This window comes from Mucilaginibacter sp. SG538B (assembly GCF_013376065.1).
Classification (GTDB): Bacteria; Bacteroidota; Bacteroidia; order Sphingobacteriales; family Sphingobacteriaceae; genus Mucilaginibacter; species Mucilaginibacter rubeus.
The window spans coordinates 346,030-461,372 of record NZ_JABMJI010000003.1; the positions used below are offsets into that span (position 1 = coordinate 346,030).

The following is a 115,343-nucleotide window of genomic DNA, read 5'->3' on the forward strand; positions in this document are numbered from 1 at the left end:
ACAATACGGCTTCGGCGCGCTGGCTCAACTCCAGTGGTGCGGCAGATTCGGTCATCGCTACCGATAACGCCAATAACAGCCGGTTTAAAAACGGCCAGGTGAGCCTGAGCCTCCGCCATGCCATCAGCAAAAACCAGGACATCAGCGCTGATGCCGACTGGCTGCACTACAACATTACCAGCGACCAGAATTTCAACAACCGCCTGCAAACCACCGGCGGTTATAACGAATCTACACGCGCCAACATCCCCACCACCATCAACATATTCACTGGCAAAGCCGACTATACGCTTAAAACCGACAGCGATGGCCAATTTCAGGCGGGCTGGAAATCGGCACACAGCAGTACCGATAACTCCGCCGGTTACCAAAACCTCAATGCGGGCCAATGGACTGATGACCTGACCCGCAGTAACCATTTCCTTTACAGTGAGAACATCCACGCGGTTTACACGCAATGGGAGCGCAAGCATAAGGCCATTTCCTATCAGGTAGGCTTACGTTATGAGCATACCGATTATCACGCCCATCAACTGGGTAATGTGCTGCAAAAAGATTCGGCCTTTTCGCGCAACTACGGCAGCTTTTTTCCCAGCGGCTATTTCAGTTACCAGGCCGATACTGCAAATAGCTTTACTTTAACGGTAAGCCGCCGTATTGATCGCCCGGTTTACCAAACGCTTAACCCATTTTATTTTATCATTAACAAGTACACTTATCAAACGGGCAACCCTTATATTTTACCTCAATACAGCTGGAACCTGGAGCTGAGCCATCAATACAAAAACCTGCTCACCACCACGGTATCTTACAGCAATATCAACAACTACTTTTCGCAGATCTTTTTGAGCGACCCTACCCTTGCGGGTATTTTGCTGTATACACAGGGCAACGTGGGGCGCACGTATATCATCGGCGTATCCGAAGCTATCACGGCCTCCCCCACCAACTGGTGGACGCTTACAGCACAGGCGCTGTACAATTACAAAAAACTGAGCGGTTTTAACGGCAATCATTACACATCAGATATTAACCAGCTTAACCTCAATGCCAGCAACCAGTTCACCATGGGCAAACGTTTTACGGGCGAGGTATCGGGCTTTTACACCACCCGCGCCCGCAACGATGTGCAGGAACGGCTATACCCTACCGGGCAGCTCTCGGCAGGGCTGGGCATGTCGGTATTTAAAAAGAAGGCCACCCTGAAGTTGAGCATGCGCGATATATTCTATACCAATGCCATGGAAGGCTTAACGCAGTTCCCCAACGCCACCGAGTATTTTAAGATTAAGCGCGATAGCCGCGTAGTGGTGCTCGCGTTCACCTATCGTTTCGGCAAAACCTTCAAAACGGCCAAGCGCGACAACGGCGCGGCCGATGAAATGCAGCGTGTAGGGAATGGGTAAAGCCCCACCCAAACCCTCCCCGGAAGGGAGGGCTTAAAAAAATGCACATCAAAAAGTCTCCCCTTCCGGGAGAGATTTAGCGGGGGCTTATTGCTTTAATCTTGCGGTCGTTTGCAACAAGCGCTGATATTGCTTTTATGTAGAGACGCATCACATGCGTCTCCCATAGGTCAAGCTGCTTTACAGTTCATGAACATCAGGAATCTGTATGCGGAAGACCCATGTGATGCGTCTTTACATTAAACAATTGAATTTGAACTGGCATTAAAGAAATGTAACCTGCTGGCCTGATTGGGCCCATGCATCAATCCCTCCTACTAAAGGCCGGATGCGCTTCAGGCCAACTTTACGCAATTTCTCGGCATACCTTGCAGCGGTTATTTCATTGGGGCACGAACAGTAAATAACAATCTCCTTATGCCCGGCATATCGGTCGGCAATATCATTAAAACTGTTTTCGTCTATGGGAACTGAGCCCGGTATAAATCCATTTCTTGTGCGCTGATCTATCGGGCGTGCATCAAGTATCACAGGGTTCGATTCTCCGTCAATCAGTTCTATCAAATCATTCACAGTTAACCTATCCGTTTCAAACTGCCTGATAAGGCGATAACGACGCAGCCATTTGAACAAAAGGTATAAACCGAACAGCACGACGACAAATAAACCGCCCATCGTGCCATAATGACTTAATGCAGCGATCAAGCCATCAACCTGGTGCCGAAAAACTGCACCCAGCGTCACCGCCGCGCCGAGATAGATAAGTGCTGCGATAGATGAAAAAAACACAAATAATGTCACCCGCATTGCATAAACTCCGGCAACAACAGGTGCCAGTGTTGACAGCCCCGGAATAAATTTAACAATGGTTAACGCCGGGGCGCCGTAGCGTTCAAAAATATCGCCGGTACTGCGAACACAGGTATCCGGTGACATAGAAATTTTACATAATTTCCCAAGGATCCCTGTTCCGTATCTCTTCCCGGCAAAATATAATATAAGGTCGCCTGCTAAGGTACCCAGTGATCCGGTTAAAATGAGTATGATGATATTAGCTTCGGTTGCAGGCGTTACAGCAGTAGTTACAATCAATACTGCAAATGCAGGCAGCGGCAATCCAACACTCTGTAAAAGAGTGATCAAAAATACCAGCCACAGCCCATAGGTTTGTATTAAATCAACTAATGCGTTCATACTTCAGTTGCAGCTAAGATAAGACACTTATTTTTATTGACCGGCCCGATTTTGCCGATTAACAATTATTTGACATCAGGTTGAGAGTAGTCTATTATTTCATGGATTTTAGGCTAAGCCGATGATAGCTTGCCTGATGTTTTAAAATTATTTTCGCCAGTATTAATACCATTCAATCGTTTGACATTCAACACACTTACACGTTAAAACAAATTACCATCAATAGTAACCAGATAGTCTTAACATAAAATTGATTTGGATTAATCAATTTTATTCCTTTAGCTTTACTGCAACTTTAGGGGTGTCCTGACGGACTGAGATAATACCCTTTGAACCTGATCCGGGTAATGCTGGCGAAGGGAAAAGTGACGATAACACTATTGGTGTTGTTTTTTCTTTCCTAATACGGGGACATTCCTACAGTTGAAATTTTAATGCAACGTAATGGAAGTAACCGTTAATCAACAAAATTTTATTGTGCCTGATAACTGCAATGTGCAGGCTTTGCTCGCTGATGTCTTGCAGCACCCTGACCGGGGGCTGGCCATTGCCATCAACGAAGCTATTGTTCCCAAAACCCAATGGGAAAACCACAAGCTCAATCGGGGCGATAAAATCATCATTATTAAAGCCACCCAGGGAGGATAAACACCCAATAGCCTTTTATGAAAACAGAAAAAACACCTACAGCACAAGCCATCACGCAAACACCGTTTCCAGCCTCGCGTAAGATTTACGTTAAAGGGCAATTACACGACATTGACGTGGCCATGCGCGAAATAAGCCTGAACGACACCCAACTACATGGCCGTTTTGGCGAAACCGAGCCCAACGCCCCGGTAACTGTTTACGATACCAGCGGCCCTTATACCGATCCAAACATAGCCATCGATGTTAAAAAAGGTTTACCCCGCCTGCGCGAAAAATGGATCACTTCGCGTGGTGATGTCGAGCTGCTGGATAGCATATCATCAGCATATGGCCGCGAACGCTTAAACAGTAAAGAGCTTGATCATTTACGTTTTGGCTACCAAAGTAAACCTTTCCGCGCCAAAGCAGGCATGAATGTATCACAACTGCATTACGCAAAAAAGGGTATCGTTACACCCGAAATGGAGTACATTGCCATACGCGAAAACCAACGCATCGATCTGCTGAAACAACAGTTGAACGGGCAATACGATGTAATGAGCCAACAGCATCAGGGCCATAGCTTTGGTGCCAACACACCTAAAGGTTACATTACGCCCGAATTTGTACGACAAGAGGTAGCCGCCGGTCGGGCTGTTATCCCATCAAATATCAATCACCCCGAAAGTGAACCGATGATCATTGGCCGTAATTTTTTGGTTAAGATCAATGCCAACATCGGCAACTCGGCAGTTACCTCGAGTATTGAAGAAGAAGTAGAAAAAGCCGTTTGGGCATGCCGCTGGGGAGCCGATACCATTATGGACCTGTCGACAGGTAAAAACATTCACGAAACCCGCGAATGGATCATCCGCAACACACCTGTGCCCATAGGTACCGTGCCTATTTACCAGGCGCTCGAAAAAGTGAACGGCAAAGCCGAAGACCTGACCTGGGAACTGTTCAGGGATACGCTGATAGAACAGGCAGAGCAGGGTGTTGATTATTTCACTATCCATGCGGGCGTGTTGCTTCGCTATGTGCCTTTAACGGCCAAACGTATTACCGGTATCGTATCGCGCGGTGGTTCTATCATGGCCAAATGGTGCCTGGCCCATCATAAAGAGAATTTCCTGTACACGCATTTTGAAGAGATCTGCGAGATCATGAAAGCGTATGATGTCGCCTTCTCGCTGGGCGATGGCTTGCGCCCCGGCTGTATTGCCGATGCCAACGATGCCGCGCAGTTTGGCGAGCTGGAAACCCTGGGCGAGCTGACCAAAATAGCCTGGAAGCACGATGTGCAAACCATTATTGAAGGCCCCGGCCACGTACCCATGCACCTCATCAAAGAGAACATGGAGAAACAATTAAAGCATTGTTCTGAAGCGCCTTTTTACACTTTAGGCCCGTTAACTACCGATATCGCTCCGGGTTATGATCATATTACTTCGGCTATCGGCGCTGCCATGATCGGTTGGTTCGGTACCGCTATGTTGTGCTATGTGACCCCTAAAGAACACCTGGGTTTGCCCAACAAAAAAGATGTTAAAGACGGCGTGATCACGTACAAAATTGCTGCCCATGCTGCCGATTTAGCCAAAGGTCATCCCGGTGCGCAGTATCGCGACAATGCGTTGAGCAAGGCACGTTTCGAGTTCAGGTGGGAAGATCAGTTTAACCTGTCGTTGGATCCGGATACGGCTAAAGAATTTCATGATGAAACCCTGCCTGCCGAGGGAGCCAAGATCGCGCACTTTTGCTCGATGTGCGGGCCGAACTTCTGCTCGATGAAAATAACCCAGGATGTACGCGACTTTGCCAAAGAGAACGGTGTTAACGAAGCCGACGCACTAACCAGGGGCATGGAACAAAAATCGAAGGAGTTTGCCGAAAAAGGCAGCGAAATATACCTGTAATGGAATTGATCGTGATATCGGCCCCGGATACTGTGACAGATGAAGCACAAATAGTCAACCGCTTGTTCGGGGCCGGTTTACAGCGTTTCCACCTGCGCAAACCAGGTTGGGATCTCGATCAATGTACCAATCTGATTACTCAGATTGACCAGGCCTATCATCATGCTATAGTTTGTCATCAGCATCATAGGCTGGCCAAAGTTTTTGAGATGCACTATTTACATTATCCCGAAAAGAATCGTATCAAAAGCGACCACCTGGATTTAAATATTCAGCTTAATCAGGGTTACCGATTGAGTACTTCGGTACATGATGTTAGCGCCACATCCTCACTAAAACATTTTGAGTACACATTTTTAAGCCCGGTGTTCAATAGCATATCCAAGCAAGGTTATCAAAGCATGCTGCCTGCCGGTTTTTGTTTAGACCGTAATAAGTCCGGACCAAAAATAATAGCGCTTGGCGGCGTGGATATAACCAATTTAAACCTGCTAAAAAAAATGAATTTTGACGGAGCGGCGGTTTTGGGTGCTATCTGGCAAGATCCCAAGCAGGCTGTTTTCAATTTTATAAGCATTAAAAAACAAACCGAACAATTAAATCCATGATTGATAAACTGCATTATATCTCTCAACAATCTCAAAATGGCACGCACCTTAGCGCTATCAAAGCGGCTTTGGATGCGGGCTGTAAATGGATACAGTTGAGGGTTAAAGATCAGCCCGAAGACATCATTCTGCAATATGCCATCGAGGCCGTTAAACTTTGTGACGGGTACGGTGCCAGATTAATAGTGAACGACCATCCTGAAATTGCAAAAAAGGCGGGTGCCCACGGGCTGCACCTGGGTTTACAGGATATGCCCATACAACAGGCCCGTCAGATTGTTGGCCATGATATGATCATCGGTGGTACGGCCAATACATTTGCGCATGTAAAACAGCGCGTTGCCGAGGGCGCCGACTATATCGGCCTTGGCCCTTACCGTTTTACAACTACCAAACAAAAGCTGAGCCCTATTTTGGGGCTGGACGGTTACCGGGATATCATGGATCAGATGCGTCTTGCAAATATGAGGATCCCGGTAATCGCTATCGGCGGCATTGTGCCGGCCGATATACCGCTGATCATACAAAGCGGCGTATATGGTGTTGCGCTGTCCGGCGCCATCACCCACGCCACCAACGCCAGGCAAGTGGTTTCGGAATTATACCATCATTTAAATCAACCTTCGTTTAACGAAGCTTAAAATCAACACTATGTTAACCATCGCTGATAAAACTTTTCAGTCGCGCTTATTTTCAGGCACCGGCAAATTTAACTCGCCTGCCATGATGGAGGAGGCATTGCTGGCCTCAGGCTCTGAACTGGTAACCGTAGCCCTAAAGCGTGTTGATGTAAAAAACAACGACAACGACGATCTGTTGCTGCGTTTAAAATATCCGCATATTAATCTGCTGCCCAATACCTCAGGTGTACGGAACGCTAAGGAGGCTGTGTTTGCTGCCCAGCTTGCCCGCGAGGCGCTGGAAACCAACTGGATAAAGTTGGAGATCCATCCCGATCCCAAATACCTGATGCCCGACCCTATAGAAACCCTAAAAGCTACCGAAGAACTGGCGAAACTGGGTTTTATAGTATTGCCCTATATCCATGCCGACCCCGTATTATGCAAAAGGCTTGAAGAAGCCGGTACTGCGGCTGTAATGCCTTTAGGCTCGCCCATAGGTAGCAATAAGGGGCTTAAAACCATCGATTTTTTAGAGATCATCATCAGCCAAAGCAGCGTACCCGTTATTGTTGATGCGGGTATAGGCGCTCCGTCTGATGCAGCCAAAGCGCTTGAAATAGGCGCCGACGCCGTACTGGTAAACACCGCCATCGCGGTATCAAGTAATCCTGTACAAATGGCCGAAGCATTTAAACTGGCCGTTGAAGCCGGCCGGATGGCTTTTGAAGCAAAACTGGCACAACCGGTATCACATGCTATGGCAAGTAGTCCACTAACTTCTTTTTTAGATGAGTAGTTTTAACGACATTTTTGAAACCTATAACTGGGATGATACCAAGGCCAGTATCTACGCTAAAACCAGCGCGGATGTTGAACGCGCCCTGGCCGCCGATAAACGAACTTTGGAGGATTTTAAGGCCCTGGTATCACCTGCTGCAGCCCCCTACCTGGAGCAAATGGCGCAGATCAGCCAGCGCCTGACCCTGAAACGTTTTGGTAAGGTGCTGCAGATGTACGTGCCGCTTTATCTATCCAACGAATGCAGTAACATCTGTACTTATTGCGGCTTTAGTTACGATAACAAGGTAAAACGCAAAACGCTTTCGCCAATGGAAATTATGCAGGAAGTGGCCGTTATTAAAAAGATGGGCTATGAGCATGTATTACTGGTAACCGGCGAGGACAATGTGAATGTGCATGTTGATTATTTTAAAAAAGTGCTCGAATTGATCAGGCCGCATTTTGCACATATCTCGATGGAGGCGCAACCGATGGATCTGGAAGATTATCAACAGCTAACGCCTTATGGCCTCAATACCGTGCTGGTATACCAGGAAACTTATCATAAAGAGGATTACAAAAAACACCATCCCAAAGGCAAAAAATCTAACTTTAAATACCGGGTGGAAACGCCCGACAGGTTGGGCCAGGCCGGGATCCATAAAATGGGGCTGGGCGTTTTAATAGGTTTGGAAGACTGGCGCACCGATTGTTTTTTCACCGCGATGCACCTTAATTACCTTGAGAAAAAATACTGGCAAACTAAATACAGCCTTTCGTTCCCAAGGTTAAGGCCTTTTAGCGGCGGGCTTGAACCTAAAGTTGAGATGAATGACCGCGAACTGGTACAACTGATCTGCGCTTATCGTTTGTTTAACGAAGAGGTTGAGCTTTCGATATCCACCCGCGAATCTGCCAACTTTCGCAATAATATCATCAAGCTGGGTATCACCTCTATAAGCGCTGGTTCAAAAACCAACCCTGGCGGATATGCTGTTGAACCTGAGTCGCTGGAGCAGTTCGAAATTTCAGACGAGCGCAGTCCTGCCGAAATTGCAGAGATCATTGCCGAACAGGGTTACGAAGCGGTTTGGAAAGATTGGGATAGCTGTTTAACCTAAGAATATGCTTGAGCGCGAAGAATTGAAACGGTATAACCGGCAGATGATATTGCCCGAGTTGGGCCTGCACGGACAGGAAAAACTAAAAGCAGCCCGGGTGCTGATGATAGGTGCCGGCGGCTTAGGTTGCCCGGTTTTGCAATACCTGGTTGCAGCTGGAGTAGGCACCATTGGTATTGTGGATGATGACGTGGTTGATATCAGCAACCTGCACCGGCAAATATTATATGCTCCCGCTGATATTGACCAGCCAAAGGCTTTGATAGCCAAACAAAAACTAAACCAGCTTAACCCTTTTGTGGAGCTGATAGCTTATACCGAAAGGATTATTGCTGCCAATGCGCAACAACTGATAAGCAATTTTGATGTGGTGATAGATGGCTCTGATAACTTTGCCACCCGCTACCTGGTAAACGATACCTGCGCCGCCCTTGGTAAACCGCTGGTATTTGGCTCAATATTTAAATTTGAGGGACAGGTATCTGTGTTTAACCATCAGGGCGGCCCCGGCTATCGTGACCTGTTTCCTGAAGCGCCACCCGAAAATGAAGTGCCCAACTGTGCCGAAATTGGTGTTATTGGCGTGTTACCCGGTATAATAGGTACTTATATGGCCAACGAAACCATTAAATTGATTTGCGGTATTGGGGACCTACTATCTGGTAAACTATTAACCCTGAATGCGCTTGACAACAGCATCAGTGTTTTCAAAATTTCTGCCGCAACGCCTTCACTCCCGGTTAACACATCTCAGCCGGTTGAAAGTGATAGGGCTGCCAATGAAATCGACGCCGACACCTTCAAAAAATGGCACGCGGAAACACCCGACGAAATTTACCTGGTTGATGTACGTGAAACTTATGAATTTGACGATGAAAATATAGGAGGAATAAATATCCCGCTTTATGATTTACAAGAACACGCTAATATTTTTCCAAGCGGTAAAAAGCTGATATTTATCTGTCAAACCGGGCAACGCAGTAAAATAGCGGCTCAGCAAACCAGGTCTTTGTCGGGGATAGCTGCCTTCAGTTTAAAAGGGGGCATTAACGCCTTTAATTTTTAAAACGAAATGATGCAGTATTATCAATATTGTTCGGTATTAACCATCGCCGGCTCCGATAGCGGCGGCGGTGCGGGCATTCAGGCCGACTTGAAGACCTTTGCCGCCCTGGGTTGTTACGGCACCTCAGCCATTACTGCCATTACCGCGCAAAACACCCTGGGAGTAACTGATATTCACGTTATTCCACCGGCAATGGTGCAAAATCAGATCAGCGCAGTAATGAGCGATATCCGGCCTTTGGCAGTGAAGATCGGGATGCTGCCAAATGCGGAAACTGTGCAGGCGGTAGCCGATGCTTTAAAAAAATACGAACCGCTACCCATCATCCTCGACCCAGTTATCAGCTCAAGCAGCGGAAAACAACTGGCAAATAACGAAGCATTGCTTGCCATGAAGGAGCTACTTTTTCCAATGGTAACCCTGCTCACGCCAAACCTGAATGAAACAACTCAACTAACGGGCAAACATGCCGGCAATGTTGATGATATGATAAACGCGGCAGAAGCATTGTTAGATTTAGGTAGCCAGGCCGTTCTTGTAAAAGGCGGCCACTTAGATGGGCTTGAACTCTACAACGTATATGCTGATCGGCAAGGTGTAAGAAAAACTTTCGCTTACCCTTTTATAAACTCCTTAAACACACACGGAACAGGTTGTACACTGGCTTCAGCTATCGCAGCTTATATAGCACGAGGGCAATCCATAACCGAAGCCATTGCTTCGGCCGGGGTTTACGTTAACATAGCCATCAAAGAAGGGCAGAATGTAAAAACCGGCGAGGGATCCGGGCCTCTGAATCATTTTTTCAAGCCGCGTAAGTTGGCGAAGCTCGATTTCTGAAGGCGTATATATCAGGTTGTTAAAGAATCGGCAATGGTCCGTAATTAAAAACTGCACTTTGCCTCCACGGTATTTCTAATTTTCATCAGCACGGGCTATTTATATCCCATTAGCTCAACCGATTTAACAACCACATAAAAAGCACTGCTCTGTTTATGTGGTTGTTTCTGTTTCAGGATATACCTTTTCAATTCAGAAAGCTTTTATGGAGCATTAAAAATGAATTAGGTTTAATCTCCACATCCTGTATTGAAAAAATGCCTTGCGCCTCCCATTTGTTTCTGCCAAGGCTACGCTGCACTCACCGTCTATACCGCGGATGTGCTGATCGGCCTGTCTTTAATATCTTACTGATATCCCCAAATTAAACGCCGTGCCTCTGCCTTTTGAATAGAATCCCGGTTGCATGAACCATTGCGCACGTGCAGGAAAATAGTCTTCATTAAACAGGTTTTCAATGCCCAGGCTCAACCGGGTATTCTTATTTACTTTATACCCGGCAGCCAGGTTGAACAGGTTATAGGCTTTTACAGCTCCTTCATTGCCATTGTAAATACCGGCAGCGTTTTTTGCGAAACGGTTGCGGTTGCCAATTCCTGTATAATTCAGGGTTATGTCCATCACCCGGATTGGTGAATAAGTAACATTACCGGTAATCTTAGGAGCAGAAATGCGCCTGCCATTCAGGTAGGCATCTTGCGGGTCATCGTATTTCCCGTTTTGGTTAACGTCCCTTTTTCCTTCTGTATAACTGTAACTACCGCCTACAGTTAACCGGCGGCTAAATATGTAGCTGGCAGCTAATTCAAAACCGTAAATTTTTTCAGGGCTGCGCGCGGTATTAAATAAGCCGGTGGCCGGATCATATAATACTTCAATTCCCAACTTAGAGGTGCTTTGATAGGCTGAAGCTGAAAATGCCAGATTTTGATAACGGCTTTCAAAGCCCGCCTCATAATTATTCACTTTAACAGCATCGGTATTGATCTTATTAATACTGTTCACCCTGGCATCGCGTAAAGCCAAACCGATATCCATTACAGAAAACCCCTGGGAGAAGCTTATATAAGGGCTGAACAGCTGAAAACGATTATACTTTAAACCGGCATTAAACAAGGCGGTATTATATTTCAACACGCCGCCTGTTACATCAAATGATGGAGTTACCGTAGCACCGCTTGCATTGGTGATGCGTAATGTACGATAATTGTCAACATCAATATTTACACGCTCATACCTGAACCCTGTTTTGAACACCAGGTCCCGAATGATCATCAAATCAGCTTGCGCAAATGGCGCCAGGTTGGTCATGTCCATGGTCGGTACCCAAACACGGCCGTCTACCAGCGGTTGTGAGGTTTTGTCTTTCAGCAAATCTATACCATAGGATAGGTTGGCGTTCAGCGACGGACGGCTGACCAGTGGAGTTTGGAGGAATAATCGTACGCCTTCTTTGTCATTATGTGCTAATGACTGACCGTCGCCGCCATCAAATCGACCTAAGGACACATAAAACACATCCTGGCGTTTTTCATAATAAGCATCCGCGTTCAGGCTCGTATGAGCGAAAAGATTGTCAACCTTGTAAGATAAATGCAGGTTGTGATTGTAAGCCGCCCCGGTAGGAATGCCTGCCGGTTTACCAAGTACCCCGGTAGCTTTCTGACCTGTTGCCGGGTTGCCGTTCACCAGCGTAAAGTTGCTGTTCTGTAAGCTGCTATAATAGTTATATACCAGTTGCAAACGCTGGTTACGCGTTGGCTGATAACCCAGTTTAGCAAAGGCATTATAGGTGTTTGTTTCACCAAGGCTGTAGTTGGGCCCAACCACATCGCCTTTGGCATCTTTGTATTCTCCGGTTTCCTCTGCCATGCCGCTTGCTACATAATCGAATTTCCCTGCTTTGCCATAAAACATCTGACTGACGCGACCGCCTACCGAATTACGTACTTTCACCAGTGAGCCGTTTAAATAAACGTCGGTTTTACCGGCAAACTTTTCCGAAGTATCAGGCACCAATGTTACATAGTTAACCAGGCCGCCGGCGGCACCATTACCGTAAATGGCCGTTGCCCCTTTTACGACTTCAATTTGCTGCAATACAGACGGATCAATAGACCGCAGGTCCACCTCAGCATTTCTGAGTGGTGACGACTGGCTCACACCATCAATCATAACCAGCATGGGACGCCCCCTTAAGTTTTGACCAACATTACTGCCCGATTGCGCTGTCGGGGCAAAGCCGGGCACCTCATTTGCCAGGATGCTGGTTAGGTCCGGGTTAACAGCAATCTCATTATCGAGTTTCTTTTTTGAAACGATGCTCACTGCTGATACAATATTCCTGGGGCTTTCCGGTCTTCTGGTTGCGGAAATTAAAACCTCACCAAGCGCCTGGCTGGCTTGCAGTAAGCGCCAGTTAATGGCCGTGTCGCGCGTTAAAGCAGGAAGTGATATCAATATGGGCTGATAGCCGACGGCAGAAATTTCTATTGTCAGTTGCTGTCCTGCCGGTACAAAAGCCGTGAAGCGCCCTTTGGCATCACCACTTATCTGCGCGGTTTTCAACTTGATTGTGGGATAGGCCACTCCAGATACGGAGTCGCGGACGCTACCTTGTATTTTCACGTTTTGAGCTGATGCAAAACAGGATAATAATAAAAAACAGGTAGTAATAAAGTGTAATGGTACATGTGATTTCATCAGATTAAATTTTGCACGAAAGTATTTATTTAATCTAATTCTAAATAATAAATCTTAAGAAACCCTATTAAGTCATATAGTTAAGTCAATATTAAAACTGGCAAATAGCATCTCACATATCAGGGTTTCGGCGAAACTATTTCTATAGATTACTATATGGCAGGTCTGTCTTCCGATTCCTTATTTCAATTGTTTTGCCTGGAAAAAATGTATACAACATGGCCGAATGCAAATCTTTTAAAATTTTATCTTTGCCGATGAAATCAAATACTACAAAAGATGAGTGAACTTGCCCCCTGCCCAATATGTAAATCTCCCTATGCTTATGAAATGGATAACCTGCTCATATGTCCGGAATGCGGACACGAGTGGAACCCGCAAGATAATCCTGTAAGTTCAGATCTGTTTGTGGTGAAGGATAGCAATGGAAATATTCTCCAGAACGGAGATACGGTTGTTACCATAAAGAACCTGCCGGTACGTGGTTCTTCTCAAAGTATAAAAGCCGGGACCAAGGTTAAAAACATCCGTTTGGTTGACAGCGATCATAACATTGATTGTAAGATAGATGGGTTTGGCGCTATGGCATTAAAATCAGAGTTTGTTAAGAAAGCATAATTTTTAAAAAATACAGCCCAAAGCGGGTAAACGTACTTATTTAATGGAAGGAGATCGGCTTTTACGGTATTCTTTTGGGCCGTATCCCATAGTTCTGTTAAACAATCTTGAAAAATAAAGAGGGTCGTCGATGCCAATGCGAAAAGCTATTTCACGTATCCTCAATTCCGTGAACTGCAAGTACTGACAGGCTTTTTGTATTTTAAGATGATTAAAATAATCTATAGGAGAAAATCCTGTGGTTTTCTTAAATAATGCAGAATAATGACTCACCGATAGGTTTACCGAGGCCGCGAGCTCAGCTAAACTTAGGGTCTTATCCAGATTCTTCTGCATAAATAAAATAGATCTGTCCTGCGGCTGGGAGTGTGTGTTTAAATTCGTTTTATAATATTTGTCCCTAAACAAAAAAGAACTTAAATATTGCAGCAACAGTAAATTGACGTAAGTAAGATTTTCTGTACTGTACCCCTGTTCTAAAAATACGTAAAGCTTGTCAAAAAGGGCGATCCGATCACCGTCAAATTCGATGCTGTACCGGAAACTCTGATCCCTTACATAAATTTGCTCTGTTATAGCATCCGCTTGCGGGCCTTTAAAGTGGCACCAGTAAATTGTCCAGGGGCTGGTTTCATTTGTTTCATAAAAGTGCTTAACACCATGAGGAATAACAAAAAAGTCGCCGGGCTTGATCTCATAAGTATGAGTGCCTATCTTAACCATCCCTTTTCCGTCAACGCAGTAAATCAGGATATTTTGCCCCGCACCTGTATATCGCTCCCTGCGATGAAATTTTGCCTTGGGATAGTATCCAATATCCGTTATAAATGCTCCTTGTATAGCCGCATTTCCCTCACAAAACCGCTGTAATATAGTTTTGGGTATCACGATCGCTCGCTGACCTTCAAAACCATCTTTTTTGTAACTTGCTGAATATGTGTTCATTTGATTTATTTAAATCCTATCGCGGGTTACGCATGTTTGCGAATGCAGACATGCTGTGTTAAAAGGCGAATAGATACTGTTTTGCCACAGCCGTTATCAATGCCGGATACTGACATTAAAAGTAAAATTTCTGAACGGCTGAATTTCATAAATCCATTAAATTATTATCTTTTAAAATACTGCCCTGCCCCATTTTTTAGGATATGGACAGGATTTGATATTCATTGATTTCAATCTGTAATTGTTAGTCGGTCAACATTGATATTCACAAAAATATTTAATAACAGGGCATTCTATATAGATGAAAAAATTAAAAACATGGACTATATAACTATCGCCGGAACGCTAAAACACTTTACGTTCATTGCGAAAATAAGGTCAGGCTTTTATAAGAAACAAGCCTGATGAGTACCCCTGATTCGGCTATTTATGGCAAACTTTTGTGCTTTTTATCAAACAGGACGAACTGAAATCATTTAACATTTGTTTCATTCCCTTCAATTTTCTCCTTCCTATAATTTAATGCGCCACTACGCATTCATTTTAATCAGCAATGTCACATTCGAAAGGCTCTGACATACCCTATAATTAAATAGTAAAATTATCCATATAGAATAACCAAACTCATGAATGCCCGCCTTTCGTTTTTTTAACTAAAAGAATAAAATAACTCTACATAGCCCCAAATAGCGAAAAAAAGGCATAGGTTTTTATCAACCAATAAGCAGCAAAACAGCTAAATACAATAACAATCAGAATATTATCCATGTATTACATCATATCGTCTATACTCAACGATCCGATTGCCATTAGATTTGTCATCCTTAATAACCCAAAATAACCCAATTATGAGAACAAAATTTACACTAACATTAGTGTTATTGTTACCACTTTGCAGCCTGGTTTTCGCCCAAACCAAAGCCTTAAAAGGACGTGTAACAGATAACACGCATCAAACGCTTATTGGCGTAAGCATTTTGCTTAAGGGCACAAAAACCGGTTCTGTAACCGACGCAGCCGGTCAGTTCCAGATCAGAGCAAGCAAAGGTGACATACTGGTATTCTCTTACCTTGGTTTCCAGGCCAAAGAGGTTCCGGTGGATGACAGAGAAACTTATGAGGTAACACTTAATCCTGCCGACAATCAGCTTAATGAGGCTGTGGTAATTGGATACCAAACCATTACCCGCAAAAGCGTAACTACAGCGGTGTCCTCTGTCGGGACTAAAGACATTGCCCCTACCACCACCAGTAATGTTGCAGATGCTATTCAAGGTAAAGTACCCGGCCTGCAGGTATTTCAGGGGGGCGGCAATCCCGGCGCGCAACCGAAGCTGCTGATCAGGGGCTTCTCCACAATCACAGGGTCCAGCGATCCGCTCATTGTTGTTGACGGCGTGATCACCTCATTCGGCGGCCTTAATGACATCAACCCGTCAGATATTGATAAGATCGACGTGCTGAAAGATGCGGCAGCTACTGCTATTTATGGTTCCCGTGGCGGAGCCGGTGTTTTGCTGGTTACCACAAAAAGAGGGAAAGAGAAAACGCAGATCAATTTTAACGGAACTTCGGGCATGAACTATTGGGTGAACCCGAAACTTGCACAGACAGACGAGTTTGTAAGCCATTACCGCCAGATCTATGCTAATAACAACCAGACCCTTCCGGCCAATGGAACGGTGACAGGTGTTAATACTGATTGGTGGAATGAGGCAACCAAAAAAGCTTACACACATAACTATAATGTCAGCGCATCCGGATCAAAAAACGGGCTCACCTTTTACGGAAGCGCCGGGTATTTTGATCAAACCAGCAACTTTGCCGCACAGCGTGGTACTGCTGACTATCAAAAAATCACCACCAGGTTTAACATCGATTACGAAATTTCAAAAGTATTTAAATTTGGTGTTAGCCTTGCACCGCGTATGGAGCGATATGGCGACGGTGGCGGCACAAGCCTGTTCAACATCATGTCTATTGCACCCAACGTAGCGGCAACCAGATCTGCTGCCGAGACGCAAAAGGCTGTTAACGCTTATGCAGCAACCAATCCGAGCTGGAGCTTCACTGCCTATAACCCGGTTTACAGCCAGTTTACGCGTTCCAATTTTAATAATATCAATAATCCATTAGCTGCCATGGCCCGTGATTTTAACCAATCACGATTATTCGGCACACAGGGTTCCTCCTATCTTGAAATCAAACCAATTAAAGGCCTGACATTAAGAAGCAGTATTTCCGGCTTTTATAACTCGATAAACCAGACTAATTACCAACCTAAATATTACATCGATCCGCAAGACCGCAGTGATATATCAGGCGCATCCCAAAACTCGGTGATCAACTACCGCTGGCAATTGGATAATACGATCAATTATATTGGTAGTATCAACAAGCATCATTACAACGTTTTGATAGGCCAGTCTGCCGATAATTACACGTATAATAACACTTACGTGTACCGCCAGGATATTCCTTATGATGCGGAGCCTTATCACTACATTTCTGCCGGCGCAACGCTTGCCGACGGATCCGGCTCTCATCAACCCGGCGCGGGGCCCTTCGGTAAAATGAGCTCTTACTTTGCCCGCGTATCTTATGATTTTAATGAAACCTATTTCATTGCCGGCTCTTTCCGGGCAGATGGTTCATCAATGTTATCACCCGCCAACCGCTGGGGTTATTTTCCAACCGTTTCGGGTGCTTATGTGATTTCAAACGAGTCATTTATGAAGAACATCAAATGGCTGAACTACCTCAAATTGCGCGGATCATTTGGCCGTGTGGGAGGCAATTTGCCAGGCTCGCCAGGCGCATACGAAAGTACTCTGGGCTTATCAGATTATATCAATGGCGCAAACAGCCGGGTTTATGGTTATGTTCCCTCTAATGTACCAGACCCAAATATCAAATGGGAAACAACACAGGACGTGACCATCGGCTTTGATGCGGACTTCTTCAATAATAAATTATCCATAACTGCTGATAAATACTGGCGCTCGCCTAAAGATATGTTGCTTTACCTCCCGGTACAACCCTCGCTGGGCTATCCGCAGGGATATATCCCAACAGTTTATACTAACGTGGGTACCATGCGTACCAGCGGTTGGGAAGCAGCCATCAATTATAAAGACAAAATCGGTGGTGTTTCTTTCGGTATCGGTCTTACAGTACAGCATTTCATTTCCAAAGCGGTTGACTTGAAGGGACAGATCCTGTATGACGAAATATCCAACGACGTATTTCAGTCTACCCGGAGGACCAAAACCGCTGCAGGTGATATTTTAGGCGGCTATTACGGTTATAAGGTACTCGGTGTTTTCCAAACAGCCCAGGACGTACAGAATTATAAAAGCCCTAACGGCACTGTATTGCAGCCTAATGCGAGGCCCGGCGATTTTATGTACGCGAACGTTAACGGCGATAATACCATTGATTTGAACGACCGGACATCGATCGGAAATCCATATCCTAAATTATCATCGGGCTTAAACCTTCAGGCTTCTTACCATGGCTTTGATTTCCGTATGGAATTTTATGGGTCCTTTGGCAATAAGGTAGCTGATGATTACCTGGTAAGGATGAACCCCATCTACGGGTATAACTTCATCAGCGGTAAAGAAAATAAATTTTGGACAGGTCCGGGCAGCACGAACAGTTATCCTGTGCTGAGTTTGAGTGATCCAAACGGCAATTTCTCTAAAAACTCCAGTTTCTTTATCAAAGATGGCACCTATGTACGCAATAAGTTATTGCAACTGGGTTACACCGTGCCTGAAAAAGCGTTGGGCGGCCGGGCAAAAGTGCGGATTTACGTATCTGCTCAAAACCTCTTCACCATTACCAAATATGACGGATTAAACCCTGAAGTACCATTTGCGGGTGTACTGAGGTATGGCATTGACAACGGACAGAACCCGATCCCCAAATTCTTCAATATCGGATTTAACGCGAATTTTTAAGACTTAGCAGTAAACAACAATGAAACACTTGAAATATATATTGCTCGTACTGGTTATTGCCGGCATGAGCGCTTGCAAAAAGACTTTCCTGGATCAGGAACCTTATGGTAATGCTATACAGGCCAATACTTTTTATAATACAGTTGATGAAGCCAGTGGCGCAACGATTGCTTGCTACAAATACATTGACTTTGACGACTGGTGGCAGACGCAATGGTGGAAGCAAGTAGGCGGCGAGGCCGCCTCCGACAATGAGTGGATCGGTATCAACGGAGGGCAAGGCACGGCAGTACAGGCCGCGCATTACACATTAAATGCCGAAAATGATCGTATTGAGGCACACTGGATCGAGATCTACAAAAGCATTTATATTTTCAATGCTACCATTGAAGGCATTCAGAAATCGCAGATTGACGACCCTACCAAACAGAAGCTTATCGCCGAGATCAAGTTTCTGCGGGCTTTCCAATATTTTGAGCTGGTAAGAAACTGGGGCGGGATTCCGCTGATCACTAAGACACTGGGCCCTCAGGAAAATACCTACAGCAGGACCAGCGCCGCCGATGTGTACAATTTCATTAAACAAGATCTTAATAGTGCTATTGGCATTTTACCGAATAAATCCCAGTATAGCGCCACAGATAAGTTCCGCGTATCAAAGGGAGCAGCGCAAGCACTGCTGGCCAAGATCGACCTGTATACGGAAGATTGGACAGGAGCTCAAAATCTGACCGGCCAGATCATCAGCTCTGGTGAATACAACCTGGAAACGTTTTTTGGTAATATATGGCAAACAACTAATCATAACGGACCTGAGTCTATTTTTGAAATACAATACCAGTATTCTACCCAATACCCAAACCTGGGCAACATTTTTCCTACAACCTCCATGCCTGGGACCGAAGGCGGATGGGGATATTTTACGCCAACCAGCGATCTTGAAAATGCCTTTAAATCTCAGGCAGACAGTGTAAGGTTAAACTGGACGATCATGCGCCAGGGCTTCTCCGTTGCCGGCGATCCGGCCAATACCTCATTCAATGCCAATCCGGCACAATGTAAATCTGCCAGGTACAACCGAAAAGTTTATGTACCTCGCGGTGAAAGAACACCGAACGGCCGCTTTTCAAAAGATCATATTTACCTGAGGCTGGCAGATGTTTACCTGATGAATGCTGAAGCTGCCGCTATGCAGCAGCAGTCGGCCCAGGCTTTACAGTCGATGCGTGCGGTTAGGAACCGCGTTGGCCTCACTACCGATATGACACTTACCGGTTGGAACCTCATCAACGCTGTGCGATTGGAGCGCAGGCTCGAAATGGCCCTGGAAGGAGATCGTTTGTATGACATCAGGCGATGGAAAGATCAAAGCGGACAACCGGTGATCAACAGCATTTTAGGACCGAACGGAAGTTTTGTTAAATACAATACGCAACAAAGCAAAGACCCATATGAAACTAAGAACCTGAACGAACCTCAAAATAAGGGTGCTAATTTTATTGCAGGAACACATAATCTATGGCCTATCCCATCAAAGGAAATTATTGCCTCGAACGGAAAGATCACACAAAACCCGGGATATTAGCAAATAGCCGCCGGCATGCCGGCGGCTTTAAATAACTATTATGAAAATAAATTTGCGATCAGCGCTGCTATTGATGGTAATGCTGGGGGTATCAAACTCATTCAGCTGCGCTAAAAAAACAGGAATTAAAAAAGGAGACGACGGTTGCATCGTTAATGGCGTTAATACATGCAACACCGGCCCGGCCCGCATCACTATCAATTTGGGAAATGAGCAGCAAACGATGCAAAGCTTTGGTGCCTCTGATTGCTGGACAACCAAATTCATCGGAAAGTGGAATGATGTTACCAAAAAGAATCAGATTGCTGATTACCTGTTCAGCATGGAAGCCGACCAGCAGGGCAATCCCAAAGGCATTGGCCTTACGCTTTGGCGCTTCAACATCGGCGCCGGGAGCTATGAACAAGGTTCGGATAGCGGAATACCGGATGAGTTTCGCCGGGAAGAATGCTTTCTGGATGCAAATAATAATTATAACTGGAACAAACAAGCAGGCCAGCAATGGTTCCTGTCGGCAGCGAAAGCACGCGGTGTAAAAAACTTCCTGGCATTTTCTGTTTCGCCACCGGTACAGTTCACGCAAAATAATAAAGCTTATGGTTTGGCTAACAGTCATCTGAACCTGACAGAAAGCAAAAAAAATGCTTTTGCAGATTTTCTGGTTAGCGTTTTAAAGCATTTTGAATCAAGCAGTACCCCTTTTAATTATCTCAGCCCCTTTAATGAACCCCAGTGGAATTGGGGAGAAAATCCATCGCAGGAAGGCACTGGTGCTACCAATGCTGAAATTGCAGACTTTATACGCCTGTTGGGCCCGAAGATGAAAGCTGCCGGCTTAGTAACTACGATATGTCTTGGTGAAGCCAATCAATGGAATTCGCTGGATGCTAACAACAGCGATGGTCGCGGCGATCAGCTCAACCAATTCTTTAACAAAAGCTCCGCTAATTATATAGGCGATGTCCCTTCGATGGAGCACTTACTATCAGCACACAGTTATTTTACTACCTGCCCGGGCGCCGATTTGATCAGTTACCGGCAACATGCAGCAGATAAGCAAAAGGCTGTTGACCCAAGTCTTCATCTTTGGCAGTCAGAGTTTGGTATATTAGGCGATATTTGTGGTCAATTAAATGGTTACCCGAAAAATACCGGTATTGATTACGGCTTGTATGTGGCCAAAGTTATTCATCATGACCTTACGGTGGCCAATGTAACTTCATGGCAGTGGTGGCTTGCCGTTGACACTTATAATTATAGTGACGGGCTTGTATACATTAACGACCCATCTGGTGGATATGACCTGAACAGCATGAAAACCAATGGCCTGGTTAGTGATTCAAAACAATTGTGGTGTTTGGGAAATTATTCGCGGTTTATCAGGCCGGGGATGATCCGCATAAATGCAGCATTAAGCGATGTTACCGATCCCGTGCTGGCAACAGGAACACAAATGGTTTCCGCATACAAAGATCCCGCTTCAAAACAATTGGTTATTGTGCTGATAAATATGAGTACCGAAAGCAAACAATACACGGTTGATCCGGGTGGTTCACAATTGGCCGGAAATACATTTGATGTGTACACTACAACAGTTCTCAAAAATCTCAAAAAATCAACAACACCAATAGGCACAATAACACTTGAGCCCCGCTCTGTTACTACTTTAACCGCTCACTATCAATGATGCAGTATTCTTTAAAAAAAACATTTTTCTTGCTCGCGGCGCTGGTAGCAAGTTCCACCATTTCGGCGCAGGTTAAACCAATCCCGGTTGCCGGCAAATGGCTGTACAGACTCGATTCGCTTGACAATGGTTTGGATCAGAAATGGCAGCAACAGCAATTTACTAACAGCATATGGCTGCCTGGCACCTTAGATGACGCCGGTATCGGGGCGCCTGTAAAGGTGGATACAACTGTGCTGAGCAAGGACATCATGCTGCATCTGTCCAGAAAACACAGGTATATCGGTGCTGTTTGGTACCAGCGCAGCATTAATTTAACCAGTCGGATGGCCAACGCCCTGCTGTCGCTTGAACGGGTGATCTGGAAAACCGATTGTTGGATAGATGGCAAACCAGCCGGGACACAGGAAAGCCTGATTGCACCACAAGTTTTCAAATTAGGCCCTCTGGCAGCAGGCAAACATGTGATCACCATTCGTGTAGACAATCGCAAGCAGCATGATATCAGCGTAAATGACTTTGCCCATGCCTACACCGACGGTACACAGATTATTTGGAACGGCGTTATCGGAAAGATGCAGCTAATCGACATAGGCAAACAAGTTATTAACCAGGTACAGGTATACTCCTCGCTGGCCAATCACAGCGTAAAGGCAGCTATCAGCCTGGGCGGTTCCCATCGTGGCGATACTTATCTGCGGGCTTCCCTCCTTTCCGGAAAAAAGGTCGTTAAACAAACCAGCCCAACCCTTATTCAGCATGATCAGCAGGAAATTAACCTCCAGGTTCCGCAGGTGCAATCATGGGACGAATTTCATCCGCGGCTATACAACCTTCGCACGGAAGTAATTGACAGCAAGGGACGAGTTTTGGATGCCAGGACTCAAAGTTTTGGCTTCAGGGATATTAACGCGACCGGGAACGAACTTCGTATCAATGGTCTTCCGCTTTTTCTGCGCGGTACACTTGAATGCAATATTTTTCCGCTGGAAGGCCATCCACCAATGAATACAGCCGGCTGGCTGAAGGTGTTTAAGACCGCTAAAGCTTACGGGCTGAACCATCTTCGCTTTCATTCATGGTGCCCGCCTGAAGCAGCATTTCAGGTAGCCGACTCGCTGGGTTTTTACCTGCATGTTGAGCTGCCGCTATGGGCACTAACCGTGGGCAAAGACCCAAAAACATTGATTTACCTGGAACAGGAAGCCGAAAATATTATCCGGAATTATGGCAACCATCCTTCATTTTGTTTTTGGAGCATGGGCAATGAACTGGAGGGCGATTTTGGATGGCTGGAGAAGCTGGTGCGTAAGTTAAAGCAGGAAGACAACCGGCATTTATACACCACAACCACCTTCAGCTTTCAAAAAGGGCATGGCAAAAATCCGGATCCTGCCGATGATTATTTTATTACCCAGTACACGGAAAAAGGATGGGTACGGGGACAGGGTATTTTTAACACCAACCCGCCCGATTTTAAGACAGATTACAGTAAAGCGCTGGAAGGGACAACAGTTCCCCTTATTATTCACGAGGTGGGCCAGTATTCTGTTTATCCGGATCTTGAAGAAATAAAAAAATATACTGGGGTTTTGCGGCCAGCTAACTTTGAGGCAGTACGGAACAACCTCCGCAAAAAAGGGATGCTTGGATTGGCTCCTGATTACCTTAAAGCAAGCGGAACACTCGCTGTTCAGCTTTACAAAGAAGAAATTGAACGCGCATTGAAAACCAAGGGTGTTGGCGGGTTTCAATTGCTTGACCTTCATGACTTTCCGGGACAGGGAACAGCACTTGTTGGGATTTTAAATGCTTTCTGGGATAGTAAAGGATTGGTTTCGCCGGCTGATTTTAGCAAATTCTGTGGCCCGGTGGTGCCATTGATCCGTTTTGAAAAGGCGGCTTACAGCAATCGTGAGCGTTTTGCTGCGGCTGCCGAAATTGCCAACTATAGCGACCGGCAAATAAATGGCGAAATTCTTTGGTCGGCAATTTCAGCAGATAAGCACTTTAATCTTCGTGGTTCGCTTGGCCGGCAGTCTATTGCTATTGGCAACGCTTCTGCGGGAAGTTTCTCGATAGATCTCAGCAAAATCGACCGGGCTTGTGAATTACTGATCACTGTAAGCATAGCCAATACCGGTTATACTAATCACTGGAAAATTTGGGTTTACCCAAATAAAAATCCGGAATCTTTTAATAACGTGATCTTTACTACATCCATCGACAGTGCCCTTAGTTATCTGCAAGCGGGGCGAAAAGTGTTGCTTAATCCGGATACTGCCAACGTTAAAGGTATCGACGGCCGTTTCGCTCCTGTTTTCTGGAGCCCGGTCCATTTCCCCGACCAACCAGGCAGTATGGGCCTGCTCATTGACAAGAAAAATAACGCGCTGGCTGATTTCCCTACTGACTTTTATACGGATTGGCAATGGTGGGACCTGGTGACCCGTTCCCGGTCGCTGATACTTGATAAATTGAGAGCTCCTGCAACGCCGATAGTCCGGGTGATCGATAACTTTTTCAGGAACCGTAACCTGGCAACGCTTGTTGAGTTCAAGGTTGGTTCCGGGAGCTTAATTCTTTGTACAATGGATCTTCATAGCCAATCAACGGAACGGGCAGCGGCAAGACAGCTCCGATACAGCTTGTTACATTATGCAGCCGGGAATACATTCCAGCCGGTACAGGAGATCAGTGCGGGCGATCTGCGCAGGTTATTAGATAACTAAAACCGAACCTGGAATATGGAAAGGTTATCAACAAACAGGCGGCCCCTCCGCCTGTTTGTTATTTGTTAAATGCTCTTAGTTCCCCGAAGGCGCTCCCTGAACATCGTCATTACTGATACCCCGTTTGTTTTTCTTAACCGCTTCCTTCAGTTTGCCGAAACGGTAATTAAGGCTGACGGTAAAGCCCCGGAAATAGGCGCGGTTAATATTTGTTTGGGTAAAATCGGGCCCGAATGAACTCCTGATATTATTCCTGTATTTACTGAAAGGGTTATTCACCGTGGCCGAGAACGAAAGTTTATCCTTCACTACATCTTTATTAACTGTAAAGGATACACTGGCGTAAGGATTCGATGTACCCTGGATAGAAAGGTTAGGCCCATTCAGAAACACGTTGGTACTAACCCGCCAGCCCTTCTCTAAATTATAACCGCTGTTTAGTGATGCGCCATACATAAAGCCCTGATTTTTCACCAGTTGGCCATTCACTATGCCCTGCACACGGCCATGCGCAATCCTACCGTTGAATGATGAGCTCCATTTTTTGGTGATGGGGTAATTGATATTGGCGTTAAAGGTGAACAGGCGGGCTTTGCCGGTGTTATCAAAAGTGCTGCGGGTAATATTCGTAGCCGGATCGAAAATCACAACGGGCATGATCAGGTCGTTAAAATAATTATAGCCAAGCATCAGGTTTAAGGATGCCTTTTTCGTTCTGCTATAACCCAACTGGATACTATTGGAAACCGCGGGCCTGAGGTTGGGGTTTCCCGACGATTCGAAGTTTGGGTTCGAGCGATCTACAAAGGGGTTTAGCTGATATATACCCGGACGCTGTATCCTTTGCGAAAACCCGAAGTTCAGCGTACTGGAGTTTTTAAACCGCTTATTAATACTTACCGAAGGCACTATATTAAAGAAATTTTTGTTCAGCTGCGATGAGGTAGAAATAAAATCAGCATCAATCAGCGTCTCCTCTACCCTGGCGCCTGCCTTAAAGCTCCAGTTTTGCAGGGTATAGGTATAGCTGTTGTATGCACCCAGTACATTTTGGTTATTATCGAATTTATTGCTTCGCGATGGGTCGGCCTCGAAATTACCGGTTGACGCATTAAATCCGAGATATTGAAAGTCACTTTTGTTATCACGAATAATTGCTTTCACCCCCATTTCAATATTCAACTTCTTTACAGGCTGAACGTAATCTACCTGGACAGTCTGTTCGGAAGATTCACCTTCATTGTGTTGCAGGTAATCGGGCGTCGTATAGTTCACGCGATTAGATGCCGTCAGCGACGCATCTTGCCTGTTGTTGAATGTATAGTACTGGTACGAAAAGGTGAGCAGCCTTTGCTTATTGCTTTTAAAACCCAGCTGGTAATTTAAACCGACATTCAGGCCCCTGCCGCCTGCCGTATTGTTATTGTACAGGTCGTACCCTTCAACCATGTTGCCGGCTTCGTTCAAAACAGAACTTTGCGTGTTGATGCCGTCCTGGTTATTTCCGTTAATATTGAATTGTCCCGAAATAAGGTTAAGACTGTCAATTTCGTAACTGATGCCAACTTCCGTATAGCCATTTTTGCCATCCCATTTCGCGGTGTTATTCTGGTTAAGGCTCGTAGGGTTGCTCCCGGTGGTAAGCCTCGAAATGGAACTGAGCACTTCGGGCGAATTGGAGATATTCCCGCCAAAATAGCCTGATAGTTCCAGCTTGCCTTGTTTAGACGAAAATGACCCGCCCAATCGTGGGCCGCCTACCGGGAATACATGGCTAAGGTTTAGCGTGCCATTGTACCCGTTACTTATTTTTTTATTGGTCACTATATTAATAATCCCCGCCATTCCCTCGGCATCATACTTCGACGAAGGGTTGGTAATTACCTCGATGCTTTGAATGGTTGACGCAGGCATACTTTTGAGGATATTCTTCGGATCGCGCTCCATCATACTTGATGGTTTACCGTTAACAAATATCCGGTAGCCGCTATTTCCCTTTAAAAGGATGTTATCGTCACCGTCTACTGTTAACAAAGGCACTTTGCGCATCATCTCCAGTACACTGCTGCTTTTACTGTCAGGGTCAGCCTTTAAGTCGTAGATGAGTTTATCAACCTCCTGCTTAATGATAGGCCTGTCGGCCGTAATAGCCACCGTTTTAAGCTGTGTAGTTTGTGTGCCCAGGGCAATGCTCCCCAGATTTATAGAGGGTTTATTATTATCTAAAAAATCAACAGGAAGTGTTTTCGTCTTAAAACCGACACTAACCATCGAGAGAAGATATTGTCCTGATGGCAGCTTTTCAAACCGGAACGTGCCGTCGGTTTTAGTCACCGTGGTGCGGACTAACTGCTTTGCTTCGTTGCGCAGGTTTACGGTTACATAGGCAAGCGGTTGTTTCGATAGTGAATCCGTTGCGATGCCGTTTACCGCGAATAACGCCTGCCCCGCCTGCCCGAAGGCCGGGGCCATAACGATTGAAAATAAGATGAGGAGTAAGAGCTTTAGTTTCATGCTGATGTGATAGGTGAACTGTTTGACCATTAATCTTTTTGAGCCAATCTTAACCAGGCTACAAATCCTATAATACCATGCAATACATAGTACTATAACCATAGGACTACCCCCCGAACGAATTTGTTACACCTATTTGAAATAAAAAATTTTAATAATGCTGTCGGGCTGACGTACCGGCATATATATGCCTGCCTTAAAACGGGTGCATTAGCCAAGTTTTATTAAAAAAAACCAGTAACCTAAGCCCATATTATTCACCGTACCGGCTTAATCGTGGAGATTTCGTTATTGATTGGGATTGCTTATGAAGTTCAGGATCCAACTAACGTTTTGGGCGTAACAGAAGCGATCACTTCTGTTTTATGCATAAAATGCCCCCAAATAGTGTCTAACTTTTTGGGGGCAGTAAATTTAAAACGGGCCCTTCACCGGGCTGTTACTTTGCCTTTTATGGTAATGAGAATGCAACACCCTGTAATGAGGGTGTTATTCTCCTTTCAAACTTTTTACCGGATTTGTTAATGCAGCCTTGATTGCCTGGTAGCTTACTGTCAAAACAGAGATCAGCAATGTCAGCGCGGCGGCGATTACAAATACCCAGATATTAATAGAGATCCGGTAACTATATCCTTTCAACCATTGGAACATTAAATACCAGGCTATTGGCGCCGCAATGCAAAATGAGATTGCGACCAGCTTCAGAAAATCCCTGGAAAGCAGTGTGGTCACACTGGCAACTGATGCGCCAAGCACTTTTCTGATGCCAATTTCTTTGATACGGTTCTGCGCCATGTAAGCCGCCAGGCCAAAAAGTCCGAGACAGGATATAACGATTGTCAATCCGGCAAACAGGCTGGCCAAAGTCCCGATACGCTGCTCATCGCCAAACTTCTTGGCGTACTCCTGGTCAACAAAACTATATTCAAACGGGTAATCCGGGTTGTATTTCTTAAATACAGCTTCGGCGCGGCGCAGGTTTTCTTTTGTCGAATTAGCGTTATTAAGCTTGTAGTGAATGATATTGAACCAGGAACTGGGGCCTTCAATCAGCATATGTTGTACAGGTTCATAAGGCGAACTGATGATAAAGTCTTTGATAACTCCAACAATATGCCATGTTTTGATGTCTTTACCTTCGCCCTGGGTAACTAATTTACCAACAGGATCTTTCAGGTTCATGACCTTCACCGAAGCTTCATTCACCAGCATGGCTGTTGAATCCGTCGGATAGTTTACCGGGTCGATATCCCTGCCTGCAACAAGCTTAAGGCCCATGGTTTTAATAAGGCTTCCGTCCGAAGTGTAAATAATAAAATCAACCTTGTTCTTGGGCTGTGAACCTGGCCAGTTAAAACCCCAGCTATCGCTGTATCGCTGGGTTATAGGCGAATTTGTTCTGGACACCGAAGTCGCGGCGCCACTGGAAAGCAATTCATTTCTGATGGATTGATAGTGCTTCGCGATTTCGCCGGACATAAATGTGTAAACAAGGTTATCTTTTTTATACCCCGTATCCCTGTCCTGGGCGTATTGTAATTGCTGGCGGATAATGATGGTACAAATGATCAATACCACCGCAAAAGTAAACTGAATAACCACCAGCAATTTACGTGGTGTAACCAAAGCATTTGCCGCCTTAAAAGTACCTTTCAGTACAGCTACGGGCTTGAATGAAGACAGGTACAATGCAGGATAGCTTCCCGAAATAACACCGGTAACCAGTATAAATCCAATTGCGGTGAGCCAAAAATAGGGATTGCTATATGGTACATATAGTTGCTTTTGGGTAAGCTGGTTGAAACCCGACATACTGATTTGTACGATGACGATGGCAAAAATACCGGCAATAAGTGCAATCAAAACAGATTCACCTAAAAACTGCCAGATTAACGAACCCCTTAATGCGCCTACAGTTTTACGGATGCCCACCTCCCTTGCACGTGTCTCGCTCCTGGCCGTACTTAAATTCATGAAATTTATACAAGCAATGACGAGGATCAGAACAGCGATCAGTGAAAATACCCTGACCCGTTCAATTCTCCCACCGACTATCACCCCATCCTTAAACTGCGAATACAGGTGCCATTTGGCTGCGGGGTGCAAAAACTGCTGAATATCTTTGGTATCGGAATGGTTCCTGGTAAAGTTCAGCACGGCGGCATCAGCATGAGCTTCCGTTACGCCGGGTTTTAAAAGAACAAACGTTTGAATGGAGTTATTGCCCCAGTATTCATCATCCTGCCCTATCTTTTTTAGATATGACCAGGGAATAAGGTATTCAAAATCAAATCGGGTATTATTCGGGAGGCTTTTCATCACACCCGTCACTTTAAAATAAGCGTTACTATCTATTTTAACCGTTTTGCCGAGCGCATTTTCCTCTCCGAAAAGTTTCTTTGAAAATTTTTCAGTGATAACTATGCTATGAAGGTCGTTCAAAGCGGTTTTGGGGTCTCCATTGATTAATGGAAAACTGAACATGGAAAGAAAATCCGGATCAGTAAAATCGCCGGTTGCAGTCAAACGTTTGTCGCCAATGCTAAACAAAAAACTGGCATCAGTTACCCTGGCTACTTTTTCCAGTTGCGGTAACTCTGCTTTCATCACCTTACCCATGATTTTAGGCGTGGTTTCCCAGCTCCATAATTTACCGTCAAATTTCGAGCGGTTATATACAGAATAAAGCCGATCCCGTTTTTCATGGAACTGATCATAGCTAACCTCATTCTGGATCCACAACAAAATCAGCGCTGCGCTGGCCATGCCGATGGTCAATCCGAGGATATTGATCAGGGAGAATGTTTTTTGACGTAAGAGGTTGCGCCAGGTAATCTTTAAGTAGTTTTTTAACATATGATCAGGCTTTAATAACCATAAGACGCCGGCATTAAGATTTTAGTTGCACTGTTTTTCTTTTTTCTGCTAAAACAAAAATCGCGGTATTGCACAACATCGTAATACATTGTTTATAATGTTTACATCAGAAATTATAAACCGGCCTATGTTTGATTAAATAATATGTCCCCATTAATTTCCGATTAATTTAGGATATTTACCAATACAGTAATAATTGATGCCGGTAACGAATCGAACTATGTATTGATAAAAGTCCGATGTACCAATTACGCTTATTGTAAAAAACTAATACCAATGACAACTTTAACAGAATTTAAAGCATCATTAAATTTAGAACAGCCTGTTAACGGGCTCTCTGCACAGCTAAAAAGCCTTTGGTTTGATGGTAAAGGCGACTGGCATCAGGCGCATGCACAGGTTGATCATCTGACGGATCAGGCATCGGCTTGGGTCCATGCCTATTTGCACCGTAAAGAAGGTGATATTGGAAATGCTGACTACTGGTATAGCAAAGCGCGGCAGGTGCGCCCCAACCTTTCTTTGGAAGAGGAATGGGAGCAATTGGTATTGCAATTCCTTTGATCGATAAAACTTACCATATCCCTTTTACAGGCACAGCAAGACAATTATATAACAATAGTTGCCATTGAGTTTATTAAAAGCCTTATTAATGATAAGCTCTTCATCAATGAAAATTCCTGCCCTTATGAAAGGCGCTCTTATTGGGGATATTTCGCGGACCAGGTGAAGGCATCGAGGTTTCATCCCCCCTGGACAGGCTCAGCAAAGAAGGCTGTTCATCTGGCACAGCCGTCAGTTTGCCCAATAAAGAATTGAGATTATAACAGCGGCGTACCACCACATGGATCACTTCGCCCTCAACCTGTAAATGCCCATCTACCAGGAGCAGTTGCGACTGAACGATCTCTTTGCGGTATTTGTCAAAAAACTTACCCCAAACCACAAGATTGGCAAAGCCGGTTTCATCTTTGATAGTTACGAATACCACGCCTTTGGCCGTCCCCGGCCGCTGCCGCACGGTGATCATCCCGGCAACACGAATTTTTTCGCCATTTTTTAACGATTGGATCCGATTGAGCGGTATAACCTGCAGCCGGTTTAAATCTTCCCGCACAAAACTTACCGGGTGCGCTTTAATGGATAAGCCGGTAGAAGCGAAATCCTGTACCACGTGCTCACCCGCGGTCATTAGCGGTAATTCAATTTGCTCACCTGCGCTGGCCGAAGGCAAACTTTCCAGCAAGGCCACGGGGCGGTCGCCTAAAGCGGCTACTTCCCAAAGCGCCTGCCTGCGGTCGAGGCCGATAGAGCGGAATGCATCCGCATCAGCCAGTTTCTCCAAAGCTGCCTGCGAAATCCCAACATTTGACAAATCGATAATATGTTGATAAGGTGCATTCTCAACCAGGATATTCATTTCTTCTTCTTTTAGCCCTTTCACCAACCGGAAACCCAAGCGTAATATCTTATATTTTCCGGCCTGTTCTTCCAGCGAATGATCCCAGGCCGAATAATTAATATCCACGCCACGAACAAAAACACCATGCCCGCGTGCATCGTCCACGATCTCAGCGGGCTGATAAAAGCCCATCGGCTGGCTATTGAGCAAAGCGGCGGCAAAAGCATCCGGATAATAATACTTCAGCCAGGAAGATATATAAACCAGCAGCGCAAAAGAAGCGGCATGGCTTTCGGGGAAACCATAACCCTCAAAACCTTGTAACTGCTTAAATACCCGCCTCGAAAAATCTTCCTCATAACCACGCGCTACCATACCCTCCACCAGTTTCTTTTCGTACAGGTATAACTTGCCATTCGCTTTAAAAGTCGCCATGCTCCGGCGCAGCTCATCAGCCTCGGCCGGTGTAAAGCCTGCAGCAACAATAGCGATCTCCATCGCTTGTTCCTGAAAAAGCGGAACACCTAACGTCCGGCCTAAAATATCTTCCAGTTCCGTTGATGGATATACTACCTGCTCTTCGCCATTACGCCTGCGCAGGTAAGGATGCACCATATCACCCTGTATGGGACCGGGCCGCACGATAGCCACCTCTATCACGAGGTCATAAAAACATTGGGGCCTCAGCCTTGGCAGCATAGACATTTGCGCCCGGCTCTCAATCTGGAATACCCCAAGTGTATCCGCATGGCCAATCATTTCATAAACTTTGGGATCATCCTGCGGAATATTGGCTAAGGTAAGCTTTCGGCCATAATGTTGTTTTATCAGGTCAAATGCTTTGCGGATCATGGTCAGCATACCCAATCCTAAAACATCCACCTTCAAAATGCCCAACGCTTCCAGGTCATCTTTGTTCCATTCCAGTTGAGTACGGTTCTCCATGCGGGCGTTGAGCACCGGGCACAGGTCGGATAGTTTGTTATCGGTAATAACAAAGCCGCCGGTATGCTGACCCAATTGCCGCGGGAAACCCATCAGCAGTGTCGTCAGCTCCAGTACTTTGTATATCAATGGATCGCCCGGGTTAAGCCCCTGTTCCTGCAAGCGCTTTTCGTCAAAACCTTCTTCACTGAAATCCCATATCGTACCACCGATACGTTTAATCGTATCTTCAGATAAGCCCATCGCTTTGCCCACATCCCGAATTGCTCCTTTATGCCGCTCCTGCGTAACGGTAGCTACAATAGCCGCGTGTTCCCGGCCATAATCCTCATAAATATACTGGATGATTTCCTCGCGGCGTTCATGCTCGAAATCCACATCGATGTCAGGCCATTCCTCGCGTGCATCCGACATAAAACGGGAAAAAAGCAAACGTGACTTCATCGGGTCGACCGCCGTAATGCGCAAACAATAACATACCGTTGAGTTGGCTGCAGAACCCCTGCCCTGGTGCAAGATTTCGAGTTCTTCTGCTTTCCGGGTGTATTTATATACACGGAGAAAATAAGGCGCCAGCCTGCGCTTTTCGATAAAGGCCAGTTCAAAATCAATCTGCTTACCTATTTTAGGCGGTATATGCTCACCATAACGTTCATGTGCACCTTCCCACGTGTATTTTTTTAACCTTTCCTGTGGTGTTAATCCGTCAAAGATCTTTTCTTCCGGCTCAATGTATTTTAATTCGTCCAGCGAAAAAGTACAGGCTTCGGCAATAGCAAGTGCATTTTCAATGGATTCCGGATATTGCCTGAAGATCCGGTGTATTTCTTCAATAGGTTTCAGGTAGCGTTCCGCATTCTGATGCAGCCGGTATCCCGCGTTGTGGATAGTGCATTTCTCCCGGATACAGGTCAATACATCCTGTAGTTCCCTCCTGTTCGGTTCATGATAATGCACATCACCGGCAGCAACCAAAGGTATACCCATACCGGCTAACCTGTGCAGCCGTTTGGCATCATCGCCGTTGTAAGAACGTAGGGCAGCCAAGTATAAGGCATTCCCGAAAGCTTGTTTATATTCTGCTACTGCTGTTTTAAACTCATCTGCAAAATCAAACCGCGCGTTGAGCTCATCGGGCGGAATTATGATAAACAGGATGCCTTCCCGGTGTTCATACACATCTGCTTTATATAAATAGCATTCACCTTTTTCAGCGCGCAGATTACCCCTGGTGAGCAAGGCCGAAAGCCGGCCATAAGCAGCAAGATCAGTAGGATAAGCCAGCAGACCCGGCCCATCCAGCAAGTCCAGGCGACAAGCGGGAATAAATTGTACAGGTAGTTTTTTTGCGGCAATATGCGCCCGGACAATACCGGCCAGGCTATTCCGGTCGGTAACCGCTATGGCCGTATAACCATGAACCACTGCCTGCTCAACCAGTTCCTCCGGGTGAGATCCACCGCGCAGGAAGCTGAAATTGGAGGTACAATATAATTCCGCGTATTTCATTATCAGGCAAAAAATCCGTGTAAATACCATTGGGCACCTCCGCCATCATAATGCCCCGAACGGAATAGCCAATAACGGCCTCCATGCTCATCCTCCACCATGTAATAGTCGCGGTGCTCACCTTTGTCCAGCCACCATTCCCGTTCAATACGTTCCGGACCGTCTGCTTTATCCACAACATGGCGCTTACCTTTATAGATAAATATTTTTGGCGGATAATCCGGTAACAGAGCCATTACTTCAATGGCTTCCGGTTTGCTGAGCAAGCGTATTGGCCTTGGCTTGTCAGCCCGCCAGCCGGCAAGAGAAATATCTTTGAGTGAAAGAGCGGGACGGATGGAACGCTCGGGCCAGTAATGCTCGGCAGGCAGGTAGCGCATAATTCTTTCGGGGCCGATCTTTCCGGCAATCCGGTCAAGCAGCTCGGCCAGTGCGGTATCCTGCAGGCCCGGATCCCCCAGCCATAGCTTTTCCTGCAAGGGGTCAATATCTTCTACTTTTTGTGCTTCCAGCAGAAACAGCTCAATACCCAAAGCAGGTTCAATCTTGCTGATCTGTAAACCAAAGAGCTTGAATAAATGGGAAACACTATGTGAGCCACGCGTGGTTGTTATCTCCGCTTGTACCATTTTACCATCAATCCGGAAACATTTCAGCACGGCCTTACGCACACCTTTTCCTTCAGCTTGCAAGCGGCTACATAGGCCTTGCAATAGTTTTTCAATGCCAATTTCTATGGCTTTGTCCGTTCGTACCGGCTCCAGGCAGGGCAGCCGCTCAACATAAGGCACGGGCGGGATAATCGGGGTCAGGTATTCATCAGTAGTACCCAAAGCCTGGGCAAGCCTTAACAAAAAGCCTTCACCAAAACGCCTGCGCAGCACAGTACGCGGCATGATCATAAAATTTTTAACATACCGGAAGCCGAGTTTATACAGTTTGTCCAGTATTTCCGGTTCCAACCGGAGGGCGGCCGGAGAAAGACCGGCAATGGCTTCCGCCTGCCCGCCGCTTTCAATAATGGGCCTGATCTTACCATACCGGGCAATAGCCCAGGCTGCGCCAACAGTATCGGCAATAGCGGCCCGTGCATCGTAGCCCATACCCCTTAATTTAAGTACAATGGTTTTTAAATATCCTTTTTCATCACCCCATAGATGTGCACAGCCGGAAATATCAAGGGTCAAACCATCGGGCAGGTCAATAGCCACAACCGGTGTATAGCGAATGCACCACAAACCCAAATGCCGGAGCAGCTTACTTTCCTGACCTAACGGAAAATCAATAACCTGTAAATTGGTGGTAATCGCTTTGGCATCTGCTGCCGGCATTCCTGTACGAACACCTTGTGCTTCGGCTTCGGGATTAGCTGCCCTGACGATCATACGGTTATGTTCGGGCACAACCAGCACAAAGGGCTGATCTTTTAATTCCGGCTGCCGGAGTGTCAGCCAGTCTGTCACCAGGTGACGAAACCAAATAGCCATATACCTGTGCTGCATAACTCACCCCGCTTTCCGTTTAAATGGTTTAACTGTTTGCTCTTTTTCCACCTGTTTGAATTTACCTTCTGCCCATTCTATGATCCAGGTACCCGGATGCCCGTTACGGACACGTAATAGTTCTACCTCCCAGCGCGGGAAACCAAGACCAGGCAAATCGTCTACCGGCTCGCTCGGCAAAGGTTTCACCTGCCACCGGGCAGCGCAAGCCGTTGAACCGACCTTTTTAACGGCATTACGCAGCACAAACCCGGTAACATGACTTTGCTCAATAGCCAGCTGAAGTCTGCGCGATTGTTTAAAATCCAGCTCCCGTGCTTCTGCCACAACCGCGGCAAGCCCCGCACATTTCAGCGCTTCTTCCATCACCCATAAGGCTTCCTGGTCTTTGGTTACCCGGATAAAGATTAAACGGCTGGGTTCTATACCAAAGCCGCTTAATGCCGGTGGGAAGATGTTTCCGGTGAGGCTGATCCATAAACAGGCCCCACCATTTTGCATAAACACGGAGAGCAGGCCGCTAATCAATCCGCTGGAAGCAGTAGCCTGTTCGGTGGTACTGCAAACCAGTTCATGCACTGTACCTAAAGGAAAAACGCCGTTGGGGAAAGCCGTTTCCACTGCCCCCAGGCCTACCAATCCCTGCGTACCTGCAGGCGGCGGCCTATAGCCCTCCCATTGCAAAATATTCTTTTGCAGACTGTTAATCAGCGCTTTTCGGTCGTGTACCGTTTCCATCGTGTTTGTACCAAATAGGGAGTACAAATTTAATGCTAAAAATATTAGTATTTTATATATCTTTGAGAAAAAATTTCAAATGCAGGAATTGTTGGTCAAAACGTATTTAAAAAGTGAGGCTAAAGCCTGGCTTAAATACCGCGATGGTTCACGGGAAGTGGTGAAAATTGTACCGGATACAGCGCAAAAGCACGCTGTACAATGCTATGAGATCTATACGGCTTATGATCAGCCGCCCGTTTACATGGGCCGTATTTTATTTGACGCGAAGGGCTACTGGATATACGACGGCGATGTACTGCAACCAGAAGAGCAGGAACAATTGGCCCATTTTATAACAACTTATGTGGAAAGGATTTAGTGATGGAACAATTGACATTATTTGCCGAAACCGGGCAAAGTAAAGGATTGCCTAAGGATTTGCTGGAATACCAGCCCGGCTTGATTGATCCGGCAACGGGTGACTGGCTGTTAGAAAAACTGATCAGGGAAACACCCTGGAAACAAACAACGCAAAAACTTTGGGATAAGGAATACCTGACACCGAGGCTCACCTGCTGGTATGGAGACACAGACCGGATCGCAGGAACACTCCCCTGGACACCGGAACTGCAAACTATCCGGGGCATAGTAGAACCTTTAGCGGGTATTACCTTCAATAGCGTATTACTGAACTACTATCGTAATGGAAATGATTCCGTAACCTGGCATAGTGACAAAGAAAGCATTATGGGCAGTCAGCCAATTATTGTTTCGGTAAGCCTTGGGCAGGTGCGCAGTTTTGACATCCGCAATAAAGTTAATCACAAAGAACATTACTCCGTCAGGCTCGGGCATGGTTCATTCCTGCTGATGAAATCAGGATTGCAGGAGTATTGGGAACACCGGATTGCCAAGTCTAACAAATTAATGAAGGCGAGGGTAAACCTCACCTTTCGTTTGGTGATTTAGCCCGTTGATATTTGCTCAAACTCATATTTATTCTTTACGAAAAAGTGCAGATAGCGGCCTTTCACCCGTGAGGATCTCAGTTCCTTATAAACACTTTCAGGAACGTTCTTGTACAGGCAGGCTTCAATTTGACGATTATAGCGGTCACCTTTCTTTCCAAATATCCTGTAATTTTCACCCCCTATCAGATGATCAATTAATTATAGAACCGCGTTTGAGCAGTTTGATATCTTCACATATCTTCATCGCACCGGCAAATAAGATTCATATCTTTAGCCAATGAGCCACGATGCTTTCTTCCAAAAAATAAAAACGTACGCTGAACTCTCACCGCAGGCCGAAGCGGCATGGACGGCTTTGCTCCGCGAAAATACTTACAACAAGGGCGATTATTTTGTTACCGAGGGCCAGGTACCTAAAAAGGTGGCTTTTGTTGTAAATGGATTAATGTATCAATACTATGCTGCCGAAAACGGCGATATGGTGGTTAAATATTTCTTCCCCGAAAACCGGATTGCCGGTTCCATGACAGCAACGCTCACACAGTCGGCGGGTAATTTTACCATAAAAGCCCTTGAGGATACAGATGTGCTCGAATACAATTTTATGGAATTTAAGAAACTCGTTACCATTTATCCCGATATTGCCGCTTTTTATATCCGTTACATGGAGCAGCATTGGATAATTGAAAAGGAACCTTATGAAGTATCGCTGCGATATGAATCGGCTAAAACCAATTACGATAATTTCCTCCGCAAATATCCTGGTTTAGTGAAAAGACTAAAGAAACAGCACATTGCCGCCTATCTCGGCATTACCCCAACGCAGCTAAGCCGGATATTTTTTGCGAATAAGTGAAGATTTTTCGCTTTTCTCAACATATGTAAATTTTTTGAAAAAACGGTTGCCGCAACTTTGTGCCATCAATAACAATTAAAAAATTTAAAATCATGGCAACAAAAATTTTCATCAACCTGCCTGTTAAAGACCTGGAGCGGTCAAAGGCATTTTTCAGCGGTCTTGGCTACAGCTTTAATCCACAATTTACCGATGACAAGGCGGCCTGCATGGTGGTAAGCGAGCATATTTATGTAATGATGCTTGTAGAAAGCTATTTTAAAACCTTCACCAAAAAAGAAGTAAACGACGCACACCTGGCAACTGAAGTATTGCTGGCGCTTGATGCAGCCTCGCGCGAGGAAGTGCAGCAAACCATAACAAAAGCAACCGGGCTTGGAGGCTCTATTTATGCCGAACCTCAAGATTACGGATGGATGTACCAGCATAGCTTTGCAGATCCGGATGGGCACCAATGGGAAATTGTTTACATGGACGCAGCGAATATGCCGAATTGAGATTGAGGCCTGATCCTCTCTGTGGCTAATTTTACCATAGAGGGGATTTTTTGAATTTAGCTTAAAATAAGTTTATAACCAAAATGCTTTATGATAACCGCAATGCTTTAAATACCAGCTCCCTATAACTGTTCCCTATCGGAACTTCCGTAGTGCCGAATTCTATTACATTACCTTTAATACTGGTGATCTTGTCCAGATTAATGATATAGGAACGATGTACCCGTATAAATCGTTTAGCCGGCAATCTTTCTTCCAGGATTTTCAGATGCATACCTGCAAGTAGCCGTTTACCGCTACACAAATAAACAGAGCAAAAGTCACGTTCTGCCTGCACATAACTGATCTCATCAAAATTCACTTTTACCAGGCGGGTATCCTGCCTGAGAAAGATATACGGCGGCGGATCCAATTCTGGTTGATGCGAGACCAACCGCTCCTGCGCCCGCCGCACGGCCTGGTTAAACCGTTCAAAAGTGATCGGCTTCATCAGATAGTCCACAGAATTCAGTTCAAAACCCTCGACAGCATAACTGGAATAAGCAGTGGTAAAAATAACCAGCGGCGGATTAGGTAATGAACGAAAAAACTCTATTCCGGTAATTACGGGCATTTTGATGTCCAGGAAAATCAGATCGACAACATGTTCATAAAGCGCCTCGTAAGCCTCATTCGCATTGCGGCAGCTTTTTATCAAAGCAATTTCCGACAGGCGCTCGATATACGTTTCCAATATACTTCTTGCAATGGGTTCATCTTCAACGATGAGGCAACTCAGTTTTTTCATGTCAGCTCAATAGATAAGATGGCGTTATAAACGCCGTCAGCAAAATTATCTTCGTACCAATACTTGCCGGGGTAATACATTTCTAAACGTTTTTTAAGGTTGCCCAGCCCTATACCTCCGTTTTGCTGCATCCGTTCCCGATGGTCCACAACATTGTCAGATGTAAAACGCAAACGACCGTCAGTGACATCCAGAAAGAAATGAATACGAGCTCCCGGTTCATCAGGAGAAAACTTGAACGCGTTTTCAACCAGCGGCATGAGTAAAAGCGGCGGTATTTCATATGTCATGGAATCCACAGCGACATCTACTATGACCCTGGTATCATTCAGGCGCACTTTTTCCAGCTCTATGTAATTTTGTATCAGCTTGATCTCGCTTTGCAAAGGCATAAATGCTTCATTGGATTCATAAAGCATATAGCGCAGCATCTCAGACAAGCGAGCGACCAACCCGGCAGACCGTTCCTGGTTACCTTGCAGTATCAAGCCGTAAATGTTATTCATCGAATTGAATAAGAAGTGGGGATTAAGCTGCGCTTTAAGAAAGTTAAATTCCAGTTCCAGGTTGTCTTTTGCAAGCTGTAAAGCTTTTAGCTGCGATCGCCAGGCGTTAACCGCCAGCTTCAGGCATAACGGAATACTCAGCGTCAGCAAAAGGCCGAATGGTGTGCCCAGGCTAAGCAGGCGCTTCAGCACAATGTTAATGAGACCGGATTGTACCAGGGCAAAATATTGCGGCTGATCTTTCTGCAAACTGAGCAAGCAGCCGGAACAGGACCTGAGCAAGGCCTGCTCTGCTACCGCCTCGATCAATGTGTATCCGCATAACAAACCCAAAAAGGAGAAAGTAAAGTGAAAATATTGCTTACGTTGCAACAGCTTCCATAGCGGACCTGTCATCAGATAAAATACAGCCGCGATAAGCAAGGTACTGCTTAGGTTCAGCAGGAAAACAATACTAAAAGATAAGCCGCTATAAACGTTGAAGGTAATCAGCGTGAGGTATAGCCTAACTATAAGCAGTACAAGCCAGAATAAAAGGTGCACCATTTTGCGGTACCCGGGCCGGGAGGTGTATAGAGCAAAGCTTTGAAACATTGTTATTTAAAGTTGGCTTATCTTTGTCAATTACACAACATAAATCAACAGAGCGGTGTTTTTAGTCAACGAGCAGGGTTGTGGGGCAACAAAAGATCAATTATGCTATCATGATTGAACCGATCGTTTGTAATAATAAGCGATGGCCAAACCGGCAAATAACGCGGCACCGACAAAAACTGACAAGCCTATAACTTCAGATAACGCTTCCCTGCCCGCCGTGATCCTTTGGGTAAAGATGCCAGCATCACCTTTGCCTCCCCAGCACCACTGTCCCATATTCCACGCTGTATGCAGGCCAAGCGGAAGTCCAATTCCTTTACTTTTAAGGGCCGCATAGCCAAATAGCAAGGCCCCGGTTCCTGAACCGATCAACGCCATCCACCAGTTCATTCCTCCCCAGATGTGCTCAAAAACAAACAAGGCGGCAATAAACAATTGCGCTGAGCCTGCTCCAAAGCGGTCGGCAAGACTACGTAAAGCATAAGACCTGAACACAAGTTCTTCGCGGCAGGAGATCAACGTAAAAAGCAGCATATGCAGACCGATAACATGCGGATCAAAGGCGTTAAATTGAAGCTTCACGTAACCCATAATCATCAGTATGCCCGGTTGCAGGCATGACATCAGCAGCCCGGCGAGAAATCCGGTAATTATACGGCCCGGGCTTCCTTTGTCAGGAATAGTACCTGCTTCGGTTAGCGGCATGGCCCGCAGCTTGCAAAATATGATCACCAATAAAAAGGTAAAAAGCGCGGCGGTTGCCATTGCGATATGCGAGGCATATTTCTCTCCCAAACCTTTAGCCCAAAGATCGGATAAGATAAATACGCATACTGTCAAAACGTAGAACAGTAAAGTTTGCAAGATAACCTTCATGGTGCTAAATGGATTGAGGAGATGAAGTTAAGGGCACCGTGCTTATCCTCATTCTTTGTTTAAGTAACCACAAGACTGCCATTGTACATAAGACAACACCCAAATATGGGCCGATTATGTATAGCGAACTATAATATTTAGGATCACCATCCACCGTGATAATCGTCCTCCCTGCAGCGCCTGCTGTTCGGGGGATCAACGCCTGAGCATAGTTCCATCCTACGTGCAAACCTATTGGCAAAGCTAAGTTGCGGGTATATAGATAAGCCATCCCGAACAAAACCGATCCCAACCCTGTCGTCAACATAGCCATCAAAATAGTTTGCATGTCCATTGTACTGTTTACATGCATCAAACCAAAAGGTATCGCAATGATGAGCTGTGCTTTCCATGCTCCATAGTGACTGTTCAGCGTCTGGAAAGGATATCCGCGAAAAGCAAATTCCTGCACAAACACCGACCACAGGTTTGCCAGAAAGCACATCAGCAGGAATATGATGTCAGGCGACGAGTTGAAATGCCATTGGTCGCCGGTGAGGTAAACGGTTATCATCGCCGTGACGATTAACATTAAAATGCCGCCCACGGTTCCGCATAGTAACTGAAGCCAATTACTGCTACACACCGGAATAAACTTTAGCGTCTTTAGTGTTTTCCCTTCTGCCCATAGCAACAGCCAGCTTATTAGCAATGAGACGGCCATATAAAAGGACAGATCATTTAACGCAGGAACAGCGTCTGCGACGAACCTGGCGGCGGTAAGCAAAACAAAATAAAGAAATACTTTTAGCCATGCCGGGAGATTACAAATGATGGTTTTCATGTTTTTTTTTAGGCAAATAGCATGAAAAGTCACCTATAAGGAAAAAATATCGACCAAGTAGTTCTTTTTTTCGGCAAATGCTACATTCCTGGCAATGAACGACACCTGGATTTTTTTCTAAATTGATTTACCGGCTGGTGATACAATTAGTAAAAGCAACTTAGCATAAGTGCTGATAATTGTCGGATAAGTTATGCTATTACACTTTATATGACCGAATACCTAAGGAATAAGCCCGGATACTACACTCCCGGGCCTTATTCCTTAAAAACTGTTGACCGGGCGAATGAACTTACGTAACATCAGATCGAACATTCCATGGATCATTCTTACAAACAACTAATTTTACGGCTGCTTTTTATTAACCGTCCACTCAGCCATCTGGAAGTCACGACTGCCATTATTAGTCTTAATGCTTATCCTATAAAACTTATAAGCCACATTGTTATTAAAGTGATATAGGATGCGCTGAAAGCGGTTGGCAAAAACTTCGTTGTTCTTGCTGTGCAGGTTTATCCAGCGTATACCGTCCTCAGAACCCTGGAGGATCCATCCTTTCGGGTCACGGGTGGGCGAATCATTTGCAGATGTCATGGTATAGGCTCCTGCAACGGCAGGTGTTTTAAGCTCATATTTCATCACCAGGTCGCCGGAGAACCCCGATTGGAAAAACTTGGTATTCGGATCACCGTCAACCACTTTTAGTGACCCCTCGTTTGCATTTGGGCCGCCCCCATTGTCGCGTGATACAGTCAATGTACCGCCTATGGTAGCAAAGTAACTTTCACCAACCTTGGTGCGGTCAAAATTAGGGTCGGCAACGTTCAATATTATTTCCCGCGCAGCTGAATATCCCTGTGAATTTCTGGCCGTTAATGTTACGTGATATAAGCCATCAAAGGCATACCTATGCTTCGGTGCTTTTTCTGCCGACGTGCTATCGTCGCCGAATTGCCACAGGATATCTTTATAATTGATGGATGTACTGGTGAACTGATAGCTTAAAAAATCAACGCTATCTGTTCGTGCCACTGTGAAACCTGCGATGGGTCTGGGCTCATCCGGTTCGGGTTGGGGCGCAGGCTTATCTTTTTTACATCCGGCAAACAACAGGGCTACTGTTGAAAATACCGAGATAATATGCAATATTTTTTTCATGTCCTTAATTTTCATTGATCAATTGGCTTAAGGGGCGGGGAATAATTGGCTTTGTGGTACTATTCTTCTGCCGTTGATGCCGGCCGATGGAACTTCAAAAGTTAAACGGGCGCGCTGGCCACCCACGTTTTCGCGATGATCTGCTTCTATTTTATAGCGTTTACCGCGTTCCAAGAAAATTTTGGCAGTACGGCTATCCTTATCCCACTCGGTAGTGAAATCATTAATAATGGCCTTGCCGTCTATATATAATCTTGATCCGTCGTCCCATTCGTTCTGCCAGAACACGTATTCACCCCGAACGGGTGCAAGGAACTCGCCAGTCCACCTGGTGGAGAAATTATCATGACTTATACTTGGTATAGCGGCTTGCCAAACCCCGTCATTAGGCCAATCAATAGTAGGTTCTATTTGTACAAGATCGGGCTTTCTGCCATCAAAATCAAGCAATTGATTGTTTGAAAAGTATTCCGCTTTTAAGCCCGTTCCGTTTCCGGTTATGTAAGAGTTATTATCAAGATTAACCTCTGGCTGTACCAAAACGATCAACTTGCTTTTTGTTGGATGCAAGATGTGTTTTGACGGATTAACCAAACTCACCACAAAACCAAAACGTTTATTGGCAACTATATTGGCATCAAAAACAGGCCATCCTATTGATAAGCGCACCACCGCTGTACTGGCGTTGGAATTTACCCTAATCAGGGTATCAATAGAAAATTGATCGGGGTTAAGTGCTATAGTGTTATCAGGCAGCACTTTTTTACTTACCAAAGTTGTAATGGTATCCATGTTTAATTTTACATGAACATTAAACGCGCCGGCCGGTACACCCGCCATGTTTATGGTTAATGGAATGGTGATACCTGCCGGTGATGTTGTATAGTTTTTTTGATAATCAACATCCATAATGCCACCGCCATTCAAAAGCGACACATAATGAATATCACTTTCTTTAATAAACTTTTTGGTATCAAGCACCACCAGGATATTTGATTGCGACCCTTTGATTTGATTGCCCTTGCCGGGATCAGTAAGTTTAAATGCAAAAGCTACGTTTTTACCATAATTAGCCTCAATGGCCGATAACCTGACGCTGGCAACGGCAGTGGCGGTATCTGACCCAAATGCTACGTTGATTACGCCGGGATAATCAATTGCACCTGCAGGTAATATTACCGTATTTTTAAGGGTGCCATTCGCTATCAGCTTGGCTATAGTATCATTATTAAGTGTTATACCAACCTGGAATGCTTTGGTTGCCGGCCCTGATAAGGATATTTTAAATGGAACTTTAACTATTTCGTTACCAGCAGTTGCATCACCAGTATTGGCTCCTGCGCCGGAAACGTTTCTGTCGGTATTTTGAATTGGCTTCAGCTCATCAAGATCATTTTGCTTGCAGGCTCCCGCTATCAGGACAATTAACCCGATAAACAAGATATATCTGTATTTTTTCATCATCAAATAATTTAGTTTGTAATGGTTAGCTTTTTACTGGTCGAGCCAAACACGGCCATCAAGCCCCCAGGCCTGCCTGTTAGGTATTCTGAACCAGTTTATTATTTGCGCCGGGATATCTGCCGTTTGCGGAACAAATATGGCCAGTGCCCCTGCCGGCGGCGGGCAGATCAGATCATTAAAATCTTCCCATTGGTAAGGGCCTTTTAATTGAAAGTCGCGGGCTTGCGGGCCAATATCCCTGATCTTGTCGCCCTGGCCATCTGTGCCCGGCCAGTATGCTGCCAAAAAGGTATAATAAGGATGACCTTCGCTAATGGATGTTTCGCAGGCATAATTTCCAATCACGGCATCGGGTACGTCGACCTTGAAAAATCTGATGTCGGTTACATACACATCAGGTGTACCATGCCCGTTACCGTTTAAATAGCCCAACTTCAACGGGCTGTGGTTGCTTAAACTTCCCGATGCGGTTATCTCCAATTCATTATTGAAAACCCCGTCGGTGTAGGTTCTGATATATCGCTTGCCTGCGCGTATTTCACATTTAACCGAAAGGTTTTGCCATCTGCCTTTTTGAAGGTCGCCGCCACGGCATTGATGATAATCGTTATCCTTAGTCCCCCGGTATTCAAAATACCAGTAAGCATCTTCCACATAAATCACCCAGCCAACTCCCGGATGACCTGCCGACCATTGCGCTCTTTTCCCGAGAATACTTGGCCAAAAGAATTTATCCTCATTCTTCTTAACTTTTAGCTCGATGGTGAACTTGGTAGTATCATCGATGTTAAAGATATCAGCTGTATCTATCTCGGCTCTCACCCCCGTATCTTTCAAACGTACTGTGCGCCCCAAATACCTGTTGCCGGTAAATGGTTTACCTATTATTCTTTGTTTATATTTTGGATTGTAATAGATAGTAAATGTATTGGCGGCAGTGTTACTGAAAACTGTATTATCGTTCTCGTTAGCCGGGATATTAAATTTACCACCACCGCTCGACGCAATCACTACCAGCCAATCTTCATTGGCATAATTTTTCCTTTTTTTCAGGGCATTAACAATCTCACCTACATAACCGTCAAATTTTTCGATAGAAGCTTTGTACTGCGACGATGAATTGTCGAATCCGTATTTGGCACCTGCTTCTTTAATATCATTAAAATGGCCAACTATCAATTGTGCCGTGTCGGTATTCAGGTCATTAACTACAGCCGTTTTAATTTGCTCATCAGTACTATACAACTCGCTTACTGCAGCACCCTGTGTTAACTTATTTTTAAAAATAGCCGAGGAAGAAAAAGAAACGATTTTGGCATTTGGTCTTTCTTCTTTTATCCTTTCAAAAAACACAGGATAAGTTGCCAGGTTATTGCCGGCAAAATCATCCGACAAGATCTTGTGCTTTTCTTTTTTTACGCCGGTTAGCATATTGGCCCAGTTGCTTACATCGCGGGTCGAGTCCGGATCGCTCAATGCAACCCAACTGTAAATTGAACTGGGCAGTAATGCTTTAATATTAGGCACATTGGCGCTATTTACTGATGAGCCCCGTGCCCCGTCAACAATCAGGTACAAAACCTTACGTTCGCCGGATGTTGCTTTGGCCGTGTCAGTATAATTTTTATCGGGCAGCGTGCGCACAAAATCCTTATTACATGATATTGTCGCGACAGCCAATGCACAAATAATTGAAAAAATGATCTGTTTGTATTTTTTCCTGTTCTGCATTTCTTTATAGATTATAAGTTCAATTAAAATTTATTCGATGGTAACGCGTATGATATTGCTAACCTGAATGTTATCAAAACGGTCAAAACCACCAATCAGCAATAATGCCCGCTTACCATCAGTCGATTTGGTTTCAATAATATCAGACAATGTACCTGAAAATGGTCCGGTAGTATTGTAATTCCCGGCAAGTTCACCTTTGGTATTTAGTACCATGAAACCATTGCGGGTAACGTTATTATACTTTTTAAAGCTGCCGCTAACTACTACCAGTCCATCATTAAGCTGGCGGGCAAAACCAGGATAGCCTCCCTCAAATGTTTTAGCTACGAAAGTTTGGTCAAGACTACCATCCAGGTTAACCAGCGCCATGCTGACGGCCGGTTTGCCATCGTATGTTCTGAAGATCCCTGTTATCAGGTATTTTTTGGTTACAGGATTGTACGTTAAAGATGAGATGCTATTATCGGTACCTGTCCCGGTTTTAAATGAATCATCAATGGTGCCATTGGGGCTCAAACGAACCAGCCGCCCCGCTGTTTTTTGGTCAAACGTGGTAAAACTTCCAAACAGCACCAGTTTTTCCAGCTGATCAGCGTCGGTATGCATGTACGAGTCAACAGGGCCATTTGCCGAAGGCAAGCCTTTGTTTGTCGCTATGTTAAAACGATAGGTTTTGTCAAGTGTTCCATCCAGGTTAAAACGGGCTATTTGCCGGATTTCTGTACTGTCAAGAATCACCGTATCGCGGGTAAAATCATGATTATGTTCAGTATAAACCCGTCTTACATAATATCTGAAACTCCCTGTTGCCAGTATTTTGTTCTGATGCTTGTATATTTTAGATATATAGTCGTTAGTACCGCCGTTAAACTTCGGAAAATATTTGGTTGTATCTGTTTGGGATGGGCGCCTGTAGGTTTTTACGCCAATGGTATCAATACTGCCATCAACATTTAATGTGGTAATATTACTGATGTTTTCTGTGCGCTGATTGTAGCCACTAAATCCTCCGGCTATCACATATTTTCCGCCGAGTTCTATTACTCTCGATAATAATCCGTTTGCTGCCTTACCTGTCCGGAACGTACGGTCAAATTCACCATCAGCCGATGTTCTTACAATGCGGTTAAGCGGGGTAATGATCCCTTTATTATCATAATTGGTAAACCAACCCAGCACCAGGTTCCGGCCATCGGCAAGAGGATACACCTGGTTTACATTGCCATTTGCTCCGGCAGTTGCCCGGAAAGAAGGATCGATATTAATTAATCCGGATACCTTAAATAGCGGCCCAAGTACTAACTGATCGTCAATTGCTATTGACGTAATACCTGTGCTGCCAAATGGCGGAACTTTTACCTTAATAGTTGATTCTGTTACCTCGGTAACCTGACCGGGTTCGCCATTAAACATGAACTTTATTTTGCCTTTATAAGGAATAAGTCCGGTGGCTTTGAATGTTACCTCGGTACCCACCGTCCCATTTGCCGGTGCAGGTATTGCGTCACGGCTAAGGATGACGCCCAACGGCGGCTTTCCTTCCCCGTAGGGGTCAGAATAAACTGTTTTATCCTTTTTGCAAGCTGCTATTATGAGCACCAGCAGGATAAACGTGATGATATAGTTAAATCTTCTCATATTCAATTTATTATCATTGAAAGAATATTGTTAATAATGTTTTACTCAGAATGGTGAAGGCCTGCAAAGTATATTTCCTCATAAAAGTCGTACCGGTTAAACCCAAAATAGGCTCCGTCATATTGCAGGGTATGTACTATCCCGTTCGTAGGTTTGATATCAGACGATGAAACCTTATTCCCGAAAACTACGTTTTGCGCATTATTGATGTCATAGATATAACTGATTACCAATGTACGCGAACCAATGTATTTGATGTTATTCGCGTCGTCATATATCACACCAATGTTCACCACATCGCCGCTGTATGAATAATAAAGCGCTCCGGGATACTGATTTTGCAGGTTAAAATCTATTTGCGGATAATCTTTAAGCCGGTTGATCCCCTTGAACATATACCGTTGCAGATATTTTTTCCATATAGCAGAGTCGATGTCCGACAGCTTTTTCACGGTATCACGACCGGCCTGGTACAAAAATTGATTTAAAGAGCCCCTGGTTTTGTAGTCACCTATCGTTCTTTTTATAACATCATCGTCTGGTGCAAAAAAGGTAAAATCACTTTTGCGGAATGTTTCTTCCATACCGGCCAGTTTTACGATCTGGGCAATGGTATCAAACGGTACTGCTTTATCCTGCAGGTATTGAAGCATATCGGCAGGGTAATCGGCCTTAGCTTTACCTCCGTCTTTATAATACTCATCGCGTTTACAGCCGGTAAGCAGCAGTAAAAACCCGGCAAAAACAATAATTATATTTTTCATATTTCTTATCATTACTTTTTAGGAATAGGTTAATTACCTCCGTTAACCCAGTACATGTTTAATGACATAAATGGGTTATTGGCCAACGCGTTACTACTAATTGGCCATGTCCAGGCACCGCGGTTAAATTTGTCCAGCGTCAATACGTTATATGACCACTCACTGTTCATAATCCTGCGGGTACGCACCAGGTCAAAGTAATGGTGCCCCTCGCCCATCAGTTCCCGGGATCTTTCCAGGAAAATAAAATCTTTAAGGTCCTGCCCCCCGCCTCCGGTATAGCGTGAAGCTTCAGCCCTGTCCCTCACTTTATTCAGCAGGGCAATAGCCTGGTCATCCTGACCAAGTTCGGCCAGTGCTTCTGCGCAGAGCAGTATTTCACCGGCATATCTGAATATCATAAAGGTGTTGTCTGGATTGGCGTCCTCTTCGCCGGTTGCAAATGAATTTTGAGCAAATTTGAGCATCATGAACTTTCCGTTATCGGCGTAGATGTCTGAATTAAACCAGGTTGTAGCGCGCTTGTCAGCCGTACCTGAATATAGTTTTTGCATATACTCGGCCCTGAAATAGGCGAAGCTTATACGGTGCGTATATTCCGGCCTTTTATATGGATAATGCAGAAACATATCGCCAATAGGGGCAACATTGGTGTTTTGATCGCCATAGTTTATACTGCGATAAAACTCAAACAAACTCTCGTCCGACCGGCCTTTGATAACCGTGGCCCATTCATTGATGGGTAACAGCCTGTAAGCATTGCTCTTAATCAATTCCTGCCCAAGGTCTGCAGTCTCCTGGTAGTACTTGGTTGCATTGGGTTTGTCGAAACCGGCATTCCACATGTTCATGTTCATGATAAGCGCGATAACGCTGCCCCTGCTTGCACGTACCCCTTTTAAAGCCGGGTCAGAATAAGTCCAAGGCAAACCGTCCTTATATTTTTTAAGGTCGGCGATGCTTTTGTTTAAAACAGATACCATGTTTTCGCGCGGTAAAGCTGTTGAATGGTAAGCATCGGTATAATAAGGAACGTCGCCATAAAGCCTTACCATAAAGAAGTATGCAAGCCCGCGTATAAAAGCCGCTTCGCCCTCAAACTGTTTTTTTTCGCTGTCTGATACGCCAGGCACACCTGCTTCCAGTTTCGAGATGAGGATGTTGGCACTTTGTATTACCTGGTAATAACCTGTCCAGTCGGTGATGCGATAAAAATTGTAAAAATTCCAGGGCGGATTTCCGTTGATAAGCCCAAGCAGGTCATTCCGGCCTAACACCTCTACATATGCTCGTGCGGGCCCGTTATCTGCCTGAGGTTCAGATAAAACCTCTCCCGAACGGTATTCGCCCGTAGCGCCAATAAAATGCGTTTCGTTGATCTTGCCAAAAAATGTTCTTGACATATCATAAATATTGGCCACAACGTCATCTTTCGATTGGTAAAAGTTATTCCCTGTTAGTTTATCAATGGGTTGTACGTTCAGAAACTTTTTACAGGCTGGTAAACACAAGCTTGCTGCCGCTGCTAAAATGTATATAACACTTTTTTTCATGATCTTGAGTTTTATTTACTTGTATTGAGTTCAATATTTAAACCTAAATTATATGTGCGCGGTACCGGGTACCCGCTTGATATATCCCGGCCCAGAGAAGTTACGTTTTCGGGGTTGGGGCCATTATATCCCGAAAATGTGATCAGGTTATTGGTTGAGAAATAAACCCTAACGTTATTGAACCCGAACCTTCGTACAAACTTTTTGTCAAACATGTAGGATAGAGTAACCGTGTTGATCTTTAGGTATGAGCCTTCTTCCTGCCACAAATTTTGATCGGAACGAAGTGGCTTTATCTGATTGAACCTCGAAAACGCATAGGGATTAGGATACTTGGATTGATCACCCGGTTTTCGCCATATATCCAGATCGTCCAATGGAACTGCTGCCAGCAGGGCATAAGGATCTTTCATGATCGACAACCTGTCTGATAACGCGTTATTTAATATCGTTCTCTTGGCGGTATAGGAGGCATAAATATTTAATCCAAAATTTTTGTAGTTGATATTTGTCGATATACCACCGGTAATTAAAGGTTGTGAGTTACCGGTTATCTCATAATCCCGGTCATCGAGGATGTAATCGCCGTTAACATCTTTAAACCTCGGGTCGCCGCCTTTAAAGGCAAGCCCACCGGTTTGATATTTTTTACCGGTTACAGGGTCTACCGGTACATCACCATCGGTTGAATAAACACCCTGGTTAATCAGCAGGTAGTTTGACAATGTATTTTTACCTACCCTGAAAACAATGTGCTGATAATTATTATAATCAAATTTGATGTATTGTCCGTTGTATTCGGCAGGTAACCTCAATAGGTAATCGCGGTTAATGGCGCCGTTAAATGATACCGTCCAGTTAAAATCCTTGGCGGTTAAAGGCCTTACCGTTACCATCAGCTCATACCCATAATCGGCAATGGATACGTCATTGCTGGATTTTTTCTGAAAACCTGTACTATTAGGTAAAAGCCTGTCAAACAACAAGTTATCAACCTTTTTGTAATAAGTGTCAAAAGTCAGGTCGACTTTACCCTGCAAAATCGTCATGTCAAACCCAAGGTTGTACTGCGTAGTTGTAGTAGGCTTTAATGCCGGGTTAGGCACAAATTCATAATTAATACCAATGGTTGGATTGTTGTTGAAATTACCATTAAGGTTATACAAACCATAAATACTTTGCAAACTGCCGGTTGGTACGATATTTTGGCCCCAGGTTAACCTTAAACCTCCTGAAGTGAGCCAATCCCAATTTTTAAACCAGTTTTCCTTGTAGTAATTCCACCTGAAACCGGCTGCAGGATTTTTGGAATACGGATTCTCTAAGCCGTTTGAGGATGTACCATCTAAGCGGTATGATAACTCCAGTACATACTTCTTTTTATAATCGTAGTTAAAGGAGCCTGCGAATGAAGCGATGGTGGCATTTTTAAAGTTTGACAATACACCTCCGCCTCTTGAGTTATATGGGTCGGACCCTACTGGCCCCTGCAATTGATCATTAGGTATACGGTTTTGCCTGATGATACCGCTTTGGCCGCCTTGTTTATATATTTCATTAAACGTATTAATGAATATGGTGTGGTCGGCGCTGAATGTTTTGGCATAAGTAAGTGCGTTACGGTTGTATAATGTGAAATTACGGCCCTCATAATCATATACCTGCGCAAACTGAGCATTTGCAGCTGCGGGCGTGAAGGTTGATTCGGCATCTGAGGTATAATCATAACTGATGCTTGAGGATAGCGCCAATCCCGGTATAAACTCATAACGACCATCAATATTGGTACGGATATTTCTTGTACTGTTACTGTTTTGGGTTTGTAAAGCTGACGTTACGCCATCTGGTGAAAGATAAAACGAAGGAGGCGGCAGCAGCGTAGATGCCTGACCGTTTGAGGCCACTCCTTGTTGCAGTAAGCCCACACCATTGCCCTTAGCCTGGCTTCCCAACGAGCCGAACAATGAACCAAAGAACCTGAATTTATCATTCGGCTTAAACTCCATATTCATATTCAGGTTATACCTGTCGAAACCGGTGTTTTTGATCACGCCTTTTTCCGAATAAAGCCCCATGTTCACTTTGTAGTTAAAGCGGTCGTTGCCACCGTCTAAGGCTACGTTATGGCTTTGGTTATGTGTTGTGCCATAAAAAATGGACTGCCAGTTTGTTGAGTTATTCCAATATGCGTTCAAACTATCAGCCAGGAAACCGGTTTGCCCCAATTTCCTTAACTCATCAATAATTGTTGCATTGGATAATATCTGCTGAATTTTTGCCCGGCGTTCGGAATTACCACCCAGTGTTGCGCGCAGCTGTGGGACGGCGTTAACGAAGAAGTTGCCCGTATACCTTACCCGGGGTACTTTAGAATTTCCTCGCTTGGTAGTTATGATGATTACGCCATAAGCCCCCCTTGATCCGTACATGGAAGTTGCCTGCGCATCCTTCATGATCTGTATGCTTTGGATATCCTCTACCGGGATCAATGATAACGGGCTTACCCCCGGCCCCTGCGTTTGAAAACCAAACTCAGCAGCCTTATCCGCATCTAAAGGTACCCCATCAATAATATACAGGGGGGATGTAGGTTGCAGGAACGATTCACTGCCACTGCCTGATACACTCAGGGCTGATAAACCACGCACCTGAACGGAGCCCCTGAAACCTGGAGCACCAGTATTGTTCTGAACGTTTAAACCAGCTACTTTTCCTTGCAGCAGGTTTTCGACGTTTGATGCCGGCACATCCTGGATGTCCTTTTGGGTTAAGGTAACCGCAGCGCCTGGTGATGATTCTTTATTCCTGTTTTGGTAGGCCACAATAATTACTTCATTAAGGCCTTTTTTGTCTTCAGTCAGCGTTACAGTTATGTTTTTTTGCCCGGGTTCAAGTTTTACTTTTTCCGTAACAAAACCTACAAACGTAAAAGTAAGTGTGCTGTTAGCCGGTACAGAAACGGTAAACTTTCCCTTATAATCAGTTTGTATCAGGCCTTTACTGCCCATATAGATATTTACACCGGGTAAAATTTTATTGGTAGCTTTTTCAACTACCGTACCGGTAACCGTTATATTTTGTGCTTGTGCATGAACATCTGCACAGAATAAGATCGTGCAAACAGCAAGCACTATATAAAATAGTATGTGTTTTCTCATGGTGATAAGTTTTAATTCGGTTATTCGTCTTCAAACTTTGGATTGTCCTTCAAAAAATGGAACACTATCTCCCAGTCGCCTTTTTTGTATATAGCGAAATCTATCCCGAAGCTTGCCACTACCCTACTGCCACCAAAACCAATTCGCGAATATTTAAATTCGGCATGGTCCCTGGTTCCTCCTGGGGCATATACAGTTGGTATTTCCACTAAAGGAATAGGATAGGCAACATCGTATTGTACATATGTTGCAGTTTTTTGCATGTTAAAGCCATGTACTATTTTATCCCAGGTAGTTTCGTTAAACAGGGCCGGATTCATCTCTACTGAGTCTTTGTTCAGAAACTTGAACCTTAACGAATTTCCCGTACCGCCGGTAAACGGACGGATATAAACCACCACATCCTTTTTTTCGTCATTACTCTGCAGCGGAATGTCGGTTACCTGGCCTATTACCCCGTTTAAAAATGGCCTGATGTAGTTTCGGCTGGCCGGATTATAAGGCGTTTTGGGATGAGGCGCAGGCAGGCCGGAGTAAATGTTAAAGTCGTCAGAAGGTTCATAAGGGCGCTCGCGGAAAGGGCGTACCTGCAGGTCGCGAATTATAGTACTGCCACCCGTGTTGGTTATCTTTATGTCAAAATAGCGCGTATCCTGCGGAAAATTGGTACTATCAGACGGCCTGGGCTTGATCAGCTCATTATTGGAAGAAGCCCACATAATAAACTCGCCCGATGAGCGCACTTCAAATAAGGGGTGATCTTCCAGCTTGCGTTTTGCCTCTATCTCGGCCAGGCTCTTTTCAAGCCCGTTATAGGGCGCTGTCCATACATAGGTTGGTCTTTTTTGAAAAAGATCTGTAACAGGCTTACCGTCGCCAAAACGCGCGTTGATGATCTCAAACTTTAACGGCTGGGTTGAGTTATCTCCATTAAACCCGCCCATCAAAGTGGTTCGGCCTAAAATCGGTTCAAAAACTTTATTGCTGTAGTTTACATTCGAACTCAGATAATCTTTTTCATCGGGAATGCTATACATCTTCTTGCAACTACTGAGCGCGACTGCAGCAAATAGCAGAGCTACAGATCCCATTTTTATGAATGTTTGCATCTCTTTTCGTTTTTTTAATGTATTGATATTTTGATCTTCCATGCCTTATTTTACTTTGTTGATGGTCCATTCGGCCAGTTGGAAAAGGCCCCCGTCACGCAGTTCGGAAATATCCACCCGGTAGAATTTATAAGCGGTGGTGTTAGGGCACCTGAAAACTTTGGTCTGGTATCGTTCTTCGAAGAAGAAGTTACTCCGGCGATCTAACTCCGTCCAGGTTTTGCCGTCATTTGAGCCTTCATAAGTCCAGGCCCTGGGGTCGCGTTCAGGTGCATCATTGGCAGATGTGAGCGTATACACCCCTGATACGGCAGGCTCATTTAGCTCAAACTGCATCCATAACCGTCCCTGAAGTTCGGCCAGGAACTTGGTGTGATCATCGCCGTCAATTACTTTTTTAGAGCCTTCGCCATTATCCGGACCGCCATTGTTATCTCTCAAAACGGTAAGCTTGCCACCTATCAGGGTCATTAGGTTTGGCGGTGGCGGAACAAAGGTTAATCGGGATACAAATTCATCAAAACCGAAAATGTGATCGGGACTTACCACATGAACAATACCATTTTTGGTGCTGATATTATTGGAGCCGGTAGTAGTGGTTGACCAGTTTCTGATAAACTTGCTGCGTTTGGTATTGCTAAACTCAATAAGATCAGGGCCGCCACCGGTAAGGCCGGAAGCTGATATTTTGGAAACCTTGCCATGCATAGGATATCCGAAACGTACGCTGAAAAGATCAAGCCCGTCCTGCAGCAGCAGGGAATCAGTTGTACGTTTACCCCTGATAATATAATATGACACCATGGTGTCCAACTGTACGCCATCAATTTTTGCCAAAAACAGCGGATCTTTGTCGCTTTGCCTTCTTAATGTATTCAGGTTATTAATTGCCAGCTGAAAACTTGGATTAGTAACCGCAAAAAGGGTAACATTGCTGTCCATGAGCGTTTGCTGAAGTCCCATCCGGTTGACTACCGCCAATAATGAATCATATACACCGGGCTTGCTTTTTAAATACTCATAAGTATTACCCGCAAATTTTGAGTTGGTGCCTGTAGCGTCATGGTAGCCGCCATCCTTTTTGCAGGCAGTTTGCAATAGGGCTGCAATCAACACCGGCGTTAAGGCACTCATATATTTTTTTAACTTTTTCATATATGGTCAGTTTATTTCCAGAATGGGTTTTGAGTTAACAGGTTATTTTGGGCGATGAGCTTACGCGAAACAGGCCAGTAAATCCCCTGCGAATTGATGAGTTTCATGAATGCAGGGTTGTTTTGCTTGATTTTATTATAGCGTACCAGGTCATACCAGCGATGTCCCTCTCCCATCAATTCGCGATGGCGCTCCTTAAATATCAAATCAATAATGTCTTGGTTGCTGTCTATCGTAAGATCTCCCATCCCACGGCGGGTCATGATATTAAAAACTTCATTTTCAGCCCCATTCACATCCCCTAAAACAGCCAATGCCTCGGCCCGGAGTAATACGACATCCTCTATCCTTGTAAAAATCAAAGCACTGGTGAAGTATCGGAAGTTAGGATCAGAAACGCCCCCCAGTATCACTTTTATTTTGCTAAAAATGGGGTACTTGCCATTGATATTGGTGAAGTATCTTTCGGTACGGGGCTGGCCAAGCGTATCTATACTAAAGCGCTCATCCTTGGGCATGTCAAATATTTTCAGGATAGTATCCTTAGGCATGTAGATATCCGGCACTTTTTTATTCACCACGGGTTCGGCCAGGGTTAACTCTTCCAGGTGGCCTGTTACTGATCCGTCAATATGCCCCCAGTCAGAGTTAAAACCAAACATCTGGCTGGTGTTTTTATTGAAAAAGAACCCGTTTGATTTGGTCAGATCTTCTGTGCTTTGAAAATTGATGCCGCTTTTACCATAATTATCTTCAACAAACTTGGTATAGGTAGCTACATCGGTATAATTACCTTGCCAGGCCGCCAAATGAGCCAGGACCGCATAGGCTGAGTTCTTTGTGGCTAAAGCACCTCCCCAGCGGGTAGCATCTTCATTATAATAATTGCCGGGCTGCTGCACATCGTTGTTACTGTATACAAACGGCAGGTCGGCTGCGGCCTTAAGCATTTCCTGCTGCGCCCATACCAATATTTTGCTGCCGCTTTCGCGGGGTTGATTTTCAAACTTGCCATCGTGGGATGAGGTAATGAATGGTACATCTCCCCAAATCCTTACCATATAGAAATAGGTAAAGGCCCTTAAAAAACGTACCTGGGCAACATCAACTATCAAATAGTTTTCTGTATAGCGCTTATCGGCAGCTTTTACATCGCCAATACGTTCAAGGAAGATATTCGCAGCATTAATTATGGCGTAAAATCTCGTCCAGTCGCTCAAGGCCTCAACAGTTGGATATGAGGCGTTGAGCTGATTACTTGCAATTGCTTTCAGGTCCTGCCGGTTCGGACTAATAAATTCGCCTGTACGTACATCGCCATAAAGCCAGTGACCATCGTTGTCAGATAAGGCTGCACGGGTAAGTGCATACACTCCTAATAAGCCGGCACGTGCATCTTCAAGCTTATTCCACATGTTTTTTTCGCCCACAACCCTTGTTGAATCAATATCCAGTGTTTTATTGCAGCTTGTTATTGCCGCAGTAAACAGGATCAGGACGATACATAATGTCTTTTTCATTTTTACAACATGATTTTTGTGATCGTTTTTCATATCATAATTCCATTTTTACACCCAGGGTATATGTTCGTGGTATAGGCAGGCCGTAACCGGTATCATAGCCATCATAATTCACCAATTCAGGGTCCTGACCGGTATAAGGGGTTATGGTGAACACATTATTTGCCGTGGCATATACATAAAACCTGGTTAGCTTGATTTTCTTTAAGCGCATTGCTTTGGTTAGGTCATACCCAATGGAAACGGTTCTTAATTTCAGGAATGAAGCATTTTCAAGAAAAAGGTCCTGATCAACGCGATATGGGATAACGGTACTCCATGGGTTATACAGTGGGTATTTGCCGTAGTCTCCGCGTTTTTCCCAAAATGTGATTTCTTTAACAGAGTTTACATCGCTGTTACCTTCCCGGTTAATAAAATCAAACCGGTTGGCCATTTCCTGGTGTATCAGGTCGCGCCCCAGGTTGAAATAGAGATTGACATTTAAATTCCAGTTGCCATATCTGAAATTATTATCATATCCACCTGAAATTTTTGGTAAAGCATGTCCCTTTAATACTTTATCGTTATTATCAATTACGTTGTCGCCATTGATATCACGCCATCTGGGATCGCCGGCATGCAGGGCGATGCCATTGTACTTAAGTGGCTGCCCATTTACAACTGGTATTTCGCTTTCCGATTTATAAATGCCATCATTTACCAGTAACCAATACTGATCAACCGGGCTGCCTACTTTTAAAAGCCTGTCATTAACAATGATTTGATTTAAGCCCCTTGGCAATGCTTTGAGCTTACTGGCATTATGATTTAAATTCAGGGAAGATGTCCATCCAAATTTTGTATTTCGGATGATATTGGCAGATACAGATACATCTATACCGGTATTATTTACAGCCATACCGCTCTCAATCGACTGCTTATACCCATACTCCGCAAAAGCGGGAATACCTATCAGCAAATTCTTTTCCTGTTTCAGGTACCAATCAACCGAAAGGTGCAAACGGTTATTAAGAAAACCGGCATCTGTGCCTATATTAAGCTGATTAGAATATGACCATGGTATGCCATAACCTATCCAACCGGTAGAGTAAGGCCTGGTAAGCACACCAAAAGCGTTATAGCCAGGCACGGTTAAGTTACCGGTATACCCTACCGATGCTGTATATTGAGGACCCTGTGCATAATTATCAAAAGCATTGAGGCGACCGATCCTACCCGCGCTTGCACGTAAAATAAGATCGTTTATAATAGTACTATTGCTCAGCACCTCTTTTTTGATATTCCAGGCCGCAGATAATACCGGCGAATAGAACCAACGGCTGGTAGGTTGAGCGTTTGATGATCCATCTGCGCGTACTGTTGCCGAGAGGAAGTATTTTTCTTTGAATGAATAATCGGTCTTGACATAAAACGAAACCAGGTTATGCTTGATCTTATCCAGAAAACGGAATGTTAACTCGCGTGGAAAGGCTGTTGGGTTGAGATAATTATCGTTGTCAGATCCGTCTGGGTTTTTTGGGTTCGAATCCAGCAGATCTATCTTAATATAGTCATTTACACCTTTGTAGGCATAGGCGTTGCTATATTTATAAATGTCCCATTGGGTTGATTGACCAAGCTCAAAATGGAAATCGTTTACTTTATTTACTGTCAGATCATAGGTTGCCCTGTTATCTGCCATTATCCTTTGGCTAAAGCCAAAATAATTGGAAGCATAGCTGTTGCCCTGCAAAAGCGTGCGCGCATAAAACACATCGCGGTAGCCTTCATTATAATCTAAATTGAAGGTGGTTACGAATTTAAATTTTCCGAGATCGATACCTATTTTGGCATAGCCGTCAACAATATTTGTTTTGTTATTATCGAAGCCTTTTTTGTACTGCGCCAGGTAGTCGGCATAAAATTCTTTGTTTGGTGGTAGCGGGGCGCTGAGATCTGGAAAATAGTTGATCTGGGCAAATCTGTCGCGTAGATATCTGTTTCGTTGCCGCTCAATCCGGTTGGCGTTTACCATAGCCGAAAAAAGAAGCCATTTGATAGGTTTCATATTAATGTTGAACATGGCGCTATATCGGTTTAGCACTGTTCCATCAGCAACACCATTATTCTTCAGATCCCCCAATGAGAAACGGAAGTTAGCACGATCTGTACCCCCGGAAATACCGAAGTTAATACCATAAACTGCAGCATTACGATAGTAAAGATCGCTCCAGTCTGATTTCCCGCTATAAACATTGTTTAATGAATCGCTTAGGTAGATGGGATAGTTCTCATCATCAGAGTATCTGCCATTGGTAGTATAAAGGTCGTAAAAACGCTGTCTGAAAGCATTTTCATACTTACCGTTTATAGTGGTTACATGCGGCCGCTGTGCCAAACCTATATACGAATCAAAAGTGATGCTTTTGGCAGCGATAGGAGTTTTAGAGGTTAATACAATAACTCCATTAACAGCGCGGGGCCCATAAACCGCCGTGGCCGACAGATCTTTTAACACTTCAACCGAGGCTATATTATTCATATCAATACCAGCAAATGGGTTGGTGGCTGTTCCCATCCTGTTATAGTTATATAGCTGTATATCATATGCAAACGGGTGTTCTGTTACAAGCGGAATACCATCCAGTACAACCAGTGGCTGCGATTGGTAAACATCCCTTGGAGAAAGAAGCGGCATGGGCGCCCCTCTCATAAACATATTTTGAACGGTACCGGGTTCGCCCGAAGGTTCCTGTATATACAGCCCTGCAAATTGCCCTTTTAACAATTGCTGCAGGGAAACAGCCGGGAATTTGGATAGATCATAAGGCTTTTTGGTAACACTATCTGCCAGCTTATTATAAAGGGTATGCTTTATAATAATATTTATGCTGTCTTTTAATAATGAATCTTTTGCCGTTGTATCCTTACGGATATAGGTTTTATAAAAAACAGAACGTTTTACTTTGCTTTTTTTACCCTCATTCCCCTTAGCTAAGCCTGTAAGTGCATTTGTGGTTATTGCTGCGAAAACCACAAAGCACAGCCATAAGTATCGCATAATGAATGGATCTTTTAGATTGTAAAATAATTTTTGATTTAACGGGCCATGTGCTTTTATGCCTGCAAACGAGTTATGCAGATGACATGCACCTTTAGATTAAGTAGAATGTAATTCTTTTTCCATAGCGCTGATTTACAAGCGAAAAGAACAGAAATCAAAAATAACCGGCAGGAATATTTTTGATAGCGGCGCATAGTTATACACCCCCGGGTTTGCCATCAAAAATGACCATACCCAAGCGTTCTTTTCACTTTTGGTGATTAGGTTAATTAATAAAATTTTTGATACCTAAAATCTCAACAAGAGATTTTTTCGAAGGATCAACCCTGTCAGATGATGGGCTTCTGAAAGATGTGGTACAGGTAAATCATGTTTTTCATGTCAGTGATATTGGTTAATTTAATGATTACATAAATCTCAAAACAAGCAGTTCAGGTAGCTTAAACGATTAAGTAATAAAGTATTTTTCACAATTGGTTTTAACAAATATAATTAAGAAAAACGTTTTACCAAGTAATATCAAAAAAATAATAAACTTTTATTATTTCAAATAGTAACAATCGATCCCTATTGAAAAAATGACAAAAAAAGTAACAAAAATTTTAAGTTTTTTTACAAACTATCAATAATGCAGCCGGTAAAATCCTGATAAAATGTTAAAAAATCATGCTCCAACCAATTAAAATCAGCCATAAAATGTAAGAATTACATTTTTAGTTAGGTACTGCAACCCACACTTCATATTCTGGCCCGCGGCAATCGGTCTTTTCCTTTCTTTATTTCCATGTTGCTTGTTCACTTTCTGCGAGTTAAGTCCATCAGGATATAAGCTGCACACCGCTTCCCGGCGTCGCCATCATTCACCTTTGGAAATATTAAAACGCGGGGAAATTAGGCCGGACAGACGGACATCCACCGGTAAACCAATCATGTATATATTGATAAGATTGAAAAATTTATAGCCGCCGGAATAGCATACCGAAAAATTAAATAAAAACCGGGCAAAAGATAAAATTATTGTAATGGGGTTATAGCATCTTATTTTGTTACTCTTGGGCCCGAAGGCAAAAAATACAACCAGCCAAAACCGATTAAGAAAAGAATTGATGAGGCGATAAAAGATGGGAAGGCTATATCTGTATTTTTTTCCAATGCGTTATTTAGCGCGGTGTACAATAGCCATACCTGGATACTCACATTTAATATCAGGATCATGATCAATGCCAGCATGAGTGTGTTGGTTTTATTAGGATGTGCCTGATTTTGGGCTTCGCGGAAATTACTCATAACTTAATTATAATGTTTGTAAAGGTTAATGACCTTATGATCTGGATTGACGATTCGGATCTGGTTTGTCGTTATCAGGTTTAAAATCTTTGACGTATACTTCTTCCCCTTTAATCACTACAGTTAAACGGGGTAACGGCCGGGGCGGTGGGCCGGCAAGCACTTCGCCGGTAAAAGCGTCGAACAAGCCATTATGACAAGGACATTCAATTTTTCCGCTGCCGGGTTTATAAAAAACCGCGCAGGATAAATGGGTACATTTTTGTTCATAAGCCCTAAACTCATCATTCTCCATGCGAATAAGAATATAAGGAATAGTACTGCCATTGATCACAAACGAGCGGGTCCCTCCTACCGGAAGTTCGTGCTTCTTACAAACAAAGTGTTCACCTACGATTTTATCCGGTGGAAAAAAATTAGCTTTTATGGCAACATACCCGCTTCCAACGGCCAACCCACCAGATACGAGGCATAAAAATTTTGCAAAATCACGTCGGCTTACCTGGGTAGATTCAAGCTGATAGACCGGAAAATCTTCTTTCCAGTGATTATCCTTTTTATCTGTGGCCATAAATAGTGTCAGTCTATAATTAATGAAGTACTTCCTTTGGGCATCATGATGTTTACTTTGGTGCTCACACTTTCTTTTCCGAAAATAAAATTGTTAACAGGCGTACTGTTCGGGCGCATCTTTGCAATTTCTTCCCTTGTACCATAATACAGTGCCTGTGTTGGGCAAACGGTGGCACACATCGGTTTTTTGCCCGCGCTGGTTCTGTCGTAACACATATTACATTTCATCATCAGGTCATAGGCCTCATCTTTTTTAGGGACGCCGAAAGGGCATGCCATTACGCAGTTTGAACAGCCTATACACCGTGCTGTATTGGCAGTGTGTACTACGCCAAACTCATCTTTCGTTATAGCATCTGCCGGACAAACGTTAGCGCAAACAGGATCGTCACAATGCATACAAACCTGTACGGTGGTTTGTACGGTAACGGCGCGATCAATATAATTGACATGGATCATAGATTCGTGGCCGTTTGTTTCACACTCTGAACAAGCCATTTCACAGGCTTTGCATCCAATACATCTTTGCATATCTACAAAGAATTCCTGTTCTGTTCTGTAATTGGTTACGGGCATATCTTATAATTTCGGGTTACAATTTATTAAATACTCGCATACGCGCCTGACGTCGTTGATGGCGGCGATATAACACCCAAAGGCTTCAGGTTACAGGCGCAAACTTTAAACTCCGGGATTTTTGATACCGGATCAAGTGTTGCCGGTGTAAACTGATTTGCCGACTTTTTGCCAGGCCAATGGTAAGGCAAAAAAACAGTGTCGGTGCGGATAGTCTCTACAATATTGGCAGGAAACTCATCTGTACCTCGACGGGTAGATACCTGCACCAGTTCATTTTGTTTAATTCCATATTTCCGGGCAAGTTCCGGGTGTATTTCTAATTTGGGTTCAGGATACAAATCAACCAGTTTACCTATCCTGCGGGTTTGTGTTCCGCTCAGGTATTGTGATACAACCCTGCCGGTTGTTAATATTACCGGGTATTCTTCATCTGTAATTTCACCAGGATCCCGGTAAGTCACCGGGTTAAAGTGGGCTTTGCCGTCGGGAGTCGCAAATTTTTTATCTTCCCATAAGCGCGGCGTACCCGGATGATCCAAAGTAGGGCAAGGCCAGAAAACGCCCATTGTGTCTTCAATTTTTTGGTAAGTAATACCATAATAATCCGCAGTGCCGCCTTTTGAAGCAACCCTTAACTCATTGAATAACTCTTCGCTGTTACGATAAGTGAATTTATCTTCGGCACCAAGTCTTTTTGCCAATTCCAATATAATGGATGTATCGCTGCGTGCATGTCCCGGCGGGTTCACGGCTTTGCGGATCCGAACTACACGGCCTTCGGCGGTAGTAACCGTTCCTTCCTCTTCTTCCTGTAACGATCCTGCCAGAATAATATCAGCATGACGGGCGGTTTCATTCATAAAAAAATCAATGCAAACATAAAACTCCAGTTTCTCCAGCGCTTCGCGCACATAATTATTATTAGGCAGAGAAACCAACGGATTAAAACAAATAGATAGCAGCCCTTTTACTTCGCCCCGGTGAATGGCCTCAATAAGTTCGTAGGCGGTGTAGCCTTTGCCGGGCATATCTTTTTCATCAATCCCCCAAACCCCGGCTATATACTTTCGGTGTTCAGGATTGGTAATATCACGATTTCCCGGCAGCTGATCACATTTGTGGCCATGCTCTCTCCCCCCCTGTCCGTTTCCCTGGCCTGTAATAGTACCATAGCCGCAATATGGCTTACCAATACGGCCGGTTGCCAGGACAATATTGATACAGCCAAGCACATTATCTACACCTTTTGAATGATGTTCAATACCTCTGGCGTGTAACAAAAAGCTTGTTTTTGCCTTGCCCCACCATTGTGCTGCCAGTTCAATTTTCGCTTTTTCAATACCGGTAATTTCTTCGGCCCATTCCAGCGTGTAGTCCTTAACAGCTGCCAATGCCTTATCAAAATCTGTGGTATGGTTGTCAATAAAATCATGATCGAGCATATCATGATCGGCCAGGTATTTAAGTATTGCGCCGTACAAAGCGGAGTCGGTTCCGGGCCTAACCGGTAAATGCAAATCGGCGGTCCTGGCCAGTGGAATTACCCTGGGGTCAACCACGATTAATTTTGCCCCATGGTCCCGCGCACGCCAAACCCAGTGTGTTAAAGTCGGAAAGGTTTCGCTGATGTTAGCGCCCGCTACAATAATCACTTCTGCCTTCTCCAGGTCGGCATACGTATTTGAGGTACGGTCGAGTCCGAAAGCTTTTTTATTGCCGGCTCCCGCGCTAACCATACATAAACGACCATTATAATCTAAATTGGCGGTTTTCAATGCTACCCGCGCAAACTTACCCATCAGGTAGCTTTTTTCATTGGTAAGCGAAACTCCCGACAGCACAGAAAAAGCGTTCTTCCCGTATTTTTCCTGTATCCGTTTTATTTCGGCCACGGTTTTATCCATCGCTTCATCCCAGGAAACCGGAGTAAAGCCTACGCCTTCATTGCGTTGCAAGGGCTGTAAAATCCTGTCTGGATGATTGTTCTGCATATATCGTTGTACGCCTTTTGGGCATAAACGTCCCTGGTTAAAAGGAAACTCCTCCCAGGGGTCAAAACCAACAACTTTATCATTTTTAACCAGTAGCTTTATACCACACTGCATTCCGCAGAAACAGCAATGCGTTTTTACCGCTTTATCCGGCTCATCACGGCCGGCAAAACCTTCGCGGGGAGGATAATTTAAATGCGGGCCAAACTGTTCTATTAGCTTTTCGGGCGAAACTGGTAAATGGGCCATAAATTTGTATTCTATGTTAAATTACTACTGCGTCAATTAACCGAAAAGGTTACCTCCATTTTGCTGCCTGGCCTTAAGATGAGCCATTGCCAACCTTGAGCGCTTCCCCTCGGGGCTCAGATCAAGGTGCGATGTTCCATCCTCAAGTGTAAAGTCAAAGCCTAATTCTTTGGTTACAATTTTCAAGTCGTTTATATGCAACTGAGTAGCAAATTCCTTGTGGGTATGAGGGCATATCGCCATACCCCTTTTTATGCCTTCCTTTTTGTAAATATGAGCGCCTATTTGGGCCGGCCGTTGTATAATATGAAAAAACTTACCAAAGGGAATCCAGATAAGAAACATAATAACTGTTATAGCATGGGTTACGGCCATATAATCATATGCAATGCCTTTCATATATTCATAACCATAGCTCAAGCCCAGGCCGGTAACAGCGATAGCTAAAAGCAGTATTAACGGCAGCAAATCACCCTCAAAAGTTTGCGTGGCAACTAAACCGGCATTAGTGAGGCGACGACGCATAAATATCAATACGCCGGCAATAACTAACCACGAGCACCAGTAAAGGGCCTTAAAAATCACAAAAGCCACAAATGAACCAAGTGCAAATTCAAACATTTTGAATCCGAAGAAATGGGCTTCATACATGTGCACACTTGAGGGGTTTATACTCGTGGCGGGGTTCATGGTAAAATTTATCCAGCCAAAGGTTAACGGAAAAGTAACGCAGAAAGCCATTGTGCAACCTGTTGCCATTAAAAAATGGCCTATCCACCGGCTCCGTCCGCGGGGATAAATAAACTTTTGGAAGCCAATATTTTGTATAAACTCTTTTGCAAATGAAATAACATGTAAAAATATCTTCCCTGTAAAAAAAAACTGAAAGGTGCGCTTAAAATACATCCAGGTAGGTGGCCGTTGCAACCATACGGTATATCGGTAAACTATTCCGAAAAAAGCGAACACAGTTCCGAATAAATAAATAATTAATGCGGGGTCGAAATTTTGAAGCTTACGTGAGCCATAAAAAACGAACGAGATTAACAATAAGGAAACTCCTGTAGCTATAAATAGGGCCTTTTTATTAAGAGACATATCCATCTGCTAATTGTATTACGAAGTATGATAATTGCCGGTTTCACTAAGCCGGATTAGATTTTCACCAAAAATATACAGCTATTTCTGATGCGGGTTTTCCAGGTTTCTGTTTGTTATTATAATATGCCGTGGCTATTATAAAACATTTAAAAATACAAAAAAAACAGTTTCTTGTATCGGTTTTAATTACATTAGACTATATTCTTCAATAATTACCTTTTATTAATGCCTCTTTATCTCCTGTTATCATAAACTTATTACGAAAATATGGAAGTTCAGCATACAGCACTACCACCTAAACCAGGCGAACCGATTACGGGCCACTCACTCCAAACTTTTTTTCCGGGTTACTTTGCTTTGGTAATGGCAACCGGGATAGTTTCGGTTGGTGCCTTTTTATATAATATGAAACAGGTTGCCAACATCTTGTTATGTGCTAACGTTATTTTTTATATTGTGCTTTGGGCTGTGCTCATATTCCGGGCAATTAAATACCCTACAGATGTATGGAAAGATATAAGCAGTTCCTCGCGTGGAGTTACTTTTTTAACCATTGTTGCCGCGAATAATGTTTTAGGGAACCAGTTTGGCTTAATGACCTCCTATAAAGATGTAGCCATTTTTTTATGGGAATTTGGCATCGTACTCTGGGTGATGATTACTTACACCTTTTTTATTGTGATCACCGCCAAAGAACCTAAACAAGGAGTGGAAGCGAGTTTAAGCGGTGCCTGGCTGCTCATTGTCGTAGCCACCGAATCTGTAGCTGTGCTGGGGGCTATTATTGCCGGTGAAATGGTTCATAAAGATGTTATTATTTTTATATCGTTTTGCGCTTTCCTCATTGGTGCAATGCACTATATGGTATTTATATCGTTAATTATATACCGCTGGCTTTTTATAAGCATGAAAGCGGAATTGCTAACCCCTCCATATTGGATAAATATGGGTGCCGTAGCCATCACCACGCTGGCGGGTTCTCGTTTATTGATGTATTCACATAATCATGAATGGATAAGCGGCATTAGCTATTTTTTACCCGGGCTCACGGTTTTTTTCTGGGCGTTTGCCACCTGGTGGATCCCGATCCTGTTTTTACTACCTATATGGCGGCATATCATACAAAAGGTTCCTGTGAAATATGATCCCCAATATTGGTCGCTCGTTTTTCCGGCCGGTATGTACGCCGTCGCTACCTTTAATTTTTCCAAGGCGCTTGATCTCCCGTTTATCCTGCCCATTTCCAATATCTTTATTTATTTTTCAATTACAGCATGGGTGATTGTTTTTGCAGGAATGTTAAGAGAGTTCATCCGTTTTTTGTATTCAGAAAAGAGCCTTTAAATATTTCAAAAACTTAAGTATAAAGGCATTGCTTTATTCTAAACTCAAAAGCAACGGAAAGGTAAACAATCAATAATAGTTAAAATCTGTTTTGGAAAAAGCGGCTAAGATTGTCCGGAGTTTTTTATTTAAAGGTCATTGTAATGTTTTGGCATAATTAACCGTATTGGTAATCAAATTGTATTTTTTTTATTAAACTTTAAAAAAGGTTTTGAAATTTCAAAAAAAAGCCGATAATTGCCATCGAAATATCAGAAAACCCGAGCTATTGATTAAAGATTCGCATCTGGATACGATGCACCGGTCAATATTAACAGAAAGATATTTTAATATTACCATTTGGTTAATTTATTAGTTTCCTAAACCTTTCTTTTTGATGAGCATCCGTATAACTATCCGATCCTTATATATTGTAATTTTACTATCCTTCACTGCTGCGTTAAAAGGCTATAGTCAAACCATACCAGTTGGAAGCTATGCTGAGGAGCTATTACGCAGGGATCAGGTAGCAGGAAATACAAACAGTACATCATCACTTGTTATCAGGCCATTAGCTTCAACTATTGCTGATCCTGCGCTTCAGCCATTAATTTCGAGCCATGAGTATATAAAATTCAATTTCATGGGCATGCCATCGGGTTTACGCATCCTTCCGTTTAACTGGTTAAATGAATACAACGTGAACCGTCCCTTTGGCTACAATAATTCCTCATTGTATCCCAATGCAGGCTATCAAAGCATGCTTAGTGGCGGCTTTTGGTTAAAAGCCGGAATTCTCAACGTACAGATAAGACCTGAGCTGGTTTACGCGCAAAATAAAAACTTTTCAACTTTTGCAGATGTACAGGCCCGAAACAATTCGCCGGCACTCATGGGTGCTTATTTTGGCCAAATCAATGGTATTGATGCACCCGAACGATTTGGTACATCTTCTCTAAAACATCTTTATCCCGGGCAATCAAAAATCACTTTGACGTATAAAAGCATTGAAGCCGGCGTATCTACAGAAAACTTGTGGTGGGGACCAGGAATAAGAAATTCAATCATGATGAGCAATTCGGCCCCTGGCTTTTTCCATTGGACCTTTAATTCAACCAAACCCGTTAAAACACTGGTTGGCTCATTTGAGTGGCAGATCATAGGAGGCAACCTAAAACAATCGGGCTTTGCACCAGACGATGTAAGCAAACTTATATACGGCAGCAATTTATATAGCCCCAAACCTAAAGTTACAAGGTATATTTCGGCCTACAGTGTGAACTGGCAGCCTAAATGGCTAAAGGGTTTATACCTTGGCCTTTCCGCTTATGACTATCTTGACAAAGACTCTCTTTATCATAATAAAAACATTATCCGTAAAGTAATTCCGGTTATTACCGGCTCTTCACTTAAGGCGAATGACATCAACAACGGACAAAACGGCGACCAACAGGATTTTGCTTACGCACTCAATATCAGGCAGCTGCTACCTTTATACAAAGCTGAAATTTACTTTGAATGGGCTCGTAACGACCGCACCGGAAGTATTTCTGACTTTTTACAGGAACCCGAGCATTCATCAGCATATACCTTTGGCGGACGCAAACTGTTTGAACTTAGCCGGGGAGGCTTTATCCAAATTAAATCGGAAATAACACAGTTGCAAAGAGCGCCAACCTATTTGCTGCGCGACGAACCTTCATGGTATATCCATTCGCAAAGCCCGAGAGACGGTTATACCAATTATGGCAGATACATAGGTGCCGGAATCGGGCCGGGTGGAAACAGTTTTATTTTTGATATAAGTTACCTCAAAAATTACAACTCATATGGCCTTATGCTGGAAAGACAGTTACATAACAACGATCTGTATTACCAGGCTTTTACTGAAGCCAGAATAAGCAATCTTCACTGGGTAGATCTTGCAGGTACATTTTATGCTAATCATAAATTTAAAAACTACCTGCTCTCGGCCGAAGCTACGCCTGTTTACACATTGAACTATGAATACAGAAATGGTTCGAGCTTTAATTTACATGCCAAGATTAACTTTACTTATTTTTTTAATTAATGAACAATTTTAGCCCATTTTTTTAGTTTATCGATCAACAAACCAGTTATACTACAAATTAAAAAAATCACTTTACCCCCTGAAATGGGAAATTGGTTTACTTTTGCAGAAAATATTATCATTTATTGGAGTGCTATTTTATACTCTGATGACTTTCACACATGAACAGACTTCGCTTTCTTATATTTTTAATTGCTGTACTCAGTTTCGGAGCAGTTACTAATATTACCGCCCAAACCAACTTACAAAACATTTCCTCAATTAATGTCGACGATATTTCAGATCAGCAACTGATTCAGCTGTTACAGCAAGCTCAAAAATCAGGATTAACCGACGCTGAGTTACTACAGCAAGCTCAAAGCCGGGGAATGTCAGCCGCACAGGTTCAAAAGTTAGAACTTCGTATAAAAAAATTAAGGACCAAAAGCAACGAATCATCCAATACCAGACCCGATTCGACACTTACACAGCAAGGAAGGCAACTTAATTATAAACCAGATACTACTGATACCCTTTACACCAATAAAGATTTATTTGAAAGCTTAAAGCCCAAAATTTTTGGCGCCGATATTTTTAAAAATAAAAACAGTTCATTTGAACCCAACCTTAAACTGGCTACCCCTTTAAATTATATTGTTGGGCCTAATGACCAGCTTAACATAAATGTTTACGGCAGCTCGTTGGTGAACTGGAAACTGGAAGTATCGCCCGAAGGAAACATAAACATTCCGGGGGTTGGCATTTTAAATGTTGGAAGTAAAACTATTGAACAAGCTACGGCCTTGATAAAAAGCAGGCTTGCAGCTAACAACTATGCGGTTGGCCGCGGTACAAGCGTACAGGTTACCCTCGGTAATATCCGGAGTATCCAGGTAATTATCATAGGGCAGGTAGCTAAACCGGGCACTTATACCCTGCCCTCTCTCGCTACCGTTTTTAATGCATTATATATGGCAGGCGGCCCCAACGATAATGGTAGTTTAAGGCAGATAGAGGTGATTAGGAATAACCGCATTATCAGGCACCTGGATGTTTATGATTTTTTGTTAAAAGGCGATCAGAAAAACAACATTACCCTACAGGATCAGGACATTGTACGCGTACCAACGTACCGGACCAGGGTGCAGCTTGTTGGTGAGATTAAAATACCCGCCTTGTTTGAAGTTTTGCCGGGAGAAAGCCTGGATAACATTATAACTTATGCCGGTGGTTTTACTGATAGCGCATATACTGCCAGGATCAAAGTATCGCAGGTAAGTGATCAGCAGCGCAAAATAACGGATGTGTTGGAAGCCGATTATAAAAACTACATTCCGTTAAGGGGCGATAAGTATACTATTGAATCTATTATATACCGGTTTGAAAACCGGGTAGTAATAAAAGGAGCGGTTTTCCGGCCTGGTGATTATGAACTGCAAAGCGGGTTAACACTACTGCAGCTAATTGACAAAGCTGCGGGATTAAAAGAAGACGCTTTTACCGAACGCGGTACAATTACCCGCCTAAAGCCGGATAACAGTACCGAAATAATGGGATTTAATGTTAAGGACGTTATCAATAAATCTGTAAATATCCCCTTGCAGCGTGAAGATATTGTTAACATCTCATCCATATTTGATTTAAGGGATAAATACACCGTTACTATTAATGGTAATGTAAGGAAACCAGGAAAGTTTGCTTTTTCAGAAAACATGAAAGTAGAAGACCTGATTTTAAAAGCCGGCGGTTTTGCCGAAGGCGCAAGTACAAACCGTATTGAAGTAGCCCGGAGGATAACCGATGCCGATCCTTCATCTAAAAACAGTTCAGTATCGCAGGTTTTTAGCGTTAATATTGACGGTAAACTAAAACCGGCAGACGCTAACTTTGTGCTTACCCCCTTTGATATTGTTTCGGTATATAGCCTGCCCGGATATGAAAAGCAAAAAACAGTAAAGGTTGAGGGCGAAGTTTTATACCCTGGCTCCTATACCATCAAAAGTAAAAACGAAAAAATATCCGACCTGATTGCCAGGGCTGGCGGGCTTACCGCCTCGGCCGATGCAGCGGGTGGTTCGCTAAAACGCGATAATTTTGCAATACTGGGTATCGATAAAAACAAAGCAGATACTGCATCAGTAAATGCTGAACGCTCGGCCCGGATCAACAGGTTAAAACAATCATACAAAGATTCGACGAAAACCACCACCGATACCGTACAACAAAGAAATAATTATGTTGGTATTGAGTTGGATAAAATTTTAAAGTCTCCCGGATCAAAAACAGATTTGCTTTTGGAAAATGGCGATGTTATCAGGGTGCCAAAGCAACAGCAGATTGTTCGTGTTAACGGCCAGGTACTTTACCCAAGCGCCGTGGTATTTGACAAATCAAAATCATTTAATGATTTTGTTTCAAATGCTGGTGGTTACGGTCCCGATGCGTTAAGACGTGGTGCCTATGTGGTTTATCCAAACGGAACTGTAAAAGGCACACGTAAATTCCTGTTTTTTAATAACCATCCTTCGGTGAAACCGGGTAGCGAAATATATGTTCCTAAGAAATCTGAGGGTAAAGGCAATACTGCTCAAACAATTTTAGGATTTACTACAGGGCTGGCTTCATTAGGTGCTATTATTTTGGGGATCTTAAGTTTGAATAAATAATTAATATCAATAGAAATTTTTCGGCTTAATTATGTTAATTAATGGAAACTAACCCACATAATAGTACAGTTTCAAGTCAATCAGCGAACGATATTTCACTTGCCGATCTTGTTAAAAAAATCAAAAGCTTTACGCAATATCTTCGCAGTAAATTATTACTGATAGTTTTGACCGGGTTACTGGGCTTAATCTTAGGCCTTGTATATAGCATATTAAAAAAGCCCCAGTACACGGCTGTTTATACCTTTGTGCTTGAGGAAGAAGAAAAGGGCGGTGGACTTGGCCAATATGCAGGTTTGGCATCATTGGCAGGTATTGATGTAAGCGGCGGTGCCAGCGGAATTTTTCATGGCAATAACATACTTGAGCTTTACAGGTCACGTAACATGATTAGTAAAACCTTGTTAAGCACAGTCATATTTAACGGCAAACCACAAAAGCTTATTGACAGATATATCGAATTTAATGAACTAAGGGAAAAATGGGATGATAACCCCACATTAAAAAACATCAGCTTTAATGGAAACCCAGATTCATTTAGCCGATTACAAGATAGTATTATCATTGATTTGACAAACACTATAAATAAAAATGTCCTTAAAGTTGACAAACCAGACAAAAAGCTTAGCATTATAGAAGTTGCCGTATTTTCAAAAGATGAGTTATTTGCAAAAGAATTTGCCAATAATATAGTTAATACAGTAAACAGTTTTTATGTGTTAACAAAAACTAAAAAGCAGCTTCAAAATGTAACTATACTTCAAAAGCAGGCAGATAGTGTCAAATCGATACTTAACAGCTCTATTGTAGGTGTTGCTTCCGCGGCAGATGCTTCACCAAATGCAAACCCGGCATTATCAATTTTAAGGGTTCCATCCCAGCGCAGGCAGGTTGATGTTCAAACAAGCACCGCCGTTTATGCCGAAATGGTAAAAAATCTTGAATTATCTAAAATTCAACTCAGAAAAGAAACGCCGCTTATTCAAGCCATCGATACACCGGTTTTACCTTTAATGGTAAACAAACTGGGTAAAATCAAAGCCTCAATACTGGGTTTTATGGCCGGTATCTTTTTGGCTTGCATGGGAGCTGCTTTTAAGAAAATTTCCACTAAAATGATAGATTAACCGATGGTTGATAATTTTAACACTCCACAAATAATAAAGCTTCCTCAGATATTAGATGAGAGAGGTAACCTTTCGTTTTTGGAGGAATACAACCATATCCCGTTTAAAATCGAACGGGTTTATTGGATATACGACGTGCCGGGTGGTGAAGAACGCGGCGGGCATGCCTATAAAGAAAACAGAGAATTTATTATCGCCTTATCCGGAAGCTTTGATGTGATATTAGATAATGGAAAAGAAATAAAAAGCTACTCATTAAACAGGTCATACTATGGTTTATATGTACCTGAAGGAATTTGGAGGCATATGGAAAATTTTTCGACTAATTCATTGGCTTTTATTGCAGCGTCCACGACTTATCAGGAAGATGACTATATAAGAGATTACGAGGTATTTAAGCAAAATAAATCATGAGAGCTTCGGTATACAATTGCAATGTAATTGAATTGAAAAAAATTCATAATAGAGCAGGAAATATTACATCTATTCATGGCTTATCAGAAATACCGTTTGATATTCAAAGGGTTTATTACTTATATGATGTTCCTGGCGGCGAAATACGCGGCGGGCATGCTCATTACGGATTACAACAACTAATTGTAGCAGCCAGCGGTAGCTTTGACGTGGTGATTGATGATGGCCATATGAAAAAAACAATTACGCTTAACAGGCCTAATTTTGGATTATATATTACGCCCGGCATCTGGCGCGACCTCGTCAATTTTTCGTCTGGAGCGGTGCTGTTGGTTTTAGCATCCAATAAATATGATGAAAACGATTATATAAGGGATTATCAGGAATATTTAAATCAAAGAAATGGCCTTTAATATTCACCACTTGGCTGATGTTCAGTCTAATAATATAGGAAACGACACTTCAATATGGCAATTTTGCGTAATACTGAAAAATGCCGTAATTGGTTCAAATGTTAATATTAATTGCAATTGTTTTTTAGAAAATGATGTAATAATAGGTAATCATGTTACGATTAAATCTGGCGTGCAAATATGGGATGGAGTAACAATAGAGGATCATGTATTTATTGGGCCCAATGCTACGTTTACTAATGACCTTATACCCCGTTCAAAAGTCTATCCTGAAGAATTTAAAAAAACTCTTGTAAAAAAAGGCGCTTCTATCGGTGCTAATGCTACAATTGTTGCGGGCATCGAGATAGGAGAATTTTCATTTATCGGAGCAGGCAGCGTTGTTACTAAATCCGTCCCTCCTTATACAGTTTGGTACGGTAATCCAGCTGTACATAAAGGCTATATTACCCCAAATGCAAAAATTTTAGATATGAATTTATTGGATAAAGAAAGCAATGTTCAATATGTTTTAGAAGGATATAAACCAGTTATAAAATGATTAAATTTTTAGATCTGCTGGCAATTAATCAACAGCATAAAGAGGAATTAAAGAAAGCGTTTGACCGTGTTTTGGATTCGGGCTGGTATATAATGGGCGATGAATTAAAAACATTCGAGACCGAGTTTGCAGCTTATTGCGGAACTAAACACGCAATAGGCGTTGCCAACGGCCTGGATGCATTAATTTTAATTATCAGGGCATATAAAGAGATGGGAGTACTTCAGGACGGTGATGAAATTATTGTACCTGCCAATACCTATATAGCCAGTATTTTGGCCATATCTGCTAATAACTTAGTTCCTGTTTTGGTTGAGCCCGATATCAATACCTATAATATTGATCCTGCATTAATTGAATTTCATATAACAGCAAAAACGAAAGCTATTTTACCTGTTCACTTATACGGCCAACTGTGCGATATGAACGCAATAAATGCTATTGCGCAAAAACATCAGTTAAAAGTAATTGAAGATAGCGCACAAGCTCATGGCGCAACAAGTAATGGTAAACGGGCCGGTAATTTTGGCGATGCCACTGGCTTTAGTTTCTATCCGGGTAAGAATTTGGGTGCCTTAGGCGACGCAGGTGCTATCACCACTAATGACGATACTTTAAATGGATCTATACGGGCTTTATTAAATTATGGCTCACATAAAAAATATGAAAACCTGTATAAAGGGGTAAACAGCCGTTTGGATGAATTACAGGCTGCTTTATTAAGCGTTAAATTAAAAACGCTTGACCAGGAAACAGCAACAAAAAGAGCAATTGCCAATCGTTACCTGAAAGAGATAAACAATGCTAAAATAATTTTACCAAAAGTAGCTGAACAAAGTGCCCATGTTTGGCATTTATTTGTGATAAGAACAGATGCGCGGGAGCATTTACAGCAATACCTTACCAATAACGGTATTCAAACGGTTATCCATTACCCTATACCACCCCACCAGCAAGAGGCTTACAAAGAATGGAATAATTTAAGTTATCCTATAAGTGAAACTATTCATCGTGAAGTTTTAAGTTTGCCTTTGAGTCCTGTACTAAAACCCGAAGAGGTAGATTACGTTATAAAAACCATAAATAAATATTAAAGAAGGTTAAAAATATCATTTAATCAGGGCACTTGAAACTTATAAAAACCTCTTTTTTCTCGGCTATAATTACTTTTATCCGCATTGCTTCAAGCTTTGTAGCGAGTAAAGTAGTGGCATTATTTACGGGCCCCGCTGGTATAGCGCTAATTGGGCAGTTTTCTAACTTTATAACTATTGCATTAACATTTGCTAATGGCGCAATTAATACAGGTGTAATAAAATATACGGCGGAATTTGAAGGCGATGAGCCGCAATTAAAAAACCTTTTTAGTACTTCACTTAAAATAAGCATTTTCAGTTCAGGTATCTTTGGTTTAATATTACTCTGTATTGCAACCTATATTTCTCAATGGCTATTTCATTCGCCTCTTTATATCAATCCTTTAAGAGTTTTAGGTGTAACCATTATTTTATATGCCCTTAATTCACTTTTAATTTCCATTTTAAATGGAAAGAAAGAAATAAAAAGGTACACTTTAGTTAATACCACAGGCAGTATTGTTGGTTTAGTTTTTACAGTTGTATTAGTTTACTTTTATAAAATATCAGGCGCACTTTACGCTTTGGTTTTGGCACAATCAATCGTGTTTTTTGTTACTTTAATAATGGTTATAAAAAGCAGCTGGTTTTCAAAATCATATTTTAACCAGGCATTTGATAAGGAAACAGCCCGAAAATTATTAAAATTCAGTTTAATGGCCATAGTTTCGGCCTTAACTGTACCCGTTTCTCAAATCATCCTGCGTAATATGGTAATTAGTAAATTGGGGATCAATGACGCCGGTTATTGGCAAGGTATGATGCGCATTTCTGACGGATACCTGTTATTGGTTACTACCTCTTTAAGCACTTACTACTTGCCTAAATTGTCATCACTGCAAAATGATGATGATCTGCGTAAAGAAATATATCAGGGATATAAGATCATTCTGCCTGTTGTTTTTGTGAGTTGTTTGCTCATTTATTTATTACGGTTTTTTATAATTCATATCCTATATACTAAGGAGTTTGAAACCATGAGCGAACTCTTTGCTTTTCAACTGATAGGCGATTTTTTTAAAATGGCAGCCTGGGTATTAGCCTACTTAATGTTAGCCAAGGCCATGACCAGGGCATTCATAATAACAGAAGTCGTATTCAGCATAAGTTATGTTTTGTTAGGATATGTTTGCATACATTTGTTTAACCTAAACGGTATCACTATAGCATTTGCAATTAATTATTTTATTTATTTAATAATTATGATTGCACTTTTCAGAAAATTATTGTTCAAATGAAGTATCCTTTAGTATCCATCATCGTTCCTTGCTATAATCACGAAAAATATGTGTCTGGGGCTTTAAATAGTATTGTGGATGACACTTATCCCAATAAAGAAATTGTTGTTATTAATGATGGCTCCACTGATAATTCAAATAGTGTGATAAACCAGTGGATAAGTGGACATGAAGCTATCGTATCGATAAAGTATATAAACCGCGAAAATAAGGGACTTTGTGCTACGCTTAATGAATTATTACGATTATCAAAAGGTAAATATATATTGCCTCTTGCAAGCGATGACGCATTATATGGCGATACAATAGCGGAAAGAGTACTCATTTTAGAAGAGAATGAAAAAAACGGGAAGCTGGTATTGATCAGCGATGCTTTGGTGATTGATGAAAATAATGTCATTACAAAACAGAGTTCAATGGCCATTAATAATGGCAACAAGCTAAAATTTCAAACTGATAATGGCATTTTGGAAGAGATGATATACCAGCCTTCAACAGTTGGGCCAATTTCATTAATTAATAAATTGATCTACGATAAAATTGGTTACTATCCTGAAGATTTGCCAGCAGAAGACTGGTTTTTTTACCAAAGGGCCGCCTCTATAAAGGCCATTTTATTTTTTGATAAAGTGGTGTCATTGTATAGGGTGCATTCTGGTAATACATCTGTCGGAAATATATCAGTCGATCAAAAGCTCCGGCTTATTCGCGCAATTAAAACGTCTATATATAGAAATATAAGTTGGTATCCTACATTATATTTTAAATTTCTTGGGATAAAAAAACTTACAAGGGTAATGTTAACTATTTTAAAGCTCAGGGTAAAAAAGAGCATTAGTGACGTTTAAACTTATTGGGCCGTTTCTATACAAATCTATAATAATGCAGTTATACTGCCGGGTACCGTTTTGGGCAAGTACACCATAGTGGGCTAATCCTGTGGTTAGTGGGGTATTCCCTGATTATTGTGTTATAGCAGGAGGCCGGCAAGAATTATAAAACTGTATAATGTAAGAACGGGTAAGTGGAGAAAAACAGAAACAAATAAGGTTTATAATTATAAAATAAGAATTGATAATTTAAGTATGGATTCTACTTCCATAATAGCAGATATATTGATATCTATTGAATGTATTGCTTTAACAATTTTATTGTTTTGGCTGTACAATTCTGCAAAAATAAATGCAATTGAATTTATATTATTTGGTGCTGCATGCTCTACGTTTTATATACCTTTTATAAGCATTACAGCTACGCCATTGTTTTTTATTTCCACCTATTTTTTTATCTCTGAAGGAGTAGCCATTTTCAGAAATAATTTAAGATTGAAACTTTCACTATTGATAATCCTGTTTTTGCCCGTATTATCTTCTATAACAATATCTGTTCTTTTATCATTAGGTTATGATGTTTTTGATGGAAACAACCCTTCAATAGGTCGTGTTTTATACGATGGTGTCTTTTTTTATGTTAAATATTTTTTACCAATAATTTTTTTAGGAACGAAAATTTACCGCGAAAGCAGAACACATGACATCAATTATTTTTTTTCAATTATTAGAAAAGTAGCTATTTACTCTTGTTACATTGGCTTGTTTCAACTCGTATTATCATCTATAATTAAGGACGAAACTATATTGAGAGTAATTGGAATGCGATCTAATTACCTGGCTTATGTAGCTGGCGGGCAAGATGCAGCAAATGCGCGCGTTTCGGCTTTTTTTATTGAGCCAAAGTTTTTAGCTGCCTTCCTAGTGGTATCTATACCGTTATTTTTAAAAGAAAAAAAAATCTCATCCTTAATCCTCGTTTTAATAGTTGGTTTATTAACCGCGTCTCAAACCTTTATGGTTGGTGTATTGCTTACTGGTATTATATTTTTCATCATCAAAAAAATCAAAAATATCAGGGCTAACGTCGCGTTGGGATTAATAATGATCGTTATCTTGTTTTATTCTATTTCGTTACTTAAAGTAGCGATTTTGGATTTTTATAACGCGCATAGTGGCAATTATGTGGTTAACCTGGTACTATCAAGAGCTGTTGACAGGTACAACGCGGATGCCGAAGATGGCGAAGCCAACATGAACTTTTTAGGAATACCCCTGCAAAAAGATTCTGATTTGCCAATAGCGCTTTTTTTCGCTACTAAACCATTACTCTATTTATCTGGATATGGATTGAAAAATGGGGGCTTTGTGCCAGCCAAGTATTATATATTCGATGAGGAGAGAGTGAAGGATGGCTCACTAACGTATAATTTGGATATACGCTGGTTTTATTTTACATGTGAATTTGGTTTGATTATTTTTTTAATATGGTTACACTATTTCACAAAAAAGTTTGACCCAGCCATAATCACGCCTTTTGAAAACAAGTATTACGCATTTTTGATCGTGTTTTTATTCTTTAGCGGCATTGAGCTATATATTATTCTTTTATACGCATTTTATATGGGCCTCAGTTATTACAATAAACCCGAAAGGATTGTAAGTCTTCATTAATTAAACACAATTAAAATTTATAGAATTTAGATATGATAAAAATAGGTTTAGTTACTGTTTTATATAAAAGTGATGATGTGCTTGAAGACTTTTTCAAGAGCTTATCCTTACAGTCATTTAAAAACTACCACTTATACCTTATCGATAACTCACCTTCGGCCGAAACAGATAATTTAATTGAAATTTTATCAACTAAATATCCATTAACGAGTTATACTCATGTTAAAAACACTTCAAATGATGGTGTAGCAAAAGGTAATAACCAGGGAATAAAGCTTGCTCTTAATGATAATTCTGATTTTGTGCTTTTGCTAAATAACGATATCGATTTTAATCAGACATTTTTGTTAGATGAAATGATAAACTACGCTATCAGTAATAACGAGAACCTTTTGATTCCTAAAATATATTACCATGGTACAAGAAAAATATGGCTTGCCGGTGGTAAAATTCATAAATACAAAGGTTACGCAAGCCATGTAGGTTATAATAAAGACGACAGCGAAGTGTATAATTCAATTAAATATTTTGATTACGCCCCTACTTGTTTTATGTTAATCAGCAGAAAAGTTTTTGAGGCAGTTGGCCTTATGGACGAGAACTATTTTGTTTATTATGATGATACCGATTACCTTGCGAGAGCAGTTGAAAAAGGTTTCAAAGTATGTTATTTGCCAAAGCTTGAGGTTTTTCATAAAGTTTCCTTCAGCACTGGCGGGGGCGAATCATTATTTTCTATTTACTACCTGAACAGAAACAGAGTTTACTTTGTAAGGAAGAATTATCCTTTTTTAGTACGGCAAATTGCACTTAGCCATACAATATTAACCAGGCTCATCAAGTATTTAATTTACAAAAAGGATGAGAAAAAAACATTACTAAAGGCTATTAAAGACGGTTTTTCAATTAAGATCACCCAATAGTTTAATCATATTGCTCAGTAATTAATCAAACGCATCGAATTTATTAGGCCGCATAATGGGTTTTCAGATTTTTTTAGATAACATAGTTTTCAATATTCAAAAGTTCGGGGGGGCTTCAACCTATTGGAATGAACTTCAAAAACGGTTTGTTAAACTGCAGGGTATTAATATCATTGTTCAAAGTGAACAGCAAAAATTGCATCAGCAAGTCCAAACAACGGGCACGGATGTTAAATTTATTATAGAAGATTTATTGCCACCATCAATCAGCCGATATTTACCTTTAACAAAGCGATTGCCAGCTAAATCCCTTTATCATGGAAGCTATTATCGCACTTGTTTGCAAAAAAATGTGGTAAATATCTTTACTATTCATGATTTTACTCATAAAAAGGGGTTAGCATCCAGGTTTCCCAGAAAGTTGGTTCATATTTGGTTAACTGCCCTTGGGATAAGGAATGCCGACGGAATTATCTGTATATCAGAAAATACAAAGAGGGATTTGATGTTGTATTTCCCTCAAATTCCTCAGCATAAAATAAAAGTTATATATCATGGCGTTAATGAAGATTTTTCTCCCATCCCTAAATTAACTGGTGAGGTATTTAAGGATAGCGTTAACCTTGATGACAGGTTTATACTTTTTGTAGGTAAAAGGGATGGGTATAAAAAATTTGATATAGTTGCCGAAACCCTTAAGCTGCAGGATGATCTTAAACTTGTAATTGTGGGCGGGGGAAAGCTAACTGAACAGGAACGTGAGTATTTAAACACAAATGTTAGCGGCCGGTTCATAAAATTAGATGGGTTAAACAACAACGAATTAAATATTTTATACAACCACGCTTTTGCATTAATATACCCATCCATATATGAAGGATTTGGATTTCCCGTAGTTGAGGCCATGCGCGCTGGATGCCCAGTAATTTCAAATAACCTTTCATCTATTCCTGAAGTTGGGGGAGATGCTGTTATGATGATTTCAGAAATTTCTTCTTCCGCAATTATTGAAAAGATCTGTTTGCTAAACCAAAGTGAAGTCCGCGAAGCCATGATCAGCAAAGGCTTTATTCAAAGCAAAAACTTTAGCTGGGAAAAATGTTTCAACGAAACGCATCAGTTTTACATTGATATCTATAATCAGAAATTTCAAAGGCGCAATGATCTATAAAATTAAATGGCTTTTAACAACACTTTTAGTTAGGCTGCAAGTAAAGAAAGTTGGATTGTTATCATATGTGGGTAACCCGCTATTCATATTTGGGGGAAAAAGAATAATTATTGGTAATAAAGTAAGGATATTTCCAGGTGGACGGTTTGAAACGCACAATGGCGGCAGCATCCTCATTAAAGACGATGTTTCCGTAGGACAGAATTTCCATTTGATAAGTTCAAATGAACAATTAGAAATTGGAACACATACAACCATATCGGGCAACGTATTCATTACCAACATGGATCATAATTACCAGGAAATTGGCGCTCATATTTTAAACCAGGAATACAAGGTTAAAACTACAAGCATTGGAGAAAACTGTTTTATTGGCTATGGCGCGGTGATTCAGGCGGGCACTGTATTAGGCAAACAATGTATTGTAGGGTCCAATTCTGTGGTAAGAGGGGTTTTTCCGGCGTACTGTGTGATTATTGGTGCTCCTGCACGTATTGTTAAAAGATATAACGAAATAAGCCGTCAATGGCAAAAAACAAATTCAAACGGCGATTTTATATAAGTACTACAAAAGAAATGAAAAAACAAATATTAATAACGGGAGGTGCCGGGTTTATCGGTTCAAATTTAGCATTAAGATTAATTGAAAAGGGGCATAGCGTCACTATCCTCGATAACTTATCAAAACAGATACACGGAGACAACCCACATGTTACTTCTCCATTGTTTCAATCAATACAAAACAAGGTAAATTTCATACAAGGTAGCGTAACCTCGCGGGCAGACCTTTTACGGGCAATTGAAGGGCAGGAAGTAATAGTACATCTTGCAGCCGAAACAGGCACAGGGCAATCAATGTACCAGATAGAGCAATATGTAAATATTAACATTGGTGGTACCGCAATATTACTTGACATATTGACCAACAGTACACATAATGTGCGTAAAGTTGTAATAGCATCGTCAAGATCAATTTATGGCGAAGGCAAATATAAAAGTGACGAATTGGGAGATGTTTACCCATCCCATCGTAGTGAAGCGGATATGACCGCCGGCGATTTTGAGGTCAAATTCCCTGGAGCCACATCCCCATTAAAATTAGTTGCAACCGACGAAGACTCAAAAATCCATCCCTCGTCGGTTTACGGCATAACCAAGCAAAATCAGGAGCAAATGGTGATGACAGTATGCCCAACCATCGGAATAGCACCAGTAGCGCTCCGGTATCAAAATGTATATGGCCCGGGGCAATCACTTTCCAATCCGTACACAGGTATCCTGTCAATTTTTTCTACACTGATAAAAAACGAAAAAGAGATCAATATTTTTGAAGACGGTAAAGAGTCACGTGATTTTGTGTTCATTGACGATGTTGTTGATGCAACTATATTAGGAATTGAACAGGAGGCTGCAGATAATAACGTATTTAACGTGGGCACAGGGGTTGCAACAGATGTGCTTACCGTTGTGAACGAGCTATTTACTAATTACCAAAAAGAAGTCCCATTCAAAATTTCAGGAAATTATCGTCTCGGGGATATCAGGCACAACTTTGCCGATATCAGTAAAATATCGTCAAAACTTGGTTTTAAACCTAAAGTTAGTTTTACGGCCGGAATCGCAAAATTTGCTCAATGGGTCAATTTACAAAGTATAAAAGAAGATAAGTATGCCGAATCAATAACCGAAATGAAAGAGAAGGGATTATTTAAGTAACAGTAATGAAAGAAAAGTCCGTTTTATTTATCTCCCCAGCTTTTTTTGGCTACGAAGTTTCTATTTGTAACGCTATAGAAAAAAATGGCTATAATGTTGATTTTTTTGATGAACGAACCTCAAATAATTCATTCCTAAAAGCAATTTTCAGGGTTAAGAAAAGTTTGCTTAGCTCTGCAATTAATAAATATTACAATAAAATTTTAAACAATATAAGGCAAAAGCAATACACCCATTTTCTACTGATAAAGGGTGAGGTAGTACCAATTTGGTTTATTAAAGCATTTAAACAACTAAACCCCGGGGCAAAACTTATTTACTATACGTACGATTCATTTAACAACAACAACCAAAATTCGCTTTTTATACTTGAACATTTTGACCGTTGCTACAGCTTTGATTTTGAGGATGTGAAATTAAACCCAATATTCAAATTAAAGCATCTTTTTTTTACCGACGAGTTTTTAAATCGCTCAACTAATCCCTATAAAAAATATACCATATCCTTTATAGGGACATTGCATTCGGCCCGGTATAAAATAGTAAAAAGTTTTTTTAGCAAAATTGATAACACCTTTGTGTTTTTTTATTCACCTGCTAAATGGTTCTTTTTCCTGGAAAAAATATTGAAAAAAGACCATAAAAACATAAGCACATCCGAGGTTAGTTTTAAAAAGATTTCAAGGGAAACTGTAGCCGACATCTTCAAATCGTCAAAAAGCGTTTTAGACATACAACGTACCGGCCAAACAGGTTTAACCATGCGTACCTTTGAAGTACTGGCATCCGGGGCTATTTTGATAACTACCAATCCTTACATAAAACAAGCCGTGTTTTATAATCCATCATACATAATTGTTTGCGACGATTTAAACCAGGATGAAAAACGCTCTTTTAAAACAGAACTTCAGAAATTACCTCCGCCTAATACTCCCCTTTTCAATGAATTGGATGAGTACTATATAAATAATTGGGTGAAGGAGTTTTTTACTTAACTCATGTGCGTCCCTTTTTTTAATCACAACCTGATTTTCGCTACAAGAAACTCTTTCATTTAAATATTTCATTATCTTAATATAATCATCAGGTTAATTTTATATTAGTTTTATAAAATTATACCTGGTGAATTTTATTTTAAATAATTAATTTCTCACTGTAGCGTTCTTGATGAATACCCCGTAATTAAGTTTAACAAACATTGGTTTTATTTAAAAACGATTCGTTTTAGTAAAATTGTTATATTTGCACAACTTAACCCTGATCGCAAATGCGCTACTCTAAACTACTTCAGCCATTCACGTTTTTTTGTGATTTAATCTTATTAAATATTGCGCTGCAATGTGCTCACCTGTTTATATTTACGTTCTATTCGTCAGAAATACAGTCAACTGATTTTTTACTATTAGTTAACTTAACCTGGATTACCATTGCTTCGGTAACTAAAAACTATATCATAAAGAGGCCCCTGATATTAAGTGACAATTTAAGCAAATTCATGTCCTCTATGGTGTACCACCTGGTAATGGTTCTGGGGATTGTTTATTTCTTTAAGCTTTATGAGATAAGCAGAATGGTGATGTTTTGCACATATCTTTTGTTTTTTATCTTCATAGTTGTTCAGCGCTCTCTAATCTTTTTCACACTCGATTATATTCGTAAAAAAGGTTATAATATTAAACATGTTATCATAATTGGTAATGCTGATATCGTTAACCGGGTAAAAAAATCATTTTCAAGGCATCCGGAGTACGGGTATAATTTTATTACCACCATACCCGAAGAAATGATTGAAAGCCTGCCCCATGAAATACTATTTGACAAAATCCTTGAAGCCAGACCAGATGAAGCATTTATATGCTACAAATTTATGGATCAGCTTTTATTGAATAAACTGGTTGACCTGGGCGACCAGCATTCCATTAAAATTAAACTGGTTTCGGACCTTGTACTTGATAACAGCTATGCCAGTATCGTCAATTATGAAAATCTTCCTGTAATACAGCTCTCCTCTTCTATTGAGCTCAGCCTGAAGATTATTCTCTTCAAGCGCTGTTTTGACATTCTGTTTTCCCTTTTGGTAATGATCCCGGGGCTCCCTGTGTTTATTGCGTTAGCTATAATAACTAAATTAACTTCAAAAGGTCCGGTTTTTTATCGCCAGGAAAGAATTGGCAGAAATCATAAACCTTTCAGAATGTATAAGTTCAGGAGCATGTACGTAAATTCAGAGCAAGCCGTGCCGATGCTGTCAAAAGATAAAGATCCCCGAATTACGAAATGGGGTGTATTTTTACGCAAATCCAGGCTGGATGAATTACCCCAGTTTTGGAATGTTTTAAAGGGCGACATGTCTATCGTTGGTCCCAGACCAGAGCGACAGTATTTTATTGAACAACTCATAGAAGAATCGCCCAATTACAAAAAATTATTAAAACTTAAACCCGGCCTCACTTCTATAGGGCAGGTAAATTATGGATATGCCGAAAATGTTCAGGAGATGCGTCACCGGGTTCGTTATGATCTTATATATTTAAAAAACGTCAACTTTAATAACGACTTAAGTATAATTTTCCAAACTATAAAAGTGATGGTGCAACTTAAGGGAAAGTAAACATTATTCTAAAACCCGGCACAACGATCTTCTCGAAGATATAATAAGTATTCAAAAGACAGAGCAGGATGGTAATGAAACCATCCTGCTTTATTTTTATAAACCAATTTACCGGCTACCCTACACATTAAATTATGAGAGCACCATTTCTTATTGGATGTTTTATATTTTCATGGCTCACTACCTCGGCACAAGTGGCTTTAAAAAACCTCTTGACCGAAAACCTGAAAAACCCAATTTGTATTGATGCACACAATCCGCGCTTTAGCTGGCAACTTGCAGAAAAAGATAACAGACCCGTCGGCCAACAAGCTTATGAAATACAAGTAGACTCAGCCTCGTTCAGCGAAAATAATGCAACTCCTTTATGGTCGAGCGGAAAAATAACATCAAATCAATCAGTGTATATACCTTATCGCGGCAAAACACTGCTATCATGCCATAAATATTTTTGGCGGGTAAGGATTTGGGATACCAACGGATTACGTTCAGTTTGGAGTGATCAGGCATTTTGGAAAATGGGCCTGCTATCGGCTTCTGACTGGCATGCCCAATGGATTAGGCCTGCCTTAATTGATACAGTTAACGCTCCCGCTCCTTTGTTGAGGACTAATTTTTCATTAAACAAAAAAATACGGGAGGCCACAGCTTATATAACTTCGCATGGCTTTTATGAAGCACAACTAAACGGGCATAAAGTAGGCGACAGCTTCCTTACACCAGGATGGACAAGTTATAATAAAAGGTTACAATATCAGGCCTATGACGTTACAACTCTGTTAGCCCAGGGAGAAAATGCCATGGGTATTACACTTGGCAGCGGTTGGTATCGCAGCCCGCTGGGCCCATATACACCCAGGGCTAATTCTTATGGCGATAAAACAGCGGTTTTAATGGAGATGAGGATCATCTTTACCGATGGCTCAGAGAAAATCATATCGTCAGATCAAAGCTGGAGATCATCTACAGGAGCTTTACAATTTGCCGAGATCTACAACGGTAGCATTATTGATACGAGGTTAGAAAAATCAGGATGGGCAAAGCCCGCTTTTGATGACCATGACTGGCATCCTGTAATCATAATGCCATACGCTAAAAACACCCTTATTGCTACATATAACGAACCAGTTAAGCAACATGAAACATTTAAGCCAATAAAGGTCATAACTACGCCACGCGGTGCAAAGGTGATTGATTTTGGTCAAAATCTGGTGGGCTGGGTAAAAGTTACACTGAAAGGCCATCCGGGAGACTCAATTAAAATTGCTCACGCAGAAGTACTGGATAAAGCAGGCGAATTTTATACAGAGAATTTACGGGCGGCAAAGGCCGAAAACACTTATATATTAAAAGATACCGTAAAACGTACCTTTGAGCCGCAATTTAGCTGGCAGGGTTTCAGGTACATTAAGGTTAGCGGTATAAAAGGCACATTAAATCCAGATGACTTTACCGCTGTAGCTGTATATTCGGATATGAAAGCTACCGGAAGCTTTTTATGCTCCAACCCCTTACTTAATCAATTGCAACACAATATCCAATGGGGACAGAAAGGTAACTTTCTTGATGTACCAACAGATTGCCCGCAACGCGACGAACGCTTGGGTTGGACAGGAGACGCGCAGGTATTTTCACGTACCGCAGCATTTAATATGGATGTTCACAATTTCTTTACCAAATGGCTCAGGGATGTAGCTGCCGATCAGTATCCAGGCGGTAGTATCCCTTTTGTGGTTCCGGATGTGTTTACAAATGGCACAAATGAGGTGGGCGGCAGTTCAGGATGGGGAGACGTGGCAACCATCATCCCATGGAATATGTATTTTGCATATGGAGACAAAAAGATTTTAGAAAACCAGTTTCAAAGCATGAAAGCCTGGGTTAATTATATCCAAAAGCAAACCAGGAACAATTTATGGGTAACGGGTAATCATTTTGGCGACTGGTTGTTTTATAGTGTGAATAACGACAGGGATGGTACATCTGCGATAACCAATAAATATCTTATCGCACAATGCTTCTATGCATATTCAACCCAAATACTGATCAACAGCGCCAAAGTTTTAAACAAAACAACCGACGAGCAATATTATTCAAAGTTATTGCTCAAAATAAAACGGGCCTTTGTAAACGAATATGTTACCGCTAATGGCCTGATCTCATCAGATACCCAAACAGCATACGTATTAGCTTTGGAATTTGATATGCTGCCGGTAAACTTGAGGCAGCAGGCTGCAGCGCGCCTTGTTAAAAACATCGGGCTATACCGGGATCACCTGACAACGGGTTTTTTAGGCACTCCTTATCTTTGTGATGCCCTGACCAGGTTCGGTTACGCCGACGTGGCGTACAAGTTATTATTGCAGGATACTTATCCTTCCTGGCTATACCCAATTAAACAGGGGGCTACTACTATTTGGGAAAGATGGGATGGTATCAGGACCGACGGCAGTTTTGAAGAGTCATCTATGAATTCTTATAATCATTACGCTTACGGGGCTATCGGCGATTGGATGTATCGCTATATTACAGGTATTACGCCTGCAGCACCAGCCTATAAAAAAATAACAATCAAACCGGTAATTGGCGGTGGGCTATCATGGGCCGAAGGAAAATACGACTGCCCGTACGGAACCATCTATAGTAAATGGCAAATCACGGATAAGAAATTAGATATGATGGTAACTGTTCCGCAAAATACAACAGCTGATATTTTTGTTCCCGATTTTTCAGGAAATAATTACAAAAAATTCACTGTGGGCCCCGGCAATTATCATTACAGCAGATGACAGCAATCTATCTCTGAAAACCGGGCACTCCCGCTACATAAATGATGAAACCCGGCAGGTTCAAGTATCTATAAAAATCATATATTCGGTTATAATCAAATGAAATTGAATTTATGGCTTTCGATATAGAAATCCTGGTCAGGTTTTTACTGGCCCTGTTGTGGGGCGGACTTGTAGGCGCCGAAAGAGAATACCATGGTAAAGCGGCCGGCTTCCGTACTACCATCATGATATCTTTTGGCGCCTGTTTTTTCACCCTTATGTCAACAGCTATTGGAGCGCCCGATAATGCAGACAGGATCGCTTCAAATGTGGTTACGGGGATTGGGTTCCTTGGTGCCGGCGTTATTTTCAGAGGCGAAAACCGGGTTAATGGCATCACTACCGCAGCTACCATCTGGGCCGTTGCGGCAGTAGGCATGGGTATTGGGGCCGGTTATTACTTAGCTGCCGGGTTCGCCAGTATAATGATCCTGTTTATACTTTCCGTACTTCCTTTCTTTCAAAAGAAAATAGATTATTATAACCAATCCAAAACATTTTATATTAAATCCCCGGTCTCGGCAAATGGTATCATGTTGTGCGAAGATATGATGACAGCTCACAAACTGAAATTCAGGATGATTAAGAGAGTGAAAGATGGCGACTATATGCTTTTAACATGGCAGCTTCACGGGCCTTCAGTTAAAATGGATCTGTTCATCAACTCAATTAGCGATATTCCAGTTATCGAACATTTTGAGTTTTCGTGATACCAATTGAAGCTGTAGAGCAGTTTGGAAATCGAAAAATAGCGGCTTTTTAGAATTAAAAAGGGCCACTCTTTTAAAGTGACCCCTTTCAGAACTTAGACAAAGTTCCTATATGGTGCACCTAACGGTACAGAATTCGAACCATTTTTTAAAGGATTTGGCTATCCTATGCGGGTTATCTGCCGTTTAAGAACTTTTAATAACACAAAGTGTCCTAAGAACAGTTGTTTCAATTTATTTAGCTTTTGACAATTCACTTGGCGTAAAACCAAATTGTTTTTTAAAGGCATATGAAAAGTGCGAGAGGTTTTCAAAACCCGTTTCCAAATAAATTTCAGAAGGTTTGCGATTCTTTTCAGCCAATTGGTATCGGGCGAGTTCAAGCCTTTTTTGCGTGAGCCATTTCTGAGGCGTTGTACCATACACTTTCTTAAAATCACGCTTAAAGGTTGTTAAACTTCGTCCTGTCAGATAACCGAATTTTTCTATGGGCATGTTAAACATATAGTTACGTTCCATAAACTCGACAAGGTTAATTTTATGCGGCTCTGAAAAATCGGATAAAATATGGTCCATGCTGTCATTTATAGATCGCAATATGGCTATCGCTTCCTGTATTTTCAACGCCGAAAGTTCGCGCGGTAATTTATATTCCAGATCAAAATAAGGAAGCATTGAAGCAAAAAAACTGTCCAGTAACGGCCCTTTAGATAAAGGAATTATGGCATCAGTTTTAAATACCGTAAAGACTTCATTTTTTTTATGCTCGTAAAATGCTTTCAGCACATCTTGGGTTAGCTTTACAATAATCGCTCTGTAGGGCAAATCGTCTTTTCCCGTTTTAATGAGCCGGGCTAACCGGTTCTTAGGAAATAAAAAAGTTTCCCCAGCCTCAAAAAAATAAGCTTTATTAGATTCAATAACTTTCAATTTGCCTGACAATACCCGGACTACAGAATGCTCCTCAGCAACCAGTTCACTATTTTGGTGAACCGCTTCACTGCAGGTAAATACAATCTCTGCATAATTATTTATTTGCCGTATTGCCATTATACAAAAATAAGCAAATAAAGCCCAACAGCTTGGGCCCTATTTGTTTTGTTTATTGAACATCAAATTTTGTATCAGTAAGTTCCTCGCTCAAAACCCAAAGCCTTTGTGCCGCATTCGGCTCCAGGGCAAATGGGGCCACACCGAATGTCCCGCCAGGGTTGCGCTTCCCTGCGTTACTATCGTAGGCATCGGGATTGTAACTGGCAACTTCGACATCTTGCAGATAAACACCGCCTATATTTTGCAATTGCGGACTTGTTGCGGCCCATACTGTTGTGGCGGCGCCTTGCTCTTTAGTCTTAGACATTTTCTGCATCGCTGCCTGGGCTTCTTCATTGGGTGTACCGTTAGCATTTACAGCACCCAAAGTAATAAAATCTTCAAAGGTTAGGTGCCTGCCCAAATTGGTATCCAATATTAGACCTGGATGCAGTGAATAAGCGCGGACACCGAACGGACGTGCCTTTTTATCGAATTCTACGGTAAATAACACGTTAGCTGTTTTAGACTGGCCGTAGGCCTCAAATTTGTTGTATTCTCTCGTATGATAATTAACATCATCAAAAAGTACAGGAGAATAATGGTGTGCCGAAGAGGAAACCGTCACGACCCTTGCTCCTTCTGTCTTCTTAAGGGCTTCCCAAAGTTTTGCTGTCAGTTGAAAATGTCCTAAGTGGTTAGTAGAAAACTGTGCCTCATAACCTCGGCTGTCACGTTGTAAAGGTGTCCACATGATGCCCGCATTATTGATTAACATATGCAATTGCCTATCTGATGCCAGGAATTTTTCAGCAAACGAAGTAATAGAGGCAGGTTCCGTTAGGTTCATCGGCTCCACTTCTACATTGGCAATTCCTTGAAGATTTAATTTTGCTTTTTCAATATCCCTGGCAGGTACAATTACTGTCGCACCTGCCTTAGACAACGTTTTGGTGATTTCCAGGCCAAGACCTCCGTCGCCGCCTGTGACAATAGCAATTTTTCCATTAATATCCACTCCCTTTATAACGTCAGATGTCGTGGATGCTGCGTTGAAGCCTGAACCTACCGGTTTTTGCAAAGCTCCATTAAAATTATTTTGTTCCATTTTAATTGAAATTTATGAATGCAAAATTAGAAGGTAGCCTATTCAGATGTTTTGTTTTTAAGGCCGAAAAACTTTGTTTATAAGGCCATAGAATATAATGCGATTTTTAGGTCAGCCAGGCAATGAATTAGCATATATAACAAAGATTTTTTGAACTTTCAGCAGTTGGATTGATGTCTGGACTCGAACTGCTAAATCACTAAAATACAAATACTTAAAAGAGGAAGTAGATTAATAGCCTATTTATCGAACCAAAAAAGCCTTCAAAATCAATGACTTTGAAGGCTTTTATCTTTTTGTGCGGAAGAAGGGACTCGAACCCCCACGCCGTGAAGCGCCAGATCCTAAGTCTGGTGCGGCTACCAATTACGCCACTTCCGCGTTTCTGATTTAACAGGCTGCAAAGATAGCGTTTAAAATTATACTTAAAAACATAATTTTCATTTTTTTGCTATCATGCTCATTTAGTAGGAATTAATTTTTCACAAGCCCATTTATCAGCCGTTTGAAGTATGCCGGTGCGTATAAAAGCCTGCTGCCATACCATGAAAACATTTCACCATCTACCAAAACTATCTTTGCATTTGGTAAAAGCGCCCTAAACTCCTCTATATGTTTTTTAGCGAATGGATATGGCTCTGATGATAGAAAAACAAGATCCGGATTAGCCGCGACTAAAGCATCTGTATCAATCTCCGGGTAACGCTCCCCCTCTGTTACATTGTTTAGTCCACATGTTTGCAGCATACTATCAATGAAAGTTCCCCTGCCGGAAAGCATATAGGGTTTACGCCAGATGAGATAGGCAACTCTCAGCCCTGTTACAGGAAGCTTAATACCCTTAAAACGACCATTAATTTCCGTGCAAAGCACGTTTGCCTGCCCGGGCTTACCTATCATATCACCAATGCAAACAATCATTTGCAAAGCCGATTCCAGATCAAAAATATCACTGATCCAAACCGGGCATATATTCATTAACTCTTCTACCTGAAAACGGTCGTTCTCCTCTTTATTGGCGATAATCAAATCCGGGTTCAGCAATCGGATTTTTTCGACATCAAGCTGTTTAGTCCCTCCTACTTTCGTTGTTGAATTAAACCTATCTGCCGGATGGATACAAAATTTAGTAATGCCTATCACCTCAACGTTTAAGCCAAGGTAAAAAAGCAATTCTGTTTGAGAAGGGACAATGGATATGATCCGCTTAGGGATTCCGGAAAGTTCAACCCTTCGGCTTAGCTGGTCCCGGAATACCGGCATATTAAAATGCGTTCTTTTCGCCTCTAAACACGTTCCATACGGTTAGGAAGATAATCTTCATATCCAGCAGGAACGACCAGTTTTCAAGATACCAAACGTCGGCCTCCACACGCTCAAGCATAGCCTGTGTGGTTTGAGTTTCGCCCCTCAGGCCCGACACCTGGGCCCAACCTGTAATACCAGGTTTAAGAAAATGCCTAACCATGAAAGTATCAATAAGCTGCGAATATTGCTGCGTGTGGCTTATCATGTGCGGCCTTGGGCCTACTACCGACATATTGCCTAATATTACGTTAAAGAACTGTGGCAATTCGTCGATACTTGTTTTACGGATAAATGCCCCGGATTTGGTTATACGTGAATCGCCGCGTGTAGCTTGCTTCTTATCCGAATCGTGATTTACCCGCATGCTACGGAATTTATAGCATTTAAATGGCTTATTGTCCCTGCCTGAACGCTCCTGCACAAAGAATATTGGCCCTTTTGACTCAAGCTTTATAATGATGGCCAAAATGGGAAATAACCAGCTAAAAATAAACAGGATCACAAATATTGAAAAACAGATATCAAACAAGCGTTTAATGGAGCGGTTCAGCATGTTCTCCAAAGGTTCGGGCCTTACGGATATAACCGGGATATGACCGAAGCTCTGTATAAAAGTTGGCTTTTTAGCGTAGTCGTAATATTCTGGCACAAATTTAAACCTGATCAGATTTTTATCCGCATCAAGCATCAACTGCTCTATTTTCTCAGCTTCAGAGTTTGGTAGGGTACAAAATATTTCATCCACTTTATTGTTAAGCACATAGCTTATACAATCATTAGTACCGCCTAAATAAAGGCTTTGATCAAGTACGCTGTCTGATGCATCATCAAAAAAGCCAACAAGCTTATACCCACGCTCTGGGTTTTGTTTAAAAAAGCTATGCAGGTCTGACCCGATGCGGCCCCCGCCTATAATGATAACAGTACGTATATCAATAAGCGTTGCGCGGTCGCTTTTGCGGATGCTCAGGAATATTAACTTCCATAAACCAAGCAGGAAGCCGAATAAGGCCAACGAATAAAAAAGATACTCGCGTGTTATAAAATACGCCTTAGTGCCTATTAATATAATGATAGTGAAGCAAATAAAGCTTACAAACAGCAGGTAAGTTTTAATTACGCCGCGATAGGTTTTAATTGAATCTTTATTCAGAACATGTTCATAAAGCCCGGTAATATTAGCTGACAGCAGCCAAATTAGATTAAAAACCAACACAATAGGCAGGTACTGCCTGTTGTTAATCCAAAAAATATATGACCGGTCTTCAATGAAGTAAGAAATTACCATGCTCATATTAAGTATAATATAATCAATGGTAAGGTTCACTGCTTTAATAAAAGTAGCGTATCTGTGAATCATGTATATGTGCTTATGTAGTATGCAACCCTGCTAAAATTACTATAATTATTTACTAATAACAATGTCATAATTAAATGGAGACACGGTTACAAATGTATTATTTCCACAGCCACAAAATTAAAAATTAAGAAATTTATTCAAAATGAATTCTCTGTTAACAGTGAGAAAAAAATGATTTTCTATGTGAAAAAATAATTGTAAAACCAACACTTACAACCGTCCGCTTACAACATCCTTGTTTAAAATACCTTTTATATCATAAATTACCGATGATGATTTATGTTTTAAGCTTGCATAGTCTAAATCATAAAACTCGCGATGTGCCACAGCCATAACAATTGCATCGTAAGCGCCGCTTAGTTGCCCGTAATTTTTTAATGTAGAAATACCATATTCTCTTTTTACTTCATCCGGGTCAGCCCATGGATCATATATTTCACAGGTTGCGTCAAAACCATCAAATCCCTTAATAATATCAATTACCCTGGTGTTACGAACGTCCGGACAATTTTCCTTGAAAGTAAAACCGAGCACCAGGATCTTTGAGTTTTTTACCGAAATATCATTCTTCACCATCAGTTTAATGACTTCAAGGGCAACGTACGTACCCATACCATCATTAAGCCTTCGCCCGGCCAGGATAATTTCGGGATGATAACCCATTTGCTGGGCTTTTGCTGCAAGGTAATACGGATCAACTCCTGTGCAGTGACCGCCTACAAGACCTGGTTTAAAATTCAGGAAATTCCACTTGGTACCTGCCGCTGCCAAAACCGCATGGGTATCAATATCCATGATGTTGAATATTTTGGCAAGTTCGTTTACAAAAGCGATATTGATATCCCGCTGTGAATTTTCGATCACCTTACAGGCTTCTGCAACTTTAATGGCGGGCGCTTTATGCGTTCCTGCTTTTACTATTGACCGGTATAAGTTGTCAATAAAATCAGCAGCCTCGGGCGTTGAGCCCGATGTTACTTTTAAAATATTGGTCAGCGTATGAACTTTATCCCCCGGATTTATACGCTCGGGTGAGTATCCTGCAAAAAAATCACTGTTATACTGCAAACCTGATTCTCTTTGTAAAACAGGCACACAAACATCCTCAGTTACACCGGGATAAACTGTTGATTCATAAATAACCACATCCCCCCTCTTCAATACACCTGCTATTGATTTACTTGCTTTGATAAGCAGGCTTAGATCAGGCCGGTTGTGCTGGTCGGTAGGTGTTGGTACGGAAACAATATAAACATTACAGGAAGCAATGTCTGTTATCTGCGATGTGAAAGTAAGCCCCTTGCTTTCATCCTTTAAATTTAAAACTGCCGATAGTTCGTCGCTACTGGTTTCAAGGGTACGGTCAAACGCGTTATTCAGCTCATCAACCCGGCTTTGTTTAATATCGAAACCTTTTACAGGACATTTTTTGGCGAATTCCACAGCAAGGGGCAATCCCACATAGCCAAGACCTATTATTGCAATATGAATATTTGCAGGAGCCTGAAATTTATTAGTGATCGAATTTGATTGATCAGACATTTAATTTAACACGGTAGAATATGATAGATACCGGTAAAGATAATCAAATATTACCGAAATCAGCTGCCTCCCGATCCAAAGAATGCGCGGCTTAGGCTAATCAAAAGTGTTTCAGGCCGTATATATCTGGTAAACACCTGTTATTGACCGGTTTTGTGCAGAACCTACCAGTAAGGTAGTGATCTTTTTTTCAAGCATTAACTGCTCGGCATAGCCTACAAATTCATGCTCATCAATAATAACCGGGTTAACGGTCATGATTTCGGCTATGGTTAAGGTTGAGGTATCGGGGTGTTTAAGCAAGGCCCGGCGAAGGTCGCCATCTGTAACCACCCCCTTAATCCGGGACGCGTCACCTACTATAACCATACCTAACCTACCTTCGGACATGCGCAGTAACAGGTCCATAAATGAAGCTTCCTCATTAATAAAAGGAAGCTTATCGGTCCGCATCAGGTCTATAACCTTTACCAGCAGTTTGCGCCCAAGGCTACCGCCCGGATGAAAACGTGCAAAATCATGCTGCTGAAAGTTTCGCGACTCCATTAACGCTATCGCCAGGGCATCGCCCATAACCAGCGCCGCGGTAGTTGATGATGTAGGCGCCAGCTCGAGCGGGCAAGCCTCCCTTTCAACTTTTATATTAAGGTGATAACTGCAGTTTTTGGCAACGGTTGATATAGGATTACCTGTTATACCGATCATCACATTCTTATTCCATTTTAAATAAGGAATAAGTTTCAGCACCTCGTCGGTTTCGCCCGAATAGGATATCAATAAAACAATATCATTAGGGCCTACCATACCTAAATCGCCGTGAAAAGCCTCTCCCGGATGTAAAAAAAAGCTCGGTGTACCTGTACTAGCCAATGTGGCAGCTATCTTTTTACCGATAAGCCCCGATTTACCAATACCAATAACAACCAGCTTTCCTGTTGATTTTAATATGGCATCAACAACCCTTGCAAACTCATCATCAATTGAGCCGGCTACCTGCTGCAGCGACTCTATTTCAATATCAAAAACCCTTTTTGCAATATCTTTCATGGATCCGGACATTCAGAACAAAAAACTTATCCTATTAATGGTGCTAAAACCTTATCCAGTTCGTGCAGTTTAACCATGTTAGGGCCATCGCTCAGGGCATTATCAGGATCGGGATGTGTTTCTAAAAAATAGCCATCGGCTCCAAAAGCCTTTGCTGCCAGGGCCATCATAGGCACAAAAGTACGGTCGCCGCCGGTTTTTCCTCCTGCTCCGCCAGGGCGCTGAACCGAATGGGTACAATCCATACAAACCGGGTGGCCAAAGGCTTTCATATCGTAAATATTCCTGAAATCGACAGCTAAATTATTATAGCCATACATATTGCCCCGCTCGGTTAATATTACCTGGTTATTGCCGGCTTCAATAACTTTTTGAGCCGGATAAAACATATCATGCCCCGAAAGGAACTGGGCTTTTTTTACATTGACAATTTTACCGGTTTGAGCAGCCGCAACCAACAAGTCTGTTTGCCGGCATAAAAACGCAGGGATTTGCAATATATCGGCAACCTCGGCTACAATAGCTGCTTGGAATGGCTCATGAATATCAGTAGTAACCGGTAAACCAAAACGCTGCTTAACGTTCATTAGCATTTCCATGCCTTTCCCTAATCCCGGGCCGCGGTATGAATGAATAGATGTGCGGTTGGCTTTATCAAATGACGATTTAAAGATTACCGGCACATTGTATTTCTGCCCGGCTTCGGCTACTTTTTCGGCAACAGTATATAATAACTCCTGGCTTTCCATTACACAGGGGCCAAGAATAAAGAACGGCTTTTGGCTTATTTGTTCAAACAGCATATTGTTAGGATCTATTTATCAGCCACAAAGATGATGATTTTTTTGAGAATCGTACAGAAGGGCCATTTCACTCCCGGGCAAACGCAGATAAATAGGGTTAACAGGGTTAACACTTTTTTAAAATATCACTTACAAGATACTCATAATCAAATATTTATTTTTTTTTGATGGGTTACACTACGCTAATATTTTTAAGTGCTTAGGCAAGTCCGAATATTTAAATGTTGGCCCTGTACTTCTCCCCTTTTTTATTTAAAAATAAAAATATTAAAATTTGCGTAAGTGATTGCTTACATATAAATTTGTAAGCAATCACTTACATATTATATTTGATTTAGATGAGACGAGATGTTTTCCAGGCCATTGCCGATCCAACCCGCAGGGATATCATTAACCTGATAGCCTTTAAACCCATGAACCTGAATGCCATAGCGGATAACTTCGATGTAAGTCGTCCCGCTATATCCCAGCATATAAAAATCCTGACCGAATGCGGTCTTATAACCATTAAAAAACAAGGGCGGGAACGGTATTGCGAACCCCGCCTAAAACAGCTTGAAGAGGTTGCTCAATGGGTTGAGCGTTACCGCAAGGGTTGGGATGAAAAATTTGACGCGCTCGACAATCTGCTCGAAGAATTAAAAAACAATGATAAACCTTTAAAATAATCAATTATGACGAAGCAATTCTGGATCAATCTGCCTGTAAAAAATGTAAATGTATCAAAGGAGTTTTTCAGCAAACTCGGCTTTCGGTTTAACTCGCAATTTGGTAACGGCCCAAATTCTGCAGCCATGCAGGTTGGCGAAAAGGATGTTACAGTAATGCTTTTTGACGAAAGCACCTTTAAAGGCTTTGTTGAAAACTGCGGTCTTGCGGATACGGCCAAGGGAGTTGAAGTTCTGCTGTCTATCGACGCGGAAAGCAAGGAAGAAGTTGATGAACTGGCTCAAAAGGCTATCGAAGCCGGTGGCAAAAGCAATCACAAGCCCCGGGAAATGGATGGCTGGATGTACGGCTGCCTGTTTACCGATCCTGATGGCCATAGCTGGAATGTGCTGCACATGGATATGAGCAAAATGCCAGGGAGATAAAAAATCATTTTGTCGCTAATGCCCCCTTATCTCGTCGTTTTTGGACACTATTAGCCCTTGCCAGGGCAGGTAACTTTGAGATATCAAAAGCAACAAATTTTTAATCAATAAAAAACAGAAACCATGGCAACATTTAAAGCAACCCAGAAAGTAACCCCTTTTTTATGGTTTAACGGCAACCTTGAAGAAGCATTGAAATTTTATACCTCGGTATTCAAAAACTCCGAAAGCGAAGTAAGCTCACTTACCGACCCCGGCAATGGCCGCAAAATGTTAGTTGGAACATTCAGGATAGAAGATCAGCAGTTTTTAGCTTTAGATGGCGGACCGATGTTCAATTTTTCGCCTGCTACATCATTTTACATCAACTGCAAAACCCAGGAGGAAATTGATTACCTGTGGGAAGCACTACCTGCAGGCGGCGGCAAAACCAATCAGTGCGGCTGGCTTGATGATAAATTCGGTGTTACCTGGCAAATTGTTCCTGAAGTTATGAGCGAGTTACTTTATAATAACGAAAATCCTGAAAAAGCCAAAAAAGTTATGGCTGCCATGATGAAGATGACCAAAATGGATATCAAGCTTTTGCAGGAAGCTAACGATAACGATTAATCAATCACCTAAATAAAAACACCATGATCACCACAAAAAATCAAACAGAAATTAAGGCTGAACCCGACAAGCAGGAGCTTTTTATAACCCGCGAATTTGAAGCACCGCGTGAGCTGGTTTTCAGAGCCTTTACTGATCCCGAACTGATTGTTAGATGGCTGGGCTCACGCGAACTTAAAATGCGCATAGATCAATTTGACTGCCGTAGCGGAGGAGCTTACCGCTACATTCATACCGACCCTGCCGGTAATGATTATGGCTTTCATGGTGTTATCCATGATGTAACCGCCCCTGAACGTATCATCCAAACATTTGAGTTTGAAGGATTGCCCGAAAGTGGTCATGTAACCTTAGAAACTACCCGATTTGAAGCCCTTCCTGATAATAGAACAAAAGTAACCGTTCAGTCGGTTTTTCAATCCGCGGCAGATCGGGATGGCATGCTGCAATCGGGTATGGAACGGGGCGTAAATGATTCGCACAGCCGTTTGGATGAACTGTTTGAAGCAGGGGAAATTATTTGAAAGCTAAAAGCAGAAAGCACAAAGCTTAAAGCTAATTTTTAACGCAATTCATAATATCCTGTTATTGCGTACCCTTTTTGATTGCTTCAAGTATCGTTCTCATTTTTTCCCGGACAGCAGTTGTGCTGATCTCATGCTTCATCGCCATCAGGCATTTGCGGCAAAGGCAATCCGGGTAGGTTAAGCGGATATAGTCGCGCTCCTGGTCGGTGAAGCTGATGCCCTGGCACTGGCACAACAGGATGCTGCCTACTTTGCATTCAAACGGCTCTTTACACCGGGGGCAGTATTTATTTTCATGCTTTGTCATATTAGGTATATAAAACTGCTGTGCACCTGTTACGGTACACAGTAGTTTTTTTTATTTAAGCAGTTACATTGCTGATAACATTTTCGCGGACAGCTTTCGCGGCTTCAACCATTTCTATTAAGGCTTTTTGAGTTTCATCCCAGCCCCGTGTTTTTAAACCACAATCGGGATTTACCCAAAGCTGGGCATCGGGTATTACCGCCTGGGCGCGTTTGAGTAAACGGATCATCTCCTCCCTGTTGGGCACGCGGGGCGAATGGATATCATATACACCGGGGCCAATTTCATTAGGATACTTAAAATCGGCAAAAACATCCAGCAGCTCCATTTGCGAGCGCGATGTTTCTATCGTGATCACATCGGCATCCATATCGGCTATGCTTTTAATGATGTCATTAAACTCCGAATAGCACATATGCGTGTGGATCTGTGTACTGTCCTGAACGCCGCTTGCCGAAATCCTGAAAGCTTTAACTGCCCAGTCGAGATAATTTGCTCTGTCGTCCCTGCGAAGCGGTAATCCTTCGCGAATGGCCGGTTCATCTATCTGGATGATCTTGATACCGGCGCTTTCCAGGTCACAAACTTCATCACGAATGGCCAATGCTATCTGCGTACAGGTTTCGGAACGGGGCTGATCATTGCGCACAAACGACCATTGCAAAATAGTTACCGGGCCGGTTAACATCCCCTTCATCCATTTTGAGGTTAACGATTGTGCATAAGCCGACCATTTTACCGTCATAGGCTGTGGTCTTGATACATCGCCATAAATAACCGGTGGCTTAACACAGCGGCTGCCATAGCTTTGCACCCAGCCATTTTGTGTAAAGGTAAAACCGGCCAGTTGTTCGCCAAAGTACTCAACCATATCATTACGTTCAAACTCGCCATGTACCAGCACATCTAACCCTATTTCTTCCTGCCATTTTATAGCCTTTTCAGTTTCGGCAGCTATCAGTTTGTTATACTCCCCCAGGGTTATCGCACCTTTTTTTAATTGGGCACGCCAGCTTCGTACTTCGGCTGTTTGCGGGAACGAACCAATAGTTGTGGTAGCAAAAAGCGGCAGGTTAAGCAGTTGCTGCTGTTGCTCTTTCCGTGCAGGAAAAGCACTTATCCGCTTTGCATCATTTTCGGTAATGGCGCTTACCCGTTGTTTAACTGCCGGGTTATGGATCAGTGCAGATGTTCGGCGGGCCTCGTTTGCCTGCCGGTTTTTTGCCAGTTGATGCAGGCTGCTATCGCTCACCACATCTTCCGATAATTTGCTAAGCAATACCACTTCGTTTATTTTCTGCCGCGCAAAAGCCAGCCACTGCTTAATTTCGGGAGTAAGCACTTCATCGTTGGTTTCATTTTGCAGATCGCATGGCGAATGGATCAATGAGCATGAAGGGGCTATCCAAACGCGGTCGGCACCTAATTTATCCTTCGCATTCTTTATAATGACCAGCGAGTTAACAAAATCATTTTTCCAGATATTGCGCCCGTCAACAACACCTAAAGAAAGGATAGTTTTTTGGGGCAGATGCTCCATTACTTCATTCAATTGCTGAGGCGCCCGCACTAAATCGACATGTAAAACATCAACAGGTAAAGTTGCCGCTAATTGAGTGTTATCGCCCAGGCGTTCAAAATAAGTTGCCAAAACTATCTTCAGGAAAGGAAATTCTTTCCTCAATTGCTTATAGGTATCTTTAAATACCTCCTGTTGTTTTTCGCTTAAATCAAGCGCTAAAAACGGCTCATCAAACTGGACCCATTCGGCACCCAAAGCTTTAAGCTTATTCAGGATATCAAAATAAACAGGCAGCAGATTTTTGATCAGGTCTATCCTATCGAAACCAGCCTCTTTCTCCTTGCCCAACAACAGGTACGATACAGGCCCGATCAATACCGGCTTACTAACGATGCCCAATTGTTTAGCCTCATAAAACTCATCGATAACTTTGGTGGAGAAAAGTTTAAACTGCTGGTCTTTATAAAACTCGGGTACTATGTAATGGTAATTGGTATCAAACCATTTGGTCATTTCCATAGCTACCACATCCAATCCATCTTTTTGATAGCCGCGGGCCATAGCAAAATACAGATCGAGCTCGGTATTGCCTTTTTGACTGATCACTTCATGATAGCGTTTAGGAATAGCACCAAACATCAGTGAATGATCAAGCACCTGGTCATAAAATGAAAAATCATTTGATGGGATCACGTCGATCCCGGCTTCTTTTTGCAGTAGCCAGTTTTCTTCCCTGATGTATTTACCCACGGTAAGCACATTTTTTAAGCCCGTTTTGCCTGCCCAATAGTTTTCGCAGACTTTTTTTAATTCGCGCCGGCTACCAATACGCGGGTAACCTAAATTTTGCGTTAGCATTTCTTTTAATTGATTAAATGAATAAATCGGTTAAAAGCCCTTTCAGCTAAGCTTCGTAATGTTTTATGATATGTAAAATATGGAGAGAATATATGGTCACAGCCCGTCATAACGGGCCATAGACCCAAACAGGCAAGTAATCATAACCCAGACCAAGCTTCATACCGCGAAAGCATTGTCAATTCAGTATTAGGCAGGTCTCCTGACTTGTAACATTTTTGCCGTCCTTCCCATCCCCATTCATCAGGACAGTGGACATTACTGGCAAAAACCTTTGTGTTACTTACAGTTGCGCGACAGTTCGTGATTTACACACGATTCCCTATTAATCTACAATTAAGTAAAACCTATACCGGTTGATGAAGTAAAGTAAAGAACTTATCGGGGCAAATATAAGGATCTGCCGGCTGAATATTCAGGTTATTTCTTGGTTAAATTGTAACCCGCACAATGGTCAACAAACAGATCAGCCTAATAAAGCGTTGAATTGTACCATTCTTATGTATCATTGTAAAACAGGTGAAGCCGATAATTAATTACCGGCTTCACCTATTATTTAAGGCGATATCATTCAGCTTATACAGCTACCTCAGCATTTAAAATAACAGCCGCTTCTTCTTGTTTTTGGTGCGAAGCCCTCGCTTTGATGAAAAGCACCAGGGTAATAACAGCTAGTATCGCGAACGATAGATAAGCGGTTCCTAATAACTGCTGATTTTTGATGGCCATAATATTTACAATGCCGTAGCTAAAAAATGAAGTGATAATATAAAGCGAGCCGCCGGTCACGCCGCTTGCGATACCCGCATTTTTTGAAAACCGGCCTAAACAGTAAGCAAATATATTATTGAATATAAAGCCAGATAATAGGTGGACCAATGCTGTAAATGCCATCAGCGTAAATAAATTTGTTTTAATACCTGCTGTAAACACCATTAAAGCGGCAAAGCCTAATTGCAGGGCAAGAGCTACCGATACTTTTTTGATAAGCGGTTTCCTGATGAGGGTTTTTGAAATAATACCGCCCGCCATCAATGATACCCCCGAAAGCAGCGAACAATAACCGGTTACCACAGGCGACAAATGAAATACATGCTCGATTATAAAAGGGCTGCTCATACCATACACCACCAGCATGGCATAGCTCAGGGAGATCAGGATGAGGCCCAGGGAAAAATCGCGGGTTTTAATGGTAGCCAGGTAAACCTGCAGAATACTTTTAGCCTTAAACGGGTGATAATTTTTCAATGATTCGCCACCGTATACCAACTCTAAAACAAGTAGCGAAAGAGTGGCTATCCCCAGGAAAAGGAAATTGGATTCCCAGCCGAAGGCAGCTTCAAGGTAACCTCCGATAAAAGGCGCTACAATAGGCGCGGTTGCCCAGATGATAGAAAAAAGGCTGGTATAATGTTTAAGCTGCTCGCCCGAATAAATATCGACAAAGTATGCCCTCTTCCCTACCACAATAAGCGCGACGGTGATGCCCTGCAAAATACGCATGGCATAAATAAGCTCAATATTATGGCAGATAGCTATGACAAAACTTGCAAATGCAAACACCAGCAAGGAGACAGTACCGATACGGTACCGGCCAAAGCTATCGAGCAAGCTGCCAACAAACAATTGACTGACGCCCGAACTGATCATAAACGCGATGAGCGAAAGCTGAACAGCCGAATTATTGACAGCTAATTCCCTGGCCATGGAGGGCAGGGAAGGTATATAAATATCAGTTGCAAAACCTGAAAGCGGGATCAGCGCGAACGCTAAAATTGTGCTGATGCCCCTGTGGTGTTCTTTTATAAGTTTCATAGCTTAATGTTGAAATTTAACAGATCGTAAAAACAGTATGCTGTGCGTTGTTATTTAAAACAAAAATAGACTAATTGGTTTATTAAATAAAACCATTTGGTCTGCTTTTACCCATATTTACATTACTGTGTCAATCACTGCTTAGCCGGCTTATAAATACAGGCATTCATAAGATCAGTGTAAAAAAAATCACCTTAAAGTTATACAACTACAAAACGAATATGAAAATAAAACACTAATTACCAGCCATTTACAAATAATAAAACACGCAATTAATTTCAACAGGCAATCAACCGATTTTATTTTTTTAAACCATTTAGTCTATATTTGCATAGTAAATAACTGAAGATGAACAAAGGCGAGCAAAAAAGGCAATTCATTATTGAGCAGGCAGCGATTTTATTTAATGAGAGGGGAATTGCCGGCACTTCTGTTGATGAGGTACTTGAAGTTGCCAATACCAGTAAGGGATGTTTTTATGGCCATTTTGAAAGCAAAGACGAACTGGCACAAGCCGCTGTTGATTACCTTTTAGGAAAACTAAACGACAGAAGGAACAACACAGTAAGCAAACATAAAACTGCCATTGCCAAGATCAATGCCGCTTTAGACAACAGCAAAAATCCATTGAAAAGCTATATTGAAGGCGGGTGCCCGATAGTTAATTTTTCGACAGAGACGGATGATACTAACCCGGCCATCAAAAAAAAGTTAAAAGACATGGTCGATACCGCAATAACAACCTATGCCAATATTATTCAGGAAGGAATTGATAATAGGGAACTCTCAAACGCCATAAATCCCGTTGAATTTGCAACCCGGATGATGCTTTCGATAGAAGGAGGCAACGCGATCTGCAGGGTATTAAACAGCACAAAACCAATGCAGATCATGATCAAAAGCCTGAAAACCGAATTGGCATCATATGCCCTGGAAAAAGCATAAACAGACTATTGCTTCGCGATAGCCTCATTGATCAATTGTTCGGCCTGCGCACTCCCTGGGCCGGGAGCGTCAAAACTGAGCATTTTGCCTTCTTTATCAATCAGTATATATTTTGGAATTGCATAGGCTATGTATGATTGTGCAACTGTACCGTCTTTGTCATAAAGCTGCAGCCAGTCCGGCTTTTCTTCTTTGAGTGCATTTCGCCATTCCTTTTCTCCGTCATGTACGGCAATACTAACGAAAGCAACCTGCGGATTAGTTTTAAACTTGTCGCTTAGTTTTTTATATGCGGGCATTTCCTGGCGACATGGCCCGCACCAGCTGGCCCAAAGGTCAATATAAATAACTTTTCCTTTAAAATCGGCCAGGTTAAAAACCTTGCCACGGTCGCTGGGCAAAGTAAAAGCCGGGGCCGGTTTCCCAATTTGCACGTGCATCAGCTGTAACTTTTTTTCGGTAAAATTACCGGCGATGTTATTTTTTAAAGCCGGGTTACTTATTGCGTCAATGAATACACGCATCTCCTTTTGGGCTATATTCAATTTTTCAAGAGAGTTAGCACTACCAATTCTCTTTTCAATGTACCGGTTTAGATAATAGTCCCTTACCTTGCCGGTAAAAAGCTGTTTGATTTTGTCAAGTGTGTACCCGGGCTGCTTCACCGATGCAGAATCGCGCAGCAGATCCAGCCGCTGTTCATAGGCATAATAAAGTGGCAAAACCCATAATTTATAGTCTTCTGATACTAAATATTCGTCATGCGATATCCCTTTTGAAAATGCTGAAGGGATGTTTTTTGATACCAGCTCCCGCATCTGCGCTGCATTGTATTTACTCAAATCAAGGTGCTGAAGCAGCATGTAAAAATTTAAGCTTTGATTATCTAAATCAATCATTTTCTTAAACGTATTGAAATATTGATCCTGCTTTGCCGGCTTGTTAAACACAACATTTAGTAACGAGTCTTCCAACGTTTTGCTTTTTTTAAGGAATTGGATTAACTCATCGGTCTTTAGTTCATACCATGCTGTTTTATCGTTCCGGGCTACCAGGATTGAATCTAATTTTACACGGTATTGATTGGTTTCGGCACCTATACCGGTTATCTTTTTAGTTTTCGACAGGTTGACATAATTAATCGCATCACCGGTTATATGGAGATCATAACCCGGTGCTACATAGATCCGGTTGATTTGAGTGTTGTTTTGCTGGATGCTGGTGCGTTGAGGCTTGGCTATTTTGTACGTTTTTAAATAAAACTCGCCCGAATCATTAAGCCTGATGGTATCCATAAGAAGTTTACCGTTGGCATCTTCAAAAAAGACCTTCAACATTTTTTCGGCCGAATTGCTGAGCTTTCCCTGTATAACAAGTGGCTGAACCGGGTTTTGAGCTACCCCCCTGCCGATAAAATAAAATGAAAGCAGGAACAGGATCATTTTTTTCATAGATGTAATTGGTAGGTTTAAACAAATATAAAGCTCAGCAGCTTATTTCAATACAACTTCGGGATTTAGTTTGCATGTTATCCCAAGCCAGAGGCAGACTGAACCAGCGATGGTTCAAAAATGAAAAACATAGTCCCATCAGCTTTGCCAATCATAAAAAAACAAAAAAATTTGATAAAATGCTAAATCGATTTAATTATATTAGTCGAACCAATTTATCTACTTAATGCAACCAGGGAAAACCAACCTGACCATCACCAATTAACCAATGAAATCTGCATGAAACACTTTCTGATTTTAATTTTATCTGTAAGTACCCTTCTCTCATCACAAAACAGTAATGCCCGGTCTGTTCATAAAACCGCAGAGGAAAAGACATGGAATGCACAATGGATCTCCGTGCCCAACATCACCGGAAATGAATACGGTATTTATTATTTCCGTAAAAACATTGAGCTGACCAACAAACCGGCCAGCTTTGTTATTCATGTATCGGCAGATAACAGGTATAAACTGTACGTAAACGGCACATTGGTATCATTAGGCCCGGCAAGGGGCGATACTTTTTACTGGAACTATGAAACCGTCGACCTTGCGCCCTATCTCGTGACCGGTAAAAATACGGTAGCTGCTTTAGTGTGGAACGAGGCTCAGTACCGCCCTGAAGCCCAGATCAGTGTCCGTACCGCTTTTATTATACAAGGCAATTCAGTAGCCGAAGAGATCCTTAACACCAATAACACCTGGAAAAGCATCCAGGACAAAGGCTATCAGCCCATCTGGGGCTATTTCGCTGCCAGCACCGGCGAAATGGTGGATCTGAATAAAAGCATGATGAACTGGTACTCGCCTAACTTTGATGATAGCAGCTGGCCAAAGGCAGCTAACCTCTTCGGCGGGCAATTAAAGGGCCGGTGGGATGGATTCGGATGGCAATTGGTACCATCCTCAATTCCGCACCAGGAATTAATTTATGAGCGGATCCCCGTTGTACGTAAAGCCTCCGGGATAGATGTTCCCCCGGTTTTTCCGGGCACTAAAACACCGCTTACTATTCCTGCAAATACTACAGTTACCATGCTGCTTGATCAAACACATCTTACCAATGCCTATCCTACCATTAATTTCAGCGGTGGGAAAGATGCCGGGATCTCTTTAAGTTATGCCGAATCGCTTTTTGATAATTTAAGCAAATATGGAATGCGCAAAGGCAACCGTAACGATGTGGAGGGCAAGGATTTTTCGGGCAGAAATGATAGTTTGATCTCCAATGGCAGCAAAGGGCAATCATATACTACGCTCAACTTCCGTACTTTTAGGTACATCCGCTTAATTGTGCATACACAAAACGAGCCTTTGGTTATTGATGACCTGTATGGCACCTTTACCGGTTATCCATTTAAGCAACGTGCCGTTTTCAATACCGATAATAAGGAAATAAAACAGATGCTCGATATTGGCTGGCGTACGGCCCGTCTTAATGCATTTGAAACCTATACAGATTGCCCTTATTATGAGCAACTGCAATACATCGGCGATACCCGTATCCAGGCCATGATATCCTATTACTATAGCGGCGATGACCGGCTGGCCCGCAATGCCATTAACCTGATGGACCATTCCCGTTTAACAGAGGGCGTTACCCAAAGCCGTTACCCTACTCATGATACCCAAATTATTTCAACTTTTTCATTATGGTACATAGGCATGCTGTATGATTACTGGATGTACCGCAATGACAGTAATTTTATTAAGGATAAGCTGGATGGCGAACGGGCAGTATTAAAGTTTTTCAGCCAATACCAACAAGCTGATGGCTCATTAAAAAACACCCCTTACTGGACTTTTGTGGATTGGGCCAGCGGCAAAAACTGGGATATAGGCTCGCCGCCAAAAGGCACCGACGGCAGTTCGGCCATTATTGATTTGCAATTACTTTGGGCTTATGAGTGGGCTGCCGCTATGGAAACAAAAATTGGCATGCCCGGTTATGCCACTTTATACCACAAAGAAGCTGCTAAGCTTAAGCAAACTATTCAACGCAAATATTGGGACCCGGCAAAAATGCTGTATGCCGATACATGGGACAAGAAACAATTTTCGCAGCATGCCAATTCATTAGCCATACTTACAGGCATGGTGAAAAACACAGATCTGCCTATGTTATCCAAACGATTATTAAGCGATACCTCATTGACCCAATGCACCATTTATTTTAAATATTACCTGCACCAGGCATTGGTAAAAGGTGGTTTAGGTAACGATTATATGAACTGGCTGGGTATCTGGCGCGAGAATATTAAAATGGGCTTAACCACCTGGGCCGAATATTCCGACCTTAAATATAGCCGTTCAGATTGCCATGCCTGGGGAAGCAGCCCCAATATTGAATTCTTCAGGACAGTTTTGGGTATTGACAGCTATTCGCCCGGATTCAGCAAGATCAAGATCGAACCTCATTTGGGAACAATGACCAATGTGAGCGGCGAGATCCCACACCCTAACGGTAAGGTTGCAGTAGCTTATGTTTTAGAAAATAACAGGTGGAAAATAAAGGTCAGTTTACCGCAGCGTACATCCGGCGTATTGGTTTGGAAAGCAAAATCATACCCGCTTAAAGGCGGTGAAAATGTGATGGTTATTTAAGAAACTCTAAGAAGCTATTTAAAAACGATAATTTCCAAATGTAGAGACGCATCACATGCGTCTCCCGCATGCAATTTACGCATGCTCGCCCCTATTGAATGTGGCTTGTCCTACGAGAGACGCATGTGATGCGTCTCTACAAAAAACATTTATTTTATTCGTTTTTAAACAGCCTCGAAGACTTACGAAGTTTTAGAAACATCGTAAGTCTGGTTTTTATTAAGATCTTTAATTGAGCAAATGCCTTTCGTCCTGCCTTAAAATCATTTGTTCCCTGGCGCTTAGCAGCACCATAATAAATAATCCAAGTAAAATACAAACAACCACACCAAAATTGGCTGTAAGTATACTTGAACTTACATTTCTTTGTCCGCTTTGCAGCAGGCGGTTGCTCTCGCCAACCTGTATCGCTATCAGTTGATCAAGCGATTTAAGGGCCTGATTAAAAACATACTCTGCATTATTCAGGCCAGCTTCCTGCTGCTGCAGATCACGCAATTGCACACGAAAGGTCTTCCATTTTGCTGATTCTTCGCGTGTTAATTGAGTTGCCTCATATTTCTTTGCTAACGCTTCTATAGCTGCATAATTACCATTAATTTTTACCTGGACATCTGCACCAGAAACAGCTGCCAGTTTATTTTCATAAAGCCTGTTGCTTATTTCATGCACAAACGTTGTCGGCAGCAGGCGGTCCTTCATAATGGATGTCAACGTTTTATCCAATTCTTTAACATTGTCCCGACCATTCCAGTTGGCTAATAAAAGCATAGCAGTAAGCACAGCTAAGGCCAATACCATTCTTGCTTTATTTTTTATAATAAAAGCCCGTTTCATAACAGTAAATTTTTATTAAAGGTAAGATACAAACTGAATATTTACGAAATATCCATCTTTACAAATGCTTCGCATTTACCCGTTAATATATGGCCTTCCAAATTCAATCACCCTTTTAATCCGGACGATGAACCCCTGATCTGGAGGTTGGTTTTAAGAATAATAGAGTGTGAGGCTGTACTAAGCCCTTTAGAGTTCAATTTTTTAAGTAGCACGGTGATCACATTATCCGCAATTTCTTCAACCGGCTGAGCGATAGCGGTTACCGGAGGCGAGTACAGCTTAAAAACGTCATAATCATCAAACGATATAACGGCCATATCCCCGGGTACTTTAATACCCAGCGTGTTAAATACTTTTAACCCGCAGGTACCTACATGGTTGGTGCCAAAAACTACCGCGTCGAGATCTTGGTGCTTTTTAAAAAAGGCCGTCATCGGCTTAATGATCATTTCTTCGTCCTGGTTAAAAACAATCTCTTTAACCACCGGAGCAAAACGGCTTTCCTTCAGCGCATCCTTATAGCCCTGCATCCGGGCCAGCATTTGTGTTTGTGACGAAGCGAAAGTAACGAAGCCTATATTTTTGTAACCCTGTTGTATTAAGTGCCTGGTAGCATTATAGGTGCTGAAAAGATTATCAACCTCGACATAATCAGTATTTACTTTGGGTAAATGCCTGTCGAACATTACCACCGGCAAGCCGTCCTTAAGCAGTTGCTCTACATCATCTTCAATACCTTCGGGCGGAGCAATAATATAGCCATCCACATGCCTGTCACGAAACATACTAATCAGTTCCCTGGTTTTTTGGGTGTCATTATCGGTACTGCAATAAATTATTTTGTAGCCATTTTTATAAGCTCTATCCTCAATAAGTCGGGCTATGCTGGCAAAAAAGGGGTTTGAAATATCTTCAACCATTAAACCAATGGTATTTGATTTACCGGTACGCAGGCTTTTAGCCAGGGAATTGGGTTTATAGCCCACTTCTTCCACGTATTTAGTAACACGCTCTACCAGATCCTCACCTATCCGTTTTTCCTTTGCACGCCCGTTCAGTATAAACGATACGGTGGTTTTAGAAACTTTTAATTCATTGGCGATATCAACAATCGATAGTTTTTTCAATGGCTTATAATTGGCTAAAATCAAATATAAAATATAATCGCTTAATAACCATGATTTATTAAGCGATTATTGGCCAAAATATAAAAATAAATCGATTAAGCTAATTTGATCATATTCCTTTTTTATTCAGTTTAGGATAACTGATCCCAAATAAAAATATCACCATATAACAAATGATAGGCAGGTAATAAGCTGTAGCAACATTGTGATTAGCAATGAGGCCCATAACCGGCGGAAACAATCCCCCGCCTACAACTCCCATTACTATAAATGATGACGCGTTTTGCGTTTGTGAACCTAAATTTTTCAACCCCAGGCTAAATATGGTTGGGAACATAATACTGAAGAAGAAGTTGATGAACAGCAATGCCACAAATGACACCACGCCAAAGCCCTGTGCTACAATAACACACATCAGGATATTGCCCAGGGCAAATACCGCCAGCAACTTGTTTGGCGCTATGTAACGCATCAGGAAGGTGCCAATAAAACGGCCGGCCATCATCATCACCATGCTTAATGAAAAATAGTAGCTCGCGCGTTCGTCGGTTAAATGCATGATCTCGTGACCGTAATTGATAAAAAACGCCCAGGTGCCGCCTTGTGCTGCCACATTAAACAGTTGGGCTATGGCTGCAAAAACAAAATGCTTTTTTTTGAACAGGCTTTCCGGAATATGTCCTTCACCCGCAACCGCATATGAATCTGTTGCTACAACATGCGGATCCTGCAATGACGGCACTTTTAAAAATGAAAATGCTACACCAACCAATGCAATCACCGCTCCTATTACAATATACAGGTGTTTGACAGATATCAGGTCGTTAGAATGCTCCTGCCCTCCTTTTAAAACGAAATAGCCGCCCAACAGCGGACCAATAACGCCGCCGACACCGTTAAAGGCCTGCGAAAAGTTAATGCGCTGGTCGCTGGTACGCTGATCGCCGAGAGAGGCAACAAATGGATGGGCAACGGTTTCGAGTGTAGCCAGGCCGCAAGCCAGGATAAACAAGGCAATCCGGAAGAAGTCAAACGATTTAGCATCAGCCGCCGGAACAAACAGGAATGCCCCTGCAGCATACAGCCCCAGGCCTAAAAGCACACCGTTTTTATAACCAAATTTTTTCATGAACATACCTGCCGGGATGCCCATCACCGCGTAAGCGCCAAACAATGATAACTGTACATAAGCCGAACGTGATTTTGAAACATGTAAAACATTTTGAAAATGCTTGTTTAATGTATCGCCGAGGGTCATGGCTATGCCCCAGAGCATAAATAATGAGGTAACAAAAATGAGTACTACAAGGAACTTGCGTTCGGTGAATTTGGGTTTGGTATCCATTGTGCAGGTTTGTTTGTTAATTGGACCGGTAAATTAGTTTAAAACTTCAACGTACCAAAGGCCTATTATTACTTTTCTGTTATTACCGGATCATTATAAGGCTGTACCAATAGTTTCAGCTGATCCTTGCCCAGCAAGGCTGCGTCAAATTCAATCCTGATATCTTTTGATTCGCCCTTCATCAGCGAAAAATAGTTATCATTCATTATTGCCGGCAGTATCTGTTCACCCGTGGCGGCTTTTGTTGCCTGTACGCGAATGGCAAATGCGGCCGCCTTTGATGAGGATGGGTTGCTGATCTTTGCATCCACATAATACCTGCCGTTAATTAGTTTTATGGTTGATGATACCTTCAGGTTAACCTTTGACAGTTGATTAAGGGCGGTAAAATCTGTGCGTTTATTACCCCGCCAGTAAAAATTATCTGATACCAGTTTTCCGTTTTTATCAATCAATCTTAGTTTGATGAAATGAACATCCGTAAGACCGTTGCTTTTCGGCGCGCCGCCATATACTTCAAAATCCCAAAGCGAGTAGCCCCAACCCGATCCACGCTGCAATCCATATATACGCACGTATCGGCCTTTTACTTCATCAAAAGTGATTTGCTGCACGCCAACATGCCCATCGCCGCTTTCATAAACATCTTTCCAACTTTTGGCATCGTCAGATACCTGGATCTTGAAAGCTTTACCATATGCCTCCTCCCAATTCAATTTAACACCGTTTATCTCTTGCTCCCTGCCAAGATCAACATAGATCCATTCGGCATCGCTGGAATTACTGGCCCACCTGCTTCCCTGATTACCATCCGTTACAGAACCGGCCTCACCCATGGTGGTTGATGATGCAAATGCAGGTTTGTTAAGTGCCAGGTTTTCGCGGTTATCGGCAAAAGCCATTGTAAAGCAGTTTAATGCCGTATTCGATGGCGCATCGATAGTTTTTGATTGACTATATTGTTTTACGATCTGTCCATCGCTGTTATATACATCGGCATAAGCAATGAGGTTGTTTTCGTCAGTACGGGTGGTGTTGATCACTTTAATAGCATTATTTACCGGGTTCCATTGAATATGTACCGGTTCGCAGGCTTTTTTAGCTCCCCAGTAGGCGCCGGTGAGGTCATAATAGTAATCATAGGTTTGCCACACCAATGAAGGATAGGCCGACTGGCTCATCCAGGTCATAATGCCCGATGCATCTTCCCATATATTATCTTCCCAGCCTTCGTACATGGCTTTATTGGTTTCGATGTTCAGCAGCTGGGCTTTGCGGCAATAATCCTCGATACCTGTAGGCGCACCGTAACGGTTTTTAATACCATCGTCGTACCTGTCGGGCCCGGCATTACCTGCGGACGGGCCAAAGAAATGCAGGTTCCACATCTCGTTCCGCGGCCACCATTTGTCCTTCGGCATAAACTTTTTAAAGCTGTCGAAATTGGTAAACACCGCCGTACCTATCTCACTACGCAATCCCCAACCCTGATTACCGCCAAAGCCATTAGGAAAACGGCTGAAATACCAGCGCGGATCAAAGTTAGTCCACGGACCGCTGCCTGTTAAATTCCCTGCATGCGAGTTAGGTTGATAATACCTGTCGTTACCATCGTAAGCGCTAATGTCCTCACGAAGCCAGTTATTTAGCGGAGGTAAAGGCTCGCCCTCATTATCACCGCACCAAATGGCAATGGAAGGGTGATTTCTGAACCGTTTTATTTTTTCGATGGCGTTAGCATTGAAAGTATTTACGTCATTAGGCAGGTTAGGGATAGAGTTAAGCCAGAAATCATCCCAGATCATGATGCCGTATTTATCGCAGGCATCATAAAATTCTTCATCCGTGGTTGAGCCTATCCAGTTGCGGATGATGTTAAAATTCATTTCCTTATGCAGACGCACTTTGGTATCATACTCGTCTCCCCGGCAACGCAGCATATACTCGGCCATCCCCCAATTGCCGCCCTTTAAAAATACTTTGGTGCCATTTACATATAAATGCAATACATGGCCTACGGTATCATAGCTGTATTTTTTTATGCCGAACCGGATCTGTTTGCTGTCAGATAGTTCATCGCCAAGCTTCAGGCTTAAGTTACAGGTGTACAGGTTGGCATCGCCATAGCCATTGGGCCACCACAGTTTTGGGCCGTTGATCACCAGCTGCGAAAAATGTTTTGGGTCGATTTTTACCTCTGCATTGCCGTTAGCACCCACAAATACTTTTTGGGTAAACCGGATATTTCCAGGATTAATAACACCGGTTAAGGTCCCTGTTTGAAAAGTATCTGTGCTGTTTTTCACCCCAACCGAAACCGATACTTCAGCCCGGGCGGTAGTAGGCACATCTGTACGAATCCAGGGATCATTAATGGTAAGGCTACCTGTGTTGCTCAGGTAAACATCATCAGTAATGCCGCTGTTGAGACCCGGTACATAAGGCATCCAATCCCAACTGGCGCTGGGTATATATGTTGGACTGGCATAATTTACCAATGGGTTCAGCGGACAATAAACCAAAACAGCCAGTGTGTTTGCCCCTGTTTTATTTACGAGTTTCGTTACGTCATACACTCCCCGCTGCATAAAACCATCCAGGCTGCCTATCTTCTTCCCGTTCAGGTAGATCTCAGCTTTGCGGTTAATGCCTTTGAAATTAAGCCAGATTTTTTGTTTGGTGAAACCTGCAGGTACGCTGAACTGCGTACGGTACCAGAAATTGCGGTCGTACTTCTTTTTATCAACCTTATAAATATTATCGCCAAAATTGGGATCCTTTTCCAAACCGGCCGCTA

The 115,343-nt window shown here is 42.5% G+C and carries 88 protein-coding genes, 1 tRNA gene and 2 riboswitches (2 of these 91 only partly in view); of the genes, 44 read left to right on the plus strand and 45 right to left on the minus strand.

From position 1 onward, the window contains the following. Positions 1-1,406, plus strand: the 3' portion of a protein-coding gene (locus tag FHW88_RS17525) for an outer membrane beta-barrel protein (protein WP_176627254.1). The gene continues 1,000 nt to the left of window position 1, outside the view; 1,406 of the gene's 2,406 nt are visible here — the last part of the coding sequence; its start codon lies off the left edge, out of view; the stop codon is at positions 1,404-1,406. Between the two features lie 264 nt (positions 1,407-1,670). Here FHW88_RS17525 and FHW88_RS17530 read toward each other — a convergent pair whose 3' ends face one another. Next, positions 1,671-2,600 carry a rhodanese-like domain-containing protein gene (locus FHW88_RS17530; RefSeq protein WP_176627256.1) on the minus strand — a complete coding sequence of 310 codons (930 nt, stop codon included), beginning with the start codon at positions 2,598-2,600 and terminating at the stop codon, positions 1,671-1,673. A gap of 287 nt (positions 2,601-2,887) precedes the next feature. Further along, positions 2,888-2,979, plus strand: a riboswitch (TPP riboswitch). 65 nt (positions 2,980-3,044) lie between these two features. Here FHW88_RS17530 and thiS point away from each other — a divergent pair. From thiS to thiD, 8 genes are read left to right on the plus strand one after another with little or no spacing between them, the layout of a single operon-like run. Beyond that, positions 3,045-3,248: a sulfur carrier protein ThiS gene (gene thiS / locus FHW88_RS17535; protein ID WP_176627258.1), complete on the plus strand. Its 204-nt coding sequence runs from the start codon at positions 3,045-3,047 to the stop codon at positions 3,246-3,248. A gap of 17 nt (positions 3,249-3,265) precedes the next feature. Continuing rightward, positions 3,266-5,149 (plus strand): phosphomethylpyrimidine synthase ThiC, encoded by a 1,884-nt coding sequence (thiC, locus tag FHW88_RS17540; RefSeq protein WP_176627260.1) that lies wholly within the window; start codon positions 3,266-3,268, stop codon positions 5,147-5,149. Continuing rightward, entirely contained in the window at positions 5,149-5,757 is a 609-nt protein-coding gene (locus FHW88_RS17545; protein ID WP_176627262.1) for a thiamine phosphate synthase, read from the plus strand. The genes thiC and FHW88_RS17545 overlap by 1 nt, the downstream gene beginning before the upstream one ends. Next, positions 5,754-6,398 carry a thiamine phosphate synthase gene (locus FHW88_RS17550; RefSeq protein WP_176627264.1) on the plus strand — a complete coding sequence of 215 codons (645 nt, stop codon included), beginning with the start codon at positions 5,754-5,756 and terminating at the stop codon, positions 6,396-6,398. Before FHW88_RS17545 ends, FHW88_RS17550 begins: the two co-directional genes overlap by 4 nt. 10 nt (positions 6,399-6,408) lie before the next feature. Then, the gene (locus FHW88_RS17555) at positions 6,409-7,176 is read left to right on the plus strand and encodes a thiazole synthase (protein ID WP_176627266.1); all 768 of its coding nucleotides are present in this window, start codon (positions 6,409-6,411) and stop codon (positions 7,174-7,176) included. Beyond that, positions 7,169-8,281 (plus strand): 2-iminoacetate synthase ThiH, encoded by a 1,113-nt coding sequence (gene thiH / locus FHW88_RS17560; RefSeq protein WP_176627268.1) that lies wholly within the window; start codon positions 7,169-7,171, stop codon positions 8,279-8,281. The genes FHW88_RS17555 and thiH overlap by 8 nt, the downstream gene beginning before the upstream one ends. 4 nt (positions 8,282-8,285) lie before the next feature. Beyond that, the gene (gene moeB / locus FHW88_RS17565) at positions 8,286-9,347 is read left to right on the plus strand and encodes a HesA/MoeB/ThiF family protein (RefSeq protein WP_176627270.1); all 1,062 of its coding nucleotides are present in this window, start codon (positions 8,286-8,288) and stop codon (positions 9,345-9,347) included. A gap of 6 nt (positions 9,348-9,353) precedes the next feature. After that, positions 9,354-10,187, plus strand: a complete 834-nt coding sequence (gene thiD, locus FHW88_RS17570) for a bifunctional hydroxymethylpyrimidine kinase/phosphomethylpyrimidine kinase (protein ID WP_255485362.1) — start codon at positions 9,354-9,356, stop codon at positions 10,185-10,187. 339 nt (positions 10,188-10,526) lie between these two features. Here the strand turns inward: thiD and FHW88_RS17575 are convergent, their stop codons facing one another. Further along, positions 10,527-12,890 carry a TonB-dependent receptor gene (locus FHW88_RS17575; protein WP_176627272.1) on the minus strand — a complete coding sequence of 788 codons (2,364 nt, stop codon included), beginning with the start codon at positions 12,888-12,890 and terminating at the stop codon, positions 10,527-10,529. A 279-nt stretch (positions 12,891-13,169) separates the two neighbouring features. Between FHW88_RS17575 and FHW88_RS17580 the strand changes: the two genes are divergently transcribed. Beyond that, a complete protein-coding gene (locus FHW88_RS17580; protein ID WP_090527498.1) occupies positions 13,170-13,508 on the plus strand; it encodes a zinc ribbon domain-containing protein YjdM in 339 nt (112 codons plus the stop codon). A gap of 36 nt (positions 13,509-13,544) precedes the next feature. Here the strand turns inward: FHW88_RS17580 and FHW88_RS17585 are convergent, their stop codons facing one another. Then, positions 13,545-14,453: an AraC family transcriptional regulator gene (locus FHW88_RS17585; RefSeq protein ID WP_090527495.1), complete on the minus strand. Its 909-nt coding sequence runs from the start codon at positions 14,451-14,453 to the stop codon at positions 13,545-13,547. Positions 14,454-15,301: 848 nt separating this feature from the next. Between FHW88_RS17585 and FHW88_RS17590 the strand changes: the two genes are divergently transcribed. The 4 genes from FHW88_RS17590 to FHW88_RS17605 are packed head-to-tail and all read left to right on the plus strand — an operon-like array spanning position 15,302 to position 24,422. After that, the gene (locus FHW88_RS17590) at positions 15,302-18,418 is read left to right on the plus strand and encodes a SusC/RagA family TonB-linked outer membrane protein (RefSeq protein ID WP_176627274.1); all 3,117 of its coding nucleotides are present in this window, start codon (positions 15,302-15,304) and stop codon (positions 18,416-18,418) included. A 19-nt stretch (positions 18,419-18,437) separates the two neighbouring features. Then, on the plus strand, positions 18,438-20,003 hold the full coding sequence (locus FHW88_RS17595; RefSeq protein ID WP_176627276.1) for a RagB/SusD family nutrient uptake outer membrane protein: 1,566 nt from the start codon (positions 18,438-18,440) through the stop codon (positions 20,001-20,003). A 40-nt stretch (positions 20,004-20,043) separates the two neighbouring features. Next, positions 20,044-21,690 carry a glycoside hydrolase gene (locus tag FHW88_RS17600; RefSeq protein WP_255485363.1) on the plus strand — a complete coding sequence of 549 codons (1,647 nt, stop codon included), beginning with the start codon at positions 20,044-20,046 and terminating at the stop codon, positions 21,688-21,690. Beyond that, a complete protein-coding gene (locus tag FHW88_RS17605; protein WP_255485364.1) occupies positions 21,687-24,422 on the plus strand; it encodes a sugar-binding domain-containing protein in 2,736 nt (911 codons plus the stop codon). Before FHW88_RS17600 ends, FHW88_RS17605 begins: the two co-directional genes overlap by 4 nt. A gap of 75 nt (positions 24,423-24,497) precedes the next feature. Here the strand turns inward: FHW88_RS17605 and FHW88_RS17610 are convergent, their stop codons facing one another. After that, the gene (locus FHW88_RS17610; protein WP_090527700.1) at positions 24,498-26,936 is read right to left on the minus strand and encodes an outer membrane beta-barrel family protein; all 2,439 of its coding nucleotides are present in this window, start codon (positions 26,934-26,936) and stop codon (positions 24,498-24,500) included. A gap of 489 nt (positions 26,937-27,425) precedes the next feature. Further along, on the minus strand, positions 27,426-29,792 hold the full coding sequence (locus FHW88_RS17615) for an ABC transporter permease (protein WP_176627278.1): 2,367 nt from the start codon (positions 29,790-29,792) through the stop codon (positions 27,426-27,428). Positions 29,793-30,089: 297 nt separating this feature from the next. Here FHW88_RS17615 and FHW88_RS17620 point away from each other — a divergent pair, with 297 nt between their 5' ends. Next, positions 30,090-30,377, plus strand: a complete 288-nt coding sequence (locus FHW88_RS17620; protein WP_090527483.1) for a hypothetical protein — start codon at positions 30,090-30,092, stop codon at positions 30,375-30,377. Positions 30,378-30,480: 103 nt separating this feature from the next. On the opposite strand, the gene FHW88_RS17625 is transcribed toward FHW88_RS17620, so the two are convergent. From FHW88_RS17625 to FHW88_RS17635, 3 genes are read right to left on the minus strand one after another with little or no spacing between them, the layout of a single operon-like run. Further along, complete coding sequence (locus FHW88_RS17625) at positions 30,481-33,669, minus strand: error-prone DNA polymerase (protein WP_176627280.1); 3,189 nt, start codon at positions 33,667-33,669, stop codon at positions 30,481-30,483. 2 nt (positions 33,670-33,671) lie between these two features. Then, entirely contained in the window at positions 33,672-35,171 is a 1,500-nt protein-coding gene (locus FHW88_RS17630; protein WP_176627282.1) for a Y-family DNA polymerase, read from the minus strand. Between the two features lie 3 nt (positions 35,172-35,174). Further along, entirely contained in the window at positions 35,175-35,909 is a 735-nt protein-coding gene (locus tag FHW88_RS17635; RefSeq protein ID WP_176627284.1) for an ImuA family protein, read from the minus strand. A 79-nt stretch (positions 35,910-35,988) separates the two neighbouring features. Between FHW88_RS17635 and FHW88_RS17640 the strand changes: the two genes are divergently transcribed. Both FHW88_RS17640 and FHW88_RS17645 read left to right on the plus strand, forming a co-directional pair. Then, positions 35,989-36,270: a hypothetical protein gene (locus FHW88_RS17640; RefSeq protein ID WP_139159971.1), complete on the plus strand. Its 282-nt coding sequence runs from the start codon at positions 35,989-35,991 to the stop codon at positions 36,268-36,270. 2 nt (positions 36,271-36,272) lie between these two features. After that, positions 36,273-36,860, plus strand: a complete 588-nt coding sequence (locus FHW88_RS17645) for an alpha-ketoglutarate-dependent dioxygenase AlkB family protein (RefSeq protein ID WP_176627286.1) — start codon at positions 36,273-36,275, stop codon at positions 36,858-36,860. Here FHW88_RS17645 and FHW88_RS30435 read toward each other — a convergent pair. Continuing rightward, entirely contained in the window at positions 36,857-37,057 is a 201-nt protein-coding gene (locus tag FHW88_RS30435; RefSeq protein ID WP_176627775.1) for a KTSC domain-containing protein, read from the minus strand. The two genes, FHW88_RS17645 and FHW88_RS30435, sit on opposite strands and share 4 nt — an antisense overlap. 82 nt (positions 37,058-37,139) lie before the next feature. Here FHW88_RS30435 and FHW88_RS17655 point away from each other — a divergent pair, with 82 nt between their 5' ends. Continuing rightward, the gene (locus FHW88_RS17655; RefSeq protein WP_176627288.1) at positions 37,140-37,718 is read left to right on the plus strand and encodes a Crp/Fnr family transcriptional regulator; all 579 of its coding nucleotides are present in this window, start codon (positions 37,140-37,142) and stop codon (positions 37,716-37,718) included. Between the two features lie 92 nt (positions 37,719-37,810). Then, entirely contained in the window at positions 37,811-38,215 is a 405-nt protein-coding gene (locus FHW88_RS17660; RefSeq protein ID WP_176627290.1) for a VOC family protein, read from the plus strand. An 88-nt stretch (positions 38,216-38,303) separates the two neighbouring features. Here the strand turns inward: FHW88_RS17660 and FHW88_RS17665 are convergent, their stop codons facing one another. The 20 genes from FHW88_RS17665 to FHW88_RS17760 form a co-directional block, all read right to left on the minus strand. Next, positions 38,304-39,002, minus strand: coding sequence for a LytR/AlgR family response regulator transcription factor (locus tag FHW88_RS17665; protein ID WP_218117231.1), 699 nt, complete (start codon positions 39,000-39,002; stop codon positions 38,304-38,306). Continuing rightward, entirely contained in the window at positions 38,999-40,102 is a 1,104-nt protein-coding gene (locus tag FHW88_RS17670) for a sensor histidine kinase (protein WP_176627292.1), read from the minus strand. Before FHW88_RS17670 ends, FHW88_RS17665 begins: the two co-directional genes overlap by 4 nt. Before the next feature lie 108 nt (positions 40,103-40,210). Continuing rightward, a complete protein-coding gene (locus FHW88_RS17675) occupies positions 40,211-40,981 on the minus strand; it encodes a CPBP family intramembrane glutamic endopeptidase (protein ID WP_176627294.1) in 771 nt (256 codons plus the stop codon). A 4-nt stretch (positions 40,982-40,985) separates the two neighbouring features. Then, positions 40,986-41,804, minus strand: a complete 819-nt coding sequence (locus tag FHW88_RS17680) for a CPBP family intramembrane glutamic endopeptidase (RefSeq protein ID WP_090527451.1) — start codon at positions 41,802-41,804, stop codon at positions 40,986-40,988. Between the two features lie 345 nt (positions 41,805-42,149). Then, positions 42,150-42,962 carry a PKD domain-containing protein gene (locus FHW88_RS17685; protein WP_175489990.1) on the minus strand — a complete coding sequence of 271 codons (813 nt, stop codon included), beginning with the start codon at positions 42,960-42,962 and terminating at the stop codon, positions 42,150-42,152. Between the two features lie 27 nt (positions 42,963-42,989). After that, complete coding sequence (locus FHW88_RS17690) at positions 42,990-44,423, minus strand: PA14 domain-containing protein (protein WP_176627296.1); 1,434 nt, start codon at positions 44,421-44,423, stop codon at positions 42,990-42,992. A 33-nt stretch (positions 44,424-44,456) separates the two neighbouring features. Continuing rightward, positions 44,457-46,157, minus strand: coding sequence for an alkaline phosphatase family protein (locus tag FHW88_RS17695; RefSeq protein ID WP_176627298.1), 1,701 nt, complete (start codon positions 46,155-46,157; stop codon positions 44,457-44,459). A 30-nt stretch (positions 46,158-46,187) separates the two neighbouring features. Beyond that, a complete protein-coding gene (locus FHW88_RS17700) occupies positions 46,188-47,798 on the minus strand; it encodes a DUF5008 domain-containing protein (protein WP_176627300.1) in 1,611 nt (536 codons plus the stop codon). Positions 47,799-47,839: 41 nt separating this feature from the next. Next, on the minus strand, positions 47,840-48,562 hold the full coding sequence (locus FHW88_RS17705; protein ID WP_176627302.1) for a fasciclin domain-containing protein: 723 nt from the start codon (positions 48,560-48,562) through the stop codon (positions 47,840-47,842). A gap of 29 nt (positions 48,563-48,591) precedes the next feature. Then, the gene (locus tag FHW88_RS17710; protein WP_176627304.1) at positions 48,592-50,115 is read right to left on the minus strand and encodes a RagB/SusD family nutrient uptake outer membrane protein; all 1,524 of its coding nucleotides are present in this window, start codon (positions 50,113-50,115) and stop codon (positions 48,592-48,594) included. Between the two features lie 11 nt (positions 50,116-50,126). Beyond that, the gene (locus tag FHW88_RS17715) at positions 50,127-53,273 is read right to left on the minus strand and encodes a SusC/RagA family TonB-linked outer membrane protein (protein WP_176627306.1); all 3,147 of its coding nucleotides are present in this window, start codon (positions 53,271-53,273) and stop codon (positions 50,127-50,129) included. Positions 53,274-53,293: 20 nt separating this feature from the next. After that, positions 53,294-54,424, minus strand: coding sequence for a DUF5007 domain-containing protein (locus FHW88_RS17720; RefSeq protein ID WP_255485365.1), 1,131 nt, complete (start codon positions 54,422-54,424; stop codon positions 53,294-53,296). Positions 54,425-54,427: 3 nt separating this feature from the next. Continuing rightward, on the minus strand, positions 54,428-55,363 hold the full coding sequence (locus tag FHW88_RS17725; RefSeq protein ID WP_354437217.1) for a fasciclin domain-containing protein: 936 nt from the start codon (positions 55,361-55,363) through the stop codon (positions 54,428-54,430). Positions 55,364-55,548: 185 nt separating this feature from the next. Next, positions 55,549-57,057: a RagB/SusD family nutrient uptake outer membrane protein gene (locus FHW88_RS17730; protein WP_176627308.1), complete on the minus strand. Its 1,509-nt coding sequence runs from the start codon at positions 57,055-57,057 to the stop codon at positions 55,549-55,551. Positions 57,058-57,091: 34 nt separating this feature from the next. Further along, a complete protein-coding gene (locus FHW88_RS17735; RefSeq protein WP_176627310.1) occupies positions 57,092-60,100 on the minus strand; it encodes a SusC/RagA family TonB-linked outer membrane protein in 3,009 nt (1,002 codons plus the stop codon). Positions 60,101-61,141: 1,041 nt separating this feature from the next. Continuing rightward, positions 61,142-61,390, minus strand: coding sequence for a DUF6755 family protein (locus FHW88_RS17740; RefSeq protein WP_090527418.1), 249 nt, complete (start codon positions 61,388-61,390; stop codon positions 61,142-61,144). Between the two features lie 34 nt (positions 61,391-61,424). Then, the gene (locus FHW88_RS17745; protein ID WP_090527415.1) at positions 61,425-61,961 is read right to left on the minus strand and encodes a Rieske (2Fe-2S) protein; all 537 of its coding nucleotides are present in this window, start codon (positions 61,959-61,961) and stop codon (positions 61,425-61,427) included. Between the two features lie 8 nt (positions 61,962-61,969). After that, positions 61,970-62,461 carry a 4Fe-4S dicluster domain-containing protein gene (locus tag FHW88_RS17750; RefSeq protein WP_354437211.1) on the minus strand — a complete coding sequence of 164 codons (492 nt, stop codon included), beginning with the start codon at positions 62,459-62,461 and terminating at the stop codon, positions 61,970-61,972. 104 nt (positions 62,462-62,565) lie between these two features. Next, a complete protein-coding gene (locus FHW88_RS17755) occupies positions 62,566-64,782 on the minus strand; it encodes a molybdopterin oxidoreductase family protein (RefSeq protein ID WP_176627312.1) in 2,217 nt (738 codons plus the stop codon). Between the two features lie 36 nt (positions 64,783-64,818). After that, the gene (locus FHW88_RS17760; protein ID WP_255485366.1) at positions 64,819-65,523 is read right to left on the minus strand and encodes a hypothetical protein; all 705 of its coding nucleotides are present in this window, start codon (positions 65,521-65,523) and stop codon (positions 64,819-64,821) included. A gap of 627 nt (positions 65,524-66,150) precedes the next feature. Between FHW88_RS17760 and FHW88_RS17765 the strand changes: the two genes are divergently transcribed. The 19 genes from FHW88_RS17765 to FHW88_RS17855 all read left to right on the plus strand — a co-directional run bounded on the left by FHW88_RS17765 (position 66,151) and on the right by FHW88_RS17855 (position 89,257). Continuing rightward, positions 66,151-67,227 carry a tellurite resistance/C4-dicarboxylate transporter family protein gene (locus FHW88_RS17765; RefSeq protein ID WP_090527403.1) on the plus strand — a complete coding sequence of 359 codons (1,077 nt, stop codon included), beginning with the start codon at positions 66,151-66,153 and terminating at the stop codon, positions 67,225-67,227. A gap of 376 nt (positions 67,228-67,603) precedes the next feature. Beyond that, complete coding sequence (locus FHW88_RS17770) at positions 67,604-69,277, plus strand: capsule assembly Wzi family protein (RefSeq protein ID WP_176627316.1); 1,674 nt, start codon at positions 67,604-67,606, stop codon at positions 69,275-69,277. A gap of 161 nt (positions 69,278-69,438) precedes the next feature. After that, positions 69,439-71,922 carry an SLBB domain-containing protein gene (locus tag FHW88_RS17775; protein ID WP_176627318.1) on the plus strand — a complete coding sequence of 828 codons (2,484 nt, stop codon included), beginning with the start codon at positions 69,439-69,441 and terminating at the stop codon, positions 71,920-71,922. A 41-nt stretch (positions 71,923-71,963) separates the two neighbouring features. Beyond that, complete coding sequence (locus tag FHW88_RS17780) at positions 71,964-73,049, plus strand: Wzz/FepE/Etk N-terminal domain-containing protein (RefSeq protein ID WP_176627319.1); 1,086 nt, start codon at positions 71,964-71,966, stop codon at positions 73,047-73,049. 3 nt (positions 73,050-73,052) lie between these two features. Then, entirely contained in the window at positions 73,053-73,463 is a 411-nt protein-coding gene (locus FHW88_RS17785; RefSeq protein WP_176627320.1) for a sugar 3,4-ketoisomerase, read from the plus strand. Further along, positions 73,460-73,876 (plus strand): sugar 3,4-ketoisomerase, encoded by a 417-nt coding sequence (locus tag FHW88_RS17790; RefSeq protein WP_176627321.1) that lies wholly within the window; start codon positions 73,460-73,462, stop codon positions 73,874-73,876. The genes FHW88_RS17785 and FHW88_RS17790 overlap by 4 nt, the downstream gene beginning before the upstream one ends. Next, the gene (locus FHW88_RS17795) at positions 73,866-74,417 is read left to right on the plus strand and encodes an acyltransferase (RefSeq protein WP_176627322.1); all 552 of its coding nucleotides are present in this window, start codon (positions 73,866-73,868) and stop codon (positions 74,415-74,417) included. The genes FHW88_RS17790 and FHW88_RS17795 overlap by 11 nt, the downstream gene beginning before the upstream one ends. After that, the gene (locus FHW88_RS17800; protein WP_176627323.1) at positions 74,414-75,511 is read left to right on the plus strand and encodes a DegT/DnrJ/EryC1/StrS family aminotransferase; all 1,098 of its coding nucleotides are present in this window, start codon (positions 74,414-74,416) and stop codon (positions 75,509-75,511) included. Before FHW88_RS17795 ends, FHW88_RS17800 begins: the two co-directional genes overlap by 4 nt. Positions 75,512-75,543: 32 nt before the next feature. Beyond that, positions 75,544-76,791, plus strand: a complete 1,248-nt coding sequence (locus FHW88_RS17805; protein WP_176627324.1) for an O-antigen translocase — start codon at positions 75,544-75,546, stop codon at positions 76,789-76,791. Beyond that, entirely contained in the window at positions 76,788-77,639 is an 852-nt protein-coding gene (locus tag FHW88_RS17810; protein WP_176627325.1) for a glycosyltransferase family 2 protein, read from the plus strand. Before FHW88_RS17805 ends, FHW88_RS17810 begins: the two co-directional genes overlap by 4 nt. Positions 77,640-77,876: 237 nt before the next feature. Then, entirely contained in the window at positions 77,877-79,295 is a 1,419-nt protein-coding gene (locus FHW88_RS17815) for a hypothetical protein (RefSeq protein ID WP_176627326.1), read from the plus strand. Between the two features lie 32 nt (positions 79,296-79,327). Continuing rightward, positions 79,328-80,218, plus strand: a complete 891-nt coding sequence (locus tag FHW88_RS17820) for a glycosyltransferase family 2 protein (RefSeq protein WP_176627327.1) — start codon at positions 79,328-79,330, stop codon at positions 80,216-80,218. 55 nt (positions 80,219-80,273) lie between these two features. Continuing rightward, positions 80,274-81,389 (plus strand): glycosyltransferase family 4 protein, encoded by a 1,116-nt coding sequence (locus FHW88_RS17825; protein WP_176627328.1) that lies wholly within the window; start codon positions 80,274-80,276, stop codon positions 81,387-81,389. Continuing rightward, complete coding sequence (locus tag FHW88_RS17830; RefSeq protein WP_090527359.1) at positions 81,379-81,951, plus strand: acyltransferase; 573 nt, start codon at positions 81,379-81,381, stop codon at positions 81,949-81,951. Before FHW88_RS17825 ends, FHW88_RS17830 begins: the two co-directional genes overlap by 11 nt. 14 nt (positions 81,952-81,965) lie before the next feature. After that, positions 81,966-83,105 (plus strand): NAD-dependent epimerase/dehydratase family protein, encoded by a 1,140-nt coding sequence (locus tag FHW88_RS17835; protein WP_176627330.1) that lies wholly within the window; start codon positions 81,966-81,968, stop codon positions 83,103-83,105. 5 nt (positions 83,106-83,110) lie between these two features. Continuing rightward, positions 83,111-84,100, plus strand: coding sequence for a hypothetical protein (locus tag FHW88_RS17840; RefSeq protein WP_090527353.1), 990 nt, complete (start codon positions 83,111-83,113; stop codon positions 84,098-84,100). 272 nt (positions 84,101-84,372) lie between these two features. After that, entirely contained in the window at positions 84,373-85,716 is a 1,344-nt protein-coding gene (locus tag FHW88_RS17845) for a sugar transferase (protein WP_176627332.1), read from the plus strand. Positions 85,717-85,850: 134 nt separating this feature from the next. Further along, positions 85,851-88,505 carry a glycoside hydrolase family 78 protein gene (locus FHW88_RS17850; RefSeq protein WP_176627334.1) on the plus strand — a complete coding sequence of 885 codons (2,655 nt, stop codon included), beginning with the start codon at positions 85,851-85,853 and terminating at the stop codon, positions 88,503-88,505. A gap of 113 nt (positions 88,506-88,618) precedes the next feature. Next, positions 88,619-89,257 carry an MgtC/SapB family protein gene (locus FHW88_RS17855; RefSeq protein ID WP_176627350.1) on the plus strand — a complete coding sequence of 213 codons (639 nt, stop codon included), beginning with the start codon at positions 88,619-88,621 and terminating at the stop codon, positions 89,255-89,257. Positions 89,258-89,491: 234 nt separating this feature from the next. Here FHW88_RS17855 and FHW88_RS17860 read toward each other — a convergent pair whose 3' ends face one another. From FHW88_RS17860 to kdsA, 8 genes are all read right to left on the minus strand, one after another. Further along, on the minus strand, positions 89,492-90,307 hold the full coding sequence (locus tag FHW88_RS17860) for a helix-turn-helix domain-containing protein (RefSeq protein WP_176627352.1): 816 nt from the start codon (positions 90,305-90,307) through the stop codon (positions 89,492-89,494). A gap of 52 nt (positions 90,308-90,359) precedes the next feature. Further along, positions 90,360-91,397 (minus strand): SDR family NAD(P)-dependent oxidoreductase, encoded by a 1,038-nt coding sequence (locus tag FHW88_RS17865; RefSeq protein WP_090527336.1) that lies wholly within the window; start codon positions 91,395-91,397, stop codon positions 90,360-90,362. 299 nt (positions 91,398-91,696) lie between these two features. After that, positions 91,697-91,778, minus strand: a tRNA-Leu gene (locus FHW88_RS17870). Positions 91,779-91,871: 93 nt separating this feature from the next. Further along, on the minus strand, positions 91,872-92,660 hold the full coding sequence (locus FHW88_RS17875) for an ABC transporter substrate-binding protein (protein WP_176627354.1): 789 nt from the start codon (positions 92,658-92,660) through the stop codon (positions 91,872-91,874). A gap of 1 nt (position 92,661) precedes the next feature. After that, positions 92,662-94,065, minus strand: coding sequence for an undecaprenyl-phosphate glucose phosphotransferase (locus FHW88_RS17880; RefSeq protein WP_090527329.1), 1,404 nt, complete (start codon positions 94,063-94,065; stop codon positions 92,662-92,664). 210 nt (positions 94,066-94,275) lie between these two features. Next, on the minus strand, positions 94,276-95,607 hold the full coding sequence (locus FHW88_RS17885; RefSeq protein ID WP_176627363.1) for a nucleotide sugar dehydrogenase: 1,332 nt from the start codon (positions 95,605-95,607) through the stop codon (positions 94,276-94,278). A 111-nt stretch (positions 95,608-95,718) separates the two neighbouring features. Then, positions 95,719-96,654 (minus strand): SIS domain-containing protein, encoded by a 936-nt coding sequence (locus FHW88_RS17890; RefSeq protein WP_176627365.1) that lies wholly within the window; start codon positions 96,652-96,654, stop codon positions 95,719-95,721. A gap of 26 nt (positions 96,655-96,680) precedes the next feature. Further along, on the minus strand, positions 96,681-97,457 hold the full coding sequence (gene kdsA / locus FHW88_RS17895) for a 3-deoxy-8-phosphooctulonate synthase (protein ID WP_176627367.1): 777 nt from the start codon (positions 97,455-97,457) through the stop codon (positions 96,681-96,683). 338 nt (positions 97,458-97,795) lie between these two features. Here kdsA and FHW88_RS17900 point away from each other — a divergent pair, with 338 nt between their 5' ends. From FHW88_RS17900 to FHW88_RS17915, 4 genes are all read left to right on the plus strand, one after another. Continuing rightward, positions 97,796-98,125 carry an ArsR/SmtB family transcription factor gene (locus FHW88_RS17900; RefSeq protein WP_176627369.1) on the plus strand — a complete coding sequence of 110 codons (330 nt, stop codon included), beginning with the start codon at positions 97,796-97,798 and terminating at the stop codon, positions 98,123-98,125. 6 nt (positions 98,126-98,131) lie between these two features. Beyond that, a complete protein-coding gene (locus FHW88_RS17905) occupies positions 98,132-98,551 on the plus strand; it encodes a VOC family protein (protein WP_090527313.1) in 420 nt (139 codons plus the stop codon). Positions 98,552-98,674: 123 nt separating this feature from the next. Then, on the plus strand, positions 98,675-99,163 hold the full coding sequence (locus FHW88_RS17910; protein ID WP_112652982.1) for a VOC family protein: 489 nt from the start codon (positions 98,675-98,677) through the stop codon (positions 99,161-99,163). Positions 99,164-99,186: 23 nt separating this feature from the next. Continuing rightward, on the plus strand, positions 99,187-99,687 hold the full coding sequence (locus tag FHW88_RS17915) for an SRPBCC family protein (protein WP_176627371.1): 501 nt from the start codon (positions 99,187-99,189) through the stop codon (positions 99,685-99,687). Between the two features lie 61 nt (positions 99,688-99,748). Here the strand turns inward: FHW88_RS17915 and FHW88_RS17920 are convergent, their stop codons facing one another. From FHW88_RS17920 to FHW88_RS17930, 3 genes are all read right to left on the minus strand, one after another. Beyond that, positions 99,749-99,997, minus strand: coding sequence for a cysteine-rich CWC family protein (locus tag FHW88_RS17920; RefSeq protein ID WP_090527304.1), 249 nt, complete (start codon positions 99,995-99,997; stop codon positions 99,749-99,751). 55 nt (positions 99,998-100,052) lie between these two features. Continuing rightward, positions 100,053-102,377 (minus strand): 5-methyltetrahydropteroyltriglutamate--homocysteine S-methyltransferase, encoded by a 2,325-nt coding sequence (metE, locus tag FHW88_RS17925; RefSeq protein WP_176627373.1) that lies wholly within the window; start codon positions 102,375-102,377, stop codon positions 100,053-100,055. A gap of 174 nt (positions 102,378-102,551) precedes the next feature. Beyond that, positions 102,552-102,743: riboswitch (cobalamin riboswitch) on the minus strand. Between the two features lie 210 nt (positions 102,744-102,953). Then, positions 102,954-104,192, minus strand: a complete 1,239-nt coding sequence (locus FHW88_RS17930; protein WP_176627375.1) for an MFS transporter — start codon at positions 104,190-104,192, stop codon at positions 102,954-102,956. Between the two features lie 348 nt (positions 104,193-104,540). Between FHW88_RS17930 and FHW88_RS17935 the strand changes: the two genes are divergently transcribed. Then, positions 104,541-105,137 carry a TetR/AcrR family transcriptional regulator gene (locus tag FHW88_RS17935; RefSeq protein ID WP_176627377.1) on the plus strand — a complete coding sequence of 199 codons (597 nt, stop codon included), beginning with the start codon at positions 104,541-104,543 and terminating at the stop codon, positions 105,135-105,137. Positions 105,138-105,142: 5 nt separating this feature from the next. On the opposite strand, the gene FHW88_RS17940 is transcribed toward FHW88_RS17935, so the two are convergent. Next, positions 105,143-106,588, minus strand: coding sequence for a TlpA family protein disulfide reductase (locus tag FHW88_RS17940; RefSeq protein ID WP_176627378.1), 1,446 nt, complete (start codon positions 106,586-106,588; stop codon positions 105,143-105,145). A gap of 279 nt (positions 106,589-106,867) precedes the next feature. Between FHW88_RS17940 and FHW88_RS17945 the strand changes: the two genes are divergently transcribed. Then, complete coding sequence (locus FHW88_RS17945) at positions 106,868-109,234, plus strand: alpha-L-rhamnosidase C-terminal domain-containing protein (protein ID WP_176627379.1); 2,367 nt, start codon at positions 106,868-106,870, stop codon at positions 109,232-109,234. Between the two features lie 228 nt (positions 109,235-109,462). On the opposite strand, the gene FHW88_RS17950 is transcribed toward FHW88_RS17945, so the two are convergent. The 4 genes from FHW88_RS17950 to FHW88_RS17965 all read right to left on the minus strand — a co-directional run. After that, positions 109,463-110,071 carry an MCP four helix bundle domain-containing protein gene (locus FHW88_RS17950; RefSeq protein ID WP_176627380.1) on the minus strand — a complete coding sequence of 203 codons (609 nt, stop codon included), beginning with the start codon at positions 110,069-110,071 and terminating at the stop codon, positions 109,463-109,465. Positions 110,072-110,178: 107 nt separating this feature from the next. Continuing rightward, complete coding sequence (locus FHW88_RS17955; RefSeq protein WP_176627381.1) at positions 110,179-111,201, minus strand: LacI family DNA-binding transcriptional regulator; 1,023 nt, start codon at positions 111,199-111,201, stop codon at positions 110,179-110,181. 109 nt (positions 111,202-111,310) lie between these two features. Continuing rightward, positions 111,311-112,546, minus strand: a complete 1,236-nt coding sequence (gene fucP / locus FHW88_RS17960; protein WP_090527285.1) for an L-fucose:H+ symporter permease — start codon at positions 112,544-112,546, stop codon at positions 111,311-111,313. Positions 112,547-112,614: 68 nt separating this feature from the next. Then, positions 112,615-115,343: the 3' portion of a discoidin domain-containing protein gene (locus FHW88_RS17965; RefSeq protein WP_176627382.1), read on the minus strand. It continues 238 nt past the right edge of the window; only the last 2,729 of its 2,967 coding nucleotides appear in the window; its start codon lies beyond the right edge, outside the window — the gene reads right to left on this strand; its stop codon occupies positions 112,615-112,617.

Bases quoted from the DNA above. Each gene is read 5' to 3' on its own strand.
- FHW88_RS17530 (WP_176627256.1), bottom strand. From the start codon at position 2,600: ATGAACGCATTAGTTGATTTAATACAAACCTATGGGCTGTGGCTGGTA.
- thiS (WP_176627258.1), top strand. From the start codon at position 3,045: ATGGAAGTAACCGTTAATCAACAAAATTTTATTGTGCCTGATAACTGC.
- thiC (WP_176627260.1), top strand. From the start codon at position 3,266: ATGAAAACAGAAAAAACACCTACAGCACAAGCCATCACGCAAACACCG.
- FHW88_RS17545 (WP_176627262.1), top strand. From the start codon at position 5,149: ATGGAATTGATCGTGATATCGGCCCCGGATACTGTGACAGATGAAGCA.
- FHW88_RS17550 (WP_176627264.1), top strand. From the start codon at position 5,754: ATGATTGATAAACTGCATTATATCTCTCAACAATCTCAAAATGGCACG.
- FHW88_RS17555 (WP_176627266.1), top strand. From the start codon at position 6,409: ATGTTAACCATCGCTGATAAAACTTTTCAGTCGCGCTTATTTTCAGGC.
- thiH (WP_176627268.1), top strand. From the start codon at position 7,169: ATGAGTAGTTTTAACGACATTTTTGAAACCTATAACTGGGATGATACC.
- moeB (WP_176627270.1), top strand. From the start codon at position 8,286: ATGCTTGAGCGCGAAGAATTGAAACGGTATAACCGGCAGATGATATTG.
- thiD (WP_255485362.1), top strand. From the start codon at position 9,354: ATGATGCAGTATTATCAATATTGTTCGGTATTAACCATCGCCGGCTCC.
- FHW88_RS17575 (WP_176627272.1), bottom strand. From the start codon at position 12,890: ATGAAATCACATGTACCATTACACTTTATTACTACCTGTTTTTTATTA.
- FHW88_RS17580 (WP_090527498.1), top strand. From the start codon at position 13,170: ATGAGTGAACTTGCCCCCTGCCCAATATGTAAATCTCCCTATGCTTAT.
- FHW88_RS17585 (WP_090527495.1), bottom strand. From the start codon at position 14,453: ATGAACACATATTCAGCAAGTTACAAAAAAGATGGTTTTGAAGGTCAG.
- FHW88_RS17590 (WP_176627274.1), top strand. From the start codon at position 15,302: ATGAGAACAAAATTTACACTAACATTAGTGTTATTGTTACCACTTTGC.
- FHW88_RS17595 (WP_176627276.1), top strand. From the start codon at position 18,438: ATGAAACACTTGAAATATATATTGCTCGTACTGGTTATTGCCGGCATG.
- FHW88_RS17600 (WP_255485363.1), top strand. From the start codon at position 20,044: ATGAAAATAAATTTGCGATCAGCGCTGCTATTGATGGTAATGCTGGGG.
- FHW88_RS17605 (WP_255485364.1), top strand. From the start codon at position 21,687: ATGATGCAGTATTCTTTAAAAAAAACATTTTTCTTGCTCGCGGCGCTG.
- FHW88_RS17610 (WP_090527700.1), bottom strand. From the start codon at position 26,936: ATGAAACTAAAGCTCTTACTCCTCATCTTATTTTCAATCGTTATGGCC.
- FHW88_RS17615 (WP_176627278.1), bottom strand. From the start codon at position 29,792: ATGTTAAAAAACTACTTAAAGATTACCTGGCGCAACCTCTTACGTCAA.
- FHW88_RS17620 (WP_090527483.1), top strand. From the start codon at position 30,090: ATGACAACTTTAACAGAATTTAAAGCATCATTAAATTTAGAACAGCCT.
- FHW88_RS17625 (WP_176627280.1), bottom strand. From the start codon at position 33,669: ATGAAATACGCGGAATTATATTGTACCTCCAATTTCAGCTTCCTGCGC.
- FHW88_RS17630 (WP_176627282.1), bottom strand. From the start codon at position 35,171: ATGCAGCACAGGTATATGGCTATTTGGTTTCGTCACCTGGTGACAGAC.
- FHW88_RS17635 (WP_176627284.1), bottom strand. From the start codon at position 35,909: ATGGAAACGGTACACGACCGAAAAGCGCTGATTAACAGTCTGCAAAAG.
- FHW88_RS17640 (WP_139159971.1), top strand. From the start codon at position 35,989: ATGCAGGAATTGTTGGTCAAAACGTATTTAAAAAGTGAGGCTAAAGCC.
- FHW88_RS17645 (WP_176627286.1), top strand. From the start codon at position 36,273: ATGGAACAATTGACATTATTTGCCGAAACCGGGCAAAGTAAAGGATTG.
- FHW88_RS17655 (WP_176627288.1), top strand. From the start codon at position 37,140: ATGAGCCACGATGCTTTCTTCCAAAAAATAAAAACGTACGCTGAACTC.
- FHW88_RS17660 (WP_176627290.1), top strand. From the start codon at position 37,811: ATGGCAACAAAAATTTTCATCAACCTGCCTGTTAAAGACCTGGAGCGG.
- FHW88_RS17665 (WP_218117231.1), bottom strand. From the start codon at position 39,002: ATGAAAAAACTGAGTTGCCTCATCGTTGAAGATGAACCCATTGCAAGA.
- FHW88_RS17670 (WP_176627292.1), bottom strand. From the start codon at position 40,102: ATGTTTCAAAGCTTTGCTCTATACACCTCCCGGCCCGGGTACCGCAAA.
- FHW88_RS17675 (WP_176627294.1), bottom strand. From the start codon at position 40,981: ATGAAGGTTATCTTGCAAACTTTACTGTTCTACGTTTTGACAGTATGC.
- FHW88_RS17680 (WP_090527451.1), bottom strand. From the start codon at position 41,804: ATGAAAACCATCATTTGTAATCTCCCGGCATGGCTAAAAGTATTTCTT.
- FHW88_RS17685 (WP_175489990.1), bottom strand. From the start codon at position 42,962: ATGAAAAAAATATTGCATATTATCTCGGTATTTTCAACAGTAGCCCTG.
- FHW88_RS17690 (WP_176627296.1), bottom strand. From the start codon at position 44,423: ATGAAAAAATACAGATATATCTTGTTTATCGGGTTAATTGTCCTGATA.
- FHW88_RS17695 (WP_176627298.1), bottom strand. From the start codon at position 46,157: ATGCAGAACAGGAAAAAATACAAACAGATCATTTTTTCAATTATTTGT.
- FHW88_RS17700 (WP_176627300.1), bottom strand. From the start codon at position 47,798: ATGAGAAGATTTAACTATATCATCACGTTTATCCTGCTGGTGCTCATA.
- FHW88_RS17705 (WP_176627302.1), bottom strand. From the start codon at position 48,562: ATGAAAAATATAATTATTGTTTTTGCCGGGTTTTTACTGCTGCTTACC.
- FHW88_RS17710 (WP_176627304.1), bottom strand. From the start codon at position 50,115: ATGAAAAAAAGTGTTATATACATTTTAGCAGCGGCAGCAAGCTTGTGT.
- FHW88_RS17715 (WP_176627306.1), bottom strand. From the start codon at position 53,273: ATGAGAAAACACATACTATTTTATATAGTGCTTGCTGTTTGCACGATC.
- FHW88_RS17720 (WP_255485365.1), bottom strand. From the start codon at position 54,424: ATGGAAGATCAAAATATCAATACATTAAAAAAACGAAAAGAGATGCAA.
- FHW88_RS17730 (WP_176627308.1), bottom strand. From the start codon at position 57,057: ATGAAAAAGACATTATGTATCGTCCTGATCCTGTTTACTGCGGCAATA.
- FHW88_RS17735 (WP_176627310.1), bottom strand. From the start codon at position 60,100: ATGCGATACTTATGGCTGTGCTTTGTGGTTTTCGCAGCAATAACCACA.
- FHW88_RS17740 (WP_090527418.1), bottom strand. From the start codon at position 61,390: ATGAGTAATTTCCGCGAAGCCCAAAATCAGGCACATCCTAATAAAACC.
- FHW88_RS17745 (WP_090527415.1), bottom strand. From the start codon at position 61,961: ATGGCCACAGATAAAAAGGATAATCACTGGAAAGAAGATTTTCCGGTC.
- FHW88_RS17750 (WP_354437211.1), bottom strand. From the start codon at position 62,461: ATGGCTTGTTCAGAGTGTGAAACAAACGGCCACGAATCTATGATCCAT.
- FHW88_RS17755 (WP_176627312.1), bottom strand. From the start codon at position 64,782: ATGGCCCATTTACCAGTTTCGCCCGAAAAGCTAATAGAACAGTTTGGC.
- FHW88_RS17760 (WP_255485366.1), bottom strand. From the start codon at position 65,523: ATGGCTTTCTGCGTTACTTTTCCGTTAACCTTTGGCTGGATAAATTTT.
- FHW88_RS17765 (WP_090527403.1), top strand. From the start codon at position 66,151: ATGGAAGTTCAGCATACAGCACTACCACCTAAACCAGGCGAACCGATT.
- FHW88_RS17770 (WP_176627316.1), top strand. From the start codon at position 67,604: ATGAGCATCCGTATAACTATCCGATCCTTATATATTGTAATTTTACTA.
- FHW88_RS17775 (WP_176627318.1), top strand. From the start codon at position 69,439: ATGAACAGACTTCGCTTTCTTATATTTTTAATTGCTGTACTCAGTTTC.
- FHW88_RS17780 (WP_176627319.1), top strand. From the start codon at position 71,964: ATGGAAACTAACCCACATAATAGTACAGTTTCAAGTCAATCAGCGAAC.
- FHW88_RS17785 (WP_176627320.1), top strand. From the start codon at position 73,053: ATGGTTGATAATTTTAACACTCCACAAATAATAAAGCTTCCTCAGATA.
- FHW88_RS17790 (WP_176627321.1), top strand. From the start codon at position 73,460: ATGAGAGCTTCGGTATACAATTGCAATGTAATTGAATTGAAAAAAATT.
- FHW88_RS17795 (WP_176627322.1), top strand. From the start codon at position 73,866: ATGGCCTTTAATATTCACCACTTGGCTGATGTTCAGTCTAATAATATA.
- FHW88_RS17800 (WP_176627323.1), top strand. From the start codon at position 74,414: ATGATTAAATTTTTAGATCTGCTGGCAATTAATCAACAGCATAAAGAG.
- FHW88_RS17810 (WP_176627325.1), top strand. From the start codon at position 76,788: ATGAAGTATCCTTTAGTATCCATCATCGTTCCTTGCTATAATCACGAA.
- FHW88_RS17815 (WP_176627326.1), top strand. From the start codon at position 77,877: ATGGATTCTACTTCCATAATAGCAGATATATTGATATCTATTGAATGT.
- FHW88_RS17820 (WP_176627327.1), top strand. From the start codon at position 79,328: ATGATAAAAATAGGTTTAGTTACTGTTTTATATAAAAGTGATGATGTG.
- FHW88_RS17825 (WP_176627328.1), top strand. From the start codon at position 80,274: ATGGGTTTTCAGATTTTTTTAGATAACATAGTTTTCAATATTCAAAAG.
- FHW88_RS17830 (WP_090527359.1), top strand. From the start codon at position 81,379: ATGATCTATAAAATTAAATGGCTTTTAACAACACTTTTAGTTAGGCTG.
- FHW88_RS17835 (WP_176627330.1), top strand. From the start codon at position 81,966: ATGAAAAAACAAATATTAATAACGGGAGGTGCCGGGTTTATCGGTTCA.
- FHW88_RS17840 (WP_090527353.1), top strand. From the start codon at position 83,111: ATGAAAGAAAAGTCCGTTTTATTTATCTCCCCAGCTTTTTTTGGCTAC.
- FHW88_RS17845 (WP_176627332.1), top strand. From the start codon at position 84,373: ATGCGCTACTCTAAACTACTTCAGCCATTCACGTTTTTTTGTGATTTA.
- FHW88_RS17850 (WP_176627334.1), top strand. From the start codon at position 85,851: ATGAGAGCACCATTTCTTATTGGATGTTTTATATTTTCATGGCTCACT.
- FHW88_RS17855 (WP_176627350.1), top strand. From the start codon at position 88,619: ATGGCTTTCGATATAGAAATCCTGGTCAGGTTTTTACTGGCCCTGTTG.
- FHW88_RS17860 (WP_176627352.1), bottom strand. From the start codon at position 90,307: ATGGCAATACGGCAAATAAATAATTATGCAGAGATTGTATTTACCTGC.
- FHW88_RS17865 (WP_090527336.1), bottom strand. From the start codon at position 91,397: ATGGAACAAAATAATTTTAATGGAGCTTTGCAAAAACCGGTAGGTTCA.
- FHW88_RS17875 (WP_176627354.1), bottom strand. From the start codon at position 92,660: ATGCCGGTATTCCGGGACCAGCTAAGCCGAAGGGTTGAACTTTCCGGA.
- FHW88_RS17880 (WP_090527329.1), bottom strand. From the start codon at position 94,065: ATGATTCACAGATACGCTACTTTTATTAAAGCAGTGAACCTTACCATT.
- FHW88_RS17885 (WP_176627363.1), bottom strand. From the start codon at position 95,607: ATGTCTGATCAATCAAATTCGATCACTAATAAATTTCAGGCTCCTGCA.
- FHW88_RS17890 (WP_176627365.1), bottom strand. From the start codon at position 96,654: ATGAAAGATATTGCAAAAAGGGTTTTTGATATTGAAATAGAGTCGCTG.
- kdsA (WP_176627367.1), bottom strand. From the start codon at position 97,457: ATGCTGTTTGAACAAATAAGCCAAAAGCCGTTCTTTATTCTTGGCCCC.
- FHW88_RS17900 (WP_176627369.1), top strand. From the start codon at position 97,796: ATGAGACGAGATGTTTTCCAGGCCATTGCCGATCCAACCCGCAGGGAT.
- FHW88_RS17905 (WP_090527313.1), top strand. From the start codon at position 98,132: ATGACGAAGCAATTCTGGATCAATCTGCCTGTAAAAAATGTAAATGTA.
- FHW88_RS17910 (WP_112652982.1), top strand. From the start codon at position 98,675: ATGGCAACATTTAAAGCAACCCAGAAAGTAACCCCTTTTTTATGGTTT.
- FHW88_RS17915 (WP_176627371.1), top strand. From the start codon at position 99,187: ATGATCACCACAAAAAATCAAACAGAAATTAAGGCTGAACCCGACAAG.
- FHW88_RS17920 (WP_090527304.1), bottom strand. From the start codon at position 99,997: ATGACAAAGCATGAAAATAAATACTGCCCCCGGTGTAAAGAGCCGTTT.
- metE (WP_176627373.1), bottom strand. From the start codon at position 102,377: ATGCTAACGCAAAATTTAGGTTACCCGCGTATTGGTAGCCGGCGCGAA.
- FHW88_RS17930 (WP_176627375.1), bottom strand. From the start codon at position 104,192: ATGAAACTTATAAAAGAACACCACAGGGGCATCAGCACAATTTTAGCG.
- FHW88_RS17935 (WP_176627377.1), top strand. From the start codon at position 104,541: ATGAACAAAGGCGAGCAAAAAAGGCAATTCATTATTGAGCAGGCAGCG.
- FHW88_RS17940 (WP_176627378.1), bottom strand. From the start codon at position 106,588: ATGAAAAAAATGATCCTGTTCCTGCTTTCATTTTATTTTATCGGCAGG.
- FHW88_RS17945 (WP_176627379.1), top strand. From the start codon at position 106,868: ATGAAACACTTTCTGATTTTAATTTTATCTGTAAGTACCCTTCTCTCA.
- FHW88_RS17950 (WP_176627380.1), bottom strand. From the start codon at position 110,071: ATGAAACGGGCTTTTATTATAAAAAATAAAGCAAGAATGGTATTGGCC.
- fucP (WP_090527285.1), bottom strand. From the start codon at position 112,546: ATGGATACCAAACCCAAATTCACCGAACGCAAGTTCCTTGTAGTACTC.